The 114,908-nt window shown below is 66.8% G+C and carries 112 protein-coding genes (1 of these 112 cut by a window edge); 42 read left to right on the forward strand and 70 right to left on the reverse strand.

What is annotated here, in order from left to right; all coding sequences use genetic code 11:
* Position 1: 1 nt before the first annotated feature.
* The 3 genes from ACHQ4I_RS17950 to ACHQ4I_RS17960 all read right to left on the reverse strand — a co-directional run bounded on the left by ACHQ4I_RS17950 (position 2) and on the right by ACHQ4I_RS17960 (position 3,190).
* A complete protein-coding gene (locus ACHQ4I_RS17950; RefSeq protein WP_063043281.1) occupies positions 2-235 on the reverse strand; it encodes a helix-turn-helix domain-containing protein in 234 nt (77 codons plus the stop codon).
* Between the two features lie 151 nt (positions 236-386).
* On the reverse strand, positions 387-2,018 hold the full coding sequence (locus ACHQ4I_RS17955) for an ABC-F family ATP-binding cassette domain-containing protein (RefSeq protein ID WP_420772930.1): 1,632 nt from the start codon (positions 2,016-2,018) through the stop codon (positions 387-389).
* 161 nt (positions 2,019-2,179) lie between these two features.
* Entirely contained in the window at positions 2,180-3,190 is a 1,011-nt protein-coding gene (locus tag ACHQ4I_RS17960; protein ID WP_420772931.1) for a lysozyme family protein, read from the reverse strand.
* 162 nt (positions 3,191-3,352) lie between these two features.
* Here ACHQ4I_RS17960 and ACHQ4I_RS17965 point away from each other — a divergent pair, with 162 nt between their 5' ends.
* Positions 3,353-4,117 (forward strand): SDR family oxidoreductase, encoded by a 765-nt coding sequence (locus tag ACHQ4I_RS17965; RefSeq protein WP_420772932.1) that lies wholly within the window; start codon positions 3,353-3,355, stop codon positions 4,115-4,117.
* 102 nt (positions 4,118-4,219) lie between these two features.
* On the opposite strand, the gene ACHQ4I_RS17970 is transcribed toward ACHQ4I_RS17965, so the two are convergent.
* Genes ACHQ4I_RS17970 through ACHQ4I_RS17995 form a run of 6 tightly spaced genes read right to left on the reverse strand, consistent with a single transcriptional unit; the run spans position 4,220 to position 12,577 of the window.
* Positions 4,220-6,421 (reverse strand): MMPL family transporter, encoded by a 2,202-nt coding sequence (locus ACHQ4I_RS17970; RefSeq protein ID WP_420772933.1) that lies wholly within the window; start codon positions 6,419-6,421, stop codon positions 4,220-4,222.
* A 20-nt stretch (positions 6,422-6,441) separates the two neighbouring features.
* Entirely contained in the window at positions 6,442-7,860 is a 1,419-nt protein-coding gene (locus tag ACHQ4I_RS17975; protein WP_420772934.1) for a cytochrome P450, read from the reverse strand.
* Between the two features lie 56 nt (positions 7,861-7,916).
* Complete coding sequence (locus tag ACHQ4I_RS17980) at positions 7,917-8,969, reverse strand: NAD-dependent epimerase/dehydratase family protein (protein ID WP_420772935.1); 1,053 nt, start codon at positions 8,967-8,969, stop codon at positions 7,917-7,919.
* Positions 8,942-10,633 carry a fatty acid CoA ligase family protein gene (locus tag ACHQ4I_RS17985; RefSeq protein WP_420772936.1) on the reverse strand — a complete coding sequence of 564 codons (1,692 nt, stop codon included), beginning with the start codon at positions 10,631-10,633 and terminating at the stop codon, positions 8,942-8,944. Before ACHQ4I_RS17985 ends, ACHQ4I_RS17980 begins: the two co-directional genes overlap by 28 nt.
* Positions 10,630-11,538, reverse strand: coding sequence for a hypothetical protein (locus ACHQ4I_RS17990; RefSeq protein ID WP_420772937.1), 909 nt, complete (start codon positions 11,536-11,538; stop codon positions 10,630-10,632). The genes ACHQ4I_RS17985 and ACHQ4I_RS17990 overlap by 4 nt, the downstream gene beginning before the upstream one ends.
* 1 nt (position 11,539) lies before the next feature.
* Positions 11,540-12,577: a 3-oxoacyl-ACP synthase III family protein gene (locus ACHQ4I_RS17995; RefSeq protein ID WP_420772938.1), complete on the reverse strand. Its 1,038-nt coding sequence runs from the start codon at positions 12,575-12,577 to the stop codon at positions 11,540-11,542.
* A gap of 457 nt (positions 12,578-13,034) precedes the next feature.
* On the opposite strand from ACHQ4I_RS17995, the gene ACHQ4I_RS18000 reads away from it, so the two are divergent.
* The gene (locus tag ACHQ4I_RS18000) at positions 13,035-14,138 is read left to right on the forward strand and encodes a lycopene cyclase family protein (RefSeq protein WP_420772939.1); all 1,104 of its coding nucleotides are present in this window, start codon (positions 13,035-13,037) and stop codon (positions 14,136-14,138) included.
* Complete coding sequence (gene ku / locus ACHQ4I_RS18005; RefSeq protein ID WP_420772940.1) at positions 14,138-15,118, forward strand: non-homologous end joining protein Ku; 981 nt, start codon at positions 14,138-14,140, stop codon at positions 15,116-15,118. Before ACHQ4I_RS18000 ends, ku begins: the two co-directional genes overlap by 1 nt.
* A gap of 118 nt (positions 15,119-15,236) precedes the next feature.
* On the opposite strand, the gene ACHQ4I_RS18010 is transcribed toward ku, so the two are convergent.
* Entirely contained in the window at positions 15,237-15,617 is a 381-nt protein-coding gene (locus ACHQ4I_RS18010) for a nuclear transport factor 2 family protein (protein WP_420772941.1), read from the reverse strand.
* A gap of 106 nt (positions 15,618-15,723) precedes the next feature.
* Here ACHQ4I_RS18010 and ACHQ4I_RS18015 point away from each other — a divergent pair, with 106 nt between their 5' ends.
* Positions 15,724-16,485, forward strand: a complete 762-nt coding sequence (locus tag ACHQ4I_RS18015; protein WP_420772942.1) for a helix-turn-helix domain-containing protein — start codon at positions 15,724-15,726, stop codon at positions 16,483-16,485.
* A gap of 50 nt (positions 16,486-16,535) precedes the next feature.
* Here ACHQ4I_RS18015 and ACHQ4I_RS18020 read toward each other — a convergent pair whose 3' ends face one another.
* Both ACHQ4I_RS18020 and ACHQ4I_RS18025 read right to left on the reverse strand, forming a co-directional pair.
* Positions 16,536-17,156 (reverse strand): hypothetical protein, encoded by a 621-nt coding sequence (locus ACHQ4I_RS18020; protein ID WP_420772943.1) that lies wholly within the window; start codon positions 17,154-17,156, stop codon positions 16,536-16,538.
* Between the two features lie 107 nt (positions 17,157-17,263).
* A complete protein-coding gene (locus ACHQ4I_RS18025; RefSeq protein WP_420772944.1) occupies positions 17,264-18,130 on the reverse strand; it encodes a MetQ/NlpA family ABC transporter substrate-binding protein in 867 nt (288 codons plus the stop codon).
* Between the two features lie 132 nt (positions 18,131-18,262).
* Between ACHQ4I_RS18025 and ACHQ4I_RS18030 the strand changes: the two genes are divergently transcribed.
* Genes ACHQ4I_RS18030 through ACHQ4I_RS18040 form a run of 3 tightly spaced genes read left to right on the forward strand, consistent with a single transcriptional unit; the run spans position 18,263 to position 20,860 of the window.
* The gene (locus ACHQ4I_RS18030) at positions 18,263-19,138 is read left to right on the forward strand and encodes a MetQ/NlpA family ABC transporter substrate-binding protein (protein ID WP_420772945.1); all 876 of its coding nucleotides are present in this window, start codon (positions 18,263-18,265) and stop codon (positions 19,136-19,138) included.
* Complete coding sequence (locus ACHQ4I_RS18035; RefSeq protein WP_420772946.1) at positions 19,135-20,145, forward strand: methionine ABC transporter ATP-binding protein; 1,011 nt, start codon at positions 19,135-19,137, stop codon at positions 20,143-20,145. Before ACHQ4I_RS18030 ends, ACHQ4I_RS18035 begins: the two co-directional genes overlap by 4 nt.
* A gap of 52 nt (positions 20,146-20,197) precedes the next feature.
* Complete coding sequence (locus ACHQ4I_RS18040; RefSeq protein ID WP_420772947.1) at positions 20,198-20,860, forward strand: methionine ABC transporter permease; 663 nt, start codon at positions 20,198-20,200, stop codon at positions 20,858-20,860.
* 74 nt (positions 20,861-20,934) lie between these two features.
* Here ACHQ4I_RS18040 and ACHQ4I_RS18045 read toward each other — a convergent pair whose 3' ends face one another.
* The 10 genes from ACHQ4I_RS18045 to ACHQ4I_RS18090 all read right to left on the reverse strand — a co-directional run bounded on the left by ACHQ4I_RS18045 (position 20,935) and on the right by ACHQ4I_RS18090 (position 29,942).
* Complete coding sequence (locus ACHQ4I_RS18045) at positions 20,935-21,372, reverse strand: DUF4189 domain-containing protein (RefSeq protein ID WP_420772948.1); 438 nt, start codon at positions 21,370-21,372, stop codon at positions 20,935-20,937.
* A gap of 297 nt (positions 21,373-21,669) precedes the next feature.
* Complete coding sequence (locus ACHQ4I_RS18050) at positions 21,670-22,041, reverse strand: metal-sulfur cluster assembly factor (protein WP_420772949.1); 372 nt, start codon at positions 22,039-22,041, stop codon at positions 21,670-21,672.
* On the reverse strand, positions 22,038-22,532 hold the full coding sequence (gene sufU, locus ACHQ4I_RS18055; RefSeq protein WP_420772950.1) for a Fe-S cluster assembly sulfur transfer protein SufU: 495 nt from the start codon (positions 22,530-22,532) through the stop codon (positions 22,038-22,040). Before sufU ends, ACHQ4I_RS18050 begins: the two co-directional genes overlap by 4 nt.
* Positions 22,533-22,535: 3 nt before the next feature.
* Positions 22,536-23,789 carry a cysteine desulfurase gene (locus ACHQ4I_RS18060; protein ID WP_420772951.1) on the reverse strand — a complete coding sequence of 418 codons (1,254 nt, stop codon included), beginning with the start codon at positions 23,787-23,789 and terminating at the stop codon, positions 22,536-22,538.
* 1 nt (position 23,790) lies between these two features.
* Entirely contained in the window at positions 23,791-24,567 is a 777-nt protein-coding gene (gene sufC / locus ACHQ4I_RS18065) for a Fe-S cluster assembly ATPase SufC (RefSeq protein ID WP_420772952.1), read from the reverse strand.
* A gap of 37 nt (positions 24,568-24,604) precedes the next feature.
* Complete coding sequence (gene sufD, locus ACHQ4I_RS18070; protein WP_420772953.1) at positions 24,605-25,786, reverse strand: Fe-S cluster assembly protein SufD; 1,182 nt, start codon at positions 25,784-25,786, stop codon at positions 24,605-24,607.
* Positions 25,786-27,222 (reverse strand): Fe-S cluster assembly protein SufB, encoded by a 1,437-nt coding sequence (gene sufB, locus ACHQ4I_RS18075; protein ID WP_420772954.1) that lies wholly within the window; start codon positions 27,220-27,222, stop codon positions 25,786-25,788. Before sufB ends, sufD begins: the two co-directional genes overlap by 1 nt.
* Positions 27,219-28,034 (reverse strand): helix-turn-helix transcriptional regulator, encoded by an 816-nt coding sequence (locus tag ACHQ4I_RS18080; RefSeq protein WP_420772955.1) that lies wholly within the window; start codon positions 28,032-28,034, stop codon positions 27,219-27,221. Before ACHQ4I_RS18080 ends, sufB begins: the two co-directional genes overlap by 4 nt.
* Positions 28,035-28,246: 212 nt before the next feature.
* On the reverse strand, positions 28,247-29,266 hold the full coding sequence (locus ACHQ4I_RS18085) for a zinc-dependent alcohol dehydrogenase (RefSeq protein ID WP_420772956.1): 1,020 nt from the start codon (positions 29,264-29,266) through the stop codon (positions 28,247-28,249).
* A 40-nt stretch (positions 29,267-29,306) separates the two neighbouring features.
* Positions 29,307-29,942 (reverse strand): TetR/AcrR family transcriptional regulator, encoded by a 636-nt coding sequence (locus tag ACHQ4I_RS18090; protein WP_420772957.1) that lies wholly within the window; start codon positions 29,940-29,942, stop codon positions 29,307-29,309.
* A 100-nt stretch (positions 29,943-30,042) separates the two neighbouring features.
* On the opposite strand from ACHQ4I_RS18090, the gene mptB reads away from it, so the two are divergent.
* The 4 genes from mptB to ACHQ4I_RS18110 all read left to right on the forward strand — a co-directional run bounded on the left by mptB (position 30,043) and on the right by ACHQ4I_RS18110 (position 34,796).
* The gene (gene mptB / locus ACHQ4I_RS18095) at positions 30,043-31,785 is read left to right on the forward strand and encodes a polyprenol phosphomannose-dependent alpha 1,6 mannosyltransferase MptB (protein ID WP_420773090.1); all 1,743 of its coding nucleotides are present in this window, start codon (positions 30,043-30,045) and stop codon (positions 31,783-31,785) included.
* A gap of 125 nt (positions 31,786-31,910) precedes the next feature.
* Positions 31,911-32,846, forward strand: coding sequence for an ABC transporter ATP-binding protein (locus ACHQ4I_RS18100; RefSeq protein ID WP_420772958.1), 936 nt, complete (start codon positions 31,911-31,913; stop codon positions 32,844-32,846).
* The gene (locus ACHQ4I_RS18105) at positions 32,843-33,634 is read left to right on the forward strand and encodes an ABC transporter permease (protein ID WP_420772959.1); all 792 of its coding nucleotides are present in this window, start codon (positions 32,843-32,845) and stop codon (positions 33,632-33,634) included. Before ACHQ4I_RS18100 ends, ACHQ4I_RS18105 begins: the two co-directional genes overlap by 4 nt.
* 187 nt (positions 33,635-33,821) lie before the next feature.
* The gene (locus ACHQ4I_RS18110) at positions 33,822-34,796 is read left to right on the forward strand and encodes a COX15/CtaA family protein (RefSeq protein ID WP_420772960.1); all 975 of its coding nucleotides are present in this window, start codon (positions 33,822-33,824) and stop codon (positions 34,794-34,796) included.
* Positions 34,797-34,835: 39 nt separating this feature from the next.
* Here ACHQ4I_RS18110 and ACHQ4I_RS18115 read toward each other — a convergent pair whose 3' ends face one another.
* Entirely contained in the window at positions 34,836-35,669 is an 834-nt protein-coding gene (locus tag ACHQ4I_RS18115) for a hypothetical protein (protein ID WP_420772961.1), read from the reverse strand.
* Between the two features lie 189 nt (positions 35,670-35,858).
* Between ACHQ4I_RS18115 and ACHQ4I_RS18120 the strand changes: the two genes are divergently transcribed.
* The 4 genes from ACHQ4I_RS18120 (at position 35,859) to ACHQ4I_RS18135 (ending at position 38,908) form a co-directional block, all read left to right on the forward strand.
* Positions 35,859-36,551 carry a type 1 glutamine amidotransferase domain-containing protein gene (locus ACHQ4I_RS18120; RefSeq protein WP_420772962.1) on the forward strand — a complete coding sequence of 231 codons (693 nt, stop codon included), beginning with the start codon at positions 35,859-35,861 and terminating at the stop codon, positions 36,549-36,551.
* 5 nt (positions 36,552-36,556) lie between these two features.
* Entirely contained in the window at positions 36,557-37,162 is a 606-nt protein-coding gene (locus ACHQ4I_RS18125) for a TetR/AcrR family transcriptional regulator (protein ID WP_420772963.1), read from the forward strand.
* Between the two features lie 75 nt (positions 37,163-37,237).
* A complete protein-coding gene (locus ACHQ4I_RS18130; RefSeq protein WP_420772964.1) occupies positions 37,238-37,447 on the forward strand; it encodes a hypothetical protein in 210 nt (69 codons plus the stop codon).
* A 9-nt stretch (positions 37,448-37,456) separates the two neighbouring features.
* Complete coding sequence (locus tag ACHQ4I_RS18135; RefSeq protein ID WP_420772965.1) at positions 37,457-38,908, forward strand: SPFH domain-containing protein; 1,452 nt, start codon at positions 37,457-37,459, stop codon at positions 38,906-38,908.
* 278 nt (positions 38,909-39,186) lie between these two features.
* Here ACHQ4I_RS18135 and ACHQ4I_RS18140 read toward each other — a convergent pair whose 3' ends face one another.
* Positions 39,187-39,537, reverse strand: coding sequence for a hypothetical protein (locus ACHQ4I_RS18140; protein ID WP_420772966.1), 351 nt, complete (start codon positions 39,535-39,537; stop codon positions 39,187-39,189).
* Between the two features lie 61 nt (positions 39,538-39,598).
* Between ACHQ4I_RS18140 and ACHQ4I_RS18145 the strand changes: the two genes are divergently transcribed.
* Positions 39,599-40,564 carry a quinone oxidoreductase family protein gene (locus ACHQ4I_RS18145; RefSeq protein ID WP_420772967.1) on the forward strand — a complete coding sequence of 322 codons (966 nt, stop codon included), beginning with the start codon at positions 39,599-39,601 and terminating at the stop codon, positions 40,562-40,564.
* Between the two features lie 68 nt (positions 40,565-40,632).
* Here the strand turns inward: ACHQ4I_RS18145 and ACHQ4I_RS18150 are convergent, their stop codons facing one another.
* A complete protein-coding gene (locus ACHQ4I_RS18150; protein WP_420772968.1) occupies positions 40,633-41,235 on the reverse strand; it encodes a TetR/AcrR family transcriptional regulator in 603 nt (200 codons plus the stop codon).
* 85 nt (positions 41,236-41,320) lie between these two features.
* On the opposite strand from ACHQ4I_RS18150, the gene ACHQ4I_RS18155 reads away from it, so the two are divergent.
* On the forward strand, positions 41,321-42,307 hold the full coding sequence (locus ACHQ4I_RS18155) for a zinc-binding dehydrogenase (RefSeq protein ID WP_420772969.1): 987 nt from the start codon (positions 41,321-41,323) through the stop codon (positions 42,305-42,307).
* A gap of 71 nt (positions 42,308-42,378) precedes the next feature.
* The gene (locus ACHQ4I_RS18160; protein ID WP_420772970.1) at positions 42,379-43,815 is read left to right on the forward strand and encodes an FAD-dependent monooxygenase; all 1,437 of its coding nucleotides are present in this window, start codon (positions 42,379-42,381) and stop codon (positions 43,813-43,815) included.
* A 4-nt stretch (positions 43,816-43,819) separates the two neighbouring features.
* Here ACHQ4I_RS18160 and ACHQ4I_RS18165 read toward each other — a convergent pair whose 3' ends face one another.
* Positions 43,820-44,809 carry a heme o synthase gene (locus ACHQ4I_RS18165; RefSeq protein ID WP_420772971.1) on the reverse strand — a complete coding sequence of 330 codons (990 nt, stop codon included), beginning with the start codon at positions 44,807-44,809 and terminating at the stop codon, positions 43,820-43,822.
* Between the two features lie 386 nt (positions 44,810-45,195).
* On the opposite strand from ACHQ4I_RS18165, the gene tkt reads away from it, so the two are divergent.
* Genes tkt through pgl form a run of 5 tightly spaced genes read left to right on the forward strand, consistent with a single transcriptional unit; the run spans position 45,196 to position 51,682 of the window.
* Positions 45,196-47,337, forward strand: a complete 2,142-nt coding sequence (tkt, locus tag ACHQ4I_RS18170; protein ID WP_420772972.1) for a transketolase — start codon at positions 45,196-45,198, stop codon at positions 47,335-47,337.
* A 3-nt stretch (positions 47,338-47,340) separates the two neighbouring features.
* Complete coding sequence (gene tal / locus ACHQ4I_RS18175; RefSeq protein WP_420772973.1) at positions 47,341-48,471, forward strand: transaldolase; 1,131 nt, start codon at positions 47,341-47,343, stop codon at positions 48,469-48,471.
* Positions 48,472-48,475: 4 nt separating this feature from the next.
* On the forward strand, positions 48,476-50,035 hold the full coding sequence (gene zwf / locus ACHQ4I_RS18180) for a glucose-6-phosphate dehydrogenase (protein ID WP_420772974.1): 1,560 nt from the start codon (positions 48,476-48,478) through the stop codon (positions 50,033-50,035).
* On the forward strand, positions 50,032-50,940 hold the full coding sequence (gene opcA / locus ACHQ4I_RS18185; RefSeq protein ID WP_420772975.1) for a glucose-6-phosphate dehydrogenase assembly protein OpcA: 909 nt from the start codon (positions 50,032-50,034) through the stop codon (positions 50,938-50,940). The genes zwf and opcA overlap by 4 nt, the downstream gene beginning before the upstream one ends.
* Complete coding sequence (gene pgl, locus ACHQ4I_RS18190) at positions 50,933-51,682, forward strand: 6-phosphogluconolactonase (RefSeq protein WP_420772976.1); 750 nt, start codon at positions 50,933-50,935, stop codon at positions 51,680-51,682. Before opcA ends, pgl begins: the two co-directional genes overlap by 8 nt.
* On the opposite strand, the gene ACHQ4I_RS18195 is transcribed toward pgl, so the two are convergent.
* Complete coding sequence (locus ACHQ4I_RS18195) at positions 51,639-52,490, reverse strand: amidohydrolase family protein (RefSeq protein WP_420772977.1); 852 nt, start codon at positions 52,488-52,490, stop codon at positions 51,639-51,641. The genes pgl and ACHQ4I_RS18195 overlap by 44 nt on opposite strands.
* Positions 52,491-52,557: 67 nt before the next feature.
* Between ACHQ4I_RS18195 and ACHQ4I_RS18200 the strand changes: the two genes are divergently transcribed.
* Positions 52,558-52,911: a MerR family transcriptional regulator gene (locus ACHQ4I_RS18200; RefSeq protein WP_420772978.1), complete on the forward strand. Its 354-nt coding sequence runs from the start codon at positions 52,558-52,560 to the stop codon at positions 52,909-52,911.
* A 156-nt stretch (positions 52,912-53,067) separates the two neighbouring features.
* Entirely contained in the window at positions 53,068-55,332 is a 2,265-nt protein-coding gene (locus ACHQ4I_RS18205) for a thiamine pyrophosphate-dependent enzyme (protein ID WP_420772979.1), read from the forward strand.
* A 27-nt stretch (positions 55,333-55,359) separates the two neighbouring features.
* On the opposite strand, the gene ACHQ4I_RS18210 is transcribed toward ACHQ4I_RS18205, so the two are convergent.
* Positions 55,360-55,788: a hypothetical protein gene (locus ACHQ4I_RS18210; RefSeq protein ID WP_420772980.1), complete on the reverse strand. Its 429-nt coding sequence runs from the start codon at positions 55,786-55,788 to the stop codon at positions 55,360-55,362.
* Between the two features lie 192 nt (positions 55,789-55,980).
* Between ACHQ4I_RS18210 and ACHQ4I_RS18215 the strand changes: the two genes are divergently transcribed.
* From ACHQ4I_RS18215 to ACHQ4I_RS18230, 4 genes are all read left to right on the forward strand, one after another.
* Positions 55,981-56,877, forward strand: a complete 897-nt coding sequence (locus tag ACHQ4I_RS18215) for a Scr1 family TA system antitoxin-like transcriptional regulator (protein ID WP_420772981.1) — start codon at positions 55,981-55,983, stop codon at positions 56,875-56,877.
* Positions 56,878-56,902: 25 nt separating this feature from the next.
* Complete coding sequence (locus tag ACHQ4I_RS18220; RefSeq protein ID WP_420772982.1) at positions 56,903-57,724, forward strand: SAM-dependent methyltransferase; 822 nt, start codon at positions 56,903-56,905, stop codon at positions 57,722-57,724.
* A 65-nt stretch (positions 57,725-57,789) separates the two neighbouring features.
* A complete protein-coding gene (locus ACHQ4I_RS18225; RefSeq protein ID WP_420772983.1) occupies positions 57,790-58,188 on the forward strand; it encodes a DUF397 domain-containing protein in 399 nt (132 codons plus the stop codon).
* Positions 58,189-58,337: 149 nt separating this feature from the next.
* Positions 58,338-58,817, forward strand: coding sequence for an SRPBCC family protein (locus tag ACHQ4I_RS18230; protein ID WP_420772984.1), 480 nt, complete (start codon positions 58,338-58,340; stop codon positions 58,815-58,817).
* Positions 58,818-58,953: 136 nt separating this feature from the next.
* Here the strand turns inward: ACHQ4I_RS18230 and ACHQ4I_RS18235 are convergent, their stop codons facing one another.
* Positions 58,954-59,943: an alpha/beta fold hydrolase gene (locus ACHQ4I_RS18235; RefSeq protein WP_420772985.1), complete on the reverse strand. Its 990-nt coding sequence runs from the start codon at positions 59,941-59,943 to the stop codon at positions 58,954-58,956.
* Between the two features lie 54 nt (positions 59,944-59,997).
* On the opposite strand from ACHQ4I_RS18235, the gene ACHQ4I_RS18240 reads away from it, so the two are divergent.
* On the forward strand, positions 59,998-60,846 hold the full coding sequence (locus tag ACHQ4I_RS18240; RefSeq protein ID WP_420772986.1) for an SDR family NAD(P)-dependent oxidoreductase: 849 nt from the start codon (positions 59,998-60,000) through the stop codon (positions 60,844-60,846).
* 3 nt (positions 60,847-60,849) lie between these two features.
* Here ACHQ4I_RS18240 and ACHQ4I_RS18245 read toward each other — a convergent pair whose 3' ends face one another.
* Positions 60,850-61,683, reverse strand: a complete 834-nt coding sequence (locus ACHQ4I_RS18245; protein ID WP_420772987.1) for a LysR family transcriptional regulator — start codon at positions 61,681-61,683, stop codon at positions 60,850-60,852.
* Between the two features lie 70 nt (positions 61,684-61,753).
* Between ACHQ4I_RS18245 and ACHQ4I_RS18250 the strand changes: the two genes are divergently transcribed.
* Positions 61,754-62,881, forward strand: coding sequence for a YbfB/YjiJ family MFS transporter (locus ACHQ4I_RS18250; RefSeq protein ID WP_420772988.1), 1,128 nt, complete (start codon positions 61,754-61,756; stop codon positions 62,879-62,881).
* Here the strand turns inward: ACHQ4I_RS18250 and secG are convergent.
* The 4 genes from secG to ACHQ4I_RS18270 form a co-directional block, all read right to left on the reverse strand.
* Positions 62,868-63,101 (reverse strand): preprotein translocase subunit SecG, encoded by a 234-nt coding sequence (secG, locus tag ACHQ4I_RS18255; protein WP_062991810.1) that lies wholly within the window; start codon positions 63,099-63,101, stop codon positions 62,868-62,870. The two genes, ACHQ4I_RS18250 and secG, sit on opposite strands and share 14 nt — an antisense overlap.
* 58 nt (positions 63,102-63,159) lie before the next feature.
* On the reverse strand, positions 63,160-64,770 hold the full coding sequence (locus tag ACHQ4I_RS18260; protein WP_420773091.1) for an MFS transporter: 1,611 nt from the start codon (positions 64,768-64,770) through the stop codon (positions 63,160-63,162).
* A 127-nt stretch (positions 64,771-64,897) separates the two neighbouring features.
* On the reverse strand, positions 64,898-65,074 hold the full coding sequence (locus tag ACHQ4I_RS18265; RefSeq protein ID WP_420772989.1) for a hypothetical protein: 177 nt from the start codon (positions 65,072-65,074) through the stop codon (positions 64,898-64,900).
* Positions 65,075-65,232: 158 nt separating this feature from the next.
* A complete protein-coding gene (locus tag ACHQ4I_RS18270; protein ID WP_420772990.1) occupies positions 65,233-65,520 on the reverse strand; it encodes a TetR/AcrR family transcriptional regulator in 288 nt (95 codons plus the stop codon).
* 42 nt (positions 65,521-65,562) lie between these two features.
* Here ACHQ4I_RS18270 and ACHQ4I_RS18275 point away from each other — a divergent pair, with 42 nt between their 5' ends.
* The 3 genes from ACHQ4I_RS18275 to ACHQ4I_RS18285 all read left to right on the forward strand — a co-directional run bounded on the left by ACHQ4I_RS18275 (position 65,563) and on the right by ACHQ4I_RS18285 (position 67,584).
* Positions 65,563-66,054, forward strand: a complete 492-nt coding sequence (locus tag ACHQ4I_RS18275) for a lipase family protein (protein ID WP_420772991.1) — start codon at positions 65,563-65,565, stop codon at positions 66,052-66,054.
* 205 nt (positions 66,055-66,259) lie between these two features.
* Positions 66,260-67,054: an META domain-containing protein gene (locus ACHQ4I_RS18280; RefSeq protein ID WP_420772992.1), complete on the forward strand. Its 795-nt coding sequence runs from the start codon at positions 66,260-66,262 to the stop codon at positions 67,052-67,054.
* A 2-nt stretch (positions 67,055-67,056) separates the two neighbouring features.
* Complete coding sequence (locus tag ACHQ4I_RS18285) at positions 67,057-67,584, forward strand: hypothetical protein (protein ID WP_420772993.1); 528 nt, start codon at positions 67,057-67,059, stop codon at positions 67,582-67,584.
* Between the two features lie 23 nt (positions 67,585-67,607).
* On the opposite strand, the gene ACHQ4I_RS18290 is transcribed toward ACHQ4I_RS18285, so the two are convergent.
* The 9 genes from ACHQ4I_RS18290 to ACHQ4I_RS18330 form a co-directional block, all read right to left on the reverse strand.
* Positions 67,608-68,237: a DUF1579 family protein gene (locus tag ACHQ4I_RS18290; RefSeq protein ID WP_420772994.1), complete on the reverse strand. Its 630-nt coding sequence runs from the start codon at positions 68,235-68,237 to the stop codon at positions 67,608-67,610.
* Between the two features lie 152 nt (positions 68,238-68,389).
* Positions 68,390-69,175 carry a triose-phosphate isomerase gene (tpiA, locus tag ACHQ4I_RS18295; protein WP_420772995.1) on the reverse strand — a complete coding sequence of 262 codons (786 nt, stop codon included), beginning with the start codon at positions 69,173-69,175 and terminating at the stop codon, positions 68,390-68,392.
* A 3-nt stretch (positions 69,176-69,178) separates the two neighbouring features.
* Positions 69,179-70,393, reverse strand: a complete 1,215-nt coding sequence (locus tag ACHQ4I_RS18300; RefSeq protein WP_420772996.1) for a phosphoglycerate kinase — start codon at positions 70,391-70,393, stop codon at positions 69,179-69,181.
* Positions 70,394-70,398: 5 nt separating this feature from the next.
* The gene (gap, locus tag ACHQ4I_RS18305) at positions 70,399-71,418 is read right to left on the reverse strand and encodes a type I glyceraldehyde-3-phosphate dehydrogenase (protein ID WP_420772997.1); all 1,020 of its coding nucleotides are present in this window, start codon (positions 71,416-71,418) and stop codon (positions 70,399-70,401) included.
* 308 nt (positions 71,419-71,726) lie between these two features.
* On the reverse strand, positions 71,727-72,710 hold the full coding sequence (gene whiA / locus ACHQ4I_RS18310; RefSeq protein ID WP_040692075.1) for a DNA-binding protein WhiA: 984 nt from the start codon (positions 72,708-72,710) through the stop codon (positions 71,727-71,729).
* Entirely contained in the window at positions 72,701-73,747 is a 1,047-nt protein-coding gene (locus ACHQ4I_RS18315; RefSeq protein ID WP_420772998.1) for a gluconeogenesis factor YvcK family protein, read from the reverse strand. Before ACHQ4I_RS18315 ends, whiA begins: the two co-directional genes overlap by 10 nt.
* Positions 73,744-74,748 (reverse strand): RNase adapter RapZ, encoded by a 1,005-nt coding sequence (rapZ, locus tag ACHQ4I_RS18320; protein WP_420772999.1) that lies wholly within the window; start codon positions 74,746-74,748, stop codon positions 73,744-73,746. The genes ACHQ4I_RS18315 and rapZ overlap by 4 nt, the downstream gene beginning before the upstream one ends.
* Before the next feature lie 175 nt (positions 74,749-74,923).
* The gene (gene uvrC, locus ACHQ4I_RS18325) at positions 74,924-76,933 is read right to left on the reverse strand and encodes an excinuclease ABC subunit UvrC (RefSeq protein WP_420773000.1); all 2,010 of its coding nucleotides are present in this window, start codon (positions 76,931-76,933) and stop codon (positions 74,924-74,926) included.
* Positions 76,934-76,999: 66 nt separating this feature from the next.
* Positions 77,000-77,845 (reverse strand): LysR family transcriptional regulator, encoded by an 846-nt coding sequence (locus tag ACHQ4I_RS18330; protein WP_420773001.1) that lies wholly within the window; start codon positions 77,843-77,845, stop codon positions 77,000-77,002.
* A gap of 83 nt (positions 77,846-77,928) precedes the next feature.
* On the opposite strand from ACHQ4I_RS18330, the gene ACHQ4I_RS18335 reads away from it, so the two are divergent.
* Positions 77,929-78,939, forward strand: a complete 1,011-nt coding sequence (locus ACHQ4I_RS18335) for a bile acid:sodium symporter family protein (RefSeq protein WP_420773002.1) — start codon at positions 77,929-77,931, stop codon at positions 78,937-78,939.
* Positions 78,940-78,949: 10 nt separating this feature from the next.
* On the opposite strand, the gene ACHQ4I_RS18340 is transcribed toward ACHQ4I_RS18335, so the two are convergent.
* Positions 78,950-79,384, reverse strand: coding sequence for a hypothetical protein (locus ACHQ4I_RS18340; RefSeq protein WP_420773003.1), 435 nt, complete (start codon positions 79,382-79,384; stop codon positions 78,950-78,952).
* Between the two features lie 119 nt (positions 79,385-79,503).
* Positions 79,504-80,205 carry an HAD family hydrolase gene (locus tag ACHQ4I_RS18345; protein WP_420773004.1) on the reverse strand — a complete coding sequence of 234 codons (702 nt, stop codon included), beginning with the start codon at positions 80,203-80,205 and terminating at the stop codon, positions 79,504-79,506.
* Positions 80,206-80,351: 146 nt separating this feature from the next.
* On the opposite strand from ACHQ4I_RS18345, the gene ACHQ4I_RS18350 reads away from it, so the two are divergent.
* Positions 80,352-82,304 (forward strand): gamma-glutamyltransferase family protein, encoded by a 1,953-nt coding sequence (locus ACHQ4I_RS18350; RefSeq protein WP_420773005.1) that lies wholly within the window; start codon positions 80,352-80,354, stop codon positions 82,302-82,304.
* Positions 82,305-82,496: 192 nt separating this feature from the next.
* Here ACHQ4I_RS18350 and ACHQ4I_RS18355 read toward each other — a convergent pair whose 3' ends face one another.
* From ACHQ4I_RS18355 to ACHQ4I_RS18370, 4 genes are all read right to left on the reverse strand, one after another.
* On the reverse strand, positions 82,497-82,988 hold the full coding sequence (locus ACHQ4I_RS18355) for a PH domain-containing protein (RefSeq protein WP_420773006.1): 492 nt from the start codon (positions 82,986-82,988) through the stop codon (positions 82,497-82,499).
* 3 nt (positions 82,989-82,991) lie between these two features.
* Positions 82,992-83,465, reverse strand: a complete 474-nt coding sequence (gene ribH, locus ACHQ4I_RS18360; protein WP_364340246.1) for a 6,7-dimethyl-8-ribityllumazine synthase — start codon at positions 83,463-83,465, stop codon at positions 82,992-82,994.
* A 34-nt stretch (positions 83,466-83,499) separates the two neighbouring features.
* Entirely contained in the window at positions 83,500-84,744 is a 1,245-nt protein-coding gene (locus ACHQ4I_RS18365) for a bifunctional 3,4-dihydroxy-2-butanone-4-phosphate synthase/GTP cyclohydrolase II (RefSeq protein WP_420773007.1), read from the reverse strand.
* A 77-nt stretch (positions 84,745-84,821) separates the two neighbouring features.
* Positions 84,822-85,445, reverse strand: a complete 624-nt coding sequence (locus ACHQ4I_RS18370) for a riboflavin synthase (RefSeq protein ID WP_420773008.1) — start codon at positions 85,443-85,445, stop codon at positions 84,822-84,824.
* Between the two features lie 584 nt (positions 85,446-86,029).
* Here ACHQ4I_RS18370 and ACHQ4I_RS18375 point away from each other — a divergent pair.
* Positions 86,030-86,500 carry a hypothetical protein gene (locus ACHQ4I_RS18375; protein ID WP_420773009.1) on the forward strand — a complete coding sequence of 157 codons (471 nt, stop codon included), beginning with the start codon at positions 86,030-86,032 and terminating at the stop codon, positions 86,498-86,500.
* A 23-nt stretch (positions 86,501-86,523) separates the two neighbouring features.
* Here ACHQ4I_RS18375 and rpe read toward each other — a convergent pair whose 3' ends face one another.
* Positions 86,524-87,180, reverse strand: coding sequence for a ribulose-phosphate 3-epimerase (rpe, locus tag ACHQ4I_RS18380; RefSeq protein WP_420773092.1), 657 nt, complete (start codon positions 87,178-87,180; stop codon positions 86,524-86,526).
* A gap of 96 nt (positions 87,181-87,276) precedes the next feature.
* Between rpe and ACHQ4I_RS18385 the strand changes: the two genes are divergently transcribed.
* Positions 87,277-87,699 carry an ATP-binding protein gene (locus ACHQ4I_RS18385; protein WP_420773010.1) on the forward strand — a complete coding sequence of 141 codons (423 nt, stop codon included), beginning with the start codon at positions 87,277-87,279 and terminating at the stop codon, positions 87,697-87,699.
* Positions 87,700-87,752: 53 nt separating this feature from the next.
* A complete protein-coding gene (locus ACHQ4I_RS18390) occupies positions 87,753-88,556 on the forward strand; it encodes a SigB/SigF/SigG family RNA polymerase sigma factor (RefSeq protein ID WP_420773093.1) in 804 nt (267 codons plus the stop codon).
* Positions 88,557-88,713: 157 nt separating this feature from the next.
* On the opposite strand, the gene ACHQ4I_RS18395 is transcribed toward ACHQ4I_RS18390, so the two are convergent.
* The 3 genes from ACHQ4I_RS18395 to def form a co-directional block, all read right to left on the reverse strand.
* Positions 88,714-90,108: an RsmB/NOP family class I SAM-dependent RNA methyltransferase gene (locus tag ACHQ4I_RS18395; protein ID WP_420773094.1), complete on the reverse strand. Its 1,395-nt coding sequence runs from the start codon at positions 90,106-90,108 to the stop codon at positions 88,714-88,716.
* A 671-nt stretch (positions 90,109-90,779) separates the two neighbouring features.
* On the reverse strand, positions 90,780-91,703 hold the full coding sequence (fmt, locus tag ACHQ4I_RS18400) for a methionyl-tRNA formyltransferase (RefSeq protein ID WP_420773011.1): 924 nt from the start codon (positions 91,701-91,703) through the stop codon (positions 90,780-90,782).
* Positions 91,703-92,266, reverse strand: coding sequence for a peptide deformylase (gene def, locus ACHQ4I_RS18405; RefSeq protein ID WP_420773012.1), 564 nt, complete (start codon positions 92,264-92,266; stop codon positions 91,703-91,705). Before def ends, fmt begins: the two co-directional genes overlap by 1 nt.
* Positions 92,267-92,495: 229 nt before the next feature.
* On the opposite strand from def, the gene ACHQ4I_RS18410 reads away from it, so the two are divergent.
* Together ACHQ4I_RS18410 and ACHQ4I_RS18415 are read left to right on the forward strand one after the other, a co-directional pair.
* Positions 92,496-93,890: an ATP-binding protein gene (locus ACHQ4I_RS18410; RefSeq protein ID WP_420773013.1), complete on the forward strand. Its 1,395-nt coding sequence runs from the start codon at positions 92,496-92,498 to the stop codon at positions 93,888-93,890.
* The gene (locus ACHQ4I_RS18415; protein WP_420773014.1) at positions 93,887-95,836 is read left to right on the forward strand and encodes a vWA domain-containing protein; all 1,950 of its coding nucleotides are present in this window, start codon (positions 93,887-93,889) and stop codon (positions 95,834-95,836) included. Before ACHQ4I_RS18410 ends, ACHQ4I_RS18415 begins: the two co-directional genes overlap by 4 nt.
* 13 nt (positions 95,837-95,849) lie before the next feature.
* Here the strand turns inward: ACHQ4I_RS18415 and ACHQ4I_RS18420 are convergent, their stop codons facing one another.
* The 5 genes from ACHQ4I_RS18420 to ACHQ4I_RS18440 form a co-directional block, all read right to left on the reverse strand.
* Positions 95,850-96,839, reverse strand: a complete 990-nt coding sequence (locus ACHQ4I_RS18420; RefSeq protein ID WP_420773015.1) for an NAD(P)-dependent alcohol dehydrogenase — start codon at positions 96,837-96,839, stop codon at positions 95,850-95,852.
* Positions 96,840-96,971: 132 nt separating this feature from the next.
* Entirely contained in the window at positions 96,972-97,661 is a 690-nt protein-coding gene (locus ACHQ4I_RS18425) for a TetR/AcrR family transcriptional regulator C-terminal domain-containing protein (protein ID WP_420773016.1), read from the reverse strand.
* A 91-nt stretch (positions 97,662-97,752) separates the two neighbouring features.
* The gene (locus tag ACHQ4I_RS18430) at positions 97,753-98,733 is read right to left on the reverse strand and encodes an esterase/lipase family protein (RefSeq protein ID WP_420773095.1); all 981 of its coding nucleotides are present in this window, start codon (positions 98,731-98,733) and stop codon (positions 97,753-97,755) included.
* 131 nt (positions 98,734-98,864) lie between these two features.
* Positions 98,865-99,521, reverse strand: a complete 657-nt coding sequence (locus ACHQ4I_RS18435; protein ID WP_420773017.1) for a PadR family transcriptional regulator — start codon at positions 99,519-99,521, stop codon at positions 98,865-98,867.
* A 163-nt stretch (positions 99,522-99,684) separates the two neighbouring features.
* Positions 99,685-100,275: a TetR/AcrR family transcriptional regulator gene (locus tag ACHQ4I_RS18440; RefSeq protein WP_420773018.1), complete on the reverse strand. Its 591-nt coding sequence runs from the start codon at positions 100,273-100,275 to the stop codon at positions 99,685-99,687.
* A 74-nt stretch (positions 100,276-100,349) separates the two neighbouring features.
* Here ACHQ4I_RS18440 and ACHQ4I_RS18445 point away from each other — a divergent pair, with 74 nt between their 5' ends.
* Positions 100,350-101,195 (forward strand): NAD(P)H-binding protein, encoded by an 846-nt coding sequence (locus ACHQ4I_RS18445; RefSeq protein WP_420773019.1) that lies wholly within the window; start codon positions 100,350-100,352, stop codon positions 101,193-101,195.
* Here the strand turns inward: ACHQ4I_RS18445 and ACHQ4I_RS18450 are convergent.
* The 12 genes from ACHQ4I_RS18450 to ACHQ4I_RS18505 all read right to left on the reverse strand — a co-directional run.
* Positions 101,192-101,359, reverse strand: a complete 168-nt coding sequence (locus tag ACHQ4I_RS18450) for a hypothetical protein (protein WP_420773020.1) — start codon at positions 101,357-101,359, stop codon at positions 101,192-101,194. The two genes, ACHQ4I_RS18445 and ACHQ4I_RS18450, sit on opposite strands and share 4 nt — an antisense overlap.
* A 183-nt stretch (positions 101,360-101,542) precedes the next feature.
* Positions 101,543-103,837: a primosomal protein N' gene (locus tag ACHQ4I_RS18455; protein ID WP_420773021.1), complete on the reverse strand. Its 2,295-nt coding sequence runs from the start codon at positions 103,835-103,837 to the stop codon at positions 101,543-101,545.
* Between the two features lie 15 nt (positions 103,838-103,852).
* On the reverse strand, positions 103,853-105,067 hold the full coding sequence (metK, locus tag ACHQ4I_RS18460; RefSeq protein ID WP_420773022.1) for a methionine adenosyltransferase: 1,215 nt from the start codon (positions 105,065-105,067) through the stop codon (positions 103,853-103,855).
* A gap of 304 nt (positions 105,068-105,371) precedes the next feature.
* Positions 105,372-106,595: a bifunctional phosphopantothenoylcysteine decarboxylase/phosphopantothenate--cysteine ligase CoaBC gene (coaBC, locus tag ACHQ4I_RS18465; protein ID WP_420773023.1), complete on the reverse strand. Its 1,224-nt coding sequence runs from the start codon at positions 106,593-106,595 to the stop codon at positions 105,372-105,374.
* Between the two features lie 51 nt (positions 106,596-106,646).
* Positions 106,647-106,928: a DNA-directed RNA polymerase subunit omega gene (rpoZ, locus tag ACHQ4I_RS18470; RefSeq protein ID WP_040692158.1), complete on the reverse strand. Its 282-nt coding sequence runs from the start codon at positions 106,926-106,928 to the stop codon at positions 106,647-106,649.
* 59 nt (positions 106,929-106,987) lie between these two features.
* On the reverse strand, positions 106,988-107,572 hold the full coding sequence (gene gmk / locus ACHQ4I_RS18475; RefSeq protein WP_420773024.1) for a guanylate kinase: 585 nt from the start codon (positions 107,570-107,572) through the stop codon (positions 106,988-106,990).
* 8 nt (positions 107,573-107,580) lie between these two features.
* Positions 107,581-107,898, reverse strand: a complete 318-nt coding sequence (mihF, locus tag ACHQ4I_RS18480; RefSeq protein ID WP_062993489.1) for an integration host factor, actinobacterial type — start codon at positions 107,896-107,898, stop codon at positions 107,581-107,583.
* A 627-nt stretch (positions 107,899-108,525) separates the two neighbouring features.
* Entirely contained in the window at positions 108,526-109,350 is an 825-nt protein-coding gene (gene pyrF, locus ACHQ4I_RS18485) for an orotidine-5'-phosphate decarboxylase (RefSeq protein WP_420773025.1), read from the reverse strand.
* A gap of 16 nt (positions 109,351-109,366) precedes the next feature.
* Positions 109,367-112,675, reverse strand: coding sequence for a carbamoyl-phosphate synthase large subunit (carB, locus tag ACHQ4I_RS18490; protein ID WP_420773026.1), 3,309 nt, complete (start codon positions 112,673-112,675; stop codon positions 109,367-109,369).
* Positions 112,675-113,787 (reverse strand): glutamine-hydrolyzing carbamoyl-phosphate synthase small subunit, encoded by a 1,113-nt coding sequence (carA, locus tag ACHQ4I_RS18495; RefSeq protein ID WP_420773027.1) that lies wholly within the window; start codon positions 113,785-113,787, stop codon positions 112,675-112,677. Before carA ends, carB begins: the two co-directional genes overlap by 1 nt.
* Positions 113,784-114,281 carry a PH-like domain-containing protein gene (locus tag ACHQ4I_RS18500; protein WP_420773028.1) on the reverse strand — a complete coding sequence of 166 codons (498 nt, stop codon included), beginning with the start codon at positions 114,279-114,281 and terminating at the stop codon, positions 113,784-113,786. Before ACHQ4I_RS18500 ends, carA begins: the two co-directional genes overlap by 4 nt.
* Positions 114,282-114,908, reverse strand: partial view of a dihydroorotase gene (locus ACHQ4I_RS18505; protein ID WP_420773029.1) — the 3' end only. The gene runs 669 nt beyond the window's last position; 627 of the gene's 1,296 nt are visible here — the last part of the coding sequence; the start codon falls outside the window, past its right edge; it ends in the stop codon at positions 114,282-114,284. It abuts the gene before it with no gap.

The following is a 114,908-nucleotide window of genomic DNA, read 5'->3' on the forward strand; positions in this document are numbered from 1 at the left end:
GTTACTGGCTCTTGCGGCGGTTCGCACCGCCGCGACTGCGGAGCTGCACGTGTGACTCCACCAGCACGTTATGGATGAAACCGTAGGAGCGGCCGGTGGACCGGGCCAGCGATCGAATGCTGGCACCCGCCTCGTACTGCTTCTTCAGCTGGGTTTGCAAACGGTCTCGTGATTTCCCCGTGACGCGTGTGCCCTTACCCAGTGTGGCCTTGACTTGTGTGGGCCTGTCGCTCATGGCTTCCTCCGAGTCGCCGAGCCGCGTCTTTCCAGGCTAGACACTCTGCAAGCTGTGATCAACGGGTCTTTGTGATGAAAATCACCGAAAATCCGATTCGAGGTGGCGAAAACCGACCGCCCCCAACGAAACTCCGCCCGGATCGGGGGAATCAGGCCAGCTGAATCAGCTCCAAATACTCCGCCGACCAGTGGTCTTCCTGGCCGTCCGGCAGCAAGATCACCCGTTCCGGGGACAGCGCCTCGGCCGCGCCCGGGTCGTGGGTGACCAGCACGACGGCGCCCGCGTAGGTGCGCAGCGCGTCGAGGACCTGTTCGCGCGAGACCGGGTCGAGGTTATTGGTCGGCTCGTCGAGCAGCAGCACATTGGCGGCCGAGGAGACCAGGCCCGCCAGCGCGAGACGGGTCTTCTCACCGCCGGAGAGGGTGCCCGCGGGTTGTTCCAGCTGCGGTCCGGTGAACATGAACGCGCCGAGCAGGCCGCGCAGCTCCTGTTCACCCGCGTCCGGTGCGGCGTGACGGATGTTCTCCCATACCGTGGCCTGGTCGTCGAGGGTGTCGTGCTCCTGCGCGAAGTAGCCGATCTTGAGCCCGTGTCCGGGGACGAGCCCGCCCGCGGTCGGCGTCTCCACCCCCGCCAGCAGGCGCAGCAGCGTGGTCTTACCCGCGCCGTTGAGGCCGAGCACGACGACGCGGCTGCCGCGGTCGATGGCCAGATCGACGCCGGTGAAGATCTCCAGCGAGCCGTAGACCTTGGTCAGATTCTCGGCCATCAGCGGAGTCTTGCCGCAGGCGGCGGGTTCGGGGAATTTGATCCGCGCGACCTTGTCGGCCACCCGCACCTCGTCGAGTTCGGCCATCAAGCGGTCGGCGCGCTTGGCCATATTCTGTGCCGCAGTGGCTTTCGTGGCCTTGGCGCCGAGTTTGGCGGCCTGGGCGCGCAGGGCGCTGGCCTTCTTCTCGGCATTGGCGCGTTCGCGGCGGCGGCGCTGTTCGTCGGTGGCACGCGCGTCCAGGTATTTCTGCCAGCCCATGTTGTAGACGTCGGCCTCACCGCGCACCGCGTCCAGGAACCAGACCTTGTTCACCACATCGCCGAGCAGTTCGACATCGTGGCTGATCACGATCAGGCCGCCGTCGTGGTTCTGCAGGAAGCCGCGCAGCCAGGTGATGGAGTCGGCGTCGAGGTGGTTGGTCGGCTCGTCGAGCAGCAGGATGGTGTCCGAGCGGCCGCCGCTGCCGTCGGAGGCCGCGAACAGGATGCGCGCCAACTCGATTCGGCGACGCTGACCACCGGACAGGGTGCGCAGCGCCTGGCCGAGCACGCGATCGGGCAGACCGAGACTGTTGCAGATGCGGGCCGCTTCGCTCTCGGCGACATAGCCGCCGAGCGCCGAGAAACGCTCCTCGAGCCGACCGTACTTGCGCACCGCCTTCTCGCGTTCGGCATCATCGACCACCTCGGCCATCAGCGCCTGCTGCTTTTCCATTTCGCGCAACAGGGTGTCCAGGCCGCGCGCGGAGAGCACTCGATCGCGGGCCAGCACATCGAGATCGCCCTCGCGCGGATCCTGTGGGAGATAGCCGATATCGCTGGAGCGCAAAATCTTTCCGGCGTAGGGCTCGCCCTCCCCCGCCAGAATGCGCAGCGTGGTGGTCTTGCCCGCGCCATTGCGCCCGACCAGTCCGATCCGGTCTCCGGCCTGCACCCGCAGTGCCGGCCCCGGGGCCGACAGCAGGGTGCGGACTCCGGCCCGGACCTCCAGGTCCGTCGCGGTGATCACAGGCTTCTCCTACGGGGGTATGTCGTGCTGGTCGGTTGTTGCTCGATTGTGCGACGTGAACACGCACAAGAACCACCGATTTTACCTGGCGCCGGAGGTGCTTCCGACACCGCGCGATCCAGGTGTGACCGCGCTAACTCCGCGGGAGGGTGGCCGGCGGTTCAGTAGCCCCTCGACGGTCGGCCGGCATCGGCCTGCTGGACGTTCGACGTCAGGTTGGAGCCGTCGCGCCCGACGTGGTACACGTCCATCACATAGTTCATGCTGGCCGCGATATTGGCGGTCGGATCGGTGATGTTCGACGACGTTCCGGCGACGTGGTAGGCCGCGAAGGTGCTGGGAATGGTCTGGGTCAAGCCCTGTGAAGGATGTCCGGCAACCGCGTTGCTGTCCTCTAGGTTGATCGAGCCGATGTATCTGCTCGATTCGCGTTCGATCAGGGTTCGGTAGCCCTCTGTCCACCTCTGGCGGGCGACCGGATCGGTGATGCCGAGGGCATCCAGGGCCTTGCCGATGTAGTAGTCGACCTCTGCTTCGGAGAGTCGGCGGTTCGGGCCACCACCGTTGGTCGCGCTCACGGGTGCGGTGTACTGACGGTCGTAGCTGGGGCCATTCGGAGGTACGTAACTTCCGCCGCCGCCACCGCCGCCCGATGTCGGCATGTAGTTGTTCCTCGGGGACGGGTCGCCCACGCCACCGGCATGCTCGTTCATCTCGTCGTACGCGCTCGACACGTGGTCCGCCGTTGTGCTGACGGCCTTGTCGATGCTGCCTATCGCACTCAACTGCACACCGATGTCAGGGTTCTGCGGCACACTGGCGATGGTTCCCTTGGCCGTGCCCACCAGAGTCTCGACCTCGGTGTAGACCGTATTCGCCAGATCGGCCGATTTCTGCGCCATACCCGCGATACCGACGATCTTCGTATCCAATGCGTTCAGATCGTCTCGATACTTCGTGTCGTCGCTTTGTTTGGCATGGTATTTCGCGACGAGATCGCCGGTCTTCAGCTGCGAATCCCCCAGGCCATCCAGGCCCTTGACCGTAATCGACTTCGCCGAGCCGTCGCCCACCGCCTTCACCAGCCTCGCCAGCGCCGCCTCTATGTGGCCGATATAGGCGTTGAGGATGGGTGCATCCGGGCGCGACGGCAGCGAAGTGTCGACAGCCATATCTCACCTTCCGCCGATGCCTGTCGGGCAGCTTAATCGCAGCTAGGCGCCACGCTCAGGGCAGCGGATCCCCGCCGGTGGGAAGAGTCGTCCCGGGGGCGAGATCGCGCGAGCCCGACCGGGTCCACTCGGCGGATCTCAACAGCGGTAGCGTGCCATCACATGACGACCGATCTGTTGGGCAAGAGCGCACTCGTTTCCGGAGCCAGCCGTGGCATCGGCAAGGCCGTCGCGGCGGAGTTGTTGCGTCGTGGCGCCAATGTGCTGATCACCGCGCGCAAGCCGGAGCCGCTCGAGAAGGCGGCAGCCGAGCTGCGGGCGCTCGGCCATCGGGGCGAGGTCAGCGCGCTGGCGGGCAACTCGGGTGATGCGGACAGCCGGGCCGCGGCGGTGAGCCGGGTGGTCTCGGAGTTCGGCTCGCTGGACATCCTGATCAACAACACCGGCATCAATCCGGTCTACGGCTCCCTCATGGAGGCCGATCTGGAGGCGGTGCGCAAGATCTTCGACGTCAATGTCGTCGCCGCCCTCGGCTACGTGCAGGAGGCGTACAAGGCGTGGATGCGCGACCACGGCGGCGCGGTGGTGAACGTGGCCAGCGTCGCCGGCCTGCGCTCGACCGGTGTGATCGCGGCCTACGGCGCGTCCAAGGCCGCGCTGATCCGGCTCACCGACGAGCTGGCCTGGCAACTGGGCCCGAAAATCCGCGTGAACGCGGTAGCGCCCGGCGTGATCAAGACCAAATTCGCCGATGCGCTGTACTCGGCCGACGAGGAGCAGTCCGCGAGCATGTATCCGATGAAGCGGCTCGGCGCGCCGGAGGATGTTGCGCAGCTGATCGGATTCCTGGTCTCCGACGAGGCCAAGTGGATCACCGGCGAGACGATTCGCGTCGACGGCGGATTGCTGTCGACTGGCGGAATTTGAGACGGCTCCTGGGCAATCCGCTGACCAACGCAACGGTCCCGACCGTGTCCCGATAAGACCGATGGCCGTGCGGCGAATCCGCACGGCCATCAGTTCTCTGGTCTACACCCGCGCGGGCTGGCGCAGACCGTCCGCATCGGGCAGGGATGGTGCGGACGGTCCCTCGTCGAATCCGAAGCGCTCGTGCAGCTTTTCGAGCGGCCCCGGCGCCCACCAGTTCCAGTCCCCGAGCAGCTTCATCACCGCGGGCAGCAGGAAGCCGCGGACCAGGGTCGCGTCGACCAGCACGGCCAGCGGCAGGCCGATGCCGAAGGACTTCATAAAGGTGATGTCCGAGGCCAGGAAGCCCAAGAACACCAGGGAGATCAGGACCGCCGCCGCGGTGACGATCCGGCCGATCTTCTCCAACCCGTGCGCGACCGCGGATTCGTTCTTGCCGGTGCGTTCGTACTCTTCCAGGATCCGGGACAGCAGGAATACCTGATAATCCATCGCCAGACCGAAGGCGACGCCGAAGAGCATGACCGGCACGGTCGGCGGCAGATCGCCCGTCACGGTGAAATCGAGCAGGCCGGACAGATGACCGTCCTGGAAGATCCAGACCAGCGCGCCGAAGGTCGCGGTGAGGCTGAGTGCGCTCAGCACGATCGCCACCAGCGGCAGCACCACGCTGCCGGTCAGCAGGAACAGCACGATCAGCATGATGATCACGACGTAGGCCAGGGCCACCGGCAGCGCCGAGGTCACCGCGTCGAGTGAATCCGCGCTGGCGGCCGCGATGCCGCCGACCAGCCGCTGCGACGGTGCCGGTACCGCGCGCAAGTCCTTCGCCACCCGGTCCAGCAGGCCCGGATCGCTGGTATCCGGTGTCACCGAAAGATATGCGGCGTCCTTGGTTTCGAAGCGCGCATGCTGCGCCATCGGCGGGACGAGCTGCCCGCCGTGCGCGTAGCTGCCGGTGGCGGTGTCGACGCGGCGGACATTGTCGACCTCGGAGAGCTTGCGCGCGTAGGCATCCAATCCGGACTTGCCGTCGGGCAATACGACGAAAAGTCCATTGGTGTCGGTCGCGGTGAAATCGCGCTGGATTATCTCGGTGATCTGCCGGTTGTTCATCGACTCCGGCAGTGCCCGCTGATCCGGGAAGCCCAATTTCACCCCGAGGAACGGGGTGCCGAGCAAGAGCAGGAATGCCGCGACCGCCAGACCGATGGGCATCGGCTTGCGCATGACGAAGACCGCGAGCCGATGCCAGAAACCCTCGCCCGGCGCGGGCCGTTGCGGGCGGAAGAACCAGCCGAGCTGGCCGCGGTCGATGCGGCTGCCGAGTAGCAGCAGGATCGCGGGCAGCACCGTCAGCGAGACCGTAGCGGCGATCACCGCGACCGCCAGGCCCGCGTATCCCATGGAGCGCACCGCGAGCAGCGGGAAGAACAGCAGACCCGACAGCGCGACCGCGACCGTCACGGCCGAGAAGGCCACGGTGCGTCCCGCCGAGCGCATGGTCGCGGCGACGGCCGGTCCGGTCTGCGCACCGGCGGCCAGTTCGTCGCGGTAGCGGCTGATGATCAGCAGGCTGTAGTCGATCGCCAGGCCGAGGCCGAGCAGCGTGGCGACATTGGTCGCGGTCGCGGCGAGATCGGTGACCAGTGTGATGAGCCAGAGCGCACCCATGGTGATCATCACGGTTACCGCCGCGACGACCAGTGGCAGGCTGGCCGCCACCAAACCGCCGAAGACGAACAGCAACGCGACCAACGTGATCGGGAAGGCGATGGATTCGCCGAGGGCGGCGTCCTTCTCGCTCTGTTTCACGGTCTCGTGCAACAACATCGCGTATCCGCCGACGCGCACCTGGACCGGGCCGTGCGTGCCGCCGTAGCGATCCGCGAGCCCGCCGACCTTCTGGTCAACCTCGCCCTCCTCACCGAGGATGCTCGCGACGATCAGGCCCGATTTGCCGTCATTGGCGCGCAGGGCGGGCGACTTGTCCATCCAGTACGACATGACACCCGCGACACCCGGCTCATCCTTCAGCTTCAGCGCCAATTTCACCGCGGCGGTGGCCGCTTCCGGATCATCGACCGACGTGTCGCTGCGCACCAGCAGCACGAAGTTCGGCGGCGCCTGACCGAAGCTATCGCGCAATATCTCGGTGGCCCGGCTGGATTCGCCGCCCGGATCGCTGTAGCCGCCGCCTTGGACATTGTCGAACAACGTCGAGCTGAGCATCCCCATTGCCAGCGCGAGCACGACGAATACGCCGAGAATCCACCTGCTGCGCCGCTTGGTCAGTTCGAACACCGCCACACCCTCATCACTCGTTAAGCCGCGCCACGTTCGCTCCCTGACGAATCCGCGACGTGCCCGGCTTGCACCTGCCTGGCCACCACCCGCATCGGCAGATACTTCGGGTGCACCAGGGCGCCGATCACCGTCTCTTGCACCGCGATACCGGGCATCGGGCGCAGGCGCCAGCGCCCGCCGATCGTAGCAACCTGCAGCGCAACCTCGGTGAGCGAGAACACATTTCCCGGACACTGGCGGGTGCCCATACCGAACGGCAGGTACGCACCCTTGGGCCGGGAATCCATTGCCGCAGGCAGCCAGCGGTCCGGGTCGAATTTGTCGGGGTTCGCGAAGATCGCCGGATCCCGGTGTACCGCAACGGGACAGACCAGCAACATGGCGCCCTCGGGCAGCGCCTTGCCGCCGAGTTCATAGTTCGCGGGGACATCGCGCACGGTCAGCCACGGCGAGTACATGCGCAGGGTTTCGGTGACGATCCGCTTGGTCAGGTCGAGCTGTCCGAGATCGGCGAACTCGGCCGGGCGACCGCCGAGCACGGCGTCGATCTCCGCGTGGAAAGCGGCCTCCAGCTCGGGGTTCCGGCCCAGTTCATGGAAGACCCAGGACAGCGTCATACCGGTCGCTTCGGTGCCGCCGACCAGGAAGTTGATCAGCTCGTCGTGCACCTGGGCGTCGGTGAGCGCGACACCGTCCTCGTCGCGGGCCTTGATCAGGGTGTCCAGCAGGTCGCCGTGGTCCAGCGTCGGGTCGGCGGCCAGATCCGCGCGGTAGGCCGCGATGATCTTGCGGGTGGCCGACTTCATCCCCGTGACAAGACCTTCGAAGCGGCGGTTGCTCGGCAGCGGCAGCTTGTCGATCCAGGCCGGGCGGGTGACGCGCCGGGCGAGCAGTGTCATCACCGGCGTGAGCATCTCGTGGATTTCCGCGCCGGTCTCGGCGCCGAGGTCGCCGGAGAACAGCGCACCCGCGACGGTGCGCAGCGCGAGGTCGTGCATCTCGGTATTGACGACCACCATTTGGCCGTCACGCCAGGCCTCGGCCTGCTCGGCCCCGAGGCGCGTCATCACGGTGGCGTACTGCGCGATGCGGCCTCTTGCGAAGGCCGGGGCGATCATTCGGCGTTCGCGCTTGTGTTGCGGACCGGACAGGACCGTTACGCCCGCGCCGAGCAGCGCCTCCGCGCGATCGATCATCGAACCCTGATCGGAAAGACCGACGAAGGCCTCCCGGATCAAATCCGGTTCGGTGACGACATAGGTGTCGTAGCCCGGAATCTTCACCCGCACCACGGGTCCGAGCGCCGCGAGTGTCTGCAGGAAGCGGTAGGGCCTGCGGGCCAGGCGGTGCGAATGTCCGATGAGGGGTAGGGCGCCCGGCGCGGTCGGCACCTCGGCGGTGCCGGTCGGGCGGCTGGTCAGCCGGGTGGTCATCATGCGAGTCTCCTAGGCGTGGATCGACTTTCGCTCGAGTGCGGGGCGGGTGCCGCCGTTCATCCGCGGGCGATCACGGCATCGACGCCGCCGGCCTGTCCGACCCAGTCGACGTAGGCCGCCAACCCGTCGTTCAGCGATACCGTGGGCGCGTAGCCGAAGTCCCGTGCGGCGGCAGTGGTGTCGTAGGTGTTGGAAACAGTCAGTGCCGCCGTGGTCCAGCTCGACAGCGGCGGGGCATAGCGTTCCTTGATCGCGGGCACCCGCCAGATGGTGTCGAAGACCGCGATGGCGGCGTCGAATACCGGCTTCGGGATGGTGCGGGTGGGCGGCGTCAGGTCCAGGGCGACGGCGAGGTCCTTGACGAACTTCCACAGGTCGACATCCTCGGGATCGGCGAGGAAGTAGGCATTGCCCGCGACCTGGTCCGAGCGCGCCGCCTGTAGGCAGGCCTGAGCGGCATGTTCGCAGTAGGTGATAGACACCATGACGTTCTTGCCGCCGGAGAGGTCGGGCAGCTTGCCGGACTTCAGCTTTCGCAGCAGCAGCGTCATCCAGCCCGACGAGCGTGGCCCCCAGATCATCCGTGGCCGCAGGGCGCAGGTCACGAAATCGGGGGTGTTGGTGGCCAGGACGAGCTGTTCGGCGGCGGCCTTGGTCTCCACGTACAGACTCTTCGGATCGGTCACATACGGCTCGGACTCGTCGATGCCGAAGCGGTCGGTGTCATAGGAGGTCGCGACCGAGGGGCTGCTGACGAAGACGAACCTGCCGACCCCGGCCGCCCGCGCGGCCCGCATCAGCCGCCGGGTGCCTTCGACATTGGCCTCCCAGAACTGGGCGCGGCTGCCGACCTCGGCGACCAGCCCGGCGCTGTGATAGACCACATCGACGTCCTTGCAGGCCGTGACCAACGATTCGTAGTCGCCGAGATCGCCCGCCACCGTTTCGAGTTCGGGCACCGTCGACAGGTACCCGAGATCGCTCGACGGCCGGACGATGGCGCGTACCTCATCGCCCGCCGCCACCGCGGCGTCGACGATATGGCTGCCGAGGAATCCGGTTGCCCCGGTGACCAATGCCTTCATGGCGTCATACCCTTTCCGGCCCATTCGGCCAATTCCTCGCGCCCGATCTTGGCGTTGTGCCGGATGTCGACCGGGAACCCGGGATGGGCGCGGAATACCTTGATGGGCCTGGTGAATTCGCGTTCGCGCGCGATGGACCACAGTTCCCGCTGCACCCGCGGGATCTCCGATTCCGCTACCCCGGAGCGCAATTCGAAGCACAGCACCGGAATCTGCGCGCCCGGTTCGCCGACCCCGACGAGCGCGGTGCGCTGCACATCCGGATGGGTATTGAAGATCTGCTCGCATTGGACGGTGAACAGGTCACCGGCCGCGGTGCGGACCCGCTGGGCCGAGCGGCCGCAGAACCACAGCCGGCCGGATTCGTCCTGCCAGGCCAGATCTCCGACGCGATGCCAGCGGCGCACGGTGCCGTCGGGGCGAGTCTCATCGATCTTGTTGCGGGCGTCCGCGTCCGGATTCCGATGGTAGGCGGTGCTGACTTGCGCACCGGTGGCGACGATTTCGCCGATCCCGCCCTGTGGCAGCACCAGATCGTCGTGCCAGGCGGGGATTTCGTCATCGGAGATGGCGATGATCCGAACCCTTGTGTCGCTGTCGGACTCGGCGATCGGGCGGCCCACACAGGTGCCCGCGCCCTCGGCGGTCTGCTTGCGGGTTTCGTCGAGTTCGGACCATTCGAGGGTGGTCAGCGGCAGCGCCTCGGTGGCGCCGTAGGTGGTGAATACGTGCGCTGTCTCGCCGAGGGCGGCCCGAACACCCGCCAGTGCGTCCAGATTCGCGGGCGCACCCATCGAGATGACGCGAACCAGGCTCGGCAGCGCGGTCCCGGTCCTCGTCAGATATTCGCCGAGTGGACCCAATAGCGCCGGTGACGCGGTGACGTCGGTGGCCTCGAAACTCTGGACCACATCGGCGAGCAATGCCGGATCGGCCTTCGACACCCGCACCGGGTCGACCGGCCCGAGCACGACATGCGCGCCTTGCAGCAGATCGAATATGCCGAACAGCGGCACCGAGGTCAGCGAGACGAAACCCGTTGGGCGGCCGTGCAACTGCTCGATCACCCGCAGCGACGCGGCGAATCCGGCCCTGGTGAACTCGACACCCTTCGCCGGTCCGGTGCTACCGGTGGTGAAGGCGATCATCAGCAGATCGTCGGGCGCATGGGCGATGTCGGGTGCGACCGCGCCGGGCGTCTGCCGCATGGCGAGCAGTGTGTGCCCGCCCCAGTAAGAACGTCCGGCGGTCACGTGCAGCCGCACCGACCGGAAGGTGCGTCGCGCCGCGAGCCGCACCAGATGCGCCACCGGGATGCCGATGAAGGCCTCCGCACCGACACTGCGGAAGCAGTGCAGCATGCGGCGCACGCCCATGCCCGGATCTACCACCACGGGCACCGCGCCGACCCGGAACAGCGCGAAGATCACCGCGAACAGATCGGGATCGGGCTTGACCATGACAATGGTCTTGACGCCCTTGGTGATCCCGATCCGTTCGAACGCCGCGGCATAGGCATTGACCCGCTCGCCGAGGTCGGCGAAGGTCAACACCGCGAAGCCGAGATCCGCTGCGCGCTTCGCGCGTTCGGGATGGGCCACCGTCGGATAGCTGATGGCGGGCAGCTCGGCGCGCTGCCGGATCTGCTGATCCAGCAGCGCGCTCAGATCGGCCAGCTCTCGGCTCACCCGGCACCACCGGCGGGGACGGTGTAGCTCACGCATCCGGCGATCGGACCGGATCCCGCGGCCACCAACAGCAATTCGTCACCGGCCGACAGCTCACCGGCTGCCAGCAGCTGGTGGTAGCCGATGATGAGACCCGAGCTACCCGCGTCCAGATCGCCGGTCGCGGCCTGATGCGTTCGGTCGAAACCGAATTCGCCCGCCAGCGTGGCCGCGAAATCGGGCACCGGATTGTTGGTGACCAGCACGCGCCGCGCCTGCGGCCGCTCGCCGAGATACGAGCGGACCGCCGCAAAGGCCGCGCCGGTGACCAATTCGGCATAGTCGTCGGCGACGTCGACGGTGATCGAGCGCTGCCCGTCATTGCCCATCGCCTTCAGATCGAGATAGCCGGCGACGCCGGGATGGGTGCCGACCGCGCGCGGCAGCGGCGCCGGGATGTGCACACGATCGAAACCGGTCCCCTCATCGATGCCCTTGGTCACCAGCAGCGCCGCACCGACAGCGGCATAGCGGAAGTCGGCCGGTGCGTGCCCGGCGCCGCCGGGATGGGCGTCACTGGCGACGATCAGCACCCGCTCGACCGTCCCGTTTTCCAACAGCGCGCCCGCGGCCTGCAAGGCGTTGAGCACACCGCACGACCCGTTGCGCAGATCGAGCGAGAAGCCCGCCCGCGAGGAGCCCACCTGGTAGTCCAGGTGCATCCCCAGTTCCTTCTGGATCAGCGCCGCATTCGACGGCTCGACGATATTGCTGTCGCGGTAGACGCCCACATTGATCAGCACGTCGATATCGTTCGCCGCGACGCCCGCCTCCGAGAGGCACTCCTCTGCCGCCCGAACAGCGTGATCGATCGAACCGAGAGTGGGGTCGGCGCTGACGGCGGACCGGCGAATAATAAACGTCATTTCATCCCACCAATGCGCTGATAGTTGCCGACAAGACGCCGAAGACCATTCCCGAGGCCGTCGGCACGAAACAGATCTTCGCGCCCTTCGGGATCTCGCCACGGGAAATGTAGTCGTGCAGCACCAGGAAATGCGTGCTTGCCCCCGTGTTGCCGTATTTCTCGACGGTCGCCAGGCGCGGCGGCATCTCGGTGCCGTGAATCTTGCTGCCGGACTCGGCGAGCTTCTCGGTGAATCCGACACCGAGCTGATGGAACACGATGAAGTCGAACTTCTCGTCGGCGAATGTGGTGCCGCGTTTTGCGAGAATATCGCTGTGGAATTTCGCCCAGGTTTCGCGGCGCGGCGCGGCCTGCATGGTGAGATTGTCGGTCAACATGATCATGTTCTCGCTGGCGTCGCTCGGTTTGGCGATACACAGCGGCGAGTACTCGGCACAGGTCGTCAGATCGACATAGTGCAGCACGTCGTCCTCGTCGACCGCCGGGTCCAGAATGACCGCGACCGCCGCATCCGCGAGGGTGAGTGCGGCGAACTGCGGATCACGCACATCGATCGCCTCGGCGAGCGCGCCCTCGGTCACCGGCGAGATCACCTCGGGCGTTACGACCATGCCATTGCGCACGACGCCGGCGCGAATCATGTTGTCGAGCAGATAGATTCCGGTCATGGTGCCGCCGCAGGCATTCGCGACGTCATAACCGGAGGCATTGACCGCGCCGATGCGCCGGGCGATCTCCTGCGATGCCGACGGTTCGAAGACCATATGGAATCCGTCGTGCACCGTGGTGCCGCCGCAGATGATGATGTCCAGGTCGGCGGCGTCCAGACCGGATTTGGCCAGCGCGTCCTGCGCGGCCCGCGCACCGAGGGTAAGGGTGTCCTCGACCGTGCGATCCACCATGTAGCGGTGGTTGATGCCGGTAATTCGCTCGACGTCGAACTCGCCGCCGCTCGTCATCCGATCGAGTACTTCGGAGGTGGTGTATTCGCCGGCCGGAAGGGCGGCTCCAAGGGCGCGTAATCGGGAAGAATTCACCGTAGCGGTCCTTTCGACTTCGGACAGGCAGCACGAACTCCCCGTTGGCACGACAATGGCCTCGGGCAGACGGTGCGGGAATTCCGTTCCACACAATTGGGAACAGAGAGCGACGAAATCCACGCTGATTTCGGCAATCACGTCCGGATTGCCCGACCCTGGGCAATCCATCCGACAACGCCGAGCATACGACGCACAGCACAAAGTGACCAGCCGGATGAGGACGCCGAGCTACTGGCGGGTCACATCGTTGCTGGAAAATCCAGATCCAACATGATCGCATTATGAAGAATGTCACCGTGGATATCTGTGAACTATCACCACGCAACGGTGACCGATCCGCCCGGAAGTAAGCTCCGCACGACCGACGAACCGATCCGCGAACGGAGGGATCCGCCCTGCATACCGCCGAACTCGCTGTGCCGCACCGGCATCCGCATTCCGCGACGGCCGCGCGATGACCGACGACATCATCGTCTGCGGCCTCGGCCCCGCCGGTCGCGCGCTCGCGCATCGCTGCCTCGCGCACGGAATGTCGGTCACCGCAGTCGATCCGCTACCGGATCGACGCTGGTCGGCGACGTATGCGGGGTGGTCCGACGAGTTGCCGCAGTGGCTGGATCCGACGGTTGTCGCCGCCGTCGTGGATGCCCCCGCGGCCTGGGGCACCCGGTTACATCGACTCGACCGAACCTATGTCGTCTTCGACTCCGAGCGGCTGCGGGATTCGCTGGATCTCGACGGCGCCCGGATATCGGCGGATCGCGTTGTCGAAATTCGGCAGAACACAGTCACTTTGGCTTCGGGCACAAAATATAGCGCAGATCGTATTGTCGACGCACGAGGAATTGCCCGCGCCTCGGCGCGGGCCGAGCAAACCGCGTACGGCGTTGTCGTCCAACGCGATACCGAGATGCAGCCGCTGTTCATGGACTGGCGCTCGGACAACGGCGCGGAACCCGGTGCGCCCCGGTCGTTTCTGTATGCGGTGCCGTTGGACGCGCAGACCATGCTGCTGGAGGAGACCTGCCTCGCGGGACGTCCGGCCATCGACACCGCCGTATTGCGTGACCGGCTGCGGCACCGGTTGCGTTCTCGCGGAATCGAACTCACCGGGTTCGAACCGATCGAACGGGTGCGGTTCCCGGTGCAGGGCGGCCGGCCGGGACGGTCGAGGTTCGGCGCGGCGGGCGCATTCACCCATCCCGCAACGGGTTACAGCGTCACCGCCTCGCTGGCCGCCGCCGATACGGTCGCGCTCGGCGCAACGGCGTGGCCGGTACGGGCCCGGGCCGTACATGCGTTGCGGGCGGCCGGTCTGCGGGCTTTGCTCGCACTGCCGCCGACCGACATTCCGGTCTTCTTCGATGCCTTCTTCACAATGCCCCCGCAGCTGCAACGGGCGTATCTATCGGGTCGCACCGACCTCGGCGGCACCGTCGCCGCCATGCGCACCCTTTTCGCCGCCCTGCCCGCCCCCATGCGTCGGCGTGTCGCGACCGCGACACTCGGGATGTCGATTCGCTCGCGCATTCGAATGGGTTCGTCCATCATGGAGTGATGGCACGAGCTATCTGGAAAGGCTCGATCGCATTCGGGCTGGTAAACGTCCCTGTCAAGGTGTACACCGCCACCGAGGATCACGATATCCGCTTCCACCAGGTGCACGCCAAGGACGGCGGGCGGATCAAGTACGACCGGGTCTGCACGGTTTGCGGCAAGTCCATTCAGTACGCCGATATCGACAAGGCCTACGAATCCCCCGAGGGCGACAAGGTCATGCTGACCGACGAGGACTTCGCCCAGCTGCCCGCGGCGGAGAAGCACGAGATTCCGGTGTTGCAGTTCGTGCCGTCCGAGCAAATCGACCCGATCCTGTTCGAGAAGAGCTACTACCTGGAGCCCGACTCGAATACTCCCAAGGCCTACGTGCTGCTGGCGACCACACTGGAGCGCATCGATCGGACCGCGCTCGTGCACTTCACACTGCGGCAGAAGACCCGGCTCTCCGCATTGCGCGTGCGCGACGGCGTGCTGGTGCTGCAGACACTCCTATGGCCCGACGAGGTCCGCGCGGTCGACTTCGAATCCCTCGACGGCGTCGCCGAGCCGAAGCCGCAGGAGATCAAGATGGCCGAGACGCTCGTCGAGACCATGTCCGACGATTTCGATCCCGACCAGTACACCGACGAATACCAGATCGAGCTGAAGAAGGTGCTCGACGAGGCGATCGCCAGCGGCACCGGAAAGATCGTCAGCCAGCCCGAGGCCGCACCCGCCGCAATGGATGCCGAGGTCGTCGATCTGGTGGCCGCATTGCAGCGCAGCCTCGAGGCCAGCGGGCGGCGGGCCGCGGAAAGCTCCGACAAGGGTGCGAAGCCCAAGGCGAAGGCGGCACCGGCCAAGAAGGCAACCAAGGCACCCGCCAAGAAGGCAACCAAGGCGGCACCGAAGAAAACCACCAAGGCGGCGGCCGAGAAGACCGCCGCCAAGCCGGCCAAGAAGCCAGCGAAGAAAGCTGCCCCCCGCAAGAGCGCATGAGGTGGGAACCTCTGTGACGGAAGGTGATCAAGATCAGGTGGCAGTGGTGGCGGGGGCTTCTCGGGCGATGCCGCCACAGGTTCCACATGATCATTTGTCCAGTTCGGACTCGGGAGGGTTAGAACATTCCGTGTGGGAGTTGGGTGTTGTCGTCGGGGACCGGTTGGACTACGTCCCAGTGTTCGGTGATGATGCCGTCTACTAGGCGCCAGATGTCCACTACCGCGATGCCGCGTGGGTCGTCGGGTGGGATCATGTGATAGTGGACGACGGCGTAGTCGTTGTCGGTGATGACTCGTTTGATCTCCAGTCGGGCCTTGGCCACCGGCGAATTCGCGGTGAATTCGATGAAGGCGTCGCGGCCGGACGGGTTCCCTGGGCTGTGCTCGATGAAGTTCTCGTGCAACAGGGTTCGTAGCACCTCGATATTGCCGTTGGTGAACTCGGCGAGGCTGCGTAGGAGGAGTTCCTTATTGCGGGTCGGCAGATCGTTCGTCATGCGGGTAACCGTCGCAGCAGCGCGGTAAGCCTGTCGATTACCAGGCATGTAATGGCGGAGGGTCGGCGGCGCGGCGATACTGGCGTGTGTGGACCAAGATCGGCACGTGGGTGAGCTGTTGCGCGAGTGGCGAGCTCGGCGCCGGCTCAGTCAGCTCGAGCTGTCGGTGCAATCCGGAATCTCCACGCGGCATATCAGTTTCGTCGAAACCGGGCGGACCGTGCCGAGTCCGGCGATGATCGAACGATTCGCCGAGCACCTGAATATCCCACTGCGGGAACGCAACCGGCTGCTGGTGGCGGCCGGACACGCGCCGACCTATCGGCAGCGGACCATGGACGATCCGGATCTGTGCGAGGCGCGGGCCGCGGTGCAGCGGGTGCTGCGGGCGCATGAGCCGTTTCCGGCATTGGCCATCGACAACCGATGGAATCTGCTGTCCGCCAATGCGGCGGTCGGCGTGTTCTTCGACGAGGTCGATCCGGCGCTGCTCGAACCGCCGATCAATATGATGCGAGTCGGTCTGCACCCCAAGGGTTTCGCACCGCGGGTGCGCAATATCGACCAGGTGCGCGGGTTCCTGCTGCCGCGCCTCGCACGGCAGGCGGCCCAGACCGGCGATCCCGAATTGGCCACGCTGCATGCGGAATTGAGTGCGTTCGCACCGCAAGACGGTCCGCCACGAATCGATCCGGCGGATATCGCACTGCCCATCCGACTGCACCATCGCGGCACCGAGCTGTCGCTGTTCAGCACGATCATGCGGTTCGGCGCTGCCTTCGACGTGACGCTCGACGAGATCGCGATCGAGTCCTACTTCCCGGCCGACCCCACAACCGCCACCTACCTCGACGCACTCGCCGGGTAGTGCCACTCGGTATCAGTCCTGCGGGAATGGGCCGAGCAGATCGCCATGGTTCAGGACTCGGCTGCCCGCGCCTTTCCCTCCTCGAAGAAGTCGAGCAGGGCGGCGACGGTGTTCACCTCGTCGCGCGGACGCAGTGCGCCGAAGGGAGCGTTCCAGAAGTCGCCGGTGCGTGGTGTCCAGGGGCCGACATAGGCGTAGGGCCCCGGGTGCGCGGAATCACCGGGCGACACACCGTAATTGACTTCGTGCAGCGTGCTGGACAAGTCGAAATGCTCCGGCCAGAGCACCGGAATGACATCGGGGGCCGAGCAGCGCAACGCGGCATCGCCGAGCGCGAACCAGTCCGCGATCAGCGTCGCCGCCTCCGGATCGACCCGGATCGGATCGCCCGGATCGGTTCCGGTGATGTCGACGTAGACACCGGCCGGAGCCTGCGCCTCGAATCCCGCGCTGGCCGCCAGCTTGTCATACGTCCCCGCCAGCGGCGTGCGCCCCTCCGGCCACACCAGATCCGCGCCCACCACCGATACCGGCCATCGCGCACCGCCGAAGCCACCTAGTACGACGCGCATCCTGATGGTCCCGAACCGCCGAAACTGCGGTCCCGCGATCAACAACTCCCCCGCCGCATGCAGCGCCAGTCGGGTGTCCCGATACGTTGTGTCGTCCACACCGAAATCATGGCCGCCGCACGCCGCCCGCGCCATCCCCTGCCGGATATGTCCTGATATCGGGGCGCGTATGACTAGCCGAACGCATTCCGGAGTGACCGCGCCTCCTACTTGCGGAACTTGGTCTCCAACTCGGCCAGGGTGGCCCGCAGATCCGCCGCATCGTTGGTCTTGAAGACGCCCTGGAACCCGGCCTCCGCCCGAACGGCCGCCTCGACCTCGGGATCGTGGTAAAGCCGCACCAGCGCAAGCAGTTTCGGGTTGTCCTTGTCTTCGGCGCGGGCGGCGAAGATATTGATGTACTGCTTCAACTCCGGGCGTTCCGGGTCATCGGTGAAGATGGTCTCGTTCTTGGTGAGACCGGCCGGGCGGGCGAAGGTGTCGTCGACGAAGGCGGCATCGACGCTGTCCAGCGATTGCGCGGTCAGCGTCGGATCGATGGTCTTCAGGCGCACCTTCGAGGCGTCGGTATCCACGTCCTCGATCTTCGAATCCCAGCTCGCGCCGCCCTTCAGCACGATCAGCCCGGCGGCGGCCAAGCCGAGCAGCGGCCGGACCTGATTGGCCGGATTGTTGCTCAGCGTGATCTGGCCGCCCTTGGGGATCTCGGCCACCGACTTGTGCTTGCGCGAGTACAAGGTGAGCGGATAGATCTCGGTGGCACCGATCGGCACCAGGGTGTCGTTATTGCGGACGTTGTAATTGGCCAGGTACCGCACGTGCTGGAACTTATTGAGGTCGATCCGCTTTTGCGCCAGCGCCGGATTCGGCTGGTTGTAGTCGGTGAAGTTGACGAACTCGACGGCGATGCCCGCTTCGGCGGCCTTCTTCTTGTAGACGTCCCAGTGCGGCAGCGAGATGTCGTTCACCCCGATGCGCACGATGTCGTCCTGGTGCTCCCTACCGCACGCACCCCCACCGGCGGCCAGGGCAAGGAGTAGGGGAATCATCAGAACACGGCGCAGCAATCGCATTGCAGGCAACCTAGACGTTCGTCCAACTAGTTGCCAGAGTTTCGCTCAGCCCAATCCAAACCGTTGTCCGATGCCCGAACACATCGCTTGGATTACCGGGTTCATATTGCGACAAGCATTTCGGGAGCACGAGTGAAATTCCATCGGGTACTGGCGATCCCGGTCCTGGTAGCCACCGCGGCCCTCACCCTGACGGCGTGCGGCAGCGACGACAAGGCTTCCTCCGACAACGTAGTGCGCATCGGCACCACCGACAAGGATCATGCCTGGGACGTCTTCGAGCAGAAGGCGAAATCGCAGGGCATCACCCTGCGGATCACCAACTTCTCCGATTACAAACAGCCGAATCTCGCGCTGTCGCAGAAGCAGATCGATCTGAATCTGTTCCAGCATCTGCAGTTCCTCGGCGCCTACAACGTCGCCAATAACGACACCCTGACCCCGATCGCCTCGACCTATATCGTGCCGCTCGGGCTCTACTCCAAGAAGCACAAATCGCTCGCGGACCTGCCGCAGGGCGCCGAGATCGCGATCCCCAACGACCCGACCAATCAGGCGCGGGCGCTGTTCGTGCTACAAGCTGCCGGTTTGCTGAAGCTCTCCGGCGACAGCAAGGCGCCGACGCCCGCCGATATCGATAAGGGTGCGTCCAAGGTCAAGGTGACCCCGGTCGACGCGGCCCAGACCGCGCTCTCCCTCGCCTCGGTCGACGGCTCGATCATCAACAACACCTTCCTCGACCGTTCCGGCATCGACCCCAATTCGGCTCTCTACAAGGATGATCCGAAGAATCCGGCGGCCGAGCCCTATATCAATGTCGTGGTCTCCAGGGCCGCGGACAAGAACAATGAGCTCTACCAGAAGGTGGCCAGGCTCTGGCACGACACCGATGTGCAGCAGGCACATGCCCAGGTCACCAAGAACACCGCGGTCGAGGTCGAGCGCACCGGGCCCGAACTGGAGCAGATCCTGGCCAGGGTGCAACAGACCATCAAAGACGGCAAGTGAGCGAGCAATCGGTACCCGCAGTCGAATTTCGATCGGTCACAAAGGTTTTCGGCAAGGGCGCGAATAGGCATGTCGCGCTCGACGAGATCGATCTGCGCATCGAACAGGGCGAGATCTTCGGTGTGATCGGCTATTCCGGCGCGGGCAAGAGCACGCTGGTGCGGCTGATCAACGCACTGGAGAAGCCGACCACCGGCACCGTGGCGGTCTCCGGCAGACCCATCACGGGTGTGCGCGAGGCCGAGGTGCGGCGCGCCCGCCGCGATATCGGCATGGTGTTCCAGCAGTTCAACCTCTTCCGATCACGCACGGCCGCAGGCAATATCGAGTATCCGCTGAAGGTCGCGGGCTGGAGGCGCGCCGAGCGCAAGGCGCGGGTCGAGGAACTGCTGGAGTTCGTCGGACTCGCCGATAAGGCCCGCAGCTATCCGGATCAGCTCTCGGGTGGTCAGAAACAGCGGGTCGGCATCGCGCGTGCACTGGCGACCTCACCGTCGCTGCTGCTCGCGGACGAATCGACCTCGGCATTGGATCCGGAGACCACCGGCGAGGTGCTGCGGCTGCTGAGGAAGATCAACCGTGAACTCGGCGTCACCATTGTGGTGATCACGCACGAAATGGATGTGATCCGAGCGGTGGCCGACCGGGTCGCGGTGCTCGCCGAGGGCAAGATTGTCGAACTGGCCAGCACCTTCGAGGTTTTCGCGACCCCGCAGGCACCGCCGACGCAGTCGTTCGTGGCGACCGTGCTGCACAACCGGCCCGATGCCGAGGAGCTGCGGCGACTCGGCGAACTGCACGGCGGCCGGCTGGTCACCGTGGATATCGATGATCAGCGCGGAATCGGTGCGGCACTGGCCATTGCCGCACATGCCGGTGTTCGGTTCGAAGTGGTGTACGGCGGGGTGAGTACGTTGCAGGACAAGACCTTCGGCAGCGTGACGCTGGCCTTGCACGGTTCGGACGACGACGTGGACAAGGTGATCGCCGAACTCGACCACCGCTAGCGACTGCTCGCAGGTCGCTCGAAACGACCTGCGTCGACCGAAAGGACTAGCCGTGCATACGGATTGGGACAAACTCCGGCCGGTACTGAGCGAGGCAATCGGCACCACCGTCTATCTGGTGCTGCTCACCTTCGTTGTCGGCGGATTGATCGGGCTCTTCCTCGGCACCGCCCTCTACACCACCCGCAAAGGCGGGCTACTTGCGAATGCGCCGATCAACCTGCTGCTCAACGTACTGGTGAACGTGGTCCGGCCGATCCCGTTCATCATCCTGCTCGCGGCACTCGGGCCGGTAACCCTCGAAGTGGTCGGGACGACGATCGGCACTGAGGCAGCGGCATTCGTCATGATCGTTGCGGCGTCCTTCGGCATCGCTCGCATCGTGGAGCAGAATCTGGTCACGGTGGATCCCGGTGTCATCGAGGCGGCCCGGGCGGTCGGGGCCGGTCCGCTGCGGATCATCCTGACGCTGCTGATCCCGGAGGCGTTGGGGCCCTTGGTCCTCGGCTACACCTTCGTGGTGATCGCCATTGTCGATATGTCCGCGATGGCAGGCACCGTCGGCGGCGGCGGGCTCGGCGATTTCGCGTTGGTCTACGGGTATCAGCGCTTCGACTGGCAGGTCACGCTGGTGGCCACGCTCATCATTATCGCCGGTGTGCAGGGGATTCAGTTCCTGGGCAACTTCGTCGCCCGAAAGGTGCTGCGGCGCTGAGTCTTCGGCGCGGCCGCAAAGAAGTGCGCTCTCGACGCGACTCGCGTCGAGAGCGCACTTGGTCTGTCCGGGCGTCAGTTCGCGTTCGCGGTGCACTGCGAATCGACGATGCGCGGTCCGCGCGGCACCGAGCTGCCGAAGTTCAGCAGCGGCGGCGGCGCGGTCGGACCGGCATTGGCGATCGCCTGCTGCTCGGCCTCGGCTCGCGTCGGCGCCCAGGCCCAGCCCAGGTGCTCATCGCCGTTGCGGGCCACGGCCGCACACGCGTTGGCGAACTGCACGATGACGTGGCAGCTGGGCAGGCCGCACTGCTGCACCGCGGCGCGATCCGAATCCGCCCAGTTCGAATAGTTGTACGCCCATCCGAGGGTCGCATCGCCCCGCGGCGAGGTCGAGATCGCCAGCGAGCCGTAGAGGCCCTCGTCTGCCTGTGCGGCACCGGCCCCGGCGGCGATGAACGCACCCGCGGACGCGGCCACCAGACCCATGGCAGCCTTGGACGACAGTGACATGTGATGTCTCCCCAGTTCAGAAAATAGCCTCGGATCGAGAGCCTGGCTGGTCCGATCCGAATTGTCGAAGTCTTTGTATCACCGAGGTCCGACTATTCGCCACGGTCGACGCCGAACCAGGCACGCGCACCGGCCTCGTCGACAATGCCGCCACCCTCGAAACCCAATGCCGGGTAGCCGAATTCGATGCCGCCCGAGAACCTTGATCGACCTGGCCGGTGGGCGACAGGTGCGAAACGCGAAGCGACCCCGGCCGTGTGGCCGGGGTCGCTTCGAACGTATTCGGCCGCAGCCGTCCTAGACGGTGAAGCCGAGGGCGCGCAGTTGTTCGCGGCCGTCCTCGGTGATCTTGTCCGGACCCCACGGGGGCATCCAGACCCAGTTGATCTTGAGGTCTTCGGCGAGGCCGGAACGGACGAGGGCGTTGCGGGACTGGTCCTCGATGACATCGGTCAGCGGGCAGGCCGCCGAGGTGAGGGTCATGTCGAGGGTGACGACATTCTCCTGGTCGACGCTCATGCCGTAGACCAGGCCGAGGTCGACGACATTGATGCCGAGTTCGGGGTCGACGACGTCACGCATCGCCTCCTCGATGTCCTCGAGCTGCCTGACGGCCTCGGCCGAAAGTTCGATCTGCTCGGTCGTTTCGGTGGCTGGTGTCTCACTCATGACGATTTTCCATTCGTGGAGATGTCGCTGCCCATGGTGCGCTTGGCCTCTTCCGCGGAGGTTATCCGAATCACCGCATCCTTGAACGCCAGCCAACCCAGCAGAGCGCACTTGACCCGCGCCGGGTACTTGGACACACCGCTGAGCGCGATACCGTCGCCGATCATGTCCTCGTCGCCCTCGACGGTGCCGCGGCTGGAGATCATCTCGTTGTAGGAGTCGACGACCTTGAGCGCCTGCTGCACCGGCAGCCCGATCACCTGATCGGTGAGAATCGAGGTGGCGGCCTGACTGATCGAACAGCCCTGCCCGTCATAGGACACATCGGCGACATCACCGTTGCCGTCGAGCTGGACGCGCAAGGTCACCTCGTCACCGCAGGTCGGGTTGACGTGGTGCACCTCGGCACCGAACGGCTCCCGCAGCCCGCGATGATGCGGGTGTTTGTAGTGATCCAGGATCACTTCCTGGTACATCTGCTCCATGCGCATGTCTTATGCAACTCCGAAGAAGCTCTGGGCCTTCCGCACGGCGGCTACCAGCTGGTCTACCTCATCCAGGGTGTTGTAAACCGCGAATGACGCACGGGCGGTGGCGGGTACGCCGAGGCGACGCATCAGCGGCCACGCGCAATGGTGGCCCACTCGCACGGCGACGCCCTCGTCGTCCAGAATCTGCCCGACGTCATGGGCGTGGATGCCCTCGACCACGAACGACACCGCGCCACCGCGGTCGATGTTCTCGGCCGGCCCGACGATCCGCACGCCCGCGATCGCGGCGAGTCCTTCCAGCGCCGCACCGGTGAGCGTGTGCTCGTGTGCCGCAACGGCTTCCATCCCGATCGCTTCGAGATACCGCACGGCCGCACCCAATCCGACAACCTGCGAGGTCATCGGCACACCGGCCTCGAAACGCTGCGGCGGCGGCGCGTAGGTGCTGCCCTCCATGGTGACGGTCTCGATCATCGAACCGCCGGTGATGAACGGCGGAGTCTCCTCGAGCAGCGCGCGCCGCCCGTAGAGCACGCCGACACCGGACGGTCCGAGCATCTTGTGCCCGGAGAACGCGGCGAAGTCGACGCCGAGTTCACGGAAGTTCACCGGCATATGCGGCACCGACTGGCAGGCGTCGAGCACGGTGAGCGCGCCGACTTCCTTTGCCCGGCGGACCAATTCGGCGACATCGCTGACCGCGCCGGTCACATTCGACTGGTGCGTGAACGCGACAACCTTGGTGGCGGGCGACAATTCGAGCGAATCGAGGTCGATCCGGCCGTCGTCGGTGATGCCGTACCACTTCAGGGTCGCACCGGTCCGGCGCGCGAGTTCCTGCCAGGGAACGAGATTCGCGTGATGCTCGAGCTCGGTGATGACGATCTCGTCGCCCGGACCGACGTGGTAAGGGAAGCGATGGTCGGAGAACGCGTAGGTCACCAGGTTCAGCGATTCGGTCGCATTCTTGGTGAATACGATCTCATCGGCATCCACGCCGACGAACCGGCCGATATCGGCCCGCGCGCCCTCGTAGGCGTCGGTGGCCTCCTCGGCCAGCTGATGCGCACCGCGGTGCACGGCCGAATTGCGCTCGGTGAGGAATTCGCGTTCCGCGTCGAGCACGGCGAGGGGACGCTGCGAGGTCGCGCCGGAGTCCAGGTACACCAACGGCTTCCCGTCCCGAACCGTGCGGTTCAGGATCGGGAAGTCGGCCCGGATGCGGGCGACGTCGAGGGTGCGGACCGTGGCGGTCATATCAGGCTCCAGCGGTAGCGGTCTGAGTAAAACGGACGTAGCCGTTCGCGTCGAGTTCTTCGGCCAGCTCGGCGCCGCCCTCGGCGACGATGCGGCCGCCGACGAACACGTGCACGAATTCGGGCTCGATGTAGCGCAGGATGCGGGTGTAGTGCGTGATCAGCAGCACGCCGCCGTTCTCGCGCTCCTTGTAGCGGTTGACACCCTCGGAGACGATGCGCAGCGCGTCGACGTCCAGGCCGGAGTCGGTCTCGTCGAGGATGGCGATCTTCGGCTTGAGCAGGCCCAGCTGCAGGATCTCGTGGCGCTTCTTCTCACCACCGGAGAAACCCTCGTTCACGCTGCGCTCGGCGAAGGCGGCGTCGATCTCCAACTCGTTCATCGACTCCTTCACCTCCTTGACCCAGGTGCGCAGCTTGGGGGCCTCGCCACGGACCGCGGTGGCGGCGGTGCGCAGGAAGTTCGACATCGAGACACCGGGAACCTCGACCGGGTACTGCATGGCCAGGAACAGACCCGCGCGCGCCCGCTCGTCGACGGACATCGCCAGGACGTCCTCGCCGTCGAGGGTGATCGAGCCGGAGGTCACCGTGTACTTCGGGTGTCCGGCGATCGCGTAGGACAGGGTCGACTTACCGGAACCGTTGGGGCCCATGATGGCGTGCGTCTCACCGGATTTGATGGTGAGGTTCACGCCCTTGAGGATTTTGATGGGCTCGGCGGTCTCGTCCGGGTTGGCGACCTCGACGTGCAGGTCCTTGATTTCCAGGGTGGTCATCGAATTCGGATTCCTTACTGACAAAGGGTTTGGTTGGTCATGCGCCGATCGCGGCGAGTTCGGCCTCGATGGCCGACTCCAGCCGCTCCCGGACCTCGGGGACCGCGATCTTCTGGATGATCTCGTGGAAGAAACCGCGCACCACCAGACGGCGGGCGGCGTCCTCCGGGATACCGCGGGCGCGCAGGTAGAACAGCTGCTCGTCATCGAAACGACCGGTGGCGCTGGCGTGACCGGCGCCGACGATCTCGCCGGTCTCGATCTCCAGGTTCGGCACCGAATCGGCGCGCGCGCCGTCGGTGAGCACCAGGTTGCGGTTCACCTCGAAGGTGTCGGTGCCCTCGGCGGCCGCGCGGATGAGCACATCGCCGACCCACACCGTGCGGGCATCGCCCTTGGGCGAATGCGGATCGCCTTGCAGCGCACCCTTGTACAGCACATTGGACTTGCAGTGCGGGACCGCGTGGTCCACGAGCAGGCGCTGCTCGAAGTGCTGACCGGCATCGGCGAAGTAGAGGCCGAGCAGTTCGGCGTCGCCGCCGGGGCCCGCGTAGCGGACATTGCCGGTCAGGCGCACCAGATCACCGCCAAGGGTGACCGAGGTGTGCCGCAGCGTGGCGTCGCGCCCGAGCTGGGCGTGGTGCGCGGTGGCGTGCACCGCGTCGTCGGCCCAGTCCTGGATCGCGACCACGATCAGCTTGGCGCTGTCGCCGAGCACGAATTCGATGTTCTCGGCGTAGGTTCCGCTGCCCCGCTGGTCGATGACCACGGTGGCCACGGCGAAGTTGCCGAGGCGGATCTGCAGGTGACCGTAGGCGGTCTTACCCTCGCCCGGACCGGTGACGGTGACGGTGACCGGTTCGGCGACTTCGGTTTCCGTGCCGACCGAGATCACGGTCGCCTTTTCGAAACCCGAGTAGGCCTGGGCCGCAACGCGATCCGACGGCACACCGGCCGCGCCGAGGCGAGCATCGGTGCGCTCCACCGTTTCCACGGTCACACCAGCGATCGGGGCGACCTCGACGGTGGCCTCGCCGTCACGAACGGCGGTACCGTCCTGCAGCCCACGGAGGCGGCGCAGCGGGGTGAACCGCCACGCCTCATCCTTCGCCGAGGGCACTTCGAAGGCATTGACGTCGAAAGAGGTGAAGACCTCCCCCTTGTTGACTGCCGGTGTGCGAGCCTCAGCGGCTGCGGCAACGTTGTCCAGGGCTGCCATCAGCCGACGGCTCCTTCCATCTGCAGTTCGATCAGGCGGTTCAGCTCGAGCGCGTACTCCATCGGGAGTTCCTTGGCGATCGGCTCGACGAAGCCACGCACCACCATCGCCATCGCCTCGTCCTCGGTGAGGCCGCGGCTCATCAGGTAGAACAGCTGGTCCTCGGACACCTTCGAGACCGTGGCCTCGTGGCCCATCGTCACGTCGTCCTCGCGGATATCGACGTAGGGGTAGGTGTCGGAGCGGCTGATCGTATCGACCAGCAGCGCATCACATTTCACGGTCGACTTGGAGCCGTGCGCACCCTTGTTGACCTGGACCAGGCCGCGGTAGGAGGCCCGGCCGCCGCCGCGCGCCACCGACTTCGACACGATGGTCGAGGAGGTGTGCGGCGCCAGGTGCAGCATCTTCGCGCCAGTGTCCTGATGCTGGCCCTCACCGGCGAACGCGACCGAGAGCACCTCGCCCTTTGCGTACTCACCCATCATCCACACGGACGGGTACTTCATGGTGACCTTGGAGCCGATATTGCCGTCGATCCACTCCATGGTCGCGCCCGCCTCCGCCTTGGCCCGCTTGGTGACCAGGTTGTAGACGTTGTTCGACCAGTTCTGGATGGTGGTGTAGCGGCAGCGGCCGCCCTTCTTCACGATGATCTCGACCACCGCGGAGTGCAGCGAATCGGACTTGTAGATCGGCGCGGTGCAGCCCTCGACGTAGTGCACGTAGGCGCCCTCGTCGACGATGATCAGGGTCCGCTCGAACTGGCCCATGTTCTCGGTATTGATCCGGAAGTAGGCCTGCAGCGGAATGTCGACGTGCACGCCCGGCGGCACGTAGATGAACGAACCACCCGACCACACGGCGGTGTTCAGCGCGGAGAACTTGTTGTCACCGGCCGGGATCACCGAGCCGAAGTACTTCTCGAAGATCTCCGGGTGCTCGCGCAGACCGGTGTCGGTGTCCAGGAAGATCACGCCCTGGGCCTCCAGGTCCTCGCGGATCTGGTGGTAGACGACCTCGGATTCGTACTGCGCGGCGACACCGGCGACCAGGCGCTGCTTCTCCGCCTCCGGGATGCCGAGCTTGTCGTAGGTGTTCTTGATGTCCTCGGGCAGGTCTTCCCAGCTCTCGGCCTGCTTCTCGGTCGAGCGCACGAAGTATTTGATGTTGTCGAAGTCGATGCCGTCGAGGTTGGAGCCCCAGCTCGGCATCGGCTTGCGATCGAAGATGCGCAGCGCCTTGAGCCGGTGCTCGAGCATCCACTCGGACTCGTTCTTCTTCGCCGAGATGTCGCGGACGACAGCCTCGGACAGGCCTCGTTGTGCACTGGCACCGGCCACATCCGAATCGGCCCAGCCGTAACCGTATTTGCCCAGGGAAGCGATGGTTTCTTCCTGAGTGAGCGGTTGCACCTGGTCGGTGGTCGTCGTCATTCGGCACTCCTTCCGGAGTCGTTCGTACGTTCCGCTGCGGGCTGTGCAGCGGCTTTATGGGAAGCGTTATCGGTGATAGGGAGAACGAACAGCGGCACATGGGTGGTGCACGCGCAATCGCCGTTGGCGATCGTCGCAAGTCGCTGGACGTGGGTTCCGAGCAGGTCCCGGAAAGCCTCGAGTTCGGCCTCGCACAACTGCGGGAATTCCTCGGCCACATGAGCCACCGGGCAGTGGTGCTGGCAGATCTGCACACCAGCGCCGACCTTGCGGGTGGACGCGGCGAATCCGGCGTCGGTGAAGGCCTCCGCGATCTCGTCCGCCTTGGCGGTGGTGGTTTCCGCGGTGTGCTCGGCGACCGGTTCGATGCCCTTGACGATGGTCCTGGCCCGCTTGCGCGCGAATTCGGTGATGGCCTGCTCGCCGCCGACCTCACCGAGCTGCCGAATGGCGGCCCCGGCCAGATCGTCGTATGCGTGGCCGAGCCGTCCCCGACCGACGGCCGTGAGCTGGTATTGCTTGGCCGGGCGGCCGCGACCCTTCTGCTGCCACGGCGCCGAGCGGCTGGCCCGCGCCTGACCGGATTCGATCAGCGCGTCCAGATGCCGGCGGACACCCGCTGGCGTCAGGCCGAGCCTGGTGCCGATCGCGGTCGCGGTGATCGGACCCTCTTCGAGCAGCAGCTGGACGACGGCGGCTCGGGTATGGCCCTCACCGCCCGCGACCAGGGTCGCGGGCGCAGCAGAAGACGCGGCACCGGTACGGCGACCGGTGCCTGCATCCTCGTCGTGCGGCAAACCCACGGTTTTCACAACACCAGTGTGACGGAATTACTTCCCGGAATCTAATAAGGGTGCCCTGAGTTGCCATGCCGGTGACCTGCGCCGGAGCACTTCCGGGGGGCGCAAGAGGCCGCAACGAGTTCACCACCTGCGACTCTGGCACCTCGACGGGCCCGAGCACCCGGCAGAATCACGGGTGCGATTTAGGACACACCACGGTGGTGAAAATCCCCAGGCGCTCTTCAGCGGACCGCGACCAGCTTCATCGGGGTCGCGAGCAGCGCGTCGACGGCGTCGTCCCAATCGGCGGTCACCGTGGTGACGAGGGCCGGGTCGAATCTACCGGCGGCGACCAGGTCGAGGACGGCCGGAATCGCGGGGCGGGCGTGGGCGCGGCCGGTGTGGAAGGTGCAGCAGCGCGAGTACATCTCGAAGATCGGGAGCGCGACGTCGGTCAATTGGACGCTCGCGCTGGTGCACCAGCCGTCGTAGGCGGTCGCGTCGATCGCGGCGCGCAGCGCGCTCGCACCGCCCGCGGTTTCGACGGTGATCGGGAAACGGCCGACCCGGGCGTCGCGTTCGGCCTCGATCGCTTCCGCCTCGAGCTTGCGCGCGATCTCCAGTCGGGCCGGATCGGTGTCGAGGTAGACCGCGCGCGACGAGCCGAGCGCGACGGCGAGACCGGCCGCGTAGAGACCGATCGACGGGGCCGCCGGACCGCCGATCACCAGCACTTCCGCACCCGGATTGTCCGCCAACTGCGGTGCGACGCAACGGTATGCGTCGGGGATGTTATCGCTGGCACTGGCCACGGCGACCGGATCGACGCCGGCGGGGACCGGGACCAGCATGGCATCGGCGTGCGGAATCAACGCCAGATCCGCCCACAGGCCGCCCCAGTCGAGGCCGCCGATCGTGCCGAGTCCGAAGGTGGATAGCGGTGGATGGCTCGCGCAGTTGCCGGTTCGGCCGCGCAGGCAGGGTCCACAGCCGCCGCACGAGATTTGGAACGGTACGACCACGTGATCGCCGACCGCGACCGTTCGCACCTCGTCGCCGACCGCCACCACCTCCGCGACGCCTTCGTGCCCGAACGGATACGGGCCCGGCAGCGGGAATGCCCCGCGCAGCACCGCCGGGTCGATATCACAGGTGGCCAGTGCGACCGGACGAACAAGGGCCTGGCCCGGGCCGGTGAGCTCGGGTTCCGGCACTTCTTCCCAGCGCAGGTCACCGGGGCCGGACAGTATCAATCGTTGCATTGTCCGAGTGTCGCTAGAACGTTCTTTCTAGTCAAGGGCGTCAGGGCTTATCGCCTTGCGCACCAGCCACTTCCGGAACATTTCCGGCGCCGGGCACATCCGAGATGCCCGCCTCGGCCAGCGTCAGTTTGATCAGCCGCTCCATCGCGACCGCCACCGTGCGCAGGGGTTCGTCCGAGCGGCGCACGCGGGCCAGGATCGTCGCGCCCTCGTAGGCGGCGACCACCGTGGTCGACAGGTCCCGGGCCGCCCCCGCGGCCAGCCCCAATTCCGTGAGCAGCTTCGTGAACGCCCGCTCCATCAATTCGAACGCGACCACACAGGCATTGCGCACGGCCTCCACATCGCTGCCACCGTCGAGGGCGGGCGTGCCGACCGGACAGCCATCGGTCCATTCCGAACCGGCCAGCTTGGCCACCATGAACTCGAAAATCGTCGCCGTCGTCGCGAACACATCGGTCGGCGCCTGCGCGATCAACCGCCCCGACACCACACCGGTCCCGGTGATCGCCGCAACCGCGATCTCCTCCTTCCCGCCCGGAAAGTGGTGATAGATCGACCCGTACGGCAACCCGGCCGCCTCGCTCAACGATTTCAACCCGAACCCGTGATAGCCGTGCCGCGCGAGCAACCCCGCCGCCGCGACCTCGATCCGCCGCCTGGACTCCGAAACCATGCCCCGATTCTGCCTGCGTGCGATCGTGGTGAGAACGTGCCCCGCGGTCGGTCCGCGGGACAGCGGAGGTGCCGGTGGAATCGGCTACGCTGGCCGCGTGATGTCAGGCGAGCACGGCGAAGAGGGTGTCGAACGCCGGTCGAACACCTCGAGCACGCTGATCCGACTGCGCCGGACCGCGCCGGTCAGCGCCGCCGTTTCGCTGGGACGTCGCATTATCGGACTCGATGTAGCGCCGGACCACACCGTCGGCGACACCTTTCACGTCAACGAACCCGAAGCAGCCGAACTCAACCCGCAGGAAACCGCGCAACTGCGCCGGGTCCGGCTGCTCGGCGCGACCGGTGCGGTCATGATGGCCATCGGCGCCCTCGGGCTCGGCGCCCAGCCCACGCTGCAGAATCCGACCTACGGCCGGGCCATTCTCGGGCTGCCCGCGCGGGTACACAACTCCGGGCTGGCCACGACCATGGTCGGCACGGTCATCGTGATGCTGGCCTGGCTGCTGCTGGGGCGCTTCGCTCTGGGCTTGCAGTCCAACCGCATTCGCCGCATCAGCCGCTCGCAGTTGGACCGGACCCTGCTGCTCTGGATCATCCCGCTATCGGTCGCGCCGCCGATGTTCAGCCAGGACGTCTATTCCTATTTGGCGCAGGGGGAGATCGCGGCCAACGGGCTCGATCCCTATGATGTCGGCCCCGTACAGGGCCTGGGTCAGGACCATATTCTGACGCGCAGCGTCCCCAATATCTGGCAGAATTCGCCCGCGCCGTACGGACCGCTATCGATCTGGCTCGGCAAGGGCATCGCCGAAATCGTCGGTGACAATATGCTCGCCGGAGTGCTGCTGCACCGCATGCTCGCGCTCACCGGTGTCGCCTGCATCGTCTGGGCACTACCGCGATTGGCGCAGCGGTGCCGAGTATCGCCCGTCGCCGCATTGTGGCTCGGCGCGGTGAATCCATTGGTGATATTCCATCTGGTGTCCGGCGTGCACAACGAGGCCATGATGCTCGGGCTGATGCTGGTCGGGTTGGAATATTGTCTGGCGGCATTGAGCAATGTCGGCCCGATGCGTGGACACGTACTCGTGCTGCTCTTATCGGGCACAACACTGATCGCGCTGTCTGCCATGGTCAAGATTCCATCGATGCTGGCGCTCGCGTTCGTGTGGATGGCGTTGAGCCGGAAATGGGGCGGCGATCTGCGCGCCGTGCTCAGCTCCTCCCTGCTCTTGGGTTGTGTCACCGCCGCCGTCATGCTCGCGGTCTGCCTCGGCAGCGGTCTCGGATTCGGCTGGATAGACACCCTGACCATGGCCAACTCGGTGCGCAGCTGGATGTCACTACCCACCGCGCTCGGGGTCGCCACCGGATTCGGCGGCGTCTTGTTGGGATTGGGCGACCACACCACCGCACTGCTCAGCATCACCCGGCCGATCGCGGCGGCCGCGGCCACGCTGGTCGTGGTGCGGCTGATGGTGGCCACCTGGCGGGGTCGGCTGCATCCGGTCGGTGCGCTCGGTGTCGCCTTCGGCGCGGTCGTCCTGCTGTTTCCGGTGGTGCAGCCCTGGTATCTGCTCTGGGGGATCGTCCCGCTGGCGGCCTGGGCCAGCCGACCCGCCTTCCGGGTGCCGGCGACGATCGCCTCGGCGGCCATCAGCGTCATGCTCATGCCGTCGGGCAGCGAAATTCCCCCGTTCGTCCTTATCTATGCGGCCTGCATCACGGTCCTCACATGTGCGCTGATGATCCTGGCCACCCGAAAGTCGCTGCCATGGCGGCTGCACCACGGCGCCGATGCGGTGCCCACCGCTGCCGGTCCTTCCGGACCGCAGAGTTGACGAGGCAGGGGTGTCGTCCCGGTCACATCCCTCGACCGCTTACGGTGTGACACCGTGAGGGAGCGAAGCGAGCGAACAAAGGGCACAGCACCCTTGGACGCGATGAAGCCGAGCACCGAGGCGCGATGGTGACCGCAGCCTCGGAACCCGCCGTCTGTATCGACGGCGTCGTCAAACGCTACGGCGAAACCACCGCGGTCGACGGGATCAGCTTCGCTGTCGAGCAGGCACAGGTGCTGGCCCTGCTCGGGCCGAACGGGGCGGGCAAGACCACGACCGTGGAAATGTGCGAAGGGTTCAACACCCCGGATTCGGGTTCGGTCCGGGTACTCGGACTCGATCCGATCGCCGATTCCGACCGGCTGCGCCCGCGCATCGGCGTCATGCTGCAGGGCGGCGGCGCCTACCCGGGTGCGCGGGCGGGTGAAATGCTCGACCTGGTCGCCGCCTATTCGGCGGATCCGCTCGATCCCGACTGGCTGCTGAAAACCCTTGGCCTGCAGGACAACCGACGCACCCCGTATCGCCGCCTCTCCGGCGGTCAGCAGCAGCGACTCGCCCTGGCCTGCGCACTGGTCGGGAAGCCGGAGATCGTCTTCCTGGACGAGCCGACCGCGGGGCTGGACGCACAGGCCCGGCTCATGGTGTGGGAGCTGATCGACGCGCTGCGCCGCGACGGGGTGACCGTGCTGCTCACCACGCACATGATGGACGAGGCCGAGCAGCTCGCCGACCAGCTGGTGATCATCGATCACGGGCAGATCGTCGCCTCCGGGACACCCGCCGAGGTGACCGCGCACGGCGCGGCCGGACAGCTGCGGTTCACCGCGCCACCGAAACTCGATCTGCGACTGTTGAAAACCGCTCTGCCGGAAGGCTTCTCGCCGCGCGAGACGACGCCGGGATCGTATCTGGTCGAGGGCGAGATCGACCCGCAGGTGCTGGCGACGGTGACCGCGTGGTGCGCACAGCAGAATGTGCTGGCGACCGATATCCGGATCGATCAGCGCCGCCTCGAAGACGTCTTCCTGGAACTCACCGGACGGGACCTACGCGGATGAACCAGCCAGATCTCGTCGGGAACCGCTTCACGCCGGGCACCTTCACCCCCGATCCGCGCCCGAGCGGCCGCGTCACCATGATGACCGCGCAGACCCGGCTCGAGCTGATCTTGCTGCTGCGCAACGGCGAACAGCTGCTGCTCACCATGTTCATTCCGATCACGCTGCTGGTCGGGCTCAGTCTGCTGCCGTTCGGCGACCTCGGCGCCGACCGGGTCGACAAGATCGTGCCCGCGGTGATGATGGTCGCGGTCATGTCGACCGCCTTCACCGGACAGGCGATCGCGGTCGGATTCGACCGACGCTATGGCGCGCTCAAGCGGCTCGGCGCGACCCCGCTCCCCCGCTGGGGCATCGTGGCGGGTAAGAGCGCAGCGGTACTGATCGTGGTGGTGTTGCAGGCGATTCTGTTGGGGGCCATCGGGTTCGCGCTCGGTTGGCGACCCGACCCCGCGGGGCTCGCGCTCGGCGCGCTGGTGATCGCGCTCGGCACAGCCACTTTCGCGGCGATGGGGCTGCTGCTCGGCGGCACGCTCAAGGCGGAGATCGTGCTGGCGCTGGCGAATATCCTGTGGTTCGTGATGCTGGGCATCGCGAGTGTGGTGTTCGCGTCCGATGATCTACCCTCGGCGGTGAATGTGCTTGTGCGGCTGGTGCCGTCGGGGGCGCTGGCGGTCACGCTGGAAGATGCGATGCGCAGCAGCGTGGACTGGTTCGGTATCGCGGTTCTCGCCACGTGGGGCGGGATCTCCGGGTTCCTCGCGACGCGCTTGTTCCGCTTCGACTGACCTCGGGTTCCAACTGCGCTGAGCGGGCACTGATCCGGCATTTTCTGCCACATTCCCGTGAAAGTGCGCGCTGAGCGTAGGGCATCGATTCGGGCCCACCGCGGCATCGAACTGGCGAGAAGGCGCAAACGACGATATGTAGTAGACCGCCTGCAGGCGGTCGAAGTGGCCCGGCTACCATCGTTACGTGCTGTATCGCGCATTCCTGCGACTCGTCGATCTGCTCCCGCTGCCCTCGTTGCGGGTGCAGCGACTGATCGCCGTCGCGGTCATCGTCTCCCAGGCCGGTATCGCCGTCACCGGCGCGATCGTGCGCGTCACGGCGTCGGGGCTCGGCTGCCCGACCTGGCCGCAGTGCTTCCCCGGCAGCTTCACCCCCACCGGCGTCGCCGAGGTTCCGGTGCTGCATCAGACCGTCGAGTTCAGCAATCGCATGCTGACGTTCGCGGTGACGTTGTGCGCTGCGCTCATCGTGCTCGCCGTCACTCGGGCCCGCCGCCGTCGCGAGGTGCTGATGTACGCGTGGCTGATGCCGGGCGGCACCGTGCTGCAGGCGATCATCGGCGGTATCACCGTGCGCACCGGTCTGCTGTGGTGGACGGTTTCGGTGCATCTGCTGGCGTCGATGCTGATGGTGTGGGTCGCGGTCGTCATGTTCGCGAAGGTCGGCGAACCCGATGACGGCATCGAAGTGATCCAGGCGCCCGCGCCGCTGCGCTGGCTGACCGGGTTGAGCGGACTCGCCCTCGCCGCCGTCCTCATCGCGGGCACGCTGGTCACCGGCGCCGGACCGCATGCGGGCGATAAGAGCATCGAGCGTCCGGTCGAACGCCTCCAGATCGAGATCGTCACCCTGGTGCACCTGCACGCGCAACTGCTGGTCGGCTACCTGGCACTGCTCATCGGCCTGGCGTTCGGCCTGTTCGCGGTCGGCATTGCCCCCGCCGTCCGCACCCGCCTGTTCGTACTCCTCGGTCTGGTTTGTGCGCAGTCCCTGGTCGGTGTCGTCCAGTACTTCACCGACGTTCCGGCGGCGCTGGTCGCGACCCACGTCGGCGGCGCGGCCGCCTGCACCGCGGCCACCGCCGCCCTCTGGGCCGCACTGCGAACCCGCGAACTCGTGTCGGCACCGACGACCACCGCGACCAAGCAATCCGCATAGTCGGCTCGCCGATAACCGATTTCGCCGCGATCGAACGAATCACGGCCGCGGCCGGGTCGCCCGCGCGAGCGTCCTGATCAGTGCATCCGATGCCAGCTGCCCGCGCTGGATGCGCAATCCCGCGTAGCACGGATCGCCGTCCTCGACGAGTCCGACGATCATCGGCTCGTCCAAATGCTCTGCGGCAAAGGCGTATACGTGCTCGAGCTTGGGCACGATCAGCCCGTAGTCCAGGGCCCGCGCGACGCGGCCCTCCAGCGCGAGCACCGCGTCGATGGACATCTCCGTCAGCGGATACACCTCGGGAAAGACATTGCGCAGATCGAGGAATAGCCGAACCGAGCTGCGGCGCGGATCGGCCGACCACCCGCCGAGACGGCCGAACCGGCCGAGCGCGAGCGTCGGGCGTGCCACCAGCACGTGGGTGAACAGCACTCGCATGAGCGTCACGTTGATCATCAATCGCTCGGCGGGCAGCTCGGCCTCGGCCAACTCCTGATGCTCCAGATAACCCGAGACGACGCTGCGGTTGTGCGCCCGATACCACGCCGCGGGCGCAGGGTTGGTGAGAAATTCCAGCCACAGCCGGGCCCCCGGCGTCGACGCGTCGCGCACGCCGGCTCGATGCAGCAGGGCGGCCTCGAGTTTATCGTGCAGCAGGCGGTCGTTGATGGCTCGCCACCACGGGCTGCCGGTCTCCGGATCGAGCACGCCGCGCGCGAGTTCCCAACGCAGGAACGCGATTTCGGCACGGCCGTAGCCGCGCAGCGCCGGTGGGTAGCAGCTCTCGGCCAGCGCGACGCGCTGATGTGCGTCGGCGTGCGCGGCGCCGACCCGCCGCGCCGCCAGCTCGCTCGCCTTATCCGCGTTCATCGCCACCTACTTTACGAGTCGAACGGGGTCCACACGCTGCACCAGGCAGCCATCAATATTTCGATGTCTCTTATTGGGGATCCTATTGGTGCTTCGATCAATGACTGCCTAGCGTTGGCAACACGACGAACTGACACCCTGGATACGGAATGTCAGTGCGTCGACCGAATCCCCGATCAGGAGGACACGATGTCGAAGGTTCTTTTCGTCATGACCGGCGTCGACTACTGGACGCTGGCCGATGGCACCAAACATCCGACCGGCTACTGGGCCGAAGAGGTGGTCGCGCCGTACAACGCATTCAAAGCGGCAGGTCACGAGATCGTGGTGGCCACACCCGGTGGCGTCGTCCCCACAGTCGACCAGGGCAGTCTCGCACCCGAGGCGAACGGCGGCGCGGACGGCGCGGCGGAAGTCGCGCGGACCCTGGCCGATGCGGCCGAGCTGCGGACCCCGATCCGGCTCGAGGATGTCGACCTCGCCGACTACGACGCCGTCTACTATCCGGGCGGACATGGACCGATGGAAGACCTGTCGGTGAATACCGCCTCCGGCGCACTGCTCAATGCCGCGCTGGCCTCGGGCAAACCGCTGGGCGTGGTCTGCCACGCACCCGCCGCACTGCTCGCGACCGCCATCGATGGCGACTCCCCGTTCGCTGGCTACCGGGTCACCGGTTTCACCAATGCCGAAGAAGCACAGGCCGGTTTCGCCGATAAGGCCAAGTGGCTGCTGCAGGATCGACTGGTCGACCTCGGTGTGGACTTCCGCGTCGGCGAGCCGTGGGCGCCGCATATCGAGGTCGATCGCAATCTCTACACCGGTCAGAATCCGGCGTCGTCGGCGCCGCTGGCCGCGGAGATCGTGCAAGCGCTGGGCTGATGGTGATGGCCGCCGACCGGACCACCGAGGTGCTCGATGCCACGCAGCGTTGCCTGATCCGCTACGGCGTTCGGCGCACCACGATGGATGACATTGCCAGTGAGATGGGGATGTCGCGGTCGGCGGTCTACCAATACGTGCGCAACAAGGACGATGCGGTCCGCCAACTCAGCGCCCGCATGCACGATCAGGCACTGCGGGCCGCACGGCAGGCCGCGGCCGCGCGCGCACCCGTCCAGGATCGCGTACACGGAATCCTCACGGCCAAGCTGGATCTCGTGCGCGGTCCGTTCGCCGATTCCCCACACGCCGCCGAATTGCTCGACGAGCAAGCCCGGGTAAGCGGCGACATCTGCCGCGACTTCACCGCCGAACTCCTCGACTTGCTCACCGAGGTATGCACCGATGCGGGCACACCCCACCCGGGCGACGCCGCACAGATCTGCCTGGCACTGCTGGTCGGCCTCATCGAAGCCGACCGCACCGACCTCCTCCGCTGTGCCCTCGTCGCCTTGTCGAGATCAGCGAGCTACCCGGTCTCACCATCGGAAAACCAGTTCGTGCAAACCGACGTCAAGGGCGCGAGACTGGAAGACATAAGGGATTCGTAAAGATCGGTTGCGCGAACGGCTCGCCAATTTCGCGAGGTCTAACGTGGAGTGGTCGAACCGCGGCAGGAGGTGTCGGTGGCGACGGACGTAATCGGCAAGATCGCCCGGGTGACCGCGACGATCAAGCCGGACCATCTCGGCGAGGTCTTGATCGAGGTGCGGGCGGGGACAGAGCGATTCCTCGCGCGCTCTGCCGACGGGGAGACAACCATTCCGAGGCATACCCAGGTGCTCGTGGTCGGGAGCCTGGGTGGGCGAACGGTTGAAGTCACTCCCTTGAAATGAAGGTTCATCATGGACGTCCTGATAGTGGTCGTCGTCGGCATCGCCGTTGTTGTGCTGTTCTTGGCCGCCGTCCTGTTCCGGCTCTCCTGGCGAGTCGCCGAACCCGATGAGGCGCTGATCATTTCCGGATTCCGCGCGGGCGAAGGACAGGCCTTCGGCGAGAGCATGGGGTTCCGGATCGTCACCGGACGCGGCAGTCTGGTCGCCCCCGGATTGACCAAGGTGCGCCGAATCTCGTTGGAGGCGCACGAAAGTCAGATCACGGTGCCCTGTGTGAGTCAGCAGAAGATCGGCCTGCAACTGGCGGGTGTCGTGGTCTACAAGGTCGGCGACGACTACCGGTCCATCGCGAACGCCGCGCGCCGCTTCCTGGACCGCCCGGCCGAAGAGCTGGAAACCAAGGTGCAGAACGTCTTCGTCGGCCACCTGCGCGCGATCGCGGGCTCGATGACCGTCGAGGATATGATCAGCGATCAGGACAAATTCTCCGAGCAGGTCCGCGACCGGTGCTCCCAGGAGATGGAATCCTTCGGGCTGGTGATCGATAGTTTCCAGATCCAGTCCATCGCCAGCGGTTCGAATTACATTGCCAACCTCGCGATTCCGCATCAGGCGGCGGTGGAGCAGAAGGCGCGCATCGCCCGCGCCAATGCCGATCGCGAGGCCATCGAACAGGAACAGGCCGCGCAGGCACAGATCGCACTGGCGATGCGCGACACCCAGATCAAGAAGGCCGGATATCAGGCCGAGGTGGACAGCGCCAGTCAAGAGGCCGCACAGCAGGGCCCACTCGCCGATGCGACCGCCCGGCAGGCCGTCGTCGAAATGGCAACGCGCGTAGCACAACTCGAGGCGCAGCAGAAGGAACAGCAGCTGCAGGTCGAGATCCGCAAACCCGCCGACGCCGAGGCCTATCGCCAGACCACCCTGGCCACCGCGGGCCGCGACGCCCGGATCAGCCAGGCCGAGGCCGACGCCCAGGAAACCCGCCTGCGCGCGGAAGCCGCTGCGGCACAGACGAAGATGCAGGCGCTGGCCGAGGCCGAGGCGATCAAACTGCGGGCGGCAGCCCAGGCCGAGGCCACCCGGCTCACCGGTCAGGCCGAGGCCGACGCCATCAAGGCCAGGGGTCTGGCCGAGGCCGATGCGGTGCGCGCGCATATGGCCGCCGAGGCGGCGGGCATCCAGCAGCGCGCCGAGGCGATGAGCCAGAACCAGGAGGCCGTGATCGCGCAGCAGATCGCCGAGAAACTCCCCCAGATCGTCGCCGCGGCGGCGGCGCCGTTCGAACACGTCGACCAATTCACGGTACTGAACGGCGCACAGGGCGTGACATCGGCGTTGGCCGAGATCATCCAGCAGGCCGGTGCGCTCACCTCGATCGCACGCGAATCCCTGCTTCCCGCAATGAATCTCAGCACCAACGGCCAGCAGAACGGCGAGGTCGAACTCTCGAAGTAGACTTCGAGTCGGCGGCACGCCGCACACGGCTCGTCGCCGACCCTCGGGGTACCTCTGGCAGGGCCATTGGTCCCTCGTCCGTCATCCGCGGCTCCATCCCGAGGCCATGCGGCATGCCGCGCTCGGGGGCGGGGCCTGATCCTGCTGCTGATCGTCGGGATCTGGCCCGACACCCGGCTCACGGGCGTCTTCGCGGGCCAAGGTCGTGCGGTGGATCCTGCGCGTACTCCCGCACCGACCCGCCGCTTCGGCGGCGCGGTCACCGGAGCCCGAACGGCTCAGTTCTCGTTGCGCGCCTTCGGGAAACGGGTCTGGCGGGCGACCCAACCGGCCATCTTGGCCCAGTGCCCGGTGCGCGGGGTGACGATCGAGGTCAGCTCGCGGTCCCATTCGTCGGCCTCGGTGAGGCCGTCGACGGTCGCCACCAATTCCTTGGCGGTCTCCAGGTCGGCGACGACGCGGTCACCGAGGATGCCGTCGGAGCCGACCAGCGTGACGCGCACGCCGAGGCGGCCGATCGGCTGCAGCACGGCGGTTGCGGAGCCGCCGTGCTCGGCGACGAATCCCTTGACCGAATCCACGAGGGAACCCGACAGCTTCTCTCTGGCCGGGGCGGCTTGAGCACTCATGCCGGCTAGTTTACTGACCGGTACGCTCAGGTCCACCGCCTGTGGGTGTAGAACGGATCTCATGCGCGCTATTCAGGTTTCCGAGCACGGCGGTCCCGAAGTCCTGAACTACGTCGAGGTGCCGGATCCACGGATCGGTCCGGATCAGCTGCTCGTCGACACCGAAGCGATCGGCATCAACTTCATCGACACCTATATCCGCACCGGCCGCTACCCGCAGCCGGTGCCCTATATTCCCGGCGCCGAGGGCACGGGTGTGGTGGCCGAGGTCGGCGCGGATGTGACCGAATTCGCCGTCGGCGACCGGGTGGCCTGGGCCGCCGCGCCCGGCAGCTACGCCCCGCGCGTCGCGGTACCCGCCGCGGTCGCGATCAAGGTGCCCGATGGTGTCGACGCACCGGTCGCCGCCTCCGCGCTGCTGCAGGGCATGACCGCGCACTACCTGATCGAATCGATCTACAAGCCCGAACCGGGCGAAACCGTGCTCGTGCACGCCGGCGCGGGCGGCGTCGGCCTGCTGCTCACCCAGCTAGCCGCCGCGCGCGGGGTCCGGGTGATCACCACCGTCTCCTCGGATGCGAAGGAGAAGCTGTCCCGCGAGGCGGGTGCCAGCGAGGTGCTGCGCTACACCGACGACCTCGCCGAGCAGGTCCGCGCGCTGACCGATGGCGTCGGCGTCGCCGCGGTGTACGACGGTGTCGGCGCCGCCACCTTCGAGGCCAGCCTCGCGTCGCTGCGCATCCGCGGCATGCTCGCCCTCTTCGGCGCGGCCAGCGGCCCGGTACCGCCGTTCGATCTGCAGCGCCTGAACCCCGCTGGCTCGCTCTTCGTCACCCGCCCGACGCTCGTGCACTACACCCGCGACCGCGCCGAATTGCTCTGGCGCGCAACCGATATCCTCAATGCCATCGCCAATGGCACACTGCATGTCCGAATCGGCGCCACATATCCGCTAGCCGAGGCGGCGCAGGCGCACCGCGATCTCGAGGGCCGCAAGACCACCGGCTCCATCGTCCTGCTGCCGTAGGCCCGCACCCGACGGCCGTGCACCAGCGCGCCGTCGGGTCATTGCCCGGCAATCTGTTTCGGGCCGGGTCAGTAGTCCTGTCCGGTCAGTCCGCGGTAGATGAATCGCGTCAGCCCCTCGATCGCCTGCTCGTCGGTCAACTGGACGGTCCCGTCCTCGACCGCCGTCAACATGCCCTGAGTCACCTGGAACATCATCGCCAGGCTGGCATCAGTTGTGCTCGGCAGCTGTAATCCCTTGTCGGCCAAGCCATCCAGATGGTCGGCGATATCCGCGCGCTGTTCGACGCCGAACTGACCGAGGACCCGAGCGAAGTCCTCGCTGACGATCGCCGCCTGACTGATCGCGCGCAGCACCGCCGCATGTTCTCGGGAGAAGGCCCAGTAACCGGCGATGTGGAACCGCACCGCCGCCGGATCGCTGAAGTCCGAGTTGTGCTCGGGCTGCTCCGCGCGCTCATCCCCCGCCGCCGCCAGATCGTTCAGCAGCGCCTGGAGCAGCTCCTCCTTGCTCGCGAAGTGGTTGTAGAACGATCCGGCCGCACGCCCCGCGGCGGCGGTGATGTCGGTGATCTTGGTGTTCAGGTAGCCGCGTTCGGCGAACACCCTCCGCGCCGCATCCTTCAGTGCCTGTTCGGTCTCTGCGGACTTCTCCCGGCGACTCGACGTCACGCACACCACCTCCTTGACAGGAAAACCTATCAACCATCATACTGAATTCAGATTCAGTGAATTTCAATTCAGATTGGTGGAGATCATGAAAGCAGCCGTCCTGCGCACCGCTGGCGAGGTTCCCGGGTACGCCGACTTCGACGAGCCGCAGGTGACCGAAGGCCGGGAACTGGTCGAGTTGGTGGCGGCCGGGATCCATCCGATCGTGCGAGCACTGGCGGCCGGAAAGCACTACGGCAGCACCGACACCTATCCCCTGATCCCGGGCCTGGACGCGGTCGCCCGCACCGCCGACGGCACGCTCGTCTACACCGGTTTCCTGCAGGCCCCCTACGGCACGTTCGCCGAACGCATGGCGGTGCCGACCCGGATGCGGATTCCGCTCCCGGCAGGCGCCGATCCCGTGCGGGTGGCCGCCGGTCTCAACCCTGGGTTGTCGTCCTGGCTGACCCTGCGCGAGCGGCGCGACGCATTGCGCGCCTCGGATGGGAAGCAATCGCTGGGCACCGTGCTGATCCTCGGGGCCACCGGTGCCGCGGGTCTGCTGGCCGTACAGAACACCCGTTTGCTCGGCGCGGATCGGGTGATCGCGGCGGGACGCAATCCGGAGGCACTCGAGCGCGCGGCCGGATACGGCGCGACCACGGTCACCCTGTCGGACGACAAGGACGCCACCGCGGCGGCTCTGGCCGAGGCGATCGGCTCCGAGGCGCCCAGTCTCGTACTCGACTACGTGTGGGGCGCACCGGCCGAAGCCACTTTCGCGGCGCTGGGGCGTCAGGGCATGACCGAGGACGACGCGAACATCTCCTATGTCCAGATCGGCGCCATGGCGGGCACCGAGGCGGCGGTCCCGGCCGCGCTATTGCGCAGCCGTCGCATCACGATCTCCGGCAGCGGGGCGGGATCGGCATCGATGCGGTCGATCCTGGCGGCGATCCCGGAGTACATGCAGTTCATCGCCGACGGCCGGGTCGACAACGCGGTGCTGGAGTTCCCGCTTTCGAAGATCGAGGACGCGTGGGCGGCCGCACAGTTCGGCGCCGCTCGTGTGGTGGTGGTCCCGGACTAGTCCGCGGCACAGATCGGTCCGAGTGGGCCGCAATTCCGCGGCCCACCAAGCAAATTCAGTTCGGAGATATCGTGTACGACCACACACAGACCCGGGTACTCATCGCGGGCGCCGGCCCCACCGGCCTGACCCTCGCCATCGAGCTGGCCCGCCGCAATATCCCGGTGCGCATTATCGATCGGGCCACCGAATTCTTCGCGGGCTCCCGCGGCGACGGCATCCAGCCGCGCACCCTCGAGGTCTTCGACGACCTCGGCGTGCTGGACGCCGTGCACGTGGCCGGAGCACCGGCACCGGTGATGCGCGCGTATTTCGGCGGTGAATTCGCCGGCGAACATCGCGCCGCCGAACCGGTCGAGCCGACGCCGGCGGTCCCCTATCCCAATACCTGGGTACTGGGGCAATCGCGGACCGAGGCGATCCTGCGGGACCGGCTCGCGGAATTCGGCGTGCGGGTCGAACTCGCAACGGCGCTGGTGTCTTTCGAGCAGGACGAGACGGGCGTCACCGCCGAATTGGCGCACGATGGCGTGACCGAGACGGTCCGCGTCGCCTACTTGGTCGGCGCGGACGGCGGTCGCAGCACGGTGCGCAAAACGCTCGGCATCCCGTTCGAGGGCAGCACCGACGATTCGATCCGAATGCTGCTCGGCGATGTCGGTGCCGACGCACTCGACCATGACTACGGCTACTGGTTCGCGGCGGTCGGCCGCCCGATGGAGGGGATCGTATTGTCCCCGTTGCCCGGTGGCACTCAGTTCCAGTTCGGCGCACCGCTGGGCGAGGACGTCGAACCCTCGCTAGAGGTATTGCAGGAGTTCGTCGACCGATACACCGGAAATCCGGATATCGTCCTGTCCGATCTCACCTGGGCCACGGTCTGGCGGCCCAATATCCGCCTGGCACAGCGATTCCGGGAAGGACGAGTGTTCCTGGCGGGTGACGCCGCGCACGTGCATCCGCCGACCGGCGGACAGGGCATGAATACCGGCATCCAGGACGCCTACAACCTCGGCTGGAAACTCGCCGCCGCCGTCGCGGGCGACGAATCACTGCTGGACAGTTACGAATCCGAGCGCCGGAAGGTGGCGGCCCGGGTACTCGGCATCAGCACGGAACTGCTGGACAAGCTCGTCGACGGCGCCGAGGACGCCATGCAGCGCGGCGAGGAGACGCGCCAATTGGATATCAGCTACCGCGACCCCGCCGATCGCGGTGCGCTGGTCGCGGGTGACCGCGCGCCCGACGCACCGGTCAAAGATGCTCATGGAGTACCGATCCGACTGTTCGACCTGTTCCGTGGACCGCATGCGACGCTGCTGTCGTTCGGTGAAACCGGCGCGCAGCCCGAGCCCGGAGTAGAGCTGTACACGGTGATCCGCCCGGGTGAGCAGGCGCACGGAAGCCACGTTGTGGACGTCGACGGGCACGCCTTCGCGGCGTATGACGCGGTCGACGGGACCATCGTGCGAGTCCGGCCGGACGGCTATATCGCCCGGCGCGACTGACGATCTAGCCGAAGAAGCTGCCGATCGTGTCCCACCCGAGCACCGAGTCCACGGCGAGTCCGCAGAACACCACCGCCAGATAGTTGTTGGACTGCAGGAACAGGCGCAGCGGCTTCACCGATTCACCCCGCCGCACACCGGAATACAGCTGGTGCGCCATGAGCAGGAACCACGCTCCGGCCACCAGCGCCACGGCCGCGTAGACCACGCCGGTCGCCGGGACCAGCGCGAGGGTGGTGAGCACGGTGAGCCAGGTGTAGATGACGATCTGCTTGGTCACGGCCTGCTCGGTGGCCACGACCGGCAGCATCGGCACACCGGCCGCGCGGTAGTCCTCCTTGTACCGCATGGCCAGCGCCCAGGTGTGCGGCGGCGTCCAGAAGAAGATGACACCGAACAGCGCGATCGCGGGCCAGCCGATGGTTCCGGTCACCGCCGACCAACCGACGAGGGCGGGCATACACCCGGCCGCACCGCCCCACACCACATTCTGCGAGGTGCGGCGCTTGAGGCCGAGGGTGTAGACGAAGACATAGAAGAGGATGGTCACGACGACCAGCACGCCGCTGAGCAGATTCGCCTGCCACCACAGCCAGGCGAACGAGCCGATGCCGAGGGTCACACCGAAGACGAAGGCGTGCGAGGTCGGCACGGCCGCCCTGGCCAGCGGGCGCTTCGCGGTCCGCTTCATCACCTTGTCGATATCGGCGTCGGCGACACAGTTGAGCGTGTTCGCGCTCGCGGCGCCCATCCACCCACCGAACAGCGTCGCCAGGATCAGTCGGATATCGACGTGGCCGCGATCGGCCAGCAGCATCGTCGGAATGGTCGCGACGAGCAGCAGTTCGATGACGCGCGGCTTGGTCAGCGCGATATACGCGAGCGGTCGCCGCAGTAGTCGGGACAGCAGGCCATCACCGGTCAACCGGTCGGCCAGCGCCGTCGCGGAGGAGCCGTGTGCGCCATTGCCACCCGGCTGTTGCCCAATCCGCACTGTCTCTCCTCGCACGCTGTGCATCGCATCCGGCATGGAACAGCAGCGCGCTCTTCCCTGCTCGTGCTGGTGCTGGCGCGGCTACTACTACAGACGATGGTAGACCCAGCCCCACACTGTTCTTTCCATAGCCCCTCGCTCACGCACGGTATCGGAGCGATTCGACATCACCGCCGCGACCGGTCGGTACCCGGCCACGAATGGGTAACCCCATGGTCTGCGGCGGGAAACGAAACCGGACACGTAACCGGAGTAAGCCGGGTTCCTCACATGCCGGTCACCGGGCACATCTAGGGTAGTTGGGGTAAACCCGGTTCATATTCCACGCCCCCGTGCGTGCACCCTCCCGCCACCGTGACGAAACCAATGTCAGGAGAACCCCGGTCGTGTCAGTCACAGACGACATCCGCGCCCTCACTCAGCCGAACCACCCGGACGACTGGACGGATCTGGACACCAAGGCCGTCGACACCATCCGGGTCCTAGCCGCCGACGCGGTGCAGAACGCCGGGAACGGGCACCCCGGCACCGCGATGAGCCTCGCACCGCTGGCCTACACGCTCTACCAGCGCACCATGCGCCTGGACCCGAGCGATCCGAGCTGGGTCGGCCGGGACCGCTTCGTCCTGTCCTGCGGCCACTCCAGCGTGACCCAGTACATCCAGCTCTACCTGGCCGGTTACGGTCTGGAGCTCGACGATCTGCAGCATCTGCGCAAGTGGGGCTCGCTCACCCCGGGCCACCCCGAATTCCGCCACACCGACGGCGTCGAGATCACCACCGGCCCGCTGGGTCAGGGTCTGGCCTCCGCGGTCGGCATGGCGATGGCGGCCCGGCGCGAGCGCGGTCTCTTCGATCCGGACGCCGCGCCCGGCGCCAGCCCGTTCGACCACTTCATCTACGTGATCGCCTCCGACGGTGATATGGAGGAGGGCGTCACCTCCGAGGCGTCCTCGCTCGCCGGCACCCAGCAGCTGGGCAACCTCGTCGTGATCTACGACGACAACAAGATCTCCATCGAGGACGACACCACGATCGCCTTCACCGAGGATGTCGCCGAGCGCTACCACGCGTACGGCTGGCACGTCCAGGTGGTCGAGGGCGGCGAGGACGTGGTCGCCATCGAGGCGGCGCTGGCCGCGGCCAAGGCGGAGACCGGTAAGCCGTCGATGATCGTGCTGCGCACCATCATCGGCTACCCGGCCCCGAACAAGATGAACACCGGCGCCGCGCACGGTGCCGCACTGGGCGCCGACGAGGTGGCCGCCACCAAGAAGATCCTCGGCTTCGACCCGGAGCAGAGCTTCCAGGTCGAGGACGACGTCATCGCGCACACACGCAAGGTGATCGCGCGCGGACAGCAGGCGCATGCGGCCTGGCAGCAGCAGTTCGACGCGTGGGCCGCCGCCAACCCGGAGCACAAGGCGCTGTTCGATCGGCTCACCAAGCGTGAGCTGCCCGCGGGCTGGGCCGCGAATCTGCCTACCTACGAGGCGGATCCGAAGGGCATGGCCACCCGCAAGGCGTCCGGCAAGGTGCTCGCCGCGCTCGCGCCGGTGCTGCCGGAGCTGTGGGGCGGTTCGGCCGACCTCGCCGAATCCAACAACACCACCATGCCCGACACGCCGAGCTTCGGTCCGGAGTCGATCTCGACCGGAATGTGGAAGGCCAACCCGTACGGCCGCACCCTGCACTTCGGTGTGCGCGAGCACGCCATGGGCGCGATCCTGAACGGCATCGCACTGCACGGACCGACCCGTCCGTACGGCGGTACCTTCCTGGTGTTCTCCGACTACATGCGTCCGGCCGTGCGCTTGGCCGCGCTGATGCGGGTGCCCGCGATCTACGTCTGGACCCACGACTCCATCGGCCTCGGTGAGGACGGCCCGACCCATCAGCCGATCGAGCACCTGGCCGCGCTGCGCGCCATCCCCGGTCTGAACGTGGTCCGCCCCGGCGATGCCAACGAGACCACCTACGCCTGGCGCACCATCCTGGAGCGCGACAGCAGCGAGCACACCTCGCACTTCTCGGTCTCCGAGCCCGCCCACCAGGACGGACCGTCCGCGCTCGCGCTGACCCGCCAGGATCTGCCGATCGTCGAGGGCACCAGCTACGAGGGCGTCAAGAAGGGCGGTTACGTGCTGGCCGAGGCGTCCACCGGCACCCCGCAGGTGATCCTGATCGCCACCGGTTCCGAGCTCCAACTCGCCGTCGCCGCGCGCACTACGCTGGAGGCGCAGGGCATCGGTACCCGGGTGGTCTCGATGCCGTGCGTGGAGTGGTTCGACGCGCAGGACAAGGCGTATCGGGACGAGGTGCTGCCCCCCACGGTCGCCGCTCGGGTGGCCGTCGAGGCCGGTATCGCGATGCCGTGGTACCGGTTCACCGGCGATGCGGGCGAGATCGTGTCGATCGAGCACTTCGGCGCCTCGGCCGATTTCAAGACCCTGTTCCGCGAGTTCGGAATCACTGCCGAAGCCGTCGTCGCTGCCGCGCAGCGCACGCTGGAAAACGTGAAGGGATAAAGCATGGCACAGAACGAAAACCTCGCCGCCCTCTCCGCAGCGGGCGTCTCGGTGTGGCTCGATGATCTGTCGCGGGACCGGATCCAGTCCGGCAACCTGGCCGAGCTCATCGAAACCCGCAGCATCGTCGGCGTCACCACCAATCCGACCATCTTCCAGGGCGCCCTGAGCAAGGGGCACGCCTACGACGGACAAGTGAAAGAGCTTGCCGCCCAAGGCGCGGATGTGGATTCCGCGATCCGCACCATCACCACCGACGATGTGCGTGCGGCCTGCGACGTGCTGGCCGGGGTCTACGAGTCCACCAACGGCGTCGACGGCCGGGTCTCCATCGAGGTCGACCCGCGCCTGGCCTTCGACGCCGAGCAGACCATCGCACAGGCCATCGACCTGTGGAAGACGGTGGACCGGCCCAACCTGTTCATCAAGATTCCGGCCACCGAGGCGGGCCTGCCCGCGATCACCCGGGTGATCGGCGAGGGCATCAGCGTCAACGTGACCCTGATCTTCTCGGTCAAGCGCTACCGCCAGGTGATGGGCGCCTACCTCGACGGTCTGCGCAACGCCAAGGGCGCCAGCCACGATCTGGCCAAGATCCATTCGGTCGCTTCGTTCTTCGTCTCCCGCGTGGACACCGAAATCGATAAGCGGCTCGAGGCCATCGGCACCCCGGAGGCGCTGGCGCTGCGCGGGCAGGCGGGCGTCGCCAACGCGCGTCTGGCCTACGCCGAATACCAGGACGTCTTCGACGGCGGCGCGCACACCTCGACCTACGCGCACCTGAGCTCGGCGGGCGCGAATCGGCAACGGCCGCTGTGGGCTTCGACGGGTGTGAAGAATCCGGAGTACTCCGACACGCTGTATGTCACCGAGCTGGTGGCGCCGAATACGGTGAACACCGTGCCGGAGAAGACCCTGGAGGCCGTCGCCGATCACGGTGAGATCCGGGGCGACGCGGTCAGCGGTACCGCCGCGGCCGCGCAAGAGGTCTTCGACAAGCTGACCGGCGTGGGCATCGACCTGAACGACGTGTTCGAGGTGCTCGAGCGCGAGGGCGTGGAGAAGTTCGAGAAGTCGTGGGAGGAGCTGCTTTCCGCCACGGCAGGCGAACTGGCCAAGTCCGGGGAAAACTGACCTGATGGCTGGTACTCAGACGAATACCTGGAAGAACCCGCTCCGCGACGAGCGGGATAAGCGGGTGCCCCGCATCGCGGGCCCATGCAGCATGGTGATCTTCGGCGTCACCGGCGATCTGTCCCGGAAGAAGCTGATGCCAGCCATCTACGACCTGGCGAACCGGGGGCTGCTGCCCCCGGGCTTCGCATTGGTCGGCTTCGCCCGCCGGGACTACGCGGACGAGGATTTCGCGAACGTCGTGCTGGACGCGGTGAAGGCGCACGCCCGCACGCCCTTCCGTCAGGAGGTCTGGGACCACCTGGCCGAGGGCATCCGCTTCGTACAGGGCTCCTTCGACGACGACTCCGCCTTCGCCAAGCTCGCCGACACCCTGGCGAAGCTGGACAAGGAACGCGGCACCGGCGGCAATCACGCCTTCTACCTGTCGATCCCGCCGAATATGTTCCCAGTGGTGCTCGATCAGCTCTCCGAACACAGACTGGCGCTACCGGCGACGACCGATGCCGAGGGCCGCAAGCCGTGGCGCCGCGTGGTGATCGAGAAGCCGTTCGGACACGATCTCGACAGTGCGGTCGAACTCAACGCACTGGTCAACCGTGTTTTCCCGGAAGAGACGGTGTTCCGCATCGATCACTATCTCGGCAAGGAGACGGTGCAGAACATCCTGGCGCTGCGCTTCGCCAACCAGCTCTACGATCCGATCTGGAACGCCAACTACGTCGACCATGTCCAGATCACCATGGCCGAGGACATCGGATTGGGCGGGCGCGCAGGCTATTACGACGGCATCGGCGCCGCCCGCGACGTCATCCAGAACCATCTGCTGCAGTTGCTCGCGCTGACCGCGATGGAGGAGCCGATCAGCTTCGAGCCCAAACAGTTGCAGACCGAGAAGATCAAGGTGCTCTCGGCGACCAAACTCGTCGAACCCCTTGACGAAACCACCGCGCGCGGCCAGTACGCGGAGGGCTGGCAGGGCGGCGAGCATGTGGTCGGACTGCTCGACGAGGAGGGCTTCGACCCGCAGTCGCGCACCGAGACCTATGCGGCGATCACCCTCGAGGTCGACACCCGACGCTGGGCGGGGGTGCCGTTCTATCTGCGTACCGGAAAACGCTTGGGCCGCAGGGTTACCGAGATCGCGGTGGTGTTCAAGCGGGCGCCACATCTGCCCTTCGACCAGACCATGACCGAGGATCTGGGGCAGAACGCACTGGTGATCCGCGTGCAGCCCGATGAGGGCATCACCACACGATTCGGCTCGAAGGTGCCCGGATCGAGTATGGAAGTGCGCGACGTCAATATGGATTTCAGCTACGGCGAGTCGTTCACCGAATCCTCCCCGGAGGCCTACGAACGCCTGATCCTCGACGTGCTGCTCGGGGTGCCGTCGCTGTTCCCGGTGAACGCGGAGGTCGAATTGTCCTGGCGCATCCTGGATCCGGTGCTCGAGCACTGGGCCGCCGAAGGCAAACCCGAACAGTACGAGGCGGGGACCTGGGGTCCGGCCTCGGCCGAGGAGATGCTCGCCCGCACCGGGCGCGAATGGCGGCGGCCATGATCGTCGATATGCCGGAGACCACCACCGGCGAGGTCACCAAGCGGCTGGTGCGCCTTCGCGAGAGCAATGGCGTGATCACCATGGGCCGGGTGCTGACGCTGGTCGTGTGCACGCTGGACAGCTCCGAGGCCGAAGACGCCATCGACGCCGCCAATGACGCCAGTCGCGAACATCCCTGTCGAGTGGTCGTTCTGGCCCGCGGGGATCGCGAGGCCGAGACCCGGCTGGACGCCCAGATCCGCGTCGGCGGCGATGCGGGCGCGGCCGAGGTAATAGTGCTTCGGCTGCAGGGCGATCTGATCAACCATGAGAGCAGCGTCGTCATCCCATTCCTGCTGCCGGACACCCCCGTCGTCGCCTGGTGGCCGCGCGGGGCCCCGGAGTTCCCGTCCAAGGATTCGGTGGGGCGGTTGGCGACCCGCCGTATCACCGATGCCACCTTCGCCGCCGATCCGCAGGCGACGATCAAGAAGCGCCTCGACTCCTACGCCTCTGGGGATACCGATCTGGCGTGGAGTCGGATCACCTACTGGCGGGCGCTGCTCGCGGCCGCCATGGACGAACCGCCGTTCGAGCCGGTGGATTCGGTGATCGTCTCCGGATTGCGTGACGAACCGGCGCTGGACATGCTCGCCGGATGGCTGGCGGCCCGGCTCGGCTGCCCGGTGCGTCGCCGCTCGGGTGCGTTGCGCGTGGAGGTGCATCGGCCGACGGTGTCGATGGCGATCGAACGGCCGCAGACCGGCCGGACCGCGACACTCACCCGCACGGGCGACCCGGATCAGCGAATCGCCTTGGCACGCAGGGAAACTCGCGACTGCCTCGCCGAAGAGCTGCGGCGGCTGGATGCCGACGAGATCTACGCCGAGGCGCTCGCCGGAATCGAGAAGGTGACCTATGAGTGAGCGCACGGACTCAGCAACACCCGCGGTGGCAGTGCACGACGATACCGATGCGTTGGTCGCCGCGGCGGCGATGCGATTCGTCGAGGTCGTGGTGGCCGCGCAGGCCACGCGTGGGTCGGCGTCGGTCGTATTGACCGGCGGCGGGACCGGGATCGCCCTTTTGGAGTCGGTTCGCAAGTCGCCCGGGGATATCGACTGGTCGCGGCTCGATGTGTTCTGGGGTGACGAACGGTTCGTGCCCGCCGGCGATGCGGAGCGCAATGATCTGCAGGCGCGGCAGGCGCTGCTCGATCATGTGCCGGTCGATCCGTCTCGGATCCATCCGGTTGCCACCTCCGACGGTGAGTACCCGGATCCGGTCGAGGCCGCCGCGGAGTACGCGGCGGCGGTGCACGCGCATCTCGCCGAACACGGGGCGTTCGATCTGCATCTGCTCGGTATGGGTGGCGAGGGGCATGTGAATTCGCTCTTCCCGCATACCGATGCGGTTCGTGAGCAGCACGAACTCGTTGTCGCGGTACCGAATTCGCCGAAGCCGCCGCCGGTGCGGGTCACGCTGACACTGCCCGCCGTACGGCACACTCGGCACGTTGTGCTGGTCGTCGGCGGTGCGGCCAAGGCCGAGGCGGTCGCCGCGGCGCTCGCGGGTGCCGATCCGGTGGATATCCCCGCGGCGGGTGCTATCGGCTCGGAATCCACTACGTGGCTGTTGGATCGGGACGCCGCTGCGGCGTTGCCGTAGCGGCCTGCGGCACACACCAATTGCCTGTTACCGCAGGATAATTCAGTAGCTGCTGCGCTGTTGCGCCGAGGACGAGTTCGCGTACCTGTGGCGATCGGGTGGCGCGCTCTACGGTGGTGCGTGCGATGACCGGGTCGCCGTAGGGCGCGTCCGAGCCGAAGAGGGTGCGCTCGGGAATTTCGGCGATGGCCAGCCGGACGGCGAAAACGATACTGGCAGTGGATAGTTCGAGGTACATGTTCGGGGTGTCGCGGACCAGTTCGATGGCGTCCATCCAGTGTGCTCCGCCGAGTTGGGACACCACCAGGGGCACGCGCGGGTAGCGTCGGGCCAGGTCGGTCAGGGTGCGCAGGTCGGCGGCGGTGGTCGGCGCGGAGCCGTGCACGACGACGGGGAGCCCATTGTGGTCGGTGGCAGCACGGAGTACCGGTTCGATGAGGGCGGCCCGGTCGGGCGGTGGGGTCAGCTCGCCGATGCCACGCAGTCCGCGGCCGACCACATCGCGGTCGACCATCACCTCGATATCGGGTGCCTCGAGCGGTACGGAGGCGAAGCCGATGAAGCGGTCCGGATGCGCGGTGAGCGCAGCGTCGAGTTCGCGCTGGGCGGTTTCCCGGCCGAGGCTTGCGCCGCCAGCGAGCGCTTGATCCAGTCGGTGCATCTCCTGACGGAGTTCGGTGAGGTCCCTGGCACGTTCGGGATGTGGTCTGGTCATGAAGAGGACGGTCTTGTCCACGCCTGCCTCGTCGAGTAGCGCGATGTGGTCGGTGAGCGGGTCGTGTACGTGGCTGTGCGCGTCGATGATCAACGGTTCTCCTCAGGAATCGGGTTGCGGCGTTCAGTGTTGATCCCTGACACCATGAGAAGGTCAAGTCATGCTGATCGGTGAGCTGGCCAGCCGTACGCGGACCAGCGAACGGCTGCTGCGGTATTACGAGCGCGTCGGGCTGCTCGCCGCCGAACGCCGCCATAACGGGTATCGCGAGTACGACGAGGATGCCGAGCAGCGTGTCGGGCAGATTCGCGCATTGCTCGCCGCCGGGCTCTCGACTCGGGTGATCGGGCAGCTGCTGCCGTGCACTGGTGACGGCGGTGCGTTGCGGGCGTGTCCGGGGGTACTGCCCGCTTTGCAGGAGCGGCTGGCGGAGTTGGACCGTCGGGCGGCCGAGTTGGATGCTGCTCGTGATGTGCTGCGGCGGACGATCATGGCCACGGAGCGGTTGCGCTGAGCAGTCCGGACGGCGGGCTCCGCACTCTTGAACAGCCGTACAAATCCCGAGTCAAGGCGGGATGTTCACGGAGAAGTTCCTCATGGCTACCGTGGTGATCAAAATAGTTCCAGAAATCAGCTACCCGGAGCGGCGTTCGTCGGAGATGATCGCACGGTGAGCGAACAGCGAGTCGACCTTGATGAGCGCTTCCGTGCCGCGGTTTCGGCGCTGACACCGCGTCCGAGCCGTCCCGTCGCGCAGACGGTCGAGGCTGGTGCCGGGCTTACCGGAGATCAGTGCCTGGACCTGTTCGAATCGCAGGCGACGAGTAGGCATCTCGATCTCGCGGCACGTCGGTTGGGCAGTGCGAAACGCGGTTACTACAGCATCGGATCCGCCGGCCACGAGGGCAATGCGGCGGTGGCGGCGGCCCTGCGCCCCACCGATCCGGCGCTGTTGCACTATCGCTCGGGGGCGTTCTTCGTGCACCGGGCCAGGCAGGTGCCCGGCCTCGACCCGATCCGGGATGTACTGCTCGGCGTCGTCGCCGCGGCCGCCGAGCCGATATCCGGCGGCAGGCATAAGGTTTACGGCAGCAAACCGGCGTCGGTGATTCCGCAGACCTCCACCATCGCCTCGCATCTGCCCCGCGCCGTCGGACTCGCGTTCGCGATCGAACGCGCGGCTCGGCTCGGCGTCACCTGCGAATGGCCGCCGGATTCGGTGGTGCTCTGCAGTTTCGGCGATGCCTCCGCCAATCACTCGACGGCGACCGGGGCCATCAATGCCGCGATTCATACTGCGCACCAAGGCGTTCCGCTGCCGCTGTTGTTCGTCTGCGAGGACAATAGAATCGGCATCAGCGTCCCGACCCCGCCGGATTGGATCGAACAGGCTTACGGAATCCGCGTCGGCCTGCAGTATTTCGACGCGGACGGCTGCGACCTCCTCGATGCCGCGCTGACCGCCGTCGAGGCGGCCGATTGGGTTCGCGAACACCGCAAGCCCGCCTTCCTCCACCTGCGCACCGTCCGCCTGCTCGGCCATGCCGGATCCGATGTCGAATCCGCTTACCGCCGCCCGACCGATATCACCGCCGACCTGCGCCGCGACCCGCTCATCGCAACCGCCCGCCTGCTCGTCACCTCCGGCGTCGCCACCCCAGCCGAGGTCCTCGAACGCTACGACGACATCGGCGCACGGGTCACCACCATGGCCGAATCGGTTTGGCGCGAACCGAAATTGACCTCCTCGTCGGCGGTCATGGCACCGTTGGCGTCGCTACACCCGGACCTGGTGCGCGCCGACGTCTTCCGTCAGGGCCCGCTCGGGTCCGATGTTCCCGTCCACGACACCACGGTCAGCGCGGCGGCCCACGAAATGGTGGACCATGCGGCAGCCAACGGTGATTCGGTGACCTTGGCGCAGGCGATCAACCAGACGCTGGCTGGTCTGCTGGCGCGGGACCAGGACGTGCTGGTGTTCGGCGAGGATATCGGGCGTAAGGGCGGCGTGTACGGCGTCACCAAAGGGCTGCAGAAGCAGTTCGGGGGGCGGCGGGTGTTCGATACGCTGCTCGACGAACAGAGTGTGCTGGGAACGGCTTTGGGGGCCGCGCTCGCGGGATTCGTGCCGATTCCGGAGATCCAGTATCTCGCCTACGTGCACAATGCCGCCGACCAGTTGCGTGGTGAAGCCGCGACACTGTCGTACTTTTCGCAAGGGCAATACCGGAATCCGATGGTCGTACGCATCGCCGGATATGCCTACCAGAAGGGGTTCGGCGGCCACTTCCACAATGACAATTCCATTGCGGCACTGCGTGATATCCCCGGTCTGATCATCGCCTCCCCCGCCCGCGCCGATGACGCCGCCGCCATGCTCCGCACCTGCGTCTCCGCCGCCCGCGTCGACGGCCGGGTCTGCGTATACCTCGAACCCATCGCCTTGTACCACACCCGCGACCTGCACCGCCCCGGTGACAATGGCTGGCTCGCACCAACTTCCGACACCGACGACATCGCCATCGGTCGCGCCCGCGTCTACGGCGACGGCCGCGACCTCACCATCGTCACCTTCGCCAACGGCGTCCCCATGAGTCTGCGTGTGGCCCAACGCCTCTCGGCCCGCGGTGTCAACGCCCGCGTCCTCGACCTCCGCTGGCTCGCCCCGCTGCCCCTCGACGATCTCCTGCACCACGCCCGCGCCACCGGCCGCGTCCTCATCGCCGACGAAACCCGCCGCTGCGGCGGTATCTCCGAATCCATCTGCGCCGCCCTGATAGACGCCGGCTTCGACGGCGCCATCACCCGCGTAACCAGCCAAGACTCCTTCGTCCCCTTGGGCCCGGCCGCAGAAACCGTCCTGCTGAGCGAGCCCCAAATCGAGTCCGCCGCCGCCACCCTGCTCCCCACCCCTGCCAAAGGCAGTTCGCAGTAGGACCCAGCTACCCCGGCGTCGGAACGGTCACCTCCGCAACCTCAGCACCGCATCCAGAATTTCCCGCATCGAGGGCAGAAAACTGTTGCGCGGCTCGTGAATCCAGCGCCGAAACCCGCGCCGTTCGTCATCCGGCGACGGCAGCACAATGTATTTCGACGCCACACCGATATTCCAGCGCAGCAGGGCGGGCGACAAACTCTCCGGACACGGTCCCGACGGCCCGGTCAGGAACGTCCACCGCCGCGAGGCCGGGTGCTCGATCACCGGCCCCAACGGCCCCTGCTGCTCGCGCACCAATTCCGTTGCCAGCCTTGACGGCATCACTACCGCGCTGACCGGTCCGGTGTGCACAATGATCCGCGTCTCGGTTTCGGGCATGATCACCGCGGGCAGGCCGAGGTCGCGTCGGTAGTGCCGACAGCGCTGCGCGGTTGCCTCTGCGCTACTGGGCATTTCGCACCATCCGACGATCATTCGTGGCTGTCGTCATCCGACGCCCCCTCTACCCGCGACGCAGGGATGGTCTTCGTCGACGCCCGCTGCCTCAGCGTGCCGTGATATCTTTGGTGCAGTAATGCTAGCGTGATTATCACGGTTCAGGAAGTGAACCGGATGAGCAGGGTCGGGCCGATACGCTGGGGAACCATGGCAACTCGTCTACGGACCGCGCGAAAGTTGTTGCTGGGACGCGAAATCGAGCACATGGTCCGCACCGCCGGGGTCAGCCAGGCCGAGGCCGGAAAGATCATCGAGTCCACCCAGAGCCGAATCAACCAGCTGATCAACGGCGTTGGCGCGATCAGTGTCGGGGACCTCGAACTCCTCACGACCACACTGGGTTTCACCGAACCCGGCTATGTCGAGATTCTCAAAGAGCTGCGACGCGACAACCATAAGCGCGGCTTCTGGACTACGGGCCACCGCCGGGCGTACGTCGAAGACCTGCGGCTGCTCGTCGATCTGGAGACACACGCCAGTCTGCTGCGCACCGCCGAGGCGGAGATCATGCCGGGACTCATCCAGTGCGAGTCCTACATTCGCGCACTGCACGAGCCGGTCACCCCGGTCGCGAGCGATCGCGTCACCGTCGAGGAGTCGGTGCAGGCGCGGCTGGCCAGGCAGCAGGTGCTCGTCGAGTCCGACCCGCCCGAATTCCGCGCGATCCTGTCCGAATCGTGTCTGCGCCGCGAATACGGCGGCCGCGAGGTAATGCTCGAACAGCTCGAACATCTGTCGAATCTGTCCAGGCGGCCGAACATCCTGATCCAGGTGCTGCCCTTCACCGTCACCACCCGCGGTGCGGGCATGGAGGACCGGTACACGCTGGTGCGGGTGCCCTCGCCCGGCGCGGCGGGCGATCTGGAAATGGCAATTGTGGAGAGCCAGGGCGATATTCGCTACATCGATGACAAACCCGCCGTCGCCGCGCGCGAAACCGTCTGGTCCCGGCTCAGCGCCGCAGCCCTGGGCGCCGCGGACTCCCGAAAGTTCATCGAGCACATCGCACGCTCGTTCCGCCGCAAGACATTTGCCAGCCCCTGATGAAGCGCTGCAGAGGAGCACCCGGATGACCACCGAATTCGAGCCTCGCGAAATTGATGCGAGCCGACCATCCGCCGCCCGCATGTACCACTACTACCTGTCCGGGGAAGCGGTGTTCGAGGTCGACAAGATCTTCGGTGAGCGGCTGTTCGAAATACTTCCGTTCCTCGATGTGTGGGCGCACCACAATCGCGGATTCCTGCGCCGCGCAACACGATTCATGGCGGAACGGGGGATCCGGCAATTCCTCGATATCGGTTCCGGATTGCCGACCGTCGGCAATACGCACGAAGTCGCCAGGCAAACCGCGCCCGACGCGCATATCGTCTACGTCGACAACGATCTGGAGGCGGTCAATCGCGCCCATGATCTGCTGCTGCACGGCGACACTCTCGACAAGACCGCCATCATCGAGGCCGACCTGCGCTATCCCGACCTGATTCTCGATCATCCGGATACCAGGCGGCTGATCGACTTCGGCCAACCGCTCGGCCTGCTGATCGTCAGCGTCTGGCCTTTCGTGCCCGATGCCGACCACCCGCACGAACTCATGGCGCACCTACGCGACCGGCTCCCTTCAGGCAGCTACGTCGCGATGACCCACGTATCCTTGGACGACGCCGGTCCGGAGATCAAACAGCAGATGGCCGCGGCCGCCGCGCTCTATGACGAAACCTCGGATCCGGTGACCCTGCGCACACGCGCCCAGTTCACCGCCCTCTACGACGGCCTCGACCTGGTCGAACCCGGGATCGCCTACGCACCCGACTGGCGTCCCGACCAACCGGTCGACCTGGAAGATACCGCGCGGCCGTGTAATTTCGCCGCGGTTGGCTATAAGGCGTAAAGGGACGAGCAAAGGGCCGTGCGGCCCCTTGCGACTCCTTGATTTACCCGCAGAAAGGAAATGCAATGACGCAGCCCACCTTCACCGTTGGCGAATTCCGCAAGGCGACCTACAGCTCGCCCAACCAGAACTGTGTGCGCATCGCCCGTAAGAACGGGTGGACCGCCATCTGGGACGATAAGCTCGCCGACGCACATTACACGCCCGGAATGCCGTTGCCGGACAACGAAATTCTCGTCTTCACCGATGCGCAGTTCGACGCGTTCCAGGCCGGTGTGCGGGCGGGTCGCGCCGACGGTCCGTACGTGGCGATATCGCGCCGCGCGGGCGGATACGTGCTCCGGGCTGCCATTCCCCAGCCGATCGATGGCGTCGAACTACTCTTCGATCAGGATGAGTTCGACGCCTTCCGTCAGGGTGTGCTGAACCACGAATTCGATCGCACACGATTCATGGCGGCGTAATCCCACCAGCGAAAGCACCTACCCACCCGAGGAACGGATGCGCCGACGGATCCGACACGCGGAAGCCGACTTGGCGGGAATCGGATTCGGCGGCGCCACCGGGGAAATACAGTGGAACGTACGGTGACCAGCGGCGAAAGGGCACGGCAATGACCACGATGTCCATGCTCGGCGAGGTACGACCCGAACATGATCGGGCAATCGACGGAGATCTCGTGCTCCTGCACTTTCTCCGATCCTTCCGGATGCCCGTGCTAGACGTATGGTCCGCTTGCGCCGAACGCCGCCAACTCGATCGCTGGTTCGGCGCGGTATCCGGCGGCAACGGCAATCTGACCATCGAACCGATCGACGGTCCGGTCCCCGGCCCCATCGCGATCCGCGTCGAGGACTGCCGCGCACCGCACGATCTGGTCATCCATATCGACGGCGGCATCCTCGAACTGCATATGACCCAGGTCGGCGTGATCACCAATATCGAATTGATCCGCCGCCACATCTACCCGGCCGACGCCTGCTCCGTCGGCCCGCGCTGGCAATACCTCCTGGACCGCCTCACCGCCTACCTCGAGCGCCGCCCCCTGCCCACCTGGTCCGACTACCCGGAGCTCACCAACGAATACCGCTGACCAAGCCCATAGCGCGACCGCGGACGGAAGTGGATGATCCGGCTCGAGGGCGGGCAGAGCGTCGATGCTGGCGGCATTGTCGCCGCCGATGCGATGGGCGAAAGCCGCGTCGGTGCGACCGGCGTGCAGGCCGTAGCTAGGCGACGACGCCGGCGGAGTTCGGAACCAGGTCGCGAAGATGGCTCGTGATCAACGTGTTGACCTCGTCGGTGCGTTCCAGTTGGACGAGATGTCCGGCGTCGGCGACCTTGGTGACGGCGCGCAGATCGGGGACGCTGGCGCGGAGCGTGGCCAGCGGGTCCCGGCCGCTGAAACCCTCCATATCCGGATCCCGGTCGCCATAGAGGAAATACGTGGGGACGGAGATCTCGGCGTCGGTGAATTCGGCGGTCAGTTCCCAATTCCGATCGAGGGCTCGGTACCAATTGAGGCCGCCCGTGCAGCCGGTGTTCTCGAAATCCTGTGCCAGGGTATCGAATTCGGCAATCGAGAGCCAACGCCACGGCAGCCGTGGAGCTTCGGGAAGGACGTCGAGGTAGCCGGTTCCTTCGGCCGGGAAGCGCCAGGTGTCGAGATAGTGATAGTCGGCACTGAGGGAGTAGTAGACGCGGGCCAGGAATTCCCTTGTGCGGCCGCCGAGTTCGACGTCGGCGACCCCGGGCTTCTGAAAATAGTCCAAATGCAGGAAGTGGCGTTCGGCGGCCTTGGCCCACAGCTGCGACGGCGCGCGCGGCGGGCGCGGCGCGTACGGATTGTTGAGCACGATGACGCCGCTGACCCGTTCCGGTGCGCGCAGCGCCAGCTCCCAGACCAGGGCCGCACCGAAGTCGAGTCCGACGAAAACCGCTTGCTCGGCATCGATGTCATCGAGCAGCCCGAGCAGGTCACCGATGACGGCACGGTTGGTGTAGTCCTCGATATCGGCCGGCACATCCGTGCGTCCATACCCACGCAAATCGGGCGCGATGGCCCGGTAACCCGCCGCGGCGACCGCCTCGAGCTGGCGATGCCACATGTACCAGGTGTGCGGGAAGCCGTGACAGAAGATCACCGGATGCCCCTCGCCCTGTTCGGCGACATGCATGCGGACGCCGCCACCCGTCACGAACCGATGGATCAACTCCACAACGACCTCCAAAACCTAGAACGTGTTCTTGTTTCACGGTAGTGTCCCAGGATCGTGGACGGAATACCTCAGGTTCTCGGCGGCCGGGTCGCGGTGGTGACCGGCGCGAGCCGCGGCATCGGCAAGGGCATCGCGTTGGAGTTGGGTGCTGCGGGCGCGACGGTGTACGTCACGGGGCGGTCGGCAACGCCCGGACGACTGCCCGGAACCGTGCACGCGACCGCCGCGCAGATCGATGCACTCGGCGGCACGGGTATTCCGGTCGTCTGTGATCACCGCGACGACGATGCGGTCGAGCGACTATTCGAGCGGATCCGAGCCGAGCACGGCCGACTCGACGTGCTGGTGAACAATGTCTACAACTCCCCGGCCGCCGCGCGCTGGCTCGGCAAACCGTTCTGGGAGGTACCGCCGACGGCCTGGGACGAGACCTTCGATATCGGCGTCCGATCGCATTACGCGGCAAGCTATTTCGCAGCTCCCCTGCTGATCGAATCGGCCGGGCTGATCGCCAACATCTCCTCGCCCGGCGCGGAGCGCTATATGCACAACGCGGTGTACGGCGTCGCCAAGACCGCCCTGGACCGCCTCACCTCGGATATGGCCGACGATCTCGCCGACACCGGCGTCACGGTGGTCTCGCTGTGGCCCGGCATCGTCGATACCGAACTGCTGCAACTGGTTGCGCCCAATGCGGACGGCCGCCGCCTCGTCACCCTCCCCGGCGAGGGCACCTACGACCTCGACGCCGCCGAATCCCCGCGCTTTCCGGGTCGCGCCGTCGTCGCACTGGCCGCCGATCCGGACCGCCTCGATCGCTCCGGATCAGCTTGGCGCGTAGCGGATCTCGCCGACGAATACGGATTCACCGACGTCGACGGTCGCGTCCCGCGCAACGACTGAGGATCAGACCAGGCTCAGGAAGCGCTGCACCGATCGCAATGGCGTCGGCTTCACCCGCCAGGTCAGGTAGATGTGCGATCGTGGGGCATCGACAATGTCGACGTAGACCACGCCCGGATGCGGCGCACGGGTGCGGGCGAGTACCGGCACGATGCCGATACCGCGTTCGGCCGCAACGAGTTCGATCCACTCGTCGAAATTCGTGCAGGTGATGACGGTCCGGTTCGGGTCGGGCGGATCCCATGATTCGGCGTTGGTGGTGCCGGAGACGGTATTGGCCACCAATGGATAGTGCGCGAGTTCGGCCCAGTGCACCTCGTGCGCGGCCGCCAGCGGCGAATGCACCGAAACCGCCAATACCCGCTGTTCGGAACCGATTTCGCGGGATTCGAGGTGGTGCGGCAGCCAGATATCGTTGCGGTGGATGGCGATATCGATCGACCGGTCGTCCAGTGCCGCCATCGGATCCTCCACGCGCCGCAGCGAAATCCGGCCCCCGAGCGCCTCGTATCGAGTGCGGGCCGCGGCGAACCAGGCATCGGGCAGCAGCCAGGAGAACCCGACCTCGATCGTCGCGCGCCGGCGCAGATCCGCTTGGACGGTGTCGATATCGCCGATGATCCGCCTGCTGTGCTCGAGCAGCTCCGTGCCCTCTTCGGTCAACTCGAAGCGCCGGGAGGTGCGTTCGATCAACCGGCATTCGACGAGGCGCTCCAATTGCTGGATGGTTCGGGTCAGCGCGGGCTGGCTGAGGTGCAGCCGGGCGGCGGCGCGGGTGTAGTTCGTTTCCTCGCAGAGTGCGAGGTACGCCCGCAGGTGCCGCAGCTCGATATCCATGCGTCGAGCGTATACATCGTGCACAAGAAGCATTTCACAGCGTTGCCGAGGAACCGTACCGTCGGATGTCGTGACCGCATCGGCTCTCCTCGACACCCCGCGCCGCACCCTCGGACCGGCGCTCGCCGCCGGCGCGGGTCTCGCCGCCGCCGTCGGTGTCGGCCGCTTCGCCTATACGCCGCTACTGCCCGCGATGGTGGACGCGCACCGCATCGATGCCCATGACGGCGCGCTGATCGCGGCCGCCAACTACACGGGCTATCTGGCAGGCGCGATCCTGCTTGCGCGGCGACCGAATCTCAACAGCCGCAGGTCGTTTCGCATCGCGGCCGGTGCACTCGTGGCCAGCGAGGCGCTCATCGCGCTCCCCGGTCCAACCCTGATCCCCGCGGTGTTGCGACTGATCGCGGGCGTGGCCAGCGCGGTGATCTTCGTGGGCTGTGCCGGTGCGATCGCGCGACTGAGCGGGCATGGCGCGGGCATCGCCTTCGGTGGAGTCGGCTTCGGTATCGCCCTTACCGGGCTGCTCACGCTGGCCACCCGGCCGGTGCTGTCCTGGCAGGGCCTATGGCTCGGCGCTGCCGCAGTGACCGCCGTGCTACTGCTTCCCGCGCTCCGGCTCGATATCCACGGCCGTCCCAGCGCCGAGATGGTCCGAGGTGAGCGCACGAGCACGGCTTGGCGGGCACTGGTCATCGCCTACTCGCTCGAGGGCGTCGGCTATATCGTGATCGGCACATTCCTGGTCGCCGCCGTCGGCGCGCACAGCGCGGCGCTCGGCTCGGCGATGTGGGTGATCGTCGGCGTTGCCGCCGCACCTGCGGTGGTCTGGGTTTCGGTCGCGCGCCGCTGGACTCCGGCGACCGCCTTGGTCCTCGCGTTGCTGGCGCAATGCGTGGCGTCGGCGCTGCTGGCCGGGTCGACTACGACATGGCCCGCGATTATCGCGGCGGCACTGTTCGGCGGCACATTCATGGGCATCACCATGCTGGCGATCCGGCTCGGCACCGAACTGACCGACCACCGGGCCGCGGCCACACTCACCGCGGGCTACGGCGCGGGGCAGATGCTGGGTCCACTGGTGGTCGTGCCGGTGATCGGCGCCGGTTATGCGATGGCGTTCGTGATCGCGACCGCAGTGCTGGCGCTGGCGACGGCCGCGGCCGTCACAACCGCGCGGCAACTCACGCGAACTTGATCTCCAGGCCGATGCCGAGGATGGCGATGAGCCAGATCAGGCCGGTGAAAATGGTGATGCGGTCGAGGTTCTTCTCGACGACGGTCGAACCCGACAGGCTGGACTGCACGCCGCCACCAAACAAGCTGGACAGACCTCCACCCTTGGCGCGGTGCAGCAGCACCAGCAGCACCAGCAGCACGCTGGTGATGATCAGGAGGATATCCAGGAACATCCGCATGCCGGACAGTCTATGGGTGTGCGTCCGTACCTGCATAATCACCCCGGCGCGACGCGACCTACGGTGTGTCTACAGCGACCAGGTGCGTGGTGGTGTCCCGTCCGATCATGAACTCCGCGACGGCACGTTCCCGCAGTTGATCTTGGGCGGTGAGCCGCACCTGATGCTGGTGCATATGCTCGGACCAGGAGCGCACCACGAACGCCTCCACATAGCGGTCGATCACGCCGACATCGCGATACAGCCGCCATTCCATCGCGCCGGTTCGCTGCATGGACCGTCCTACGAAGACCATCGCGGCCAGAAACTCCTCGACCTTCTCCGGCGGGACATCGTAGGTGCGCAGCACCAGCACCGGCCCGTCCTCGGGATCCGGTTCGACCACGAGTTGCGGTTCCGGCCAGAAGGCGCTCGGGCTCAGGTCCACTTCCTCGGCATTGTGGCGGATCGGCAGCCAGACCGAGCTCAGCGCCGAACCGGCCAACAGCACCGCGGCGGCGAGCAGCGCGGCCACCGGCCCCACCGCGCCCGCGACCAGACCCCACACCAGCGAGCCGAGCGCTTGCCCGCCCATGAACACCAGCATGTACACCGACAACCCACGCGCCCGCACCCATGCGGGCAGCAGCAACTGCATGGTCGAATTCATCGTCGACATCGCCAGCAGCCACGCGAACCCGGCCCCGATCAGCAGCACCAGCACCACCGGCACGCTGTGCAGCACCGCCGCACCCGCCGAGGCGATACCGAACAGGATCGCGGCCGCGGTCAACCGCTGCGTAGGCGTCAGCAGCGCCCGCACCCGCGACAGACCGAGCGCACCCGTCACCGCACCGAGCCCGAGCGCGCCGAGCAGCAGACCATAGCCCGACGAGGACAGTCCGAGTTCGTCGCGGGCGATCACCGGAAGCAGCGCCCACACCGCGCTCGCCGGAGCGATGAACAGAATCGAACGCAACAGCACCCGGCGGATCGCGGGCGCGGCCCGAATGAACCGGGTACCCGCCTGCAACGCCGCCAGCGGCCGCTCACTGGGCAGCTTCCGTTCTTTCATCGGCCTGCGCCAGCTGAGCAACACCGTGACGATGCCGACGAACGACACCGCGTTCAGCGCGAACACCAGCGTCGGCCCCGACAGCGAGACCAGCACGCCCGCGATCGCGGGCCCGACGGCGCGCCCGATATTGATATTCATGCTGCCAAGCGCCGCCGCGGACGGAATCTGCTCGCGCGCAACGAGTTCGGGCTGAATCGCCTGCCACGCCGGCCCGGTCAGCGCCTGCCCGCACCCGAGTAGGAACAGCAACGTCAACAGCACACCCGCAGTGGTATGCCCGGTCGCCGTCGACACCGCGAGCACCGCCGCCAAAATCGCCATCGCCGACTGCGCCCCCAGCAACAACCTGCGCCGATCCAACAGATCCGCCAACACCCCCGACGGAATCGACAGCAGCATCACCGGCAACGTGGTCGCCGTCTGCACAAACGCCACCAACGTCGCGGCATTCGGCGCATCGACCAGAATCCACTGCGCCCCCACCGTCTGCATCCAGGTCCCGAGATTCGACACCAACTGCGCAATCCACAGCGCCCGATAGATCCGCGACCGCAACGGCGCCCAGGTAGATAGCGGAGCAGTGGCATCGGCAGTGGTCACGCGGCCGAGCATAGTAGTGGTGGCGCCCTGCGCTGCCGCACCATCGCTGACCGCAGCGACGGCTGCGCTCCGGCGGCGAATTTCCGAAGTGGCGGAATTGCTCACGACTCTGGCAATACCGACTATTGGCATACGGGAATCATGTGTCGTGCAGGGATTTGGCGTAAACGCGAAGCATCTCCTCGATCAGGGTGAGCAGGGTGGGGCCGAGGTCGGGGCGAGGGTAGACAGGGCGAACGATTGCTTCGCCCGAGAACAGGTGCAGGACCAGGAAGAAGATGGGCTCGCGGAGGTGTTGGGGAAACTGTTGCAGCACATGGGTTTGCTCGACTCCGGCGACGACCTCGGCGTAGTAGTCGGCGACGGTTGGTTCGATGCGGGCGCGCAGTTCGGAGTCCGAGCGGGCGGCGAGGTAGATCTCGCGTAGAGCGTGGGTGAGGTTGGAGGATTGGGCCTCGCGGAGGAAGCGCAGGGCTACGCGAGTGAATCGTCCTGGGCGCCGAGGTGTTCCATGACCACGTGGTAGGCGGCCAGTTGGCGGGCGAAGACTTCTTCTGAGGTGCGGACGATCAGATCCAGTCTGCTGTCGAACTGCCGGAACATCGCGCCGACGGAAAGTCCTGCGCGACTGCAGATTTCCTGCACTGTGGCGCGCTGATAGCCGATCTCGCCGATGGCCGCGATGGTTGCGTCGACCAGTTTGGCCACCGTGGCGGCACGGCGCTCCTGCTGCGTGCGGCGCGGGCGCGGGGATGCGGTCATCATTCGCTCTCGGAGAACTGCGCACCCTCATACGCACTGCAGATGGGGTCGCTGCCCAATCCGCTGAACAGCGTCATCCGACTGGAATTCGTCGAGGTTCAGGCCATACTGCAACTCGGCCACGCGGTGGTCGTCCCCGATCATCAGGGTCCGAACAGCGCCTATGCCGTCGGCCTGCTCGGCGGCCGGATCACCCTCGACGCGATCCGCGCGGCGGAGAACTTCGACCAGGCCGGGCTGTCGGGCGCGGATACCCGCACCGCGCTGTGGGGCTACTCCGGCGGCGCGATCCCCACCGCCCACGCGGCGGAACTGCAGCCCGAATACGCACCCGAGCTCAACCTCGTCGGCTCGGCGACCGGCGGACTGCTCGCCGATATCCGCGCTGCCGTGGACTACAACAACGCCACCTCGACCTTCGGCGGTGCGGTACTCGGCGGATTGTTCGGTGTCGCAAGGGATACACCCGCGACATCCTCGCCGAACACGGCGTCGCCGCGGCGGCGGGTGCGGGCTCGACCGCATTGTGGCTGAATGACCGACTCAACGGCGTGCAAGCCGCTCCTGGCTGCAGTAATCGTGACGTGGCCAGCGAATTCCTCGACCCGGGCGCCTTCATGGCATTCGTCGATGCCATCGGCCAGACCCTCGCCTCCGCGCTGGGCATGCCGGTCTGACTCGGCTCCGGCGCGTCTGGAGATCCACGGTTTCCCGCGGCAACGGCCGTACGATCGGCTACATGTCGGCTACAACGGTGCGCGTCGGAATCCTGCTGGCCATGGCGGCGGGGCTACTGGCCGGTTGTTCGAGCGACCATAACAAGGAAGAGAAATCGACCGCCACGCCGATGGGTCGCACATTCGTGTCGACCGCCGTCGAAGGCCAGCAGATTCCTGGCGGCGGTCCGATGACGCTCACCTTCGCCGATGGCAAGATCTCGGCCAGTTCCGGCTGTAACAGCGCCAACGGCACGGTCGACCTGGCCGACGGCATTTTGCATGTCGGCACTCTCGCCAGCACGCTCATGGCCTGTCCTGATGAGCGCGGGCAGGCCGATAGCTGGCAGGACAAGGTGCTGACCTCGCTGCCGAAGTGGCGACTCGACGATTCGACACTGACGCTGACCGGGAAGGACATAACCGTGACCTTGCTGGACAAGAAGATCGCCCAGCCCGATAGGCCGCTCATCGGCACCACCTGGATCGTCACCGCCCTGATGACGCCCGACGCCCAGATCCGGTCGCAGACCCTGGACGAGGTGAAGCCGACGCTCACCATCGCAGCGGACGGCGCGGTCTCCGGCAGCGCCGGATGCAACCGCGTGACCGGCCACGCCACACCCACGCCCACCGCCAACGGGCCGGACGTCACTTTCCAGATCGGCACCACCAAGATGGCCTGCGCGCCCGAGATCATGGAGGTCGAGCAGGCCGTGTTGAAGGCCCTCGACGGCAAGACGACGGCCACCATCGACGCGAACACGCTGATCCTGCGCAATACCAACGGCTCCGGCCTGACACTGCGCGCGGAATAGCCGTGGCCAAGCACCGAAACAACTCCCGCACAGCGAGTTTCCGCCCGCCGGCTCGCCGCACCTGGCAGGTCGAAATCGGCCCGTGGCCGGATCTCCCGTCGGCCCATATCGAGAAGCTGCCCGCGCCGCCGTCGCCGGTCACCCTCATCCGCTACGCCGAGCTCTACACCGCCGCCGGACTCATCCGCCGCGACGAAACCGGCGCCTCGGACGCGGACACCATTACCGCGCTACTCGCCGAGCGAGACGAATTCCTGCACACCGCCTTCTCTTTGGGCTTTATCGACCCCGATGGCGCACTCCTGGCCGCATGCTCGGTCGGCATCTTCGATACCACGGCCAGGCTGCATATCGTGCACGCCACCAAGCAGCCCGCCGAACTCGCCCACCTCCTGCGCGGCACCCTGTACCGATTACACGTGCACTACCCCGATGTGCGGACCGCCGAAGTCTCGATGGACCCGCACGACGAACCTTTGGAGCTGGCGCTCACCGCCACCGGTTTCACGGTGCGCCACCACACCGCCTGATCCCGATGGCCGGCAGGCGATGACTACTTCCGTGTCAGGACCACCCGGTCGGCGATCCGCTCGGTCTCTCCGGGCGGCGCGAAGTAGATCTCCATGGTCGCCCGATCGGCCGACTCCAATTTGATCACCGTCCGCATCGGAATCGTCTTGCCGACGAACTGCGGCCCCAGCACACCCGGATCGGTGAACTCCCCCGCGACCACGATATCGGCGGCACCGCCGCTGGCCTTGGCGCCCTTGTAGGTCATCATCATCGGCGTCACGCTGTCCACCGTCGACCATTCGTAGCGGTCGTCGGTCGGCGAGTAACCGAGCGTGCCGAGCCGGTAGTACGGCTTGCCACCGAAGCTGCCCTCGGCCTCCTCCTGCATGAAGTTATTGCCCGTCTTGCCGATCCAATGCCAGCGCGAAGTGATATCGCTGTTGATCGGATTGTCCGCGGTCCCACCCGCGATGAACGTCGACTTCGCGCCATTCCATTCGCCGACCAGCTGATTCAGCTTCTGGTGCCCGGCATCCTGCTGGGCTGGAGTCGCCTCGGCACTGGATGTTGGTTGTGACTGTGCGGAGGAATCGCTGGAGCATCCGGTCCCGAACGCGGTGCATGCCACAAGCGCAACCGTGACCAGTGCGCGCGCCTTAGTTGATCTCACGTGAAAATCCTTGTCGGCCTTGCTGATCAGAGACGCGACCAGCATCGCATCCCGGCCACGGCATGTCTCGCCCAGAGCGGGAAGGCCGAACGCGAATCAGCCCGGTACCACGCGATCACGCGTGCTACCGGGCTGATTCGAGCATTCGCCCGTCAGGGCAGCGGACCACCTGCGGCAATCGCGGACAGCGTCGCGAATTCATCGCCCTTGAGCGACGCACCGCCGACCAGAGCGCCGTCGATATCGGTCTGCGCGACCAACTCTCCGACATTCTTGGCATTGACCGAACCGCCGTAGAGCACCCGCACACCCGCCGCGACCTCGGGCGAGGCCAGTTCGACGAGCTCCGCACGAATCGCGCCGCAGACCTCCTGCGCGTCGGCGGGAGTGGCGACCTTACCGGTGCCGATCGCCCAGACCGGCTCGTAGGCGATGACGATCTTCGAAATCTCTTCTGCCGTCAGACCTTTGAGCGAGCCACGCAACTGCTCGAGGTTGTACTCGACGTGCGTCTTCGCCTCGCGGACATTGAGACCCTCACCGATGCACACGATCGGGGTGATCCCGTACTTCAGCGCCTGCTTGGTCTTGGCAAGCACGGTGCCGTCATCCTCGGAGTGGTACTGCCGCCGCTCCGAATGGCCGACGACCGCGAAGGTGCAGCCCAGTTTGGACAGCATCGCGGCGCTGATCTCACCGGTGTATGCGCCCTCGTCGTGCGTCGAAACATCCTGCGCACCATAGGTGAGCAGCAGCTTGTCACCCTCGACGAGGGTCTGCACGCTGCGGAGGTCGGTGAACGGCGGGATCACCGCGACGTCGACCTTGGCGAAGTACTTCTCCGGCAGCGCGAATGCGATCTTCTGCACCAGGGCGATGGCCTCGAGGTGATTGAGGTTCATCTTCCAGTTGCCCGCGATGAGCGGTTTGCGTGCCATGGTTCAGTCCTCCAGTACCGCGATACCGGGCAGTTCCTTGCCCTCGAGGTATTCCAGGGATGCGCCGCCACCGGTCGAGATGTGCGAGAAGCCGTCCTCGGGCAGGCCGAGTGCGCGCACGGCCGCGGCCGAATCGCCACCGCCGACAACGGTGAACGCGCCCTTGCCCGTCGCGGTCACGATCGCCTCGGCGACCCCGCGGGTTCCGGCCGCGAAGTTCTCGAACTCGAACACACCCATCGGGCCGTTCCAGAACACCGTCTTGGCCTCGGTGAGCAGTGCCGCGAACCGGTTCACCGACTCGGGACCGATGTCCAGACCCAGCCAGCCATCCGGAATCTCGTTGGCGGGCACCACCTTCGAGTCCGCGTCGGCCGCGAACTTATCCGCGACGACAATGTCGCGCGGCAGGTGGATGACGTCCCCGTAGCGTTCCAGCAGCCCCTTGCAGGTCTCGATCATCTCCTCCTGCAACAGCGAGGCACCCACCGAAAGGCCCTGTGCGGCAAGGAAGGTGAAGCACATGCCGCCGCCGATCACCAGGGTGTCGACCTTGGGCGCGAGCGCCTCGATGACGGCCAGCTTGTCGGAGACCTTGGAACCGCCGAGCACGACCGCATACGGGCGCTCCGGATTCTCGGTCAGCTTGGCGAGCACCTCGACCTCGGCGGCGACCAGCGTGCCCGCGTAATGCGGCAGCAGTTCGGCGACATCGTAGACCGAGGCCTGCTTGCGGTGCACCACACCGAAGCCATCGGAGACGAACGCACCGTCATCGCCGACCAGTTCGACCAGCGCCGCGGCCAACTTGGCCCGCTCCGCATCATCCTTACTCGTCTCACGCGGATCGAAGCGCACGTTCTCCAGCAGGAGCACGTCACCGTCGGTGAGGCCCTCGGAGCGCGACAGCGCGTCGTAGCCGACGACGTCACCGGCGAGCTGGACATTGCGACCCAGCAGCTCGGCCAGCTTCACCGCGACCGGGGCGAGTGAGAACTGCGGATCCGGCTCGCCCTTCGGGCGGCCCAGATGCGCCGTTACGACCACCTTGGCACCGGCCTCGACCAGCGCCTGCAGCGTGGGCACCGAGGCGATGATGCGACCCGGGTCGGTGATCTGGCCCTTCTCGTCGAGGGGAACGTTCAGGTCGGAGCGCACGAGCACGCCCCGACCCTCGACACCCTCGTTCAGCAGATCCTGGAGCGTCTTGACTGCCATGCGCGTCAGAGCGACTTGCCGACGAGGCCGATGAGATCGGCAAGGCGGTTGGAGTAACCCCACTCGTTGTCGTACCAGCCGACCACCTTCACCTGGTCATCGATGGTCTTGATCAGCGGCGCGTCGTAGATGCACGAGTGCGGGTCGGTGACGATGTCGCTGGAAACGATCGGGTCCACGTTGTACTTCAGGATGCCCTTCAGCGCACCTTCGGCGGCGGCCTTGTAGGCGGCGTTGATGTCATCGATAGAAGCCGACTTGCTCAGGGTCACGGTGAGGTCGGTGACCGAGCCCGTCGGGACCGGGACGCGCAGGGCGTAGCCGTCCAGCTTGCCGTTGAGCTCCGGGAGCACCAGGCCGATGGCCTTCGCGGCGCCGGTGCCGGTGGGCACGATGTTCAGCGCGGCGGCGCGGGCGCGACGCAGGTCGCTGTGCGGACCGTCCTGCAGGTTCTGGTCCTGGGTGTAGGCGTGGATGGTGGTCATCAGACCACGCTCGATGCCGAAGCTGTCGTTGAGCACCTTCGCCAGCGGGCCGAGGCAGTTGGTGGTGCAGGAGGCGTTGGAGATGATGCTCTGGCTGCCGTCGTACTTGTCGTCGTTGACGCCCATGACGACGGTCAGGTCCTCACCCTTGGCGGGCGCGGAGATGATGACCTTCTTGGCGCCCGCGGCGATGTGGCCCTTGGCCTTGGTCGCGTCTGTGAAGATGCCGGTGGATTCGACGACCACGTCGACGCCGAGGTCACCCCACGGCAGGGCGGCGGGGCCCTCCTTGATGGCCAGCGCCTTGATCCGCTGCTCGCCGACCACGATGGTGTCGTCGCCGTCCAGCGAGACATCCTGCGGCAGGCGGCCCAGGATCGAGTCGTACTTGAGCAGAGTGGCCAGCGTCGCGTTGTCGGTGAGGTCGTTGACCGCGACGATCTCGATGTCGGTGGTGCCGAGCGCCTTCTGCGCCTCCACCGCCCGGAAGAAGTTACGTCCGATACGACCGAAGCCGTTGATGCCTACCCGGACAGTCACGTTATCGCTCCTCAGCTTTCAAGCGGATTCATTCCGATGCCACAACCACAGTAGTGCCCGTCGGTCATCTCTCCGACACGTACCTGGCATTCGCGAGAACGCGGGACCTGCGCAGACGCGCGTGCGCATGGTTTCGGCGCACAATTGCGCCGTCCTCGTCGTTGTTTCGGCTCACTATGGAATCCGGTGCTCACCCCGGCAAGTGCGGCCCGAGCGGGTGCCGACACGCGCCACGGCGTCGGACTTCGGACCGTTAGCCGGGTGGACAGAAAAAAGCGAATCGCCGCCCCGTGGGGCGGCGATTCGACTCACGCTTCGTCGAGCAGTTCGGCGGTGACGGCTGATTCGGTATCAGGCACCCCCAACTCCTTGGCCCGACGGTCCGCCATCGACAGCAATCGTCGGATCCGACCTGCCACAGCGTCTTTCGTCATCGGCGGGTCGGCGAGCTGACCCAACTCCTCCAGCGATGCCTGGCGGTGCTGCACGCGCAGCTTGCCCGCCGCGGCCAAATGGTCGGGCACCTCATCGCCCAGGATCTCCAGCGCGCGTTCGACTCTCGCGGCCGCGGCGACCGCGGCGCGGGCCGAACGGCGCAGGTTGGCGTCGTCGAAGTTGGCCAGTCGGTTCGCGGTGGCCCGCACCTCGCGGCGCAGCCTGCGCTCCTCCCAGACGATCCGGGTGTCCTGCGCACCCATCCGGGTCAGCAGTGCGCCGATCGCCTCGCCGTCGCGCACCACGACCCGATCGGTGCCGCGCACCTCACGCGCCTTGGCGGTGATGCCGAGCCGACGCGCAGCACCGACGAGGGCGAGCGCCGCCTCCGGACCGGGGCAGCTGACCTCGAGCGCCGAGGAGCGGCCCGGCTCGGTGAGCGAGCCGTGCGCGAGAAACGCTCCGCGCCAAGCGGCTTCGGCATCGCCGATGCTGCCGCCGACCACCTGCGCGGGCAGTCCGCGCACCGGACGGCCGCGCACATCGAGCAGGCCGGTCTGTCTGGCGAGCGCCTCACCTTCCTTCGACACCCGCACCACATAGCGCGAGGTCTTGCGCAGGCCGCCAGCGCCGAGCACGTGCACATCGGAGCCGTAGCCGTATAACTCGAAGATCTCCCGGCGCAGCCGACGCGCGATGGAGCCCATATCGACCTCGGCCTCGACGATCACCCGCCCGCCGACGATGTGCAAGCCGCCCGCAAACCGCAGCAGCGCAGACAGTTCCGCCTTGCGAGAACTCACCTGCGAGACCGTGAGCCTGCTCAGCTCGTCCTTCACTTCGGCTGTCATCGCCACGAGACGCGCTCCTTTCCACCCAACCCGGAACGCACATCCTGACCCATGTGCCGTCCCTCGACTCGAAGCCCTGCCATATGTGGCCGAGGTTGCCGGATCAGCTGATCCAGTGCGGCGGCAAGCTTTCCGGGGTGATGCCGGTCGGTGCCCGCTTCGGCGACATCGGAAAAGGTTACTCGTGCCCGCAATTGTTCGGCAGCCCTGGCCACATGTTCTCTTTCGCGACCTTCCGGCACCGACCCGGAATCGACCAGTACCTCGTCGACCACGAATTCCGGTGCGTGCTGGGACAATACATGCAGATGGCGCTCCGCGGAGAAACCGGCCGTTTCTCCTGGCTCGGCGGCGAGATTCAGCACCAGGACCTTGCGCGCCCTGGTATAGACCAGCGCGTCACGCAATTCGGGCACCAGCACATGCGGAATCACGCTGGTGAACCAGGAACCCGGGCCCAGCACAACGACATCGGCGTGTTCGATGGCCGAGGTGGCCTCGGGACTGGCGGGCGGATCGGACGGAATCAACCGCACGCGCCGCACCTTACCCGGTGTCGTCGCGATGGCAACCTGGCCGCGAATGCAGCGGCTGACGCGTGGATCTGCTTCCAGCCCAGAGACATCCGCTTCGATATCGAGTGCGATGGGCGACATGGGCAGCACCCGGCCGGTGATGCGCAACATCTTGGCGACCTCATCTAGCGCGGCCACCGGATCGCCGAGCACCTCGGTCAGGCCCGCGAGGATCAGATTGCCGACCGAATGTCCGGCCAGCGCGCCGGTGCCGCCGAAGCGATGCTGCACGGTGCGCGTCCAGACGTCGTCGCCGTCCGCGGCCAGCGCCGCGAGGGCCATGCGCAGATCACCGGGCGGTAGCACACCGAGTTCGGACCGTAGTCTGCCCGACGAACCGCCGTCGTCGGCGACGGTGACCACGGCGCTGATCTTCCTGGTCAGCCGCCGCACCGCGGTGAGCGTCGCATATAGGCCGTGCCCGCCACCAAGCGCAACGATGGCGGGATCCGATTCCCACCCCGTCATTCGCGCCCCAGGTCCCGATGCACGACCCGCACGACATCGGCGGGACCGGTTTTCTCGGTCTCGGATCCGATCAGTTCGCCGAGCGCTTCGGCTATCGCCACGCTGCGGTGTTTACCTCCGGTGCAGCCCACTGCCACCGTCATGTATCGCTTCCCCTCTTGGCGGTAACCATTCGTCGTCAGGTCGACCAGGTGGTGGCAAGTGCTCAGATAATCGGCCGCGCCGGGACGCGACAACACATACTCACTGACCACGGTCTCCTGTCCCGAATGTTCCCGAAGTTCCGGTATCCAATGCGGATTGGGTAGAAAACGCACATCCAACACCATGTCCGCATCGAGTGGTACCCCGTACTTGAATCCGAACGACTGCACCGTCAGCTGCAGCGCGGTGGGCGCGCCGCCGCCGTAGGCCTCCTCCAGCTTGCGGTGCAGCTGGTGGATCGACAGCTCGGTGGTGTCGATGACCAGGTCGGCCGCCGTTTTCACGGCGGATAGGCGAATCCGTTCGGCGGCGATGCCCGCCGAGAGCGTACCGTCGGCGCTCTCGCTCTGCAGCGGATGGCGGCGGCGAGCGAAACCGAAACGCCGGATCAGCACGTCATCGGAGGCCTCCAGGAACAGGATCCTGGTCCGCACGCCCGAGGCGCGCAGCTGTTCGGTGACGACCGACAGATCGCCGGTGAAGAAGCGACTCCGCACATCCATGACCAGGGCGAGCCTGCTGATCGGCGGTTCGGCGGAGGCGCCGAGTTCGACCATCCGCCCGATCAGCTCCGGCGGCAGGTTATCGGTGACATACCAGCCCAGATCCTCGAGTACGCGGGCCGCGGTACCGCGGCCGGCGCCGGATAGGCCCGTCACGATCACCACTTCGACCTGCGGCTGATCTGGATTGCCGGCACCGCGTTCGACAGGTGCGCCGAGGGTGCCCGCGGGGCCGGTCCGCCCAGCGGTCGACCGCGGGCTGCCCGCACTGTTGTTCGATTCGACGCGTGTCATGTCCTACCGGATCTGTGTCAGGGTGCCTGTCGATCATCCCGCACCGGTTCCGGTATCGGGCGCCGACATGCGCGATTACCTTCCGTGGTGCGCAAGGACGGCTCACAAACATGTGACTCGGAGCCGTACCGAGGATATATGCGGAGGGGAGCAAAACTGGCCATTCCGATATTCCTCAGTCCTCTCGTAGCGCCGCGAGCACGGCCTTGGCTGTCGCGACGCCGATGCCCGGGACCTCGGTGATCTCGGCGACGGTCGCCTCCTTGAGCTTGGCCACCGACCCGAAATGGGTTACCAGCGCGGTTCGGCGCGCCGCGCCGAGTCCGCGCACCGAGTCCAGTGCGGACGCGGTCATCCGGCGGGAGCGCTTGCTGCGATGGAAGGTGATGGCGAAGCGGTGCGCCTCGTCGCGCACCCGTTGCAGCAGATATAGCGACTCGCTGTTACGCGGCATGATCACCGGATCGCTCTCCCCCGGCACCCACACCTCCTCGAGCCGTTTCGCCAGGCCGATCACTGCGACATCGGTGATGCCGAGTTCATCGATGACCTCCGCGGCGGCCGCGACCTGGGGTGCGCCGCCGTCCACGACATACAGATTGGGCGGATAGGCGAACTTCCGTGGGCGGCCGGTGCGGGGGTCGATGCCGGGGCGGGAGGTGAGTTCGAGGTCTTCGGTGTCGTCGTTGGTCGACTCCAGGTCCTCGGCCTCGATCTCGTCCCGCTCGCGGCGCAAGCGATAGAACCGCCGCCTGGTCACCTCCGCGATACTGCCGACATCATCGGAGCGGCCCTCACCCGCAGCCTCCTTGATCGTGTAGTGGCGATACTCGGACTTGCGCGGCAGGCCGTCCTCGAACACCACCAGCGAGGCCACCACATCGGTACCCTGCACGTGGCTGATATCCACACATTCGATTCGTAGCGGTGCGCTGTCGAGATCGAGGGCGTCTTGAATGTCTTGCAGCGCAGCGGATCTCGAGGTCAGATCGCCCGCGCGCTTGAGCTTGTGCTGGGCCAGCGCCTCCATCGCATTGCGTTGCACGGTCTCGGCGAGTGCCTTCTTGTCACCGCGTTGCGGCACCCGCAGCCGCACCGCCGATCCGCGCAACTTGCTCAGCCACTCCTGGACCTGTTCGGCGTCGGCGGGCAGTTCCGGCACCAGCACCTCGCGCGGCACCACGGTGGCCGGTTGTTCGTCCTCGCCCTGTTCGGCCAGCGCCACCTGCTCACCGTAGAACTGGGTGAGGAACTGCTCGACCAGCGCGGCGACCTCGCCACCGGCCTCTTGGCCGTCGATGGCGTCGCCGGATTTGTCGACCACCCACCCCCGCTGGCCGCGCACCCGGCCGTCGCGGACGTGGAAGATCTGCACCGCCACCTCCAACTCGTCGATGGCGAAGGCGACCACATCGGCGTCGGTACCGGTCCCGAGGACCACGGCCTGCTTCTCCAATGCCCGCCGCAGCGCCTGGACATCGTCGCGCAGCCGGGCCGCGGTCTCGAAATCCAGATCCTCGGCGGCGTCGTGCATACGGCGTTCCAGATCGCGCACCATGCGGTCGGTGCGCCCGGCCAGGAAGTCGCAGAAGTCCTCGACGATGTGCCGGTGCTCCTCGGCGTCGACCCGGCCGATGCACGGCGCCGAGCATTTATCGATATAGCCGAGCAGGCAGGGCCGCCCGATCTGGTTGTGCCGCTTGAAGACGCCATTGGAACAGGTGCGCGCGGGGAAAACCCGCAGCAGCAGATCCAGGGTCTCCCGTATGGCCCAGGCGTGCGCGTACGGGCCGAAGTACCGCACCCCCTTCTTGCGCGCACCGCGGTAGACGAACAGGCGCGGGTACTCCTCGTTCAACGTGACCGCGAGCACCGGATACGACTTGTCGTCGCGATAGCGCACGTTGAACCGCGGATCGAATTCCTTGATCCAGTTGTATTCCAGCTGAAGGGCTTCCACCTCGGTGGAGACCACGGTCCATTCGACACTCCCCGCGGTGGTGACCATCTGCCTGGTCCGCGGATGCAGCGAAGCCACATCGGCGAAGTACGAATTCAGTCTGCTGCGCAGGCTCTTCGCCTTGCCGACATAGATCACACGCCCGTGTGCGTCCCGGAATTTGTAGACACCGGGTTCAACGGGAATCGTGCCCGGCTTCGGCCGGTAAGTCGCGGGATCTGCCACGAAACAAGCCTATCCACCGCCCCCGACACATCCGCACGGGCGCGGCGCTCGCCCGGGGTGCACGGCTCAGGTGAAGCGGCGCGCGCTGGCGATGATGGCGTCGCACAGCGCCTGTTCCGGTGGTGACAGGCGGGTGCGGCGGCGCATCAGGACGAACTCGAGCTCGCCCAGATCCGGCAGGCGGCGGTCGGACAGGACGACGAGACCGTCCGGCAGCAGGGTTTCGGCGTGCACGATGACGCCGAGACCGGCGAGCACGGCGGCGCGCAGGCCGAGTTGGCTGTCGCTGGTGCAGGTCACCCGCCAGGTGCGGGCGTCGCGTTCGAGTGCCTTCAGTGCGAGGCGGCGGGTGAGGCTGGGCGGCGGGTAGGTGACCAGCGGGACCGGATCGTCGAATTCCGTTGTGGCCGAACGGCCCGCCCACACCAGGCGGTCGCGCCAGAGCAGTTCGCCGTGGCGTTCACCGGGCAGGCGTTTGCCGACGACCAGGTCGAGTTCGCCGGTCTCCATGCGGGTTTTGAGGTTTTCGCTGAGGCCAACGGTGAGTTCCAGATCGATGCCGGGATGGGTGCGCTGGAATTCCAGAAGTGCGTCGGGGAATTCACGGGCCATCACGTCATCGGAGGCGCCGAGGCGGATCAGGCCGGTGAGGGTGGAGCCGGAGAAATAGCGCTCGGCCTGGGCTTGCGCGTCGAGGATGGTGCGGGCGAAGCCGACCATGGCCGCGCCGTCGGCGGTCAACGCGAGGTTGCGGGTGTCGCGTCGGAACAGTTCGCGCCCAGCGGCCTTCTCCAGGCGGGCGATGTGGCCGCTGATGGTGGACTGGCGCAAGCCGAGGATGCGACCTGCCGCGGTGAAGCCACCCGCGCGTTCGACGGCGAGGAAGGTCCTCAGCAGCTCGGGTTCGAACACGGCTCTAATTATCACCGATCGCGTTTACAGATATCGATCTGAACGCCTGTCGCGATCAGTTGGCCGAGTCATATGGTCGACTGGTGCAGTTGTTCGCCAAACTACGTATCGACGCGTTCATGCTCGGCATCCTGGTCAGCGTGGCGGTGGGCGCGCTATTGCCCGCGCGCGGCACCGCGGCCGATGCGCTCGACTGGATTACCAAGATCGCGATCGGCGTGCTCTTCTTCCTGTACGGCGCGCGGCTCGCACCCCGTGAGGCGCTGGCCGGTTTGCGGCATTGGCGGCTGCACTCGTCGGTGCTGGCGGTGACCTACCTGCTCTTCCCGCTTATCGGCCTGGCACTGCACTTGCTGGTGCCTTCAGTGCTCACCGAGGACCTCTACATCGGTGTGCTGTTCCTCTGTCTGGTGCCGTCGACCGTGCAGTCATCGATCGCCTTCACCTCGATTGCCCGCGGCAATGTTGCGGGTGCGGTGGTCAGCGCGTCGCTGTCGAATCTGATCGGTGTGTTCGCGACCCCGCTGCTGGTGATGCTGTTGCTGGACACCACCGGCAATGCCAGTGTCTCCCCCACCGCGATCCTCGCGATCGTGGTCCAGTTGCTGCTGCCGTTCCTGGCGGGTCAGTCGCTGCGCACCCGGATGACCTGGCTGCTGCGGCATGCCACGGTGACCAGGGCCGTCGATCGCGGCTCGGTCTATCTCGTCGTCTACGCCGCCTTCAGCGCGGGCATGGTCGAACACATCTGGAGCGGCGTCTCGCCGCGCGCGCTGGCGGCGACCGTCGCTGTTTGTGCTGGCATCCTCGCCATCGTTCTCACGGTCACTACGTTCGGCAGCCGACTGCTCGGTTTCTCGCGCCCCGACCAGATCGTCGCGATCTTCTGCGGCTCGAAGAAGAGTCTCGCGACCGGACTCCCCATGGCTTCGGTGCTGTTCGCCGGGCATTCGGTCGGTCTGATCGTGTTGCCGCTCATGGTCTTCCATCAGATCCAGCTGCTCACCTGCACGGTCCTCGCGCAGCGCTATGCGAGATCCGCAGCCGACCTCCAGCCGGATCTCGCGCCCGAGCCGTCCGCACAACCTGCCTGATCCGCCGGACTCACCAATCGACCTCGATTACTCGAAAGTCGAACCAGGCCTTGGCTTCCGGCCGCCGCAGCTGGTAGACGATCGTCGCCGACGCGCCGAGCGTGAACAGGACCACGACCAGCCTCGCCAATTCCGGGACAGCCTCGACATGCACCCGCAGCACCGCGACGGTCTGCATTATGGCCAGGCCGATGGCGACCCAGCGCACCATCGCTCCACGGCCGAGAGCGAATACGGCGATTCCGAGTATCCAGCTATAGCCGAATTGCACGGCCGCGGATCTGGCCGCCTGATCTCCCGCGATCAGGCCCATGACGATCGGATAGGCGAGACCGAAGCCCGCCAGACCCGATGCGGCCTCCCTGGCCTCGCGGACCGATTCGGGCAGGCCGACGGGCCACGCCGTGCGCACGGCCGACGATTGGAAATATGCCTCGGCATCCATAACCACTCCCCGCTCGAGCTTGCGCGCCGCGATGTGGTGGGCGTCACAGCAAGCTAATTCAGTTCCGGGACATCGGTATTCGAGACCAGAAGAGTGTGGCGCAGGTCACATAACGGCCGCTAGGCGAGTTCGTACCTACGCAGGACGTCGAGCAGCCCTTCGGCGCGATCCGCCGTCGGCAACGGATCGACCAGCGCGAAACCGCAGCCCGCGGCCACGGCACCACCATCGGCCTCGGCGCTGTCACCGACCATCAACGCCGACTCCGGGCGCACCCCGAGCCGGTCCAACGCGGTCAGGAAGATCCGCGGATCCGGTTTCACCGCACCGACTTCGAAGGACAGGGTGTGGGCGGCGACGAGTCGGTCCCAGCCGCCGGCGGCGAACGCCGGGCGGATATCGAAGGCGATATTGCTCACCACGGCAACCGGGATATCTTGCGCCGCCAAGGTTTTCAGAACCGCGCCGGTGTCCGGATACGGTGTCCACGCCAATGGGTCGAGCATCCAGTCGTAGAGCCGTTCGACGAGTGCCTGCGTCGGCACCCCGGCTTGCCGCAGCACCTCGAGGTAGGCCGTGCGGTGCATCGCCGGATCCAGGTCGCGCCGCTCCCACGCGGTCCGGCCCGCGGCGTCGAACCGCGCGCCGTGACCGACCGGCGTGGTCATCCGGTCCAGGATCGCGGCCTGGTCCAAGGGTTTGCCATCGGGTCCGACCATGTCGTCCCAGACTTCATCGGGCTCCAGCCGGAACAGCGTGCCGGAGAAGTCGAACAACACCGCCTCGATCGCCACTCGATCCAGCGTACCGACCGTGCGCATCGGCGGACCTCGGACCGAATGATCACCTGCGGAGAGTGCTTGCCCGCGAGGCGTTTTCGACGCATTCGGATCCGGCTCACCATGGCTGGGAGCCCACGGTGCTGGATTTCCCGCGACGTTCGGCGATCGGCGATACAGTGCCGTCCATGAGTCGCACGCGAGGAACCTGGGTCAGCGCCGCGGCGGCGCTCACGCTCATCATCGGCGTTGTCAGCGGATGTTCGTCCGAGGACAAACCGGCGAACGCGGCGTGTTCGGCGACGCCGAACGGCACCCCGGTGGTCGCGACCTCCGCGGGCGCGACGCCCGGCGCGACCAAGGATCTGAGCACCAATCCCGAAATCGCGACCGGCTACCGGTCCGGGATGACGGCCGTGCGCACCAAGACCTACGCGGTCTCGACGGCCAACCCGCTCGCCACCAAGGCCGCCTGCGAGGTGCTGAGCAATGGCGGCACGGCCGCGGATGCGCTGATCTCGGCGCAGACCGTGCTCGGATTGGTCGAACCGCAGGCCTCCGGCATCGGCGGCGGCGCGTTTCTCCTCTATTACGACGCCGCGAGCAACAGCGTGGAGGCCTACGACGGCCGCGAGGTCGCGCCCGCGGCTGCGACCGAGAACTATCTGCGCTGGGTCAGTGATTCCGATCGGACCGAGCCGAAGCCGAGTACACGCGCGAGCGGGCGCTCGATCGGCGTGCCCGGAGTCTTGCGGATGCTGGAAATGGCGCATCGCGACCACGGCAAGACCACCTGGCGGGACTTGTTCAACCCGGCCATCGGCATCGCCGACCAGGGTTTCCCGATCAGTCCGCGCCTGGCGGGTCAGATCGCCGAATCGGCCAAGGATCTGGCCGTTGACGAATCCGCGAAGGCGTATTTCCTCAATCCGGACGGCACACCCAAACGGGCCGACACCGTCCTGACCAACCCCGCGATGTCCAAATCCCTCAACGCCATCGCCAGCGACGGCGCGAATGCCTTCTACACCGGCACGATCGCCCGTGACATCGTCGACGCGGCCGCCTCCACCGCGGGCGGGCGCACGCCGAGCCTGATCACCGCCGACGACCTCGCCGGATACCAGGCCAAGAAGCGAACCGCGCTCTGCACCGGCTACCGCACGCACGAGATCTGCGGTATACCGAGCCCGTCCTCGGGCGGCATTACCGTCGCCGCCACCCTCGGCATCCTGGAGAACTTCGACCTGTCCGCGCTGAAGCCGGACAATATCGACAGCAACGGCGGCAAGCCGAAGGCCGATGCGGTGCACCTCATCTCCGAGGCCGAGCGACTCGCCTACGCCGACCGCAACAAGTACGTCGCCGATACGGATTTCATTCCGCTGCCCGGTAATTCGCCGCAGACCCTGCTGAACAAGGACTACCTGAAGCAGCGCTCCGGCCTGATCGATCCCGGCCACAGCATGGGCACCGCAAAGCCCGGCGATTTCGGCCCGGTTCCGCTCGGGGTCGGCCTGCAGCCGCCCGAGCACGGCACCAGCCATATTTCGATCGTCGACAAGTACGGCAATGCCGCCTCGATGACCACCACGGTCGAATCGGCCTTCGGATCGTTCCACCTGGTCGACGGATTCGTGCTGAACAACCAGCTCACCGACTTCTCCGCCGACCCGCTCGGCACCGACGGCGCCCCTGTCGCCAATCGCGTGCAGCCGGGCAAGCGGCCGCGCAGTTCGATGAGCCCGACCCTGGTCTTCGACCGCGCCGCCGACGGCTCCCGGGGCACCCTGACCCAGGTCGCCGGCTCACCCGGCGGTTCGGTGATCATCCAGTTCGTCGTGAAGGCCCTGATCGGCGTGCTGGATTGGGGCCTGGACCCGCAGCAGGCGGTGTCCGGGGTGGCCTTCGGCGCGGGTAACAGTCCGGCGACCGGCGTCGGCGGTGAACATCCCGCGATCAACGCCACCGATAACGGCGACCACGATCCGCTGGTCCTGCGCCTACGCGAACTGGGCCATCAGGTCTCGGTCGCCCCGCAGTCCAGCGGACTCAGCGCCTTGCAGCGCGACGGATCCGATGGCTGGATCGGCGGCGCGGACCCGCGGCGCGAAGGCGCGGTACTCGGCGACACCCGCTGACCATGGCTGCGCTATCCGGCTCATAGCATCGGATAGCGCGGCGGCCTGTTGTCGAGCGCCAGTTCGCGCTGGCGTTCGAACCCGAAACGCTCATAGCGCCAACTTGGTCGTCACCAGGAAACACGGATCCGTGATTCTTGATCGCTCAGCACCGACGAGAAACCCTTGCCCTGCGACTGCTGAAGCCGCCCGTCACTGCTGCGCGGCAGTGTATTTCGCGCCGAGCTCGCGCAGCTTATCCAGCGCCTCGGCCGCGCGTTCCTTATCGTTGGAGCGAATCGCCATCAGCGGCACGTAATCGTCGTCGACGAGTTCGAGGCGGGCCCAGGACTTCCGATCCGGGAACGAGACGCCGCGGATGTATGCCCAAGGGAATTCGGTGTCGCCCAGGACATTGCGTACCGAAACCCCGCGCTTGCCGACGCGCACCCGCGGCCGGGTCAGCAGCAGCACCGCCGCCGCACCGAGCACGCCGATGCCGATCATCGCGAGCTGATCCGCGAGCCGGAAGTTCACGCCCGTCGAACCGTGGCGCAACCAGATGCCCCCCGCGGTGAAACCTGCAACAAGCAGCACCGCCACCGTCCACGCGGTCCGGATCGCGCGATGCGGCCGCACTTCGAGCTCCCACTCGGATCCCGGCTCGGCGGCGGGGCCTCTGCGCCAGATGCGAACGACCGGCATGATCTAGGGCCGCAGCGCGCGCAGCGTGAGCGCGGCGTCGAGCGCTGCCGCGGCGGCCTGTTCGCCCTTGTTCTCGGCGGAGCCGGGCAATCCGGCCCGGTCCAGGGCCTCCGCCTCGTTATTGGTGGTCAGCACGCCGTTCGCGACGGGCGTGCCCGCATCCAACGAGACCCGAGTCAGACCGGCGGTCACCGCATCACAGACGTATTCGAAATGCGGTGTGCCACCGCGGATCACCACGCCGAGCGCGACCACCGCGTCATGTGAGCGGGCCAGCTCCTGGGCCACCACCGGCAGCTCCATCGCGCCCGCGCAGCGCACCACGGTGATGTGCTCGACGCCCGCGTCCTTGGCCACCTTCTCCGCATTCGCGACCAGCGTGTCGCAGATCTGGGTGTGCCAGCGCGATGCGACGATGCCGAGCTTGAGGTCCTTGGCATCCGACAGCTCGAAGCTGGGTACGCCGGTGCCGCTCATCGGTTTCCTTTCCGCACTGTGTAGGGGTGGAAGATCACTGCGCCGTCTCGCCCAGGTCGAGCTCGTCCAGCCCGATCAGGTCGTGCCCCATCCGGTCCCGCTTGGTGCGCAGGTACCGCAGGTTCTCCGCATTGGCGCGCAACGGCATCGGCACCCGCTCGGTGATCTTGAGGCCGTACCCGTCCAGTCCGACGCGCTTGGCCGGATTGTTGGTGAGCAGGCGCATGGACCGGATGCCCAGATCCACCAGGATCTGCGCGCCGGTGCCGTAGTCGCGGGCGTCGGCGGGCAGGCCGAGCTCCAGATTCGCGTCGACGGTGTCGTGACCGGAGTCCTGCAGCTGGTAGGCCTGCAATTTGTGCATCAGCCCGATGCCGCGACCCTCGTGTCCGCGCATGTAGAGCACCACGCCGCGATCCTCCTGGGCCACCATCTCCAGTGCGGCGTCCAGCTGGGGACCGCAGTCGCAGCGCAGTGAGCCGAAGACGTCGCCGGTGAGGCATTCGGAGTGCACTCGAACCAGCACATCGTCGCCGTCTTCGATATCGCCGCGCACCAATGCGACATGTTCGACATCGTCGTAGATGCTCTGATATCCGACGGCCTTGAATTCGCCGTGCGCCGTGGGGATCCTGGCCTCGGCGACCCGGATGACCTGCTTCTCGTGCTTGCGCCGCCAGGCGATCATTTCCGCGATGGAGATCAGCGCGAGGTTGTGCTCGTCGGCGAAGACGCGCAGCTCCTCGGTGCGGGCCATATGGCCCTCGTCCTTCTGGCTGACGATCTCGCAGATGACACCCGCGGGATGCAGTCCGGCCATCCGGGCCAGATCGACCGCGGCCTCGGTGTGGCCGGGGCGGCGCAGCACGCCACCGTCCTTGGCGCGCAACGGAACCACGTGACCGGGGCGGGTCAGATCGTCGGCCTTCGCATTCGGGTCGGCGAGCAGGCGCATGGTGGTGGCGCGGTCGGCGCCGGAGATGCCGGTGGTGATGCCCTCCCTGGCATCGACCGAGACGGTGTAGGCGGTGCCGTGCTTGTCCTGGTTCTGCGCGTACATCGGCGGCAGGCCGAGCCGGTCGCAGTCCTCACCCATGAGCGGCACGCAGATATAACCGGAGGTGTAGCGAATCATGAAGGCGACCAGCTCGGGGGTCGCCTTTTCCGCCGCGAAGATGAGGTCGCCCTCGTTCTCACGGTCCTCGTCGTCGACGACGACAACCGCCTTACCGGCGGCGATATCGGCGACTGCGCGCTCGATGGTGTCGAACCTGGTCACGTCTGCTGTGCTCCATCTCGAAATAGCTGCCTCACTACACTACGGCGTCGACTGCGCGTCGCCGCCGCCCGGCCGGATCAGCCGCGCTGTTGCAGGCGCTCTACGTACTTGGCGATGACGTCTACTTCCAGGTTCACCTTGGTGCCGACGACGGCGGTGCCGAGGTTCGTCATGGACAGGGTGGTCGGGATCAGCGAGACCTCGAACCAGTCGCGGTTGCCGTCGGCGGCGGGCGCGTCGGCAATGCCCAGACCCGAGACGGTCAGCGAGATGCCGTCGACGGTGATCGAACCCTTCTCCACTACATAGCGGGCGATCGCGTCTGGCAGCGAGATCCGCACGACCTCCCAGTTCTCCGACGGCGTGCGCGCGAGCACCGTGCCGGTGCCGTCGACGTGTCCCTGCACCAGGTGGCCGCCGAGCCGGCTGTTCAACGCGGCCGCGCGTTCGAGATTGACCCGCGAACCCGCGCCGAGCCCACCGATGCTGGAGCGGTTCAGCGTCTCCTGCATCACGTCGACGGTGAACGAATCGCCGTCGACCACGTCGACCACGGTCAGACAGACGCCGTTGACGGCGATCGAATCGCCGTGTCCGGCATCGGAAGTCACCAGCTTGCCGCGGATCGTCAAACGAGCGGCGTCGGCCAGCTCCTCGGTGGCGACGATCTCGCCGAGCTCCTCGACGATGCCTGTGAACATGCCTTGACTCCCTGTCGCGTCGTTTCTACGGTTGCCGAACAGCCGGGATCCGGCGACTATTCCCGTCGGCGCACCGGTCCCTGCTCAGCGTAACGACGCCGGGTCGTAGACGACAGCGCGGTTCCGCCCACCGGCCGGTCGAAACCGCGGCTCGGCGACATGGGCCGGAAGCAGACCCGCAGAGCAGACCACGCCGCACAGAACCAGCGTCGATTATTTTTTGATGCGAATTAATTCACGGCCGTGCGGAAATATCGCCGTTCACCCGCCGACGATAATTGTTTCATTCCTATTTTCCGGAACCGCGCTGCGGCATTTCACCCGTTGCACATAATGTCGAACTCGACGTTGTACCCACTCGAGACACGATTACACCGAAACCTTGCGCGGGCGAAAAAATGGTCGCAAGATTGTTATGCAGCTGATTCTTTTCGTTCAACTTCGACCCGATCAGTTCAGTGCGGAACGGTTCTACCCGGGGCCCCGACGCTGGCCCCGGCGAGTTCGACCAGGACATCCACCACTCGAGGAAGCCGAAACAGCACAGTGGGTCAAATCAGGTTCGACACTAATGGGGGTGTTGCGTGACCACACTTGTCGATTCGACGCTGGAAGTTCGCTGTGTGCAGTACCGGCGCGAATTTCATATGCCCGCGTCGATCGACCCGACCTCGCGCCGGATCCTGCTCCATATCGGCACCCATTACGGCGCCATCACCATGCCGGTCGATCTCGGCGAACAGGTGCACCGGCAGCTGGCACAGGCACAGATCGCCGCCCCGGTGGTCCACCACCCGAGGTCGAGACGCTGGACATTCATCACCGGACCGGCCCGCGCCGATATCCTCAGCGCGGCCGTCTCCGCGGAGCTGTTCCGGCTCTACGCGACCGTCGCCTGCACCGGAAGCCAGGTGGTGCTCCCCTCACCGGATGACGAGCGCACCGGCTATCGCACCTGGATCCAGCCGCCGGAGAACGCGACGACCCTGCCACCGCTCGGCGCGGTGATCGAGGCGACGCGAGCGCTCGGCAGTCGGAAAGCGCCGGCCCGCTAGGAGATTCGCCTCGTCCGGGTAATTCAGACCGCGCGCAATGCCGCGGCCTGCTGCCGCAGCTTTTCGACGGTTGCCGCCGGGTCGGTGGTGTTGTAGACCGCGGATCCGGCGACGAAACAATCGATGCCCGCCTCCGCGGCCGCCTCGATGGTGTCGGCATTGATGCCGCCGTCGATCTCCACGATCAAACGCAACTCGCCCGCGTCCACCAGCCGACGCACAATGCGCGCCTTCTCCAGCACGTGCGGAATGAAGGACTGCCCGCCGAAACCGGGTTCCACGCTCATCACCAGCAGCGTGTCGAAGTCACGCAGGATTTCCAGATACGGCTCGATCGGCGTATTCGGCTTCACCGAAAGACCGGCCTTGGCGCCGGCCGCGCGAATATCGCGCGCCACCGCGATCGGATCGTCGGTCGCCTCGGCGTGGAAGGTGACGTTATGCGCACCGGCCTCCGCATAGGGCGGGGCCCAGCGGCCCGGATCCTCGATCATCAGGTGGCAGTCCAGTGGAATGTCGGTCGCCTTCAACAGACTTTCGACCACCGGGAGTCCGAGAGTGAGATTCGGCACGAAGTGGGCGTCCATCACATCGACGTGCAACCAATCCGCGCCATGCACTGCCTTCGCCTCGTCGGCGAGGTGCGCGAAGTCGGCGGATAGGATGGACGGGGCGATCATCGGCGTGGTCGGGCGCGTAAACGTCGAAGCAGACACATCGCGGGAGCTTACCGGTACCTAGGGTTGCTCCGGCTGTGAGTGGGTAGCCTGCATAGGGTGATCAACATTTCGGCGGAACAGGGGCTCTACAGCACCCCGGTGGAGATTCGGGTGGCTGCGTCGGTGACGCAGCTGCCGATCGTGCGCGGGCTCGCCGAAACACTGGTGCTGCTCAGCGATTTCACCTTGGACGAGGTGGCCGATATCCGGCTGGCCGTCGACGAGGTGTGCTCGACCCTGATCGCGGTCGCGGCGCCGGAGTCCAGCCTGCACTGCCGGTTCACCGTCGGTGACCACGAACTACTCGTTCGCGTCACCGGGGTAGCGGCCACCGAGGGACTGCCGGATCAGCGCAGCTTCGGCTGGCATGTGCTGCGCACTCTCACCGATGACGTACAAGCGACACAAGATCCCTACGACGTGCCCGTTTCCGGATATCCGACGACGGTGGAGTTCCGTCGGGTCCGGGGGAAAGCGTAGTGGCGGACGAGAACACTGTGTCCGACGCCGAACGGGACGAGGACGTCGAACCCGTGCTGACCGAAGAAGCCGCCGAGGAAGTCGAAACCCTCCAGGCCTCGGGCGCGGGCTACGACGATGTCGGTGCGCTGTTCGAGCAGCTCGCCGCCGCCAAACCGGGCACCGCACGGCATAACGCGCTGCGCGCGGAGCTGATCAGCCGCTGCATTCCGCTCGCCGATCACATCGCCCGCAAATTCAGCGGTCGCGGTGAGCCCTTCGACGACCTCACCCAGGTGGCGCGGGTCGGATTGGTGCACGCGGTCGATCGTTTCGATATTTCGCGCGGCTCGAATTTCCTGTCCTTCGCGGTGCCGACCATCATGGGCGAGGTGCGTCGCTATTTCCGCGACAACACCTGGGCCATGCGGGTGCCCAGACGGGTGAAGGAGACGCATCTGCGGATCGGTGCCGCCATCGACTCGCTTTCGCAATCGTTGGGCCGCTCCCCCACCGCGAAAGAGATCGCCGCCGAACTCGATGTGGATCCGGACGAGGTGACCCAGGCCGTCATCGCGGGCAATGCCTACCAGCCGAGTTCCATCGATGCCGCTTCACTCGGCCGCGATACCGAGGCGTCGCTGCTGGACACCCTGGGCGAGGAGGAATCCCAATTCGACCGGGTGGAGGAGTATGTCGCGATCCGTCCACTGCTCGCCGGACTCCCGGAGCGGGAACGTCGCATCCTCACGATGCGATTCTTCGAATCGATGACCCAAACCCAGATCGCTCAGCGCATGGGCATCTCGCAGATGCACGTCTCCCGCATCCTCGCGAAAACCCTTGCCCGTCTGCGCGAGCAGTCGGCCCGCGACTAGAAACGCTCGGGTCGCTGTGGCTTCGAGCATTTCGCGCAGCTGATCGGGCTCGATCCGGTCCAGATCGATGAGGATGTAGGGGTATCCTGCCACGTCATCGCCATCCGGTCAGTCTGCGCCGTCGACCTGCCGAAGTCTTGGACAAATGTGATCGGTGCTATTCGACCGGTTTGCGCAGGGCCGCGAGGAACATGGCGTCGGTACCGTGGCGGTGCGGCCAGAGTTGAGCGCCCGGGCCGTCGCCGATATCGGTGACGCCCGGGAGGAGTTCGCGGGTGTCGAGTTGGATGGCACCGGTGCGGCGAGCGGCGTCGGCGACTACGGCGACGGTCTCCGGGAGATGGGGAGAGCAGGTCGAGTAGAGGACAACGCCCCCGGGACGCAGGAGATCCCATGCGGCGGCGAGGAGTTCGCGTTGCAGGATGACCAGTTCGGCGACGTCGGCGGGGGTACGCCGCCAGCGGGCCTCCGGGCGTCGGCGCAGCGCGCCGAGGCCGGTGCAGGGCGCGTCGACCAGGATGCGGTCGTAGCCGGGGGTGAGTCCGCTGGTGCGGCCGTCGGCGACGTGCACGTCGACGGGTAGGTCGTGGACCGCCTTGCGGACGAGTTCGGCGCGATGTTCGGCCGGTTCGACCGCGTCGACACGGTGTCCGTCGATCGCGGCGATCGCGCCGAGCAGGGCGGCCTTACCACCGGGTCCGGCGCACAGGTCGAGCCAGCGGCCGTAATCCGGACCCTCCAGCTCCGCGCGGGTCAGCGCGAGTGCGACGAGTTGACTGCCCTCGTCCTGTACGGCCGCCATACCTTCGCGCACGGGTTCGAGTTTGCCGGGATCGCCGCCGCCGTCGAGGTACACCGCGTACGGCGACCACTTGCCCTCTTCACCACCGGTCACCAGGGCCAATTCCTCGGCGGTGATATCGCCGGGCCGGGCGACCAGATGCACGATCGGACGAGCGTCATCGGCTGCGAGCACATCCCGCAGTTCCCCGGCCCGCGCGCCGAGCGCGTCCGCGAAGGCCTGCGCGATCCACACCGGATGCGCGAACTCGAAGGCCAGCCGCCCCACCGGATCTCGCGGCGCGAGTTGCGCCACCCACTCGTCGACGGACTTCTCCCCCGCCCTCCGCAGTACGGCATTCACGAAACCCGCCTTACCGGCCCCGAATTCCGTGCGCGCCAGCGCCACCGAGGTGTCCACCGCCGCGTGCGCCCCGATCCGAGTGCGCAGCAACTGATAGACCCCGAGCCGCAACACATCCAGCAGCGGCCCATCGATCTCCTCGACCGGCCGCCCCGCGCCCGCCGCGATCACCGCGTCGAGCAACCCGAGCGAACGGCAAGCCCCGTAGGTCAATTCGGTCGCCAACGCCGCATCGCGCCCCGAGATCCGCCGTTCCCGCAGCAGCCCCGGCAGCACCAGATTCGCGTATGCCTCCCGCTCCCGCACCGCCCGCAATACATCCCGCGCCACCAGCCGCACCGGATCGGCGGACCCAGCGGATTCCTTGTGCCGCCCGTGGCCCTTCGGCGAATCCCCACGCCCGCTCACCGGCCGGGCAGAACCACTCCGCTCGGATTTGCCACGCCCGCCACCCGGTGCGGCCGCACTCGCACGGCCCGTCCGATTCGACCGACGCTCATCGCCCCCCTTGCCCTGCCGCCCCTCGGTCCATCCTGACGAACCGGACTTCGCCGCACCCGAACGGCTCCCCCGCGGTTCACCCGACGCACCGGTCCCTTGCGAACGATCGCTCCGACCGGCCGCACTCCCGCGCCCGACCGGCTTGCCTTGCCCGGCATCCGCGCGACTTCCGCCCCGATCGGCGCGCGCTGCGTCGCCCTGCCACCCGCCGCGCGGCGCGGAGTGTCCTTTGCGCTGCGACGAACTGTCCCCCGATGATGCGGATTTACGCTGTTCGGTCATATTCCGCCGCTCTGATTGGGTCCGCCGCGCATCGCCGCGGATCTGGTCGGTGCGCCACGGCCGGGCTTCGTCCATATCCCGGTGCGCCGGATTGTTCCTGGTGCGCGCGTTGTACTGCGCGCGCGTGCCGCCGCGGTCGTCGTCCCGCCGCGCCGACACCGAATTCTTCTGTTGTGCACCGCTTTTCGCTGACGTCGCGCGGGCGAGCCAACCGGAGTCGACGGATTTCTGCACGGACTTGCGGTTACCCGGATCGGCGGCCGCGCTGCGGCCGTGCGGGCGGCGCTCGGGCGTCGTCACTCGACCACCGCGCCGGGCTGCAGGCGGGCGCCGCGGGCCCAGTCCAGGGCGGCCATCATGCGCTTACCTTGCGGCTGAACCTGATCGAGGCGGACCGCGGTGGTGGCGGTGCCGACGAAAACGCCGGACTTGCGGACCTCGATGGTCCGTTCCGGCAGGACTTCCTCGACCATCTCGACAGGGCCGAGCTTGAGACGGGTGCCATTGACCTCGGTCCAGGCACCGGGTGCCGGGGTGACCGCGCGGATGCGGCGGTTGATCGCCAGTGCGGGCTGGTCCCAGCGGATGTGCCCGGCCTCGACCGGCACCTTGGGCGCGTAGGAAACGCCGTCATGGGATTGCGGAACCGCGTGCAACGTCCCGTCTTCCACGCCGTCGAGCGTCTTCTCCAGCAGCACCGCCCCGGTGTGAGCGAGCCGGTCGAGCAGTGTGCCCGCCGTATCGGTCACCGCGATCTTCTCGGTCACCACGCCGAAGACCGGCCCGGTGTCCAGGCCCGCCTCGATCTCGAACGTGGACGCGCCGGTGATCTCGTCACCCGCGTCGATCGCCGCCTGCACCGGCGCCGCGCCGCGCCAGGCGGGCAGCAGCGAGAAGTGCAGGTTGATCCAGCCGAAGCGCGGAATGTCGAGCACCTGCTGCGGCAGCAGCGCACCATAGGCCACCACCGGACAGCAATCCGGCGCCAATTCGGTGAGCTGCTCGATGAATTCGGGTTCGGCGGGACGTCGGGGCATCAGGACCGGAATGCCGTGCTCATCGGCGAGCCGCCCGACCGGCGACCGCTGCACCTTGCGCCCACGCCCGGCGATCGCGTCGGGGCGAGTGAGTACGGCAACGACCTCATGCCGCTCCGAATCGATGAAACGCTGCAGCGACGGGACCGCCGGTTCCGGTGTACCCGCGAAGACGATGCGCATCAGCGACCCCGTCCGAACGGTCCGGCCTCGCTCGACCCGAGCGCACGCGAACTGCGCACGGTGATACCCGCACTGAACCAATCGGATTCGCGAATGGTGCGCATCGCCTCCTTGCGTTGCGCGGGATCGAGCCGATCGATGAACAGCACGCCGTCCAAATGGTCGGTCTCGTGCTGAACGCAACGGGCCAGCAGCCCCTCGGCCGCGAACTCGACCGGCTTACCGTCCACATCGACACCGGTGGCACGCACCCGAAGCGCGCGCCGCGTGTCATAACGCACCCCGGGAATCGACAGGCAGCCCTCGGGGCCGACCTGTTCCTCCGCACCGACCACCTCGTAGGTCGGATTGATCAGATGCCCTCTGGCGTCCTCGGTGTCGTAGACGAAAACCCGCAGACCGACGCCGATCTGCGGCGCCGCCATGCCGACCCCACCGTCGTCGTGCATGGTGTCGGTCAGATCGGTGACCAACTGCCGCAGCTCACGATCGAATTCGGTGACCTCCGCCGCACGCGAACGCAGAATGGGATCGCCGAAGAGGCGAACGGGCTGAATGGTCACGGCGGCGACTCCCGAAAACGATGAACACGGTCGATTCATTCTAGATAGCGACCCCGTTCACACCGATCTCCCCGACCGAAGGGGGAAAAGCTGGTAAAACTCCAGTGCGGTCCGGGCGGGGTGTCGATACCTCCGCCCGGCCGCCCGTGCCTGTCAAGCTTATTTCCGGCATGTTTCCGTGCGCTGCTCCACGTCGACCCGATCGCGGAACCGACGTAGCGTCGAAGGGGTGATTGTTCCAGAACATCTGCCGACAACCGTGGGCGAGTTGCGGGCGGGCGGCCATCTGCCGCGCAGCGTGAAGACCGAGATTCGCGAGAACCTGTTGTCCCGGTTGGGTTCCGGCGGCGATCCCTGGCCGGGGATCGTCGGCTTCGATCGGACCGTCCTGCCGCAGTTGGAGCGCGCACTGCTGGCCGGCCACGATGTCGTGCTGCTCGGTGAGCGCGGCCAGGGCAAGACCCGGCTGCTGCGCACCATGGTCGGGCTCCTCGACGAGTGGACACCGGTCATCGTCGGCACCGAATTGGGCGAGCACCCGCTCGAACCGATCAGCCCGGCCGGCCGCCGACTGGCCGCGGAATTGGGCGATGACCTGCCGGTTACCTGGCGGCACCGCTCGCAGCGCTACGCGGAAAAGCTCGCAACACCGGACACCTCCGTCGGCGACTTGATCGGTGACGTCGATCCGGTCAAGGTGGCCGAGGGCCGCAGCCTCGGCGATCCGGAGACCATCCACTTCGGACTCGTGCCGCGCGCCCACCGCGGCATCGTCGCGATCAACGAGCTGCCCGATCTCGCCGAACGCATCCAGGTCGCGCTGCTGAATGTGATGGAGGAGCGCGACATCCAGGTCCGCGGCTACACCCTGCGCCTGCCCCTCGACGTGCTGCTCGTGGCCACCGCCAACCCCGAGGACTACACCAACCGCGGCCGGATCATCACACCGCTGAAGGACCGGTTCGGCGCGGAGATCCGCACCCACTACCCGCTGAGCGTCAAGGCCGAGGTGGCGCTGGTCCGGCAGGAGGCCGAACTGGTCGCCGAGGTGGGCGACCCGTTGATCGAGGTGCTGGCCCGGTTCGTCCGGCACCTGCGCGATTCGTCCGCGATCGACCAGCGCTCCGGTGTGTCCGCGCGTTTCGCGGTCGCCGCCGCCGAAACGGTGGCCGCCGCCGCGCTGCGCAGGTCGGCGCTCACCGGCGAGCACCCCGCCGTGGCACGACCCGTCGACCTCGAATCGGTGCCCGCGGTGTTGCGCGGCAAGCTGGAGTTCGAGTCCGGTGAGGAAGGCCGTGAGCAGGAGCATCTCACGCATCTGCTGCGGCGATCGTTCGCCGAGACGGCGAGTGCGCTGCTCGGTGGGCTGAATCTGCGGCCATTGGCAGAGGCGGTCGGCGACGGTCATCTGGTCACCACCGGCGAGCGCGTGCCCGGCCAGGATGTCCTGTCCGCGTTGCCGGAACTGCCTGTCCTGCACGAGGTCGCGCAGCGGCTCGGCGTCGGCGCCACCGAACCGCCCGCCCGGATCGCTTCGGCGGTCGAATTCGCGCTGGAAGCCCTCTATCTGGCTCGCCAGGTGGCCAAGGATTCCGACGACGGCGTCGCGGTGTACGGCTCGTGACCCCCGATCGCTACGCCTACGGGCCCTATCACGACGGTCCCGATCCACTGGCACCTCCGCTCGATCTACGGGAGGCGCTGGACCAAATCGGGCGCGATGTGATGGAGGGCAGTTCGCCCCGCACCGCGCTGGAGGAGCTGCTGCGACGCGGCATGCGCGATATGCGGGGACTGGACGAGCTGACCCGGCAGGTCTGGCAGCGCCGCGCCGAGATCGCTCGACAACACCGGCTCGACGGCACCCTGCAAGAGGTCCGCGAACTGCTCGAGCAGGCACTCGAAGCCGAGCGCCGCGAACTGTTCCCGGATCCCTCGGACGACGCCAGATTCGCCGAAGCACAACTGGACGCACTGCCGCCGAGCACCGCGGCCGCCGTCAACGAGCTGGCCGAATACGAGTGGCGATCGGAAACCGGCAGGCAGAACTACCAGAAGATCCGCGACCTGCTCGGTCAGGAACTGCTCGAATCCCGGTTCCAGGGCATGAAACAAGCGCTGCAGAACACCACACCCGAGGACGTCGAGCGCGTCGGACGAATGCTGTCCGATCTGAACGACCTGCTCGCGGCGCATGCTCGGGGCGAGAACACCGAGCAGCAGTTCGCCGAATTCATGGCCGAGCACGGCGATTTCTTCCCGGAGAATCCGCGCAATACCGATGAGCTGATCGATGCGCTCGCCGCCAGGTCCGCCGCCGCACAACGCATGTTGAACTCGATGTCCGCCGAACAGCAAGCAGAACTGGCGCAGCTGATCGGGCAGGCATTCGGCGATCCGCGCATCGCCGAGCAGGTCGCCGCCCTCGACGCCGCCCTGCGCGCGCTGCGGCCGGGCGAGGACTGGGACTCCGCCCAGCGCTTCCGCGGTAACGATCCGTTGGGTCTCGGCGCGGGCACCCAGGCCCTGCAGGACCTCGCCGAACTGGACGCACTCGCCGAGCAGCTCGGCCAGTCCTACCCGGGAGCCAGGCTCGAGGATATCGACCTGGACGCCCTGACCCGCCAACTCGGCGACGCCGCCGGCGTGGACGCCGCTCGGCTGGCCGATCTGGAGCGCGAACTGCGCAGACAGGGCGTATTCGAACGGGCGCCGGACGGCTCACTTCGGTTGACGCCCAAGGCTTTGCGACGGCTCGGCGAGACCGCGCTGCGTGCCGTCATCGGCCAGTTGCGGTCCCGTCGCGGCGAGCGGGATACCAGGTTGGCCGGTGCGGCTGGCGAGCCGACGGGCGCCACCCGGCCATGGCAATTCGGTGACACCGAACCGTGGGACGTGCCCAGGACCGTACGCAACGCGGTGCTGCGATCGATGTCGGTGGGCAGTCGCAGTGTCGCGCTGGACGTTTCCGATGTCGAGATCATGGAAACCGAACAGCGGTCGCGGGCGGCCGTTGCCCTCTGTGTCGACACATCGTGGTCGATGGTGCAGGAGGGCAGGTGGCTGCCGATGAAACGCACCGCTCTCGCCGTGCATCAGTTGATCAGCACCCGGTTCCGCTCCGACGCGCTGAACCTGATCACCTTCGGCCGACACGCCACGACCGTCGACATCGGCGAACTGACCGCGCTGGAAGGCGTTTGGGAACAGGGCACCAACCTGCACCACGCACTATTGCTGGCCGGACGGCACCTGCGCAGGCATCCGGACGCCGTACCCGTCGTGCTCGTCGTGACGGATGGCGAGCCGACGGCTCACCTGGAGCCGGACGGTGCGGCGTACTTCAACTGGCCTCCGGAACCGCGCACCTTGGCCGTGACCATGGCACAGGTGGACGCCCTGGCCAAGCTGGGCGCGTCGGTCACCGTATTCATGCTCGGCGAGGACCCGAGCCTAGCCGCATTCGTCGACCTGGTGGCCCGCCGCAGCGGTGGTCGCGTGGTGGCGCCGGACCTGGATGGTCTCGGCGCCGCCGTGGTCAGCGACTACCTGCGTGGCAGGCGCGGTTGATCCGCTCAGCGCGCTAGTCGGTGGCCACGACCACCTTTCCGGTGGCGTGGCCTTCCTCCTGGTATCGCACGGCCGCCGGTATTTCGCTGAATGAATAGGTCCGGTCGATGACCGGGGTGATCTTTCCGTCCTCGATGAGCTCGGTCAGCGCCATGAGGTTTTCCCTGTTCCGAGTGCATCGGGTCACCTCCGCCAGCGCGACTCGCTGCGAGATGAACGGCGCGCGCGCCAACGCCGCGAACATCCGTCCGGCGGGTTGCAGCCAACGACCCGCCGGCCCGCCGACCGCGACATAGGCGCCCTTGGCAGTCAGCACGCGGCGACATGCCGACAACGAACGACTCCCCGCGATATCCACCAACAGGTCGTAGCGCTGCCCGTTCCGGGTGAAATCCGCTGCGGTGTAATCGATTACCGCATCGGCGCCGAGCGAACGGACCAGCTCCACATTCCGCGTGCCGCAGACACCGGTGACCACCGCGCCGAACGCATGCGCGAGCTGGACGGCGAATGTGCCCACACCTCCGGACGCGCCATTGATCAATACCCGCTGCCCGGCTCGGATCCGTCCCTCGTCGCGCAGGGCCACCAACGCGGTATTGGCCGCCAGCGGTACCGCCGCCGCCTGCTCGAACGTCAGGTTCGTCGGCTTCGGTGCCAACTCACTTTCCCTGACACATACGTACTCGGCGAAGCCACCACCTTTGAGCATCGCGAATACCTCATCGCCGGGCCGAAATCCGGTCACCGCCTTGCCGACACCTTCGACCACCCCCGCCATATCCGCGCCCAGGATGGCGATGGACGGCTTGCGCAATCCGACGCCGCCACCCATCAACCGCGCGATATACGGCTCGCCGCGCAGGAAATGCCAGTCATAGGGCTGAACCGAGGTGGCACGCACCCGAACCAACACCTCGTCATCCGCGGGTACCGGCTGGTCGATATCGGTGCGAGTCAGCTGCTCCGGTGGACCGAATGACCGAAGGACATAGGCCTTCATCGTGTTCTCCTCAGATTTCGGCACCGGGACGCCGGCCGCGTCCACGAGCCTTACAACGTAAGGTATCCTTACGTTGTAAGGCTCGTCAATAGCCGCCGCGGCCACCTCCACGCCGACCGAAGTCGTTGCAGATCAAGCAGTCTCACGCAAACGGTCGAGACCGTCGAGAATCAGATCGAGCGCGAATTCGAATTCGAACTGGTCATCACACCAACCCAGCGTCGAGTCCGGATCATCGTGGGCGACCTCCCGCAGCATCCCGACCAGATTCGGGAGCGCCTCGGCCATCGCGTCGAGCGCGGCCATGGCCTCCGCATCGACCGGTCCGTCGCCGGGATCGAACAACTCCTGGGTGAAACCCAGTGCCCGACTACCGAGCACATGCATCGCATGGTGAGTCTGGTCGTAGGAGAAGCCACCCGCGCGCATGAGGCCGAGCAGGCCGTCGTAGTAGCGCAGCACGGCCTGGCTCGTATTGGTCCGCGTCTGGAATACGCCGGGCGCCCACGGATGTCGGAGCAGCACCTCACGAGCGGACAGAATCCGCTGCCGCACGGCCTGTTTCCATGCGGGCCCGGCAGCGGGCATATCGATATCGACAACGACCTGATTGATCTCCCCCACGATGACGTCGACCACGCCATCGAGCACGTCTTCCTTATTGGCCACGTGGTGATACAGCGACATCGCCTCGACGCCGAGCACTTCCGCCAACCGACGCATCGTCAGCGCCTCGACACCACCCTCGTCGGCGACGCCGATCGCCGTGGAAAGTACTCGCATCCGGCTCAACGGGATTCGAGAATCGACTTCGGTGGCCACCTACGCATCCTTCCATAGGGCGTAAGTCCGGCATTGACAGCAGAGCCGGGCGGAGGGACAACCCCTCCGCCCGGTCCCATCAGCTGCGCCGTCAGGAATGCCCGGCGATGATGACCTCGGGAATGCCGGTGCCGAGCGGCACCGCACGACACGTCGGCGCGGGTGCGTGTACCGGGTCCAGCGTCTGCAGCAGCAGTTCCTGCACGAACGGGTCGTAGACCATGTGGAAGTGACCGGTCTGGTCGGCCGCGCACAGATCCTGCAACGCGATGTTCTCCACGCTCGGACCGTGCAGTGCGATATTGCTGAACGGCTGGATCATCTCGTCGACCCGGCTGCCGATGGTCACGTAGTGCGGGCCCGGCACGGTGTCACCGCCCGCGTTGAGTTCGATCATCTCCGCGGACCCCTGCGCCTGCTGCACCGCCGCGAGCGAGGTCACCCTCGAGAAGGCCTGCAGCGCACCCGGAATCGCCTCCGCCACCGGCACCAGGCCGTACATCACGCCGCCGTAGCTCGGGGACGCCAGACCGATCCACTGACCGACCTTCGGCGCGCCGTCGAGCTTGTTGACGTAATAGCGAGTGACATTGGCGCCCTGGGAAAAACCGACGATGTCGACCTGCGTGGCGTTGGTGGCGGCGAGCACCTGATCCACGAACGCGCCGACCTGATAGGCGCTCACCACGATGTCCTCGGTGCCCCAGGTGTCCTTGCCGGGGGCACCGCCGTAATTGAGTGCGAAGACGCAGAAGCCGAGCGCCGAGATCTGCGGCCCGATGGTCGACCAGTCGGAGTAGGCCGAGGAATCGGTGCCGTGCGCCAGCACGACCGGACGGGGATGCTCGGCGGTCGGCTTGCAGTCGAAGTTGTTGGTACCGGCCGGAGTCACGTTCTTGTGCGTCTTCTGATAGACCGCGGCGGCCAGATGGTCCGGCTGGGCAGGCCCGATCTGAGTGGGTATGTCCGGCGGACGATATCCGACGATCTGCGCGCTCACCGGCGCCGTATCAACCGGTTCGGCGCTCGCTATCGGTGCCGCGCCGGAGCCGATAACGACGGCTCCGGCCATGACACCGGCAGACACCACGCGCCTGAACTGTGATCTACCCCAACCCCACAAACCGCTCGGCTGTTCCATATCACAATGATGTACCCGATCGGCTCGAAAAGTGCACGCTCAGGCGGTGTTTCACATTGCCATTACTTTTCGGGGGCGTCGTCCTCGGCGAGAATGCGGTATAGCGATTTGCGCGCCTCGGTGAGCACCTCCGCGGCCCGGGTCGCCTGCTGCGGGGTACCCGCCGCCGCGACCTGAGCGGCCGCACCCATCAGCTGTCCGATGAGCGCGCGCAGATCCATCGCCTGGGTGCCGACGTCTTCCTTGACATCGGCCCACGGATCGCCGAGATCGTCGCGATTCTCGGTGACGTAGGCCTCGCCCGCGTCGGTGAGCTTCGCGGTCTTGCGACCGGCGACCTTCTCGATGAGCACCAGACCCTCGTCCTCGAGCTGCGCGAGCGCGGGATAGATGGATCCCGGGCTCGGGCGCCAGACATCGTCGCTGCGCTCCCGGATCTGCTGGATCAGTTCGTATCCGTGCATCGGACGCTCGGTGAGCAGCAGCAGCACCGCGGCACGCACGTCACCGCGCCTGCCCCGGCCGCCGCGGCCACGGCCGCGCCCGAATCCCGGACCGAAACCGGGTCCGAAACCAGGACCGAAGCCCGGTCCGAACTCGGGTCCGAAGCCGTGCCGCCCGCCGCGGCGATGCTGCCGACGACCGGCGTCACCCTCGTCATGACCGGGCTTGCGCCAGCGGCCACGACCTCTGAATTGTCCGTATTCGATGTTTTCCATGTCAGCCTCCCTGGGCTCTTGTGTGTATCTCACGCTATCGACGATATATCGGCAATGCATCGCATGCAAGGGTGACAGGCAACACGAACCAACCGGTCGCTCGAATGCGCACGGGCCGCACATCGGTCGATGTGCGGCCCGTGCGGACGGCGAGGCGAAACCTTTATGGCGCAAGCGAATCGATCCAACGCTCCAGCCGACGCCCCTCGGTCACCATGAGTTCTGGATCGCGGAAGGTATTGGCGAGCAACGAGATCCCCTGATATGCCGCGAACAGCGCGACCGCGAGCTCACCCGCATCCGCGCGGCCCATTGCCATGAACTGCTGTTCGATCCAGTCCAGCAGCGTGCGGATACTCGCCGCCGATGCCAGCTCCAGGCCGTCGCCGCGCTTACCCAGCTCCGAGGCCAGAGTTCCAGTGGGGCACCCGAATTGCGCGGCCCGGTCGCGTTGGTCGACCCAGCCGCGAACCAGGGCCTTCAGCCGCTCTCGCGGCTCGTCGTACTGCTCCAGCGCTGCGATCAACTCCTGCAGCGTCTGCGCGTGCGCGCCGAGCGCGGCCTCGACCAGCTGATCCTTGGTCTTGAAGTAGTAGTACACATTTCCGAGCGGAACCTCGGCGGCCCGCGCGATATCGGCGATCGTCGTCTTCTCGACGCCCTGCTCATGGAACACCTGGGCCGCCGCGGCGGCGAGGCGTTCGCGCTTGCCCGCCTTGGGCGTCGCCCGCCGACCTTCGACTGAGTTAGTCATACAACTAACTATAGACAAGCTCTCGATTGATCGGCTATGTTCGCTTTAGTCAGTCAACTAACTCAGGAGTCGAAGTGATCGTAGTGACCGGAGCGACCGGCAATATCGGACGCACCCTCGTGCAGCACCTCGCCGCGGCGGGCGAGCAGGTGAGCGCCGTATCCCGCGGGAATCAGGACATCGCACTGCCGGACGGCGTCCAGCATCGACGAGCCGATCTCGCCGATCCCGAAAGCCTCTCCCCCGCAGTCGAAAACGCCGACGCGCTCTTCCTGCTCCTCACCGGGCCACAGCTGGTGACCGGACCGGATCCGGCGCGGTTCATCGAGGTCGCCGCAGCCGGCGGGATCAAGAAACTGGTGCTGCTGTCCTCGCAGGCGACCGGCACCCGACCCGGACTCGCCTCGCACGCGCGCCTGCACGCGTTCGAATCGGCCCTGCAGCAGTCCGACCTGGACTGGACGATTCTGCGGCCCACCGGATTCTTCTCCAACACCTACGCGTGGATCGAGTCGATCCGGGCCGAACGGCTGATCGCCGCACCCTTCGCCGATATCGCACTGCCCGCGATCGACCCCGTCGATATCGCCGAGGTCGCCGCGACCGTGCTGCGCACGGACGACCATGCCGGCCGCATCTACGAGCTGACCGGACCCGCCGCCATCAGTCCGCGCGAACAGGCTCAGGCCGTCGAGGCCGCCCTGGGCACGTCGCTGCGATTCGTCGAATTGACCCGCGAGCAGGCACGTTCCGGCATGCTGCGGTTCATGCCCGCCGATGTTGCCGATGGCACGCTCGACATTCTCGGCACGCCGACTCCGGCCGAGCGGCAGGTCAGCGCCGATGTCGAGCAGGTGCTCGGGCGGCCCGCCACGTCGTATGCCGAATGGGCGCAACGCAATCGGGCGGTCTTCGGCTAGCCCTTGCTCGGCTGTCCGCCGATTCGAATCTGCTGGTCGCCCTCGCGATCTCGTAGGTCGACGCCGAGGGTGAGCAGCTTCTCGTCGAGGCCCTCGACTTCGAGGGGCAGCCAGACGCGCCGCACGGTCGTCGCGATGCGCAGCGCGGCGGGAATCTCGTGCACGGTATCCGCCAGCCACTGGCCAACGGGACGGCTACACCGATCCCGCCACCGAGAGCGAGCCCACCGAGGGCGAACAGGCAGAGTTGGACAGTGGAGAATTCGCAGCACCGTAGATGCGGATGTGGTGGTCATCGATTCTCCGATCCGGATAGGCGTGGCCCGGCCCGTAGGAGCGGCCGGAGATCAGCCGATATCGACCGGGTCGATTTGGACGCGGAGGGGGGCATCGGAGCGGTGGGTGCTGCGGATGGCTTGGGCGGCGGTGAGGGCGCGGGCGAGGGCGGCGCCGGAGGTGCGGTGTACACGCAGGAGCATGCGTTCGACTTCGGCGGGGGTATCACCGCTGTCGAAGGGTTTGCGGGCGCCGGGTGGCAGTGGCACCGGGCCGAGGAGGTCGGCGTTATCCGGAAGCTTTGCGGCGGAGAGCAATTCGGCGATGGCATCGGAGGTGCCGTCGATGGCGGCCATGCGGACGGCGGGCGGGAAGCCGACCTCGGCGCGGCCCGCCACCTCGGCGCGGGCGTGGCCGACCGGATCCCAGCGCAGCAGCGCCTGGACGGTCGGCAGCGAGGGTTCGGCCATGACAATGACCTGGCCGTGGTTGCGGACCAGTGTGGCGGCCGACATCCAGCGGCGCAGCGTGTCCTCGGCGGCGCGCAGGTCCGCGCGGCTGAGCAGCGCCCAGCCGTCGAGTAGCAGGGCGACACCGTAGCCGCCGGGCAGCACCGGTTCGGCGCCGACGGTCGCGACGATCACCTGCGGGCCCGGTTCCACGGTGTCGAGGATCGCGCCGCCGCTGGACCCGCGGATCGGCACGCCGGGGAAGGCACGGCCCAGTTCCTCGGCGGTGCGGGCCGCGCCGATCACCACCGCGCGCAGCGCCCGGGAAGCGCAAGCGGGACAACGGAATGCGGCCTCGGTGATACCGCACCACCGGCAGGCGGGGCTGTGCGCGGTCTCGCCGCGGTGCCCGGCTCGCCCGTCCGGCAAGGCGAGTGGACCGTTGCAGTGCCGACATCGTGCGGGCGTACGGCATTTCGCGCAGGCGAGCGCCGGAATGTATCCGCGCCGCGGCACCTGCACCAGCACCGCCGCGCCCTCCTTCAGCGCCGATCGCGCGGCGGCATAACCTACAGCCGGAATGCGAACGGCCCGCGCGACCGGATCGCGCTCCATCGCGATATCGGAGTCACCCGGTGCACTGATCCGCGGCGAAAACTTGCGCACCACAGCGCGGTCCGCGACCAGATCATGCGCCCACCCCGAATCGACCACCGCTTGAATCTCGGCCGTCCGCGCGAATCCGGCCGCCACGAACGCCGCTGCGGCCTCATGTGCCCGCAACATCGCGACCTCCCGCGCGTGCGGATACGGCGCACGCGGTTCGGCATAGGTGTCGTCACCGTCATCCCAGATCGCGATCAACCCGAGGTCGGCGGCGGGCGCGAACACCGCACTGCGCGTCCCCACGATCACCCGGGCCGTGCCCCGCAACGCTGCCAACCACCGTCGATAACGCGCGGCCGGACCCAATCCGGCCGCCAACCCGACCGCCGAATCCCCCACCAGCCGAGCACATTCCGCCAACACCCGATCCAGATCCCGCTGATCCGGCACCATCAGAATCGCACTGCGTCCCCGCCCCGCCACCACGGCCGCCAACTCCGCCAACCGCCGTGCCCAATCCTCCCCCGGCAACGCCTGCCAGGCCGCCCGCACCCCCTTTCCCTCCCCCAGCGCCGCCACAAACGCCGCCCCATGGAGATACCGCTCCCACGACCCCAGATCCACACCGTCCGGCATACCTGCGCGGCCCGAAACAGCCGGCACGGCGGCGGACGGCGAATCGGACACGGCGGCAGCCGGTTCCGCCGCGGAGTCATCCGAGAGACCGCTATCGAGTGACGCACGCAAGGTGCCGGATGCGCGAGTTCGATCGCCCGAAGGGGTTTCCGCCTGTGCCGTTCGACTCGCAGGACTGGAGCCGCCATCACTCGATGCGGCCGAATCCTCCTGCGGTCCTTCGGGTTCGGCGGGCTTCTTCGGGCCTCCGTTCTCGGTGCGCGCGTGTCGGGGCGGGATGGCCAGCCGCAGGACATCGGCTCGGGTGCCCGCGTAGCGTGCGGCTACCGCGGTGGCCAGTTTCAGGATTTCCGGTGTGAGGACGCGCTCGGGCGATACCACGCGCTCGAGCCTGACCATTTTGCCGGTGTGGTCGCTGTGGGACAGGCGGGCCAGGATATAGCCGTCGACGAGGCGGCCAGCGAAGCGGACGCGGACGCGCACGCCGGGCTGTGCGATTTCGTCCAGCTCCGGCGGCACCAAATAGTCGAAGTCGCGGTCCAGGTGCGCAGGCGACAACAGCGGGAGTACCCGTGCGATCGGGTGTCCCGCTGCTGTCGAATCGTGCGTCGCCGTGGCTCCGGCGCCTGCGTCGCCGGGAGCCGTGGCGGAGAGGTCCGCTGTGGGTTTGTGCACGCGGGCCCGATATACCTACAGTCCTACGGCCGCACGGAGCTTGTCCGCTCGGTCGGTGTGCTCCCAGGGCAGGTCCACGTCGGTGCGGCCGAAGTGGCCGTACGCGGCGGTCGGCGCGTAGATCGGCCGCAGCAGGTCCAGGTCGCGGATGATCGCGCCGGGCCGCAGGTCGAAGACCTCGGTGATGGCCGTGGCGATGCGCGTCGGATCGACCTTCTCGGTGCCGAAGGTCTCGACGAACAGACCGACCGGTGCGGCCTTACCGATGGCATAGGCAACCTGAACCTCGACGCGGTCGGCCAGTCCTGCCGCGACGACATTCTTCGCGACCCAGCGCATGGCGTAGGCGGCCGAGCGGTCCACCTTCGACGGATCCTTACCGGAGAACGCGCCGCCGCCGTGGCGGGCCATGCCACCGTAGGTGTCGACGATGATCTTGCGGCCGGTCAGACCCGCATCGCCCATCGGACCACCGAGTACGAACTTGCCCGTGGGGTTCACCAGCAGGCGAATATCGGAGACATCCAGCGGCGCGGGCAGGTCGAGATCGGCGAGCACCGCGTCGACGACCTTCTCGCGGATATCGGGCGCCAGGAGGTTGTCCAGGTCGATATCGGCTGCGTGCTGAGTGGAGATCACGACCGTATCCAGGCGGACCGGGCGGTCGCCGTCGTATTCGATGGTGACCTGGGTCTTGCCGTCGGGACGCAGGTACGGCAGCACACCGGACTTGCGCACCTCGGTCAGCCGCCGCGAGAGCCGGTGCGCGAGGGCGATCGGCAGCGGCATCAGCTCGGGGGTGTCGGTGTTGGCGTAGCCGAACATCAGGCCCTGGTCACCGGCGCCCTGCCGTTCGATCTCGTCATGGGTTCCGGCGGTACGCGCCTCGTGCGAGGTGTCGACACCCTGCGCGATATCCGGCGACTGCGCGCCGATCGCGATATTCACACCGCAGGAATTACCGTCGAATCCTTTTGCGGACGAGTCATATCCGATTTCCAGGACCTTTTCGCGAACGATTTTGGGAATATCCGCATAGGCCGAAGTGGTGACCTCACCCGCGACGTGAACCTGACCGGTGGTGACGAGTGTTTCCACCGCGACCCGGCTGCGCGGATCCGCCGCGAGCAGCGCGTCGAGGATGGAATCGCTGATGGCGTCACAGATCTTGTCCGGATGACCTTCGGTCACGGACTCACTGGTGAAAAGGCGGCTGCCAGACGTGGGCACAGTTCTTCCCTCTCCCTCAACGGGTTACTCGTATCGGATTGCGACGGTAACGCGATGCGTCCACCGCACAACCCTTCATCTCAGACTATTCCAAACCACCGACGCGATGGAGCAGACGACAGGCAACTGTCTCAGACTATTGATTCCGTCAACGTGTCGGGCCGGGGCTCCAGCCTCCAACACATCGACCAGTCCGGGTTGCGGTCGACCACTAGCCTAACCACGTATCGGCGGCGCTTCCACCGAAGGTACTCGGTACGCGTCCATCCAAGCGCCACAACAGATCTCAGCGCCACAACAGACCTCAGCGCAGCAGCGGACCGAGCGCGTCCAGCACCCGGCTCGCGAGCAACGCCTTCGAACCGTGGTCGAGCGCCTGTTCGGTGCCGTCGGCACCGAGCAGCCAGCCATCGTTGGTGTCGACCTCGAACGCCTTGCCCTCGCCGACCGCGTTGACGACCAGCAGATCACAGCCCTTGCGCGCCAGTTTGGCCCGCGCGTGTGTGAGCACATCGCCCTGCTCGTCACCGGTCTCGGCGGCGAAGCCGACGATCGCGGTACCGGGCAGTTGACCGTCGCGCCGCGCCTGGACCAGTCCGGCGAGGATGTCATCGGTCTTGGTCAGCGGGATCACGTCGGGCTCGTGCGCGCCCTTTTTGATCTTGGCCGCGGCCACCGTTGTCGGCCGGAAGTCGGCGACGGCGGCGGCCATGATCACCGCGTCCGAACCGAGCGCATGCTTCTCGACGGCGGTCTTGAGCTGTTCGGCGGTGGTGATGTGCACGAGGTCGACGGCGGCGGGTGCGGCCATCTCGATCGTATTGCCCGCGATCAACGTCACGTGGGCACCGCGCTGCGCGGCGACCCGGGCGAGTGCGTAGCCCTGTTTGCCGGAGCTGCGATTGCCGAGAAAACGCACCGGATCCAGCGGTTCCCTGGTGCCGCCCGCAGTGATCACCAGGCGGCGGCCCGCCAGATCACGCGGGATGGCGTCGGCGCGTTCCAGCAGCAGCGTCGCGAGCCCGAAGATCTCCTCGGGCTCGGGCAACCGGCCGGGACCCGTATCGGCGCCGGTCAACCGGCCCGACGCGGGTTCCATGACGATCGCACCGTGCGCACGCAACGTCGCGACATTGGCGAGGGTGGCCGGATGCTCCCACATCTCGGTATGCATCGCGGGCGCGAACAACACCGGACATCGGGCCGTCAGCAGCGTGGCGGTGAGTAGATCGTCGGCGCGGCCCTGTGCGGCGCGCGCCATCAGATCGGCGGTCGCCGGGGCGATGACAACGAGGTCCGCCTCCTGGCCCAACCGCACATGCGGCACCTCGGGCACATCGGTGAACACATCGGTGTGCACCGGGTTCCCGGACAGTGCCTCGAAGGTTGCCTTGCCGACGAACTGCAGCGCCGACTCGGTAGGGATCACCCGAACCTGGTGCCCGGTCTCGGTGAACCGGCGCACGATCGAGCAAGCCTTATAAGCGGCGATTCCGCCGCCGACGCCGACGACGATCCGTGTGGTCACTACCCCTCCGGTGGGCTGATCCCCGCGTACGCGGGGAGTTCGACGAGCTTGTTATTCGCCTTCGGAGTGCTCGAGCAGGTCGGAGTGGATCTCCCGCATCGCGACCGAGAGCGGCTTCTCCTGCAGACCCGGCTCGACCAGCGGGCCGACGTATTCGAGGATGCCGTCGCCGAGCTGGTTGTAGTAGTCGTTGATCTGACGGGCCCGCTTGGCCGCGTAGATGACCAGCGCGTACTTGGACGAGGTGCGCTCCAGCAGCTCGTCGATCGGCGGGTTGGTGAGGCCGACCGGAGTGTCGTATGCGGGCGCGGGCTTGATGTCCGTACTGCTCACTTGTGTGGGCTCCTGCGGGGATCGGTTCTTCGGGCTGGGTTATTTCGAGCGTGTGGGTGTCACGAACTCGAATTTGTGCTAACGAACAACGATACCAACTGCTCACAGGCGCTGGTCACCTCGTCGTTCACTATGACGATGTCGAACTCGTCACAGGCCGCCAATTCGGTCCTGGCGGTCTCCAACCTGCGTGCGATCACCTCGGGCGATTCGGTACCGCGCGAGGTCAGCCGGGATACCAATTCGTCCCAGCTGGGCGGGGCGAGGAATACCAGCAGCGCCTCCGGGATGGCCTTGCGCACCGACCGCGCGCCCTCGAGGTCCACCTCGACGAGCACCGGCAGTCCGGCGGCGAGTCCGTCACGCACCGGTCCGGCCGGGGTGCCGGAGCGCTGCAGTCCCCCGTGGATATCGGCCCATTCGAGGAGTTCGCCCGCCTCGATCATGGCGTCGAACTCCTCCCGGGACACGAACCGGTAGTCGCGGCCGTCGACCTCCCCGGGCCGGGGGGCCCGGGTTGTCGCCGACACGCTGAAGACCAGTTGGGGCAGTCGCTCGCGGACGCAACGGACCACGGTCGACTTGCCCACGGCCGAGGGGCCGACCAGTACAACCAGTCGACCCTTCCGCGTGTTTTCGACCACCTCGGTGGTCAGGCGAAGTCGAATCGGGCGAGCAGCGCCTTGCGCTGCCGATCACCCAGTCCGCGCAGACGCCGGGTGGGGGCGATCTCCAGCTCGCTCATGATCTCCGCCGCCTTGACCTTGCCCACCTTGGGCAGGGCCTCCAGCAGAGCCGACACCTTCATCTTGCCGAGGATCTCGTCGGTTTCGGCGTCGGTGAGGACCTGCTTCAGGTCGGTGCCGCCACGCTTCAGGCGCTCCTTGAGCTCCGCCCGAGCACGGCGAGCGGCAGCCGCCTTCTCCAAAGCAGCGGCGCGCTGCTCGTCAGTCAGCTGGGGAAGGGCCACGGTTCCTCCGTCTCATCGTTCATTGCATCAACTCCTGCCGGTAACCCAGCAGTCTCAGCGACCGTACCCACGACGTTCCCCGATTGCGAACCCACCCCCCAGGTCAGCGCATGATTCGCCGATGTCGTAGGGGTGGTCCCGGCCGGATGCGCACAGCGCGTCGATCGCTGCGGAGATCCTACCGCCGAAACCTCGAAATGCCCCGCGACCAGGGAGTTTTCATAGGTTAAGCGCGGTAGCGGAGCGGTTGCGGCGACAACCCGCATCGCGCCAGCAACCGGTCGCTCGTCCGACCTGGAAGTTTCTAGGATTTTTCCGCGTGTCGCGTTGTTCTTGCGCGTGTCGGAGCCGTGAAACGACCGATTTCGAGCCTCCGGATCGTGCCGGCGGCCGCCCAGGACGGCAGCGCGGCGAGTTCCAGCGGCACTCTGTGCCGCGCTAGCAGGCTCCGTGATCGATCAGGACACAAGATCGGCCACCGATATGCCCAATGGCGAGGAAAAGGGCGCAGCGGGGCGCACAGCTGTTCGATATGACACGTCATCCCCGCTCAACGGCGCTCCCCGCCCTTGAAACACGAAATGGACCGACGCCGAAGCGCCGGTCCACACCGCAATCGTCGACTCGTCATCGCCGCAGGAAGGCGAACTCCTCCTGCAGCGCGCTCACCTTGGCACGCAGTGCCGAGACAGACGGGCCGTGGCGCAGCACCTCGCGCGAGACATTCGGCACCGCGGCATGCAGCATGTGATCCGAGACCAGCTCACGCACGGTTTCCGGACCGCCGCCCTGCGCGCCGACGCCCGGCATCAGGATCGGACCGTTGAGCGCCGACAGATCCGGTGCCTCGCTGAGTGTGGCACCGATAACGACGCCGACCGAGCCGAACTCCTGGCCCGCGTTGCACTGCGCCGCGGCGTCGACCATGGTCTGGGCGACCGTGCGACCGTCCGCCGCCAGCGCCCGTTGCACCTGCGCGCCTTCGGGGTTCGAGGTGGCGGCGAGTACGAAGACACCGCGGCCGTTCGCCTCGGCGAGCGTCAAGGCCGGTGCGAGGGAACCGAATCCGAGATACGGCGAGACCGTCACCGCATCCGATCCGAGCGGTCCGTCGGCGAGCCAGGTGCGCGCGTAGGCATCCATGGTCGAGCCGATATCGCCGCGTTTGGCGTCGGCGAGCACCAGGGTGCCCGAGGCACGCAGCACCTCGACCGTGCGCTCCAGCACCGCGATTCCGCCGGAGCCGTAGGCCTCGAAGAAGGCGACCTGCGGTTTGATCAGCGCGACCTCGCCGTCGAAGGCCTCGACGCAGATTTCGGCGAATTTCTCGACCCCGTCGACATCATCGGTCAGGCCCCAGGATTCGAGCAGTCCGGGATGCGGGTCGATGCCGACGCACAGTGGGCCGAAGTGCCGCATGGCGTGCTGCAGTCGGGCACCGAACGTCTTCATCGCACCGTCTCCTTCGTCAGCCACGCAGCACCGAATGCAGTTCCTGCAGGGAACGCACCCCGATGCCACCGTTGATGCTCGCCTCGATGCCCTGCACCGCCGCGGCCGCACCCTGCACCGTGGTGATGCACGGAATGTTCACACCCACCGCGGCCGTGCGGATCTCGTAGCCGTCCACGCGGGGCCCGGAGTTGCCGTAGGGGGTGTTGAACACCATGTCGACCTCACCGTCGCGGATCTGCTCCACGATGGTCGGCTGGTCGGCCGGACCGTCCTCGGAATGCTTGCGCACCTGTTCGCAGGGAATTCCGTTGCGGCGCAGCATTTCCGCGGTGCCCTCGGTGGCCAGGATGCGGAAGCCCAGGTCGTTGAGGCGCTTGACCGGGAACACCATGGCGCGCTTGTCGCGGTTGGCGATCGAGACGAAGACCGTGCCCTCGGTCGGCAGCGAACCGTAGGCCGCGGCCTGGCTCTTGGCGAAGGCGGTGCCGAAATCGGCGTCGATGCCCATGACCTCACCGGTGGACTTCATCTCCGGCGAGAGCAGCGAATCCACGCCGCTGCCGTCGGCCTTACGGAACCGGTGGAACGGCAGGACCGCTTCCTTCACCGCGACCGGTGCGTCGAGCGGCACGTGGCCGCCGTCGCCCTCGGCGGGCAGCATGCCCTCCTTGCGGAGTTCGGCGATGGTGGCGCCCATGGTGATCCGCGCGGCCGCCTTGGCCAGCGGCACCGCGGTGGCCTTGGAGACGAACGGAACCGTCCGACTCGCCCGCGGATTCGCCTCGAGCACGTAGAGCACGTCGTCCTTGAGCGCGTACTGGACATTGAGCAGGCCCTTGACGCCGATGCCCTTGGCCAGCGCGATGGTGGAGCGGCGCACCGCCTCGATATCGCTGCGGCCCAAGGTGATCGGCGGCAGCGCGCAGGCGGAGTCACCGGAGTGGATGCCCGCCTCTTCGATGTGCTCCATCACGCCGCCGAGGTAGACCTCGTCGCCGTCGCAGAGCGCGTCGACGTCGATCTCGATGGCGTCTTCCAGGAAGCGGTCGACCAGCACCGGATGTTCCGGGCTGAGTTCGGTGGCCCGGGAGATGTAGCCCTCCAGCGAGGCCTCGTCGTAGACGATCTCCATACCTCGGCCGCCGAGCACGTAGGACGGGCGCACCAGCACCGGGTAGCCGATGCCGGCCGCGATCTTCTTGGCCTGCGCGAAGGTGGTCGCGGTGCCGTACTTCGGCGCGGGCAAGCCCGCGGCGACCAGCACGTCACCGAATTCGCCGCGGTCCTCGGCCAGGTCGATGGCGGCGGCGCTGGTGCCGACCACCGGCACACCGGCGTCGGTGAGCCGCTGCGCCAGACCAAGCGGGGTCTGCCCGCCGAGCTGCACGATCACGCCGGCGACGGTGCCGGATTCGGTTTCGGCGTGATAGACCTCGAGCACGTCCTCGAAGGTCAGCGGCTCGAAGTAGAGCCGGTCGGCGGTGTCGTAGTCGGTGGACACGGTCTCCGGGTTGCAGTTGACCATGACCGTCTCGTACCCGGCCTGCGAAAGCGTCTGCGCCGCATGCACACACGAGTAGTCGAACTCGATGCCCTGGCCGATCCGGTTCGGACCCGACCCCAGGATGATCACCTTGTCGCGCTCGCGCTGCGGCGCGACCTCGGACTCGGCGGCGGGGTCGAGTTCGTAGGTCGAGTAGTGGTACGGGGTCTTGGCCTCGAATTCGGCGGCGCAGGTGTCGACGGTCTTGAAGACCGGACGGATGTCGAGTCGGTGGCGCAGTGCCCGCACGCCGGTCTCGCCCGCCAATTCCGGCCGCAGCGCGGCGATCTGGCGGTCGGAGAGGCCGTAATGCTTGGCGCGGCGCAGCAGCGGCTCGTCGAGCACGGCTGCGTCGATGACCTCCTGGCGCAGCTCGACCAGCCCGGCGACCTCGGCGACGAACCAGGGGTCGATGCCGGATGCCTTGGCGACGTCCTCGATGCTCGCGCCCAGGCGCAGCGCGCGCTCGACCTGGTAGATCCGTCCCTCGGTTGGGGTACGCAGGTCTTCCAGGACGGCTTCGGTATCGGTCCACTTGCCGTCGTCCTGGGTCCAGAAGCCCGCGGCCTTGGTCTCCAGCGAGCGCAGCACCTTGCCGAGTGCCTCGGCGAAGTTGCGGCCCAGCGACATCGCCTCGCCGACCGACTTCATGGTCGTGGTCAGCGTGGGGTCGGCGCCCGGGAACTTCTCGAAGGCGAACCGCGGCGCCTTGACGACCACATAGTCCAGGGTCGGCTCGAAACAGGCCGGGGTTTCCTTGGTGATGTCATTGACGATCTCGTCCAGGGTGTAGCCGATGGCCAGTTTGGCGGCGATCTTGGCGATCGGGAAACCCGTCGCCTTGGAAGCCAATGCGGACGAGCGCGAGACGCGCGGGTTCATCTCGATGACGATCAGGCGACCGTCGGCCGGGTTCACCGCGAACTGGATATTGCAGCCGCCGGTGTCCACGCCGACCTCGCGCAGGATGTCGATGCCGAGGTCGCGCAACTTCTGGTATTCGCGGTCGGTGAGGGTCATGGCGGGTGCGACGGTGACCGAATCACCGGTGTGCACACCCATCGGGTCCACATTCTCGATCGAGCAGACCACCACGACATTGTCGCGGCCATCGCGCATCAGCTCGAGTTCGTATTCCTTCCAGCCGAGGATGGATTCCTCGATGAGCACATTGGCCGTCGGCGAGGCGGCCAGACCGCCGCCCGCGATCCGATCCAGGTCCTCGTCGTTGTAGGCCATGCCCGAGCCGAGGCCACCCATGGTGAACGACGGCCGCACGACCACCGGAAAGCCCAGTTCGGTGACGGTTTCGCGAACCTCGTCCATGGTGTGGCAGACCCGCGAGCGCGCGCTCTCGCCGCCGACCTTGGCGACGATGTCCTTGAACTTCTGCCGGTCCTCACCGCGCTGGATGGCCTCGAAGTCGGCGCCGATCAGCTCGACGTTGTACTTCTGCAGCACCCCGCGTTCGTGCAGGGCGACCGCGGTATTCAGCGCGGTCTGCCCGCCGAGGGTGGCCAGGATGGCGTCGGGGCGCTCCTTTTCGATGACCTTCTCGACGAACTCCGGCGTAATCGGCTCCACGTAGGTGGAATCGGCGAATTCCGGGTCGGTCATGATGGTCGCGGGATTGGAGTTCACCAGCGATACCCGCAGGCCTTCGGCCCGCAGCACCCGGCACGCCTGGGTGCCGGAGTAGTCGAATTCGCAGGCCTGGCCGATGACGATCGGACCAGAGCCGATCACCAGGATGTGCTTCAGATCCTCGCGGCGAGGCATCAGGCTCCTTCCATGAGACCGGCGAAACGGTCGAAGAGATAGGCGGCGTCATGGGGTCCGGCGGCGGCCTCCGGGTGGTACTGCACCGAGAACGCGCGGCCGTCGACCAGGCGGACGCCCTCGACGGTGCCGTCATTGGCGCACACGTGGCTGACCTCGGCCTTTCCGAACGGGGTGTCGAACTGCTCGCCCTGTTCGCCCTCCAGCGCGAAGCCGTGGTTCTGCGCGGTGATCGAGATCCGGCCGGTCTCGTGTTCGACGACCGGGATATTGATGCCGCGGTGGCCGAACTTCATCTTGTAGGTCTTGCGGCCGAGGGCCCGGCCGAGGATCTGGTTGCCGAAGCAGATGCCGAACAGCGGCAGGCCCTGCTCGAGCACGCCCTGGGTGATCGCGACCGCGCCGTCCTGGGTGGCCGGGTCGCCTGGGCCGTTGGACAGGAAGACACCGTCCGGCTTCAGTTCCCGGATCTGGTCCAGGGTGACGGTCGAGGGCACCACGTGCACTCGCATGCCGCGCTGGGCGAACATGCGCGGGGTGTTGGTCTTGATGCCGAGGTCGACCGCGACGACGGTGAAGCGCGGGTCACCGTTCGGTTCGATCGTGTACAGCGCTTCGGTACTCACCTCTTCGGCCAGGTCGGCGCCCAGCATCGAGGGTTGTCCGTTGACGCGGGCCAGCAATTCATCGGCGTCGGCGAGTGCCGCACCGGAGAAGATGCCTGCCTTCATCGAACCGCGGGTGCGCAGGTGGCGCACCAGCGCGCGGGTGTCGATGCCCGCGATTCCGACGACCTGCTGGCGGTCGAGCTGGTCCTGCAGGGTTCCGGTGGAGCGCCAGTTCGATGCGACACGCGAGGCGTCGCGGACCGCGTATCCGGCGACCCAGATCTTGCCGGATTCGTCGTCCTCGTCATTCCAGCCGGTATTGCCGATCTGCGGGGCCGTGGCCACCACGATCTGGCGATGGTAGCTGGGGTCGGTGAGGGTCTCCTGGTACCCGGTCATCGCGGTGCAGAACACCGCCTCACCGAGTGTTTCGCCCACGGCGCCGAAGGCCGTGCCGCGGAACACCCGCCCGTCTTCGAGTACCAGCGCAGCTTCTTGAATCATCCCTCGTCGTCTCCCGTCATCGCCCTGGCCCACGCCGGGTACACCGTCTTGTCGTCACCTCGGAAACCGGTATCTATCTCGGTTCCGGTCGGCAGCTTCCAGCGAATTACCAGCACTCCATCTTCCGTCATCACCTTGCCCGCATGTCCGCGTTCGGTCCGCACGGCCGTAATGGATTCCTGCGGAATCCAGATCACCGTCGCACCGTCGCGCTCGAGCAGAATCCCCCGTTCGAACCGCGTGAGTTCCGCCGTAGCCCGGAAACCCAAGTCGCCCACCGCGATCCGGTCCTGCCAGCTGGGTGCGATGGTGCTGCCGAGATACATTCCGGTGGTCGGCTCGAGTACCTGAGCGCCGAGCTCACCCGGCACATCCGGCAATTCGCCGATGCGCGCCGCTTGTCGCGCGGCGCGGTTCTGCCAGCCTCGATACATCAGCCAGATGCACAGGGCGAACAGTACGAGCAGCCCGACCACCCACAGCGTTCTTTCCACTTACGGACCTCCCACCGCCTTGCCCTCACGGGCGGTCACCCGGCCTCGGAGCAACGTCGTTGTCACCCGAGCCGGGAACGTCATGTCTTCGAACGGCGTGTTGTTCGAAATGCTGGCGAGCGCGGCGGCCCGCACCGTCCAGGTCGCGTCCGGATCGACCAGCGTGAGGTTGGCCGGTTCGCCCACCTCGATCGGTCGGCCGTGGCCGTCGAGTCCGACGATCTCGGCCGGACGCTCGCTCATCACCCGGGCGACGCCGCGCCAGTCCAGCAGACCGGGCTCGACCATGGTCTGCACGATGATCGACAGCGCGGTCTCCAGGCCCAGCATGCCGGGTCGGGCGGCGGCGAATTCGCAGCACTTGTCCTGTTCGGCGTGCGGGGCGTGGTCGGTGGCGACGCAGTCGAGAATGCCCTCGGCCAGTGCCTGCCGCAGCGCGACGGTGTCGGAGACCTCGCGCAGCGGCGGGTTCACCTTATTGACCGCGTCGTAGGTTTCCAGGCGCGAGTCGTCGAGCAGCAGGTGATGCGGGGTGACCTCGGCGGTGATCGAAATACCTTGCGCTTTGGCCCATTTCACCAGCTCGACGGTGCCGGCGGTGGAAGCGTGGCAGATGTGCACGCGGGC

Origin of the sequence: Nocardia nepalensis (assembly GCF_048910785.1) — a bacterium.
GTDB lineage: Bacteria > Actinomycetota > Actinomycetes > Mycobacteriales > Mycobacteriaceae > Nocardia > Nocardia nepalensis.

Coding starts and splice junctions, on each gene's coding strand:
- ACHQ4I_RS18355 (WP_420773006.1), bottom strand. CDS start 82,988: ATGCCGGTCGTTCGCATCTGGCGCAGAGGCCCCGCCGCCGAGCCGGGA.
- ACHQ4I_RS18230 (WP_420772984.1), top strand. CDS start 58,338: ATGACCACGATGTCCATGCTCGGCGAGGTACGACCCGAACATGATCGG.
- ACHQ4I_RS18430 (WP_420773095.1), bottom strand. CDS start 98,733: ATGGCCGGAGCCGTCGTTATCGGCTCCGGCGCGGCACCGATAGCGAGC.
- ACHQ4I_RS18000 (WP_420772939.1), top strand. CDS start 13,035: ATGACCGACGACATCATCGTCTGCGGCCTCGGCCCCGCCGGTCGCGCG.
- ACHQ4I_RS18245 (WP_420772987.1), bottom strand. CDS start 61,683: ATGGATATCGAGCTGCGGCACCTGCGGGCGTACCTCGCACTCTGCGAG.
- ACHQ4I_RS18200 (WP_420772978.1), top strand. CDS start 52,558: ATGCTGATCGGTGAGCTGGCCAGCCGTACGCGGACCAGCGAACGGCTG.
- ACHQ4I_RS18370 (WP_420773008.1), bottom strand. CDS start 85,445: ATGTTCACAGGCATCGTCGAGGAGCTCGGCGAGATCGTCGCCACCGAG.
- ACHQ4I_RS18045 (WP_420772948.1), bottom strand. CDS start 21,372: ATGTCACTGTCGTCCAAGGCTGCCATGGGTCTGGTGGCCGCGTCCGCG.
- ACHQ4I_RS18050 (WP_420772949.1), bottom strand. CDS start 22,041: ATGAGTGAGACACCAGCCACCGAAACGACCGAGCAGATCGAACTTTCG.
- ACHQ4I_RS18345 (WP_420773004.1), bottom strand. CDS start 80,205: ATGCGCACGGTCGGTACGCTGGATCGAGTGGCGATCGAGGCGGTGTTG.
- ACHQ4I_RS18155 (WP_420772969.1), top strand. CDS start 41,321: ATGAAAGCAGCCGTCCTGCGCACCGCTGGCGAGGTTCCCGGGTACGCC.
- ACHQ4I_RS17975 (WP_420772934.1), bottom strand. CDS start 7,860: ATGATGACCACCCGGCTGACCAGCCGCCCGACCGGCACCGCCGAGGTG.
- ACHQ4I_RS17965 (WP_420772932.1), top strand. CDS start 3,353: ATGACGACCGATCTGTTGGGCAAGAGCGCACTCGTTTCCGGAGCCAGC.
- sufC (WP_420772952.1), bottom strand. CDS start 24,567: ATGACCACCCTGGAAATCAAGGACCTGCACGTCGAGGTCGCCAACCCG.
- ACHQ4I_RS18115 (WP_420772961.1), bottom strand. CDS start 35,669: ATGAACGCGGATAAGGCGAGCGAGCTGGCGGCGCGGCGGGTCGGCGCC.
- ACHQ4I_RS17960 (WP_420772931.1), bottom strand. CDS start 3,190: ATGGCTGTCGACACTTCGCTGCCGTCGCGCCCGGATGCACCCATCCTC.
- rapZ (WP_420772999.1), bottom strand. CDS start 74,748: ATGACACGCGTCGAATCGAACAACAGTGCGGGCAGCCCGCGGTCGACC.
- ACHQ4I_RS18340 (WP_420773003.1), bottom strand. CDS start 79,384: ATGGATGCCGAGGCATATTTCCAATCGTCGGCCGTGCGCACGGCGTGG.
- rpe (WP_420773092.1), bottom strand. CDS start 87,180: ATGATCGCCCCGTCCATCCTATCCGCCGACTTCGCGCACCTCGCCGAC.
- fmt (WP_420773011.1), bottom strand. CDS start 91,703: ATGCGCATCGTCTTCGCGGGTACACCGGAACCGGCGGTCCCGTCGCTG.
- sufB (WP_420772954.1), bottom strand. CDS start 27,222: ATGACGACGACCACCGACCAGGTGCAACCGCTCACTCAGGAAGAAACC.
- ACHQ4I_RS18145 (WP_420772967.1), top strand. CDS start 39,599: ATGCGCGCTATTCAGGTTTCCGAGCACGGCGGTCCCGAAGTCCTGAAC.
- pgl (WP_420772976.1), top strand. CDS start 50,933: ATGAGTGAGCGCACGGACTCAGCAACACCCGCGGTGGCAGTGCACGAC.
- secG (WP_062991810.1), bottom strand. CDS start 63,101: ATGCGGATGTTCCTGGATATCCTCCTGATCATCACCAGCGTGCTGCTG.
- ACHQ4I_RS18125 (WP_420772963.1), top strand. CDS start 36,557: ATGGCCGCCGACCGGACCACCGAGGTGCTCGATGCCACGCAGCGTTGC.
- mptB (WP_420773090.1), top strand. CDS start 30,043: ATGTCAGGCGAGCACGGCGAAGAGGGTGTCGAACGCCGGTCGAACACC.
- ACHQ4I_RS18090 (WP_420772957.1), bottom strand. CDS start 29,942: ATGGTTTCGGAGTCCAGGCGGCGGATCGAGGTCGCGGCGGCGGGGTTG.
- ACHQ4I_RS18060 (WP_420772951.1), bottom strand. CDS start 23,789: ATGACCGCCACGGTCCGCACCCTCGACGTCGCCCGCATCCGGGCCGAC.
- ACHQ4I_RS18085 (WP_420772956.1), bottom strand. CDS start 29,266: ATGCAACGATTGATACTGTCCGGCCCCGGTGACCTGCGCTGGGAAGAA.
- ACHQ4I_RS18220 (WP_420772982.1), top strand. CDS start 56,903: ATGACCACCGAATTCGAGCCTCGCGAAATTGATGCGAGCCGACCATCC.
- ACHQ4I_RS18300 (WP_420772996.1), bottom strand. CDS start 70,393: ATGGCAGTCAAGACGCTCCAGGATCTGCTGAACGAGGGTGTCGAGGGT.
- ACHQ4I_RS18350 (WP_420773005.1), top strand. CDS start 80,352: ATGAGTCGCACGCGAGGAACCTGGGTCAGCGCCGCGGCGGCGCTCACG.
- ACHQ4I_RS17980 (WP_420772935.1), bottom strand. CDS start 8,969: ATGGGCCGGAAAGGGTATGACGCCATGAAGGCATTGGTCACCGGGGCA.
- sufD (WP_420772953.1), bottom strand. CDS start 25,786: ATGGCAGCCCTGGACAACGTTGCCGCAGCCGCTGAGGCTCGCACACCG.
- ku (WP_420772940.1), top strand. CDS start 14,138: ATGGCACGAGCTATCTGGAAAGGCTCGATCGCATTCGGGCTGGTAAAC.
- ACHQ4I_RS18435 (WP_420773017.1), bottom strand. CDS start 99,521: ATGGAAAACATCGAATACGGACAATTCAGAGGTCGTGGCCGCTGGCGC.
- ACHQ4I_RS18215 (WP_420772981.1), top strand. CDS start 55,981: ATGGCAACTCGTCTACGGACCGCGCGAAAGTTGTTGCTGGGACGCGAA.
- carB (WP_420773026.1), bottom strand. CDS start 112,675: ATGCCTCGCCGCGAGGATCTGAAGCACATCCTGGTGATCGGCTCTGGT.
- tpiA (WP_420772995.1), bottom strand. CDS start 69,175: ATGGCACGCAAACCGCTCATCGCGGGCAACTGGAAGATGAACCTCAAT.
- ACHQ4I_RS18275 (WP_420772991.1), top strand. CDS start 65,563: ATGGGGTCGCTGCCCAATCCGCTGAACAGCGTCATCCGACTGGAATTC.
- ACHQ4I_RS17950 (WP_063043281.1), bottom strand. CDS start 235: ATGAGCGACAGGCCCACACAAGTCAAGGCCACACTGGGTAAGGGCACA.
- ribH (WP_364340246.1), bottom strand. CDS start 83,465: ATGAGCGGCACCGGCGTACCCAGCTTCGAGCTGTCGGATGCCAAGGAC.
- ACHQ4I_RS18010 (WP_420772941.1), bottom strand. CDS start 15,617: ATGACGAACGATCTGCCGACCCGCAATAAGGAACTCCTCCTACGCAGC.
- ACHQ4I_RS18315 (WP_420772998.1), bottom strand. CDS start 73,747: ATGACGGGGTGGGAATCGGATCCCGCCATCGTTGCGCTTGGTGGCGGG.
- ACHQ4I_RS17990 (WP_420772937.1), bottom strand. CDS start 11,538: ATGACGTTTATTATTCGCCGGTCCGCCGTCAGCGCCGACCCCACTCTC.
- carA (WP_420773027.1), bottom strand. CDS start 113,787: ATGATTCAAGAAGCTGCGCTGGTACTCGAAGACGGGCGGGTGTTCCGC.
- ACHQ4I_RS18420 (WP_420773015.1), bottom strand. CDS start 96,839: ATGAAGGCCTATGTCCTTCGGTCATTCGGTCCACCGGAGCAGCTGACT.
- ACHQ4I_RS18120 (WP_420772962.1), top strand. CDS start 35,859: ATGTCGAAGGTTCTTTTCGTCATGACCGGCGTCGACTACTGGACGCTG.
- ACHQ4I_RS18270 (WP_420772990.1), bottom strand. CDS start 65,520: ATGACCGCATCCCCGCGCCCGCGCCGCACGCAGCAGGAGCGCCGTGCC.
- pyrF (WP_420773025.1), bottom strand. CDS start 109,350: ATGAAGACGTTCGGTGCCCGACTGCAGCACGCCATGCGGCACTTCGGC.
- ACHQ4I_RS18440 (WP_420773018.1), bottom strand. CDS start 100,275: ATGACTAACTCAGTCGAAGGTCGGCGGGCGACGCCCAAGGCGGGCAAG.
- ACHQ4I_RS18280 (WP_420772992.1), top strand. CDS start 66,260: ATGTCGGCTACAACGGTGCGCGTCGGAATCCTGCTGGCCATGGCGGCG.
- ACHQ4I_RS18140 (WP_420772966.1), bottom strand. CDS start 39,537: ATGAGTGCTCAAGCCGCCCCGGCCAGAGAGAAGCTGTCGGGTTCCCTC.
- sufU (WP_420772950.1), bottom strand. CDS start 22,532: ATGCGCATGGAGCAGATGTACCAGGAAGTGATCCTGGATCACTACAAA.
- ACHQ4I_RS18135 (WP_420772965.1), top strand. CDS start 37,457: ATGGACGTCCTGATAGTGGTCGTCGTCGGCATCGCCGTTGTTGTGCTG.
- zwf (WP_420772974.1), top strand. CDS start 48,476: ATGGCTGGTACTCAGACGAATACCTGGAAGAACCCGCTCCGCGACGAG.
- ACHQ4I_RS18025 (WP_420772944.1), bottom strand. CDS start 18,130: ATGCGATTGCTGCGCCGTGTTCTGATGATTCCCCTACTCCTTGCCCTG.
- ACHQ4I_RS18105 (WP_420772959.1), top strand. CDS start 32,843: ATGAACCAGCCAGATCTCGTCGGGAACCGCTTCACGCCGGGCACCTTC.
- ACHQ4I_RS18210 (WP_420772980.1), bottom strand. CDS start 55,788: ATGCCCAGTAGCGCAGAGGCAACCGCGCAGCGCTGTCGGCACTACCGA.
- opcA (WP_420772975.1), top strand. CDS start 50,032: ATGATCGTCGATATGCCGGAGACCACCACCGGCGAGGTCACCAAGCGG.
- ACHQ4I_RS18100 (WP_420772958.1), top strand. CDS start 31,911: ATGGTGACCGCAGCCTCGGAACCCGCCGTCTGTATCGACGGCGTCGTC.
- ACHQ4I_RS18225 (WP_420772983.1), top strand. CDS start 57,790: ATGACGCAGCCCACCTTCACCGTTGGCGAATTCCGCAAGGCGACCTAC.
- ACHQ4I_RS18260 (WP_420773091.1), bottom strand. CDS start 64,770: ATGCTCGGCCGCGTGACCACTGCCGATGCCACTGCTCCGCTATCTACC.
- tal (WP_420772973.1), top strand. CDS start 47,341: ATGGCACAGAACGAAAACCTCGCCGCCCTCTCCGCAGCGGGCGTCTCG.